At 48.0% G+C, this 115343-nt stretch carries 104 protein-coding genes and 2 tRNA genes (2 of these 106 cut by a window edge); 47 read left to right on the forward strand and 59 right to left on the reverse strand.

Features of this window, described 5'->3' with window-relative positions:
- The 5 genes from AC4BAP_RS02415 to AC4BAP_RS02435 form a co-directional block, all read left to right on the forward strand.
- Nucleotides 1-289: the 3' portion of a DUF1599 domain-containing protein gene (locus tag AC4BAP_RS02415; RefSeq protein ID WP_490581014.1), read on the forward strand. It extends 257 nt beyond the left edge of the window; 289 of the gene's 546 nt are visible here — the last part of the coding sequence; the start codon falls outside the window, past its left edge; the stop codon is at nt 287-289.
- A 218-nt stretch (nt 290-507) separates the two neighbouring features.
- Nucleotides 508-1599, forward strand: coding sequence for a BT_3928 family protein (locus AC4BAP_RS02420; protein ID WP_490581015.1), 1092 nt, complete (start codon nt 508-510; stop codon nt 1597-1599).
- A gap of 111 nt (nt 1600-1710) precedes the next feature.
- Nucleotides 1711-2772, forward strand: coding sequence for an ABC transporter permease (locus AC4BAP_RS02425; RefSeq protein ID WP_490581016.1), 1062 nt, complete (start codon nt 1711-1713; stop codon nt 2770-2772).
- A 102-nt stretch (nt 2773-2874) separates the two neighbouring features.
- Nucleotides 2875-3384, forward strand: coding sequence for a shikimate kinase (locus tag AC4BAP_RS02430; RefSeq protein ID WP_490581017.1), 510 nt, complete (start codon nt 2875-2877; stop codon nt 3382-3384).
- A 100-nt stretch (nt 3385-3484) separates the two neighbouring features.
- Entirely contained in the window at nt 3485-4093 is a 609-nt protein-coding gene (locus tag AC4BAP_RS02435) for a sterol desaturase family protein (RefSeq protein ID WP_490581018.1), read from the forward strand.
- Between the two features lie 43 nt (nt 4094-4136).
- On the opposite strand, the gene AC4BAP_RS02440 is transcribed toward AC4BAP_RS02435, so the two are convergent.
- Nucleotides 4137-4307, reverse strand: a complete 171-nt coding sequence (locus AC4BAP_RS02440; RefSeq protein WP_490581019.1) for a hypothetical protein — start codon at nt 4305-4307, stop codon at nt 4137-4139.
- A gap of 303 nt (nt 4308-4610) precedes the next feature.
- On the opposite strand from AC4BAP_RS02440, the gene AC4BAP_RS02445 reads away from it, so the two are divergent.
- The gene (locus tag AC4BAP_RS02445; RefSeq protein ID WP_490581020.1) at nt 4611-5045 is read left to right on the forward strand and encodes a hypothetical protein; all 435 of its coding nucleotides are present in this window, start codon (nt 4611-4613) and stop codon (nt 5043-5045) included.
- A 206-nt stretch (nt 5046-5251) separates the two neighbouring features.
- On the opposite strand, the gene AC4BAP_RS02450 is transcribed toward AC4BAP_RS02445, so the two are convergent.
- From AC4BAP_RS02450 to pheS, 4 genes are all read right to left on the reverse strand, one after another.
- Nucleotides 5252-5325 (reverse strand) — tRNA-Asn (locus tag AC4BAP_RS02450).
- 133 nt (nt 5326-5458) lie between these two features.
- Nucleotides 5459-5872 carry a hypothetical protein gene (locus AC4BAP_RS02455; RefSeq protein ID WP_490581021.1) on the reverse strand — a complete coding sequence of 138 codons (414 nt, stop codon included), beginning with the start codon at nt 5870-5872 and terminating at the stop codon, nt 5459-5461.
- Nucleotides 5865-6722, reverse strand: a complete 858-nt coding sequence (locus AC4BAP_RS02460; protein ID WP_490581022.1) for a 3-hydroxyacyl-CoA dehydrogenase NAD-binding domain-containing protein — start codon at nt 6720-6722, stop codon at nt 5865-5867. The genes AC4BAP_RS02455 and AC4BAP_RS02460 overlap by 8 nt, the downstream gene beginning before the upstream one ends.
- Nucleotides 6723-6902: 180 nt before the next feature.
- Nucleotides 6903-7928 (reverse strand): phenylalanine--tRNA ligase subunit alpha, encoded by a 1026-nt coding sequence (gene pheS, locus AC4BAP_RS02465; RefSeq protein WP_490581023.1) that lies wholly within the window; start codon nt 7926-7928, stop codon nt 6903-6905.
- 828 nt (nt 7929-8756) lie between these two features.
- Between pheS and AC4BAP_RS02470 the strand changes: the two genes are divergently transcribed.
- From AC4BAP_RS02470 to AC4BAP_RS02505, 8 genes are all read left to right on the forward strand, one after another.
- Complete coding sequence (locus AC4BAP_RS02470; RefSeq protein WP_490581024.1) at nt 8757-9581, forward strand: LiaF transmembrane domain-containing protein; 825 nt, start codon at nt 8757-8759, stop codon at nt 9579-9581.
- 13 nt (nt 9582-9594) lie between these two features.
- Nucleotides 9595-10620, forward strand: a complete 1026-nt coding sequence (locus AC4BAP_RS02475) for a sensor histidine kinase (protein ID WP_490581025.1) — start codon at nt 9595-9597, stop codon at nt 10618-10620.
- Nucleotides 10617-11363: a LytR/AlgR family response regulator transcription factor gene (locus tag AC4BAP_RS02480; protein WP_490581026.1), complete on the forward strand. Its 747-nt coding sequence runs from the start codon at nt 10617-10619 to the stop codon at nt 11361-11363. The genes AC4BAP_RS02475 and AC4BAP_RS02480 overlap by 4 nt, the downstream gene beginning before the upstream one ends.
- A 239-nt stretch (nt 11364-11602) precedes the next feature.
- Nucleotides 11603-12235: a TetR/AcrR family transcriptional regulator gene (locus AC4BAP_RS02485; RefSeq protein WP_490581027.1), complete on the forward strand. Its 633-nt coding sequence runs from the start codon at nt 11603-11605 to the stop codon at nt 12233-12235.
- Between the two features lie 17 nt (nt 12236-12252).
- Nucleotides 12253-13599 (forward strand): TolC family protein, encoded by a 1347-nt coding sequence (locus AC4BAP_RS02490; RefSeq protein WP_490581028.1) that lies wholly within the window; start codon nt 12253-12255, stop codon nt 13597-13599.
- Between the two features lie 35 nt (nt 13600-13634).
- Nucleotides 13635-14786: an efflux RND transporter periplasmic adaptor subunit gene (locus AC4BAP_RS02495; protein ID WP_490581029.1), complete on the forward strand. Its 1152-nt coding sequence runs from the start codon at nt 13635-13637 to the stop codon at nt 14784-14786.
- Between the two features lie 25 nt (nt 14787-14811).
- Nucleotides 14812-18225, forward strand: a complete 3414-nt coding sequence (locus AC4BAP_RS02500) for an efflux RND transporter permease subunit (RefSeq protein ID WP_490581030.1) — start codon at nt 14812-14814, stop codon at nt 18223-18225.
- Between the two features lie 6 nt (nt 18226-18231).
- A complete protein-coding gene (locus AC4BAP_RS02505) occupies nt 18232-18483 on the forward strand; it encodes an acyl carrier protein (protein ID WP_490581031.1) in 252 nt (83 codons plus the stop codon).
- Between the two features lie 394 nt (nt 18484-18877).
- Here the strand turns inward: AC4BAP_RS02505 and AC4BAP_RS02510 are convergent, their stop codons facing one another.
- The 4 genes from AC4BAP_RS02510 to AC4BAP_RS02525 form a co-directional block, all read right to left on the reverse strand.
- A complete protein-coding gene (locus AC4BAP_RS02510) occupies nt 18878-19618 on the reverse strand; it encodes a M48 family metallopeptidase (protein ID WP_490581032.1) in 741 nt (246 codons plus the stop codon).
- A 239-nt stretch (nt 19619-19857) separates the two neighbouring features.
- Nucleotides 19858-20076: a hypothetical protein gene (locus AC4BAP_RS02515; RefSeq protein WP_490581033.1), complete on the reverse strand. Its 219-nt coding sequence runs from the start codon at nt 20074-20076 to the stop codon at nt 19858-19860.
- A gap of 22 nt (nt 20077-20098) precedes the next feature.
- Entirely contained in the window at nt 20099-20641 is a 543-nt protein-coding gene (locus AC4BAP_RS02520; RefSeq protein ID WP_490581034.1) for a YkvA family protein, read from the reverse strand.
- 649 nt (nt 20642-21290) lie between these two features.
- Nucleotides 21291-21902 (reverse strand): C40 family peptidase, encoded by a 612-nt coding sequence (locus tag AC4BAP_RS02525; RefSeq protein ID WP_490581035.1) that lies wholly within the window; start codon nt 21900-21902, stop codon nt 21291-21293.
- A gap of 285 nt (nt 21903-22187) precedes the next feature.
- Here AC4BAP_RS02525 and AC4BAP_RS02530 point away from each other — a divergent pair, with 285 nt between their 5' ends.
- Entirely contained in the window at nt 22188-22565 is a 378-nt protein-coding gene (locus AC4BAP_RS02530; RefSeq protein WP_490581036.1) for a hypothetical protein, read from the forward strand.
- Nucleotides 22566-22590: 25 nt separating this feature from the next.
- Here AC4BAP_RS02530 and AC4BAP_RS02535 read toward each other — a convergent pair whose 3' ends face one another.
- From AC4BAP_RS02535 to AC4BAP_RS02550, 4 genes are all read right to left on the reverse strand, one after another.
- Nucleotides 22591-23115, reverse strand: a complete 525-nt coding sequence (locus AC4BAP_RS02535) for a GNAT family N-acetyltransferase (protein ID WP_490581037.1) — start codon at nt 23113-23115, stop codon at nt 22591-22593.
- 169 nt (nt 23116-23284) lie between these two features.
- On the reverse strand, nt 23285-23713 hold the full coding sequence (locus AC4BAP_RS02540; protein WP_490581038.1) for a hypothetical protein: 429 nt from the start codon (nt 23711-23713) through the stop codon (nt 23285-23287).
- A gap of 392 nt (nt 23714-24105) precedes the next feature.
- Complete coding sequence (locus AC4BAP_RS02545; protein ID WP_490581039.1) at nt 24106-24735, reverse strand: thioredoxin family protein; 630 nt, start codon at nt 24733-24735, stop codon at nt 24106-24108.
- An 11-nt stretch (nt 24736-24746) separates the two neighbouring features.
- A complete protein-coding gene (locus tag AC4BAP_RS02550) occupies nt 24747-25247 on the reverse strand; it encodes a TlpA disulfide reductase family protein (protein WP_490581040.1) in 501 nt (166 codons plus the stop codon).
- 113 nt (nt 25248-25360) lie between these two features.
- Between AC4BAP_RS02550 and AC4BAP_RS02555 the strand changes: the two genes are divergently transcribed.
- Nucleotides 25361-25918, forward strand: a complete 558-nt coding sequence (locus AC4BAP_RS02555) for a type 1 glutamine amidotransferase domain-containing protein (protein WP_490581041.1) — start codon at nt 25361-25363, stop codon at nt 25916-25918.
- Nucleotides 25919-26260: 342 nt separating this feature from the next.
- On the opposite strand, the gene AC4BAP_RS02560 is transcribed toward AC4BAP_RS02555, so the two are convergent.
- The 3 genes from AC4BAP_RS02560 to AC4BAP_RS02570 form a co-directional block, all read right to left on the reverse strand.
- Nucleotides 26261-26806, reverse strand: coding sequence for a DUF6992 family protein (locus AC4BAP_RS02560; RefSeq protein ID WP_490581042.1), 546 nt, complete (start codon nt 26804-26806; stop codon nt 26261-26263).
- Between the two features lie 90 nt (nt 26807-26896).
- On the reverse strand, nt 26897-27631 hold the full coding sequence (locus tag AC4BAP_RS02565) for a YceI family protein (protein WP_490581043.1): 735 nt from the start codon (nt 27629-27631) through the stop codon (nt 26897-26899).
- Between the two features lie 102 nt (nt 27632-27733).
- Nucleotides 27734-28363 carry a porin family protein gene (locus AC4BAP_RS02570; protein ID WP_490581044.1) on the reverse strand — a complete coding sequence of 210 codons (630 nt, stop codon included), beginning with the start codon at nt 28361-28363 and terminating at the stop codon, nt 27734-27736.
- A 485-nt stretch (nt 28364-28848) separates the two neighbouring features.
- Between AC4BAP_RS02570 and AC4BAP_RS02575 the strand changes: the two genes are divergently transcribed.
- Nucleotides 28849-29751, forward strand: a complete 903-nt coding sequence (locus AC4BAP_RS02575) for a histone deacetylase family protein (RefSeq protein ID WP_490581045.1) — start codon at nt 28849-28851, stop codon at nt 29749-29751.
- Nucleotides 29752-29890: 139 nt separating this feature from the next.
- Here the strand turns inward: AC4BAP_RS02575 and AC4BAP_RS02580 are convergent, their stop codons facing one another.
- The 5 genes from AC4BAP_RS02580 to AC4BAP_RS02600 form a co-directional block, all read right to left on the reverse strand.
- Nucleotides 29891-30097 carry a hypothetical protein gene (locus AC4BAP_RS02580; RefSeq protein WP_490581046.1) on the reverse strand — a complete coding sequence of 69 codons (207 nt, stop codon included), beginning with the start codon at nt 30095-30097 and terminating at the stop codon, nt 29891-29893.
- Between the two features lie 103 nt (nt 30098-30200).
- Nucleotides 30201-30443: a hypothetical protein gene (locus AC4BAP_RS02585; protein ID WP_490581047.1), complete on the reverse strand. Its 243-nt coding sequence runs from the start codon at nt 30441-30443 to the stop codon at nt 30201-30203.
- 237 nt (nt 30444-30680) lie between these two features.
- A complete protein-coding gene (locus AC4BAP_RS02590; protein ID WP_490581048.1) occupies nt 30681-31376 on the reverse strand; it encodes a methyltransferase domain-containing protein in 696 nt (231 codons plus the stop codon).
- Nucleotides 31363-32475 carry a type III polyketide synthase gene (locus tag AC4BAP_RS02595; protein ID WP_490581049.1) on the reverse strand — a complete coding sequence of 371 codons (1113 nt, stop codon included), beginning with the start codon at nt 32473-32475 and terminating at the stop codon, nt 31363-31365. Before AC4BAP_RS02595 ends, AC4BAP_RS02590 begins: the two co-directional genes overlap by 14 nt.
- Before the next feature lie 171 nt (nt 32476-32646).
- Nucleotides 32647-33759 carry an NAD(P)/FAD-dependent oxidoreductase gene (locus AC4BAP_RS02600; protein ID WP_490581050.1) on the reverse strand — a complete coding sequence of 371 codons (1113 nt, stop codon included), beginning with the start codon at nt 33757-33759 and terminating at the stop codon, nt 32647-32649.
- Nucleotides 33760-33923: 164 nt separating this feature from the next.
- Here AC4BAP_RS02600 and AC4BAP_RS02605 point away from each other — a divergent pair, with 164 nt between their 5' ends.
- The 3 genes from AC4BAP_RS02605 (at nt 33924) to AC4BAP_RS02615 (ending at nt 35983) form a co-directional block, all read left to right on the forward strand.
- Nucleotides 33924-34295, forward strand: coding sequence for a T9SS type A sorting domain-containing protein (locus AC4BAP_RS02605; protein ID WP_490581051.1), 372 nt, complete (start codon nt 33924-33926; stop codon nt 34293-34295).
- Between the two features lie 136 nt (nt 34296-34431).
- Complete coding sequence (locus AC4BAP_RS02610; protein WP_490581052.1) at nt 34432-35457, forward strand: alkaline phosphatase D family protein; 1026 nt, start codon at nt 34432-34434, stop codon at nt 35455-35457.
- Between the two features lie 112 nt (nt 35458-35569).
- Nucleotides 35570-35983 (forward strand): DUF4890 domain-containing protein, encoded by a 414-nt coding sequence (locus AC4BAP_RS02615; protein ID WP_490581053.1) that lies wholly within the window; start codon nt 35570-35572, stop codon nt 35981-35983.
- A gap of 68 nt (nt 35984-36051) precedes the next feature.
- Here AC4BAP_RS02615 and AC4BAP_RS02620 read toward each other — a convergent pair whose 3' ends face one another.
- Nucleotides 36052-36405, reverse strand: coding sequence for a hypothetical protein (locus AC4BAP_RS02620; RefSeq protein WP_490581054.1), 354 nt, complete (start codon nt 36403-36405; stop codon nt 36052-36054).
- Nucleotides 36406-36802: 397 nt separating this feature from the next.
- On the opposite strand from AC4BAP_RS02620, the gene AC4BAP_RS02625 reads away from it, so the two are divergent.
- Nucleotides 36803-38254 (forward strand): phage integrase SAM-like domain-containing protein, encoded by a 1452-nt coding sequence (locus AC4BAP_RS02625; protein WP_490581055.1) that lies wholly within the window; start codon nt 36803-36805, stop codon nt 38252-38254.
- Between the two features lie 485 nt (nt 38255-38739).
- Here the strand turns inward: AC4BAP_RS02625 and AC4BAP_RS02630 are convergent, their stop codons facing one another.
- Both AC4BAP_RS02630 and AC4BAP_RS02635 read right to left on the reverse strand, forming a co-directional pair.
- Nucleotides 38740-38958, reverse strand: a complete 219-nt coding sequence (locus tag AC4BAP_RS02630) for a hypothetical protein (RefSeq protein ID WP_490581056.1) — start codon at nt 38956-38958, stop codon at nt 38740-38742.
- An 11-nt stretch (nt 38959-38969) separates the two neighbouring features.
- Entirely contained in the window at nt 38970-39551 is a 582-nt protein-coding gene (locus AC4BAP_RS02635; protein ID WP_490581057.1) for a hypothetical protein, read from the reverse strand.
- Nucleotides 39552-39726: 175 nt separating this feature from the next.
- Here AC4BAP_RS02635 and AC4BAP_RS02640 point away from each other — a divergent pair, with 175 nt between their 5' ends.
- Entirely contained in the window at nt 39727-40023 is a 297-nt protein-coding gene (locus AC4BAP_RS02640) for a hypothetical protein (protein ID WP_490581058.1), read from the forward strand.
- A 9-nt stretch (nt 40024-40032) separates the two neighbouring features.
- Nucleotides 40033-42807, forward strand: a complete 2775-nt coding sequence (locus tag AC4BAP_RS02645) for a BT4734/BF3469 family protein (RefSeq protein WP_490581059.1) — start codon at nt 40033-40035, stop codon at nt 42805-42807.
- Between the two features lie 972 nt (nt 42808-43779).
- Here AC4BAP_RS02645 and AC4BAP_RS02650 read toward each other — a convergent pair.
- A tRNA-Arg gene (locus tag AC4BAP_RS02650) sits at nt 43780-43851 on the reverse strand.
- A 60-nt stretch (nt 43852-43911) separates the two neighbouring features.
- On the reverse strand, nt 43912-45144 hold the full coding sequence (locus tag AC4BAP_RS02655) for a Pycsar system effector family protein (protein ID WP_490581060.1): 1233 nt from the start codon (nt 45142-45144) through the stop codon (nt 43912-43914).
- Between the two features lie 369 nt (nt 45145-45513).
- Between AC4BAP_RS02655 and AC4BAP_RS02660 the strand changes: the two genes are divergently transcribed.
- Together AC4BAP_RS02660 and AC4BAP_RS02665 are read left to right on the forward strand one after the other, a co-directional pair.
- Nucleotides 45514-49317: a metallophosphoesterase family protein gene (locus AC4BAP_RS02660; protein WP_490581061.1), complete on the forward strand. Its 3804-nt coding sequence runs from the start codon at nt 45514-45516 to the stop codon at nt 49315-49317.
- A gap of 67 nt (nt 49318-49384) precedes the next feature.
- The gene (locus AC4BAP_RS02665) at nt 49385-50413 is read left to right on the forward strand and encodes a DUF6268 family outer membrane beta-barrel protein (protein WP_490581062.1); all 1029 of its coding nucleotides are present in this window, start codon (nt 49385-49387) and stop codon (nt 50411-50413) included.
- Between the two features lie 72 nt (nt 50414-50485).
- On the opposite strand, the gene ppk1 is transcribed toward AC4BAP_RS02665, so the two are convergent.
- The 4 genes from ppk1 to AC4BAP_RS02685 form a co-directional block, all read right to left on the reverse strand.
- Nucleotides 50486-52588, reverse strand: a complete 2103-nt coding sequence (gene ppk1, locus AC4BAP_RS02670) for a polyphosphate kinase 1 (protein WP_490581063.1) — start codon at nt 52586-52588, stop codon at nt 50486-50488.
- Nucleotides 52589-52621: 33 nt separating this feature from the next.
- Nucleotides 52622-53116 carry a SixA phosphatase family protein gene (locus AC4BAP_RS02675; RefSeq protein ID WP_490581064.1) on the reverse strand — a complete coding sequence of 165 codons (495 nt, stop codon included), beginning with the start codon at nt 53114-53116 and terminating at the stop codon, nt 52622-52624.
- Nucleotides 53117-53762: 646 nt separating this feature from the next.
- Nucleotides 53763-54950: a GTPase HflX gene (hflX, locus tag AC4BAP_RS02680; protein WP_490581065.1), complete on the reverse strand. Its 1188-nt coding sequence runs from the start codon at nt 54948-54950 to the stop codon at nt 53763-53765.
- Entirely contained in the window at nt 54950-55651 is a 702-nt protein-coding gene (locus AC4BAP_RS02685; RefSeq protein WP_490581066.1) for a SirB2 family protein, read from the reverse strand. The genes hflX and AC4BAP_RS02685 overlap by 1 nt, the downstream gene beginning before the upstream one ends.
- A 121-nt stretch (nt 55652-55772) precedes the next feature.
- Here AC4BAP_RS02685 and AC4BAP_RS02690 point away from each other — a divergent pair, with 121 nt between their 5' ends.
- Nucleotides 55773-56891 carry a glycosyltransferase family 4 protein gene (locus AC4BAP_RS02690; RefSeq protein ID WP_490581067.1) on the forward strand — a complete coding sequence of 373 codons (1119 nt, stop codon included), beginning with the start codon at nt 55773-55775 and terminating at the stop codon, nt 56889-56891.
- 238 nt (nt 56892-57129) lie between these two features.
- Nucleotides 57130-57672: a dTDP-4-dehydrorhamnose 3,5-epimerase gene (rfbC, locus tag AC4BAP_RS02695; RefSeq protein WP_490581068.1), complete on the forward strand. Its 543-nt coding sequence runs from the start codon at nt 57130-57132 to the stop codon at nt 57670-57672.
- 268 nt (nt 57673-57940) lie between these two features.
- On the opposite strand, the gene AC4BAP_RS02700 is transcribed toward rfbC, so the two are convergent.
- Nucleotides 57941-59227, reverse strand: coding sequence for a UDP-N-acetylmuramoyl-tripeptide--D-alanyl-D-alanine ligase (locus AC4BAP_RS02700; protein ID WP_490581069.1), 1287 nt, complete (start codon nt 59225-59227; stop codon nt 57941-57943).
- Nucleotides 59228-59399: 172 nt separating this feature from the next.
- Here AC4BAP_RS02700 and AC4BAP_RS02705 point away from each other — a divergent pair, with 172 nt between their 5' ends.
- Entirely contained in the window at nt 59400-61610 is a 2211-nt protein-coding gene (locus tag AC4BAP_RS02705; protein ID WP_490581070.1) for a T9SS type A sorting domain-containing protein, read from the forward strand.
- Nucleotides 61610-61999, forward strand: coding sequence for a hypothetical protein (locus tag AC4BAP_RS02710; RefSeq protein ID WP_490581071.1), 390 nt, complete (start codon nt 61610-61612; stop codon nt 61997-61999). Before AC4BAP_RS02705 ends, AC4BAP_RS02710 begins: the two co-directional genes overlap by 1 nt.
- A 150-nt stretch (nt 62000-62149) precedes the next feature.
- On the opposite strand, the gene AC4BAP_RS02715 is transcribed toward AC4BAP_RS02710, so the two are convergent.
- The 3 genes from AC4BAP_RS02715 to AC4BAP_RS02725 all read right to left on the reverse strand — a co-directional run bounded on the left by AC4BAP_RS02715 (nt 62150) and on the right by AC4BAP_RS02725 (nt 65086).
- Entirely contained in the window at nt 62150-62923 is a 774-nt protein-coding gene (locus tag AC4BAP_RS02715) for an amidohydrolase (RefSeq protein WP_490581072.1), read from the reverse strand.
- Between the two features lie 140 nt (nt 62924-63063).
- The gene (locus AC4BAP_RS02720; RefSeq protein WP_490581073.1) at nt 63064-64218 is read right to left on the reverse strand and encodes a pyridoxal phosphate-dependent aminotransferase; all 1155 of its coding nucleotides are present in this window, start codon (nt 64216-64218) and stop codon (nt 63064-63066) included.
- Nucleotides 64219-64498: 280 nt separating this feature from the next.
- Nucleotides 64499-65086: a uracil-DNA glycosylase family protein gene (locus tag AC4BAP_RS02725; RefSeq protein WP_490581074.1), complete on the reverse strand. Its 588-nt coding sequence runs from the start codon at nt 65084-65086 to the stop codon at nt 64499-64501.
- 107 nt (nt 65087-65193) lie between these two features.
- Between AC4BAP_RS02725 and AC4BAP_RS02730 the strand changes: the two genes are divergently transcribed.
- Entirely contained in the window at nt 65194-65769 is a 576-nt protein-coding gene (locus AC4BAP_RS02730) for a hypothetical protein (RefSeq protein ID WP_490581075.1), read from the forward strand.
- A gap of 53 nt (nt 65770-65822) precedes the next feature.
- On the opposite strand, the gene AC4BAP_RS02735 is transcribed toward AC4BAP_RS02730, so the two are convergent.
- From AC4BAP_RS02735 to mfd, 6 genes are all read right to left on the reverse strand, one after another.
- Nucleotides 65823-66248, reverse strand: a complete 426-nt coding sequence (locus AC4BAP_RS02735) for a hypothetical protein (RefSeq protein ID WP_490581076.1) — start codon at nt 66246-66248, stop codon at nt 65823-65825.
- Nucleotides 66249-66434: 186 nt separating this feature from the next.
- On the reverse strand, nt 66435-67241 hold the full coding sequence (locus AC4BAP_RS02740) for a hypothetical protein (protein ID WP_490581077.1): 807 nt from the start codon (nt 67239-67241) through the stop codon (nt 66435-66437).
- Nucleotides 67242-67475: 234 nt separating this feature from the next.
- Complete coding sequence (locus tag AC4BAP_RS02745; RefSeq protein WP_490581078.1) at nt 67476-67883, reverse strand: response regulator; 408 nt, start codon at nt 67881-67883, stop codon at nt 67476-67478.
- Between the two features lie 26 nt (nt 67884-67909).
- Nucleotides 67910-70972: a PAS domain-containing protein gene (locus AC4BAP_RS02750; RefSeq protein WP_490581079.1), complete on the reverse strand. Its 3063-nt coding sequence runs from the start codon at nt 70970-70972 to the stop codon at nt 67910-67912.
- Between the two features lie 91 nt (nt 70973-71063).
- Complete coding sequence (locus tag AC4BAP_RS02755; RefSeq protein ID WP_490581080.1) at nt 71064-72710, reverse strand: PAS domain-containing protein; 1647 nt, start codon at nt 72708-72710, stop codon at nt 71064-71066.
- Between the two features lie 182 nt (nt 72711-72892).
- Nucleotides 72893-76267, reverse strand: coding sequence for a transcription-repair coupling factor (mfd, locus tag AC4BAP_RS02760; protein ID WP_490581081.1), 3375 nt, complete (start codon nt 76265-76267; stop codon nt 72893-72895).
- Between the two features lie 368 nt (nt 76268-76635).
- Between mfd and AC4BAP_RS02765 the strand changes: the two genes are divergently transcribed.
- Complete coding sequence (locus AC4BAP_RS02765; RefSeq protein ID WP_490581082.1) at nt 76636-77103, forward strand: hypothetical protein; 468 nt, start codon at nt 76636-76638, stop codon at nt 77101-77103.
- A gap of 188 nt (nt 77104-77291) precedes the next feature.
- Here the strand turns inward: AC4BAP_RS02765 and AC4BAP_RS02770 are convergent, their stop codons facing one another.
- Nucleotides 77292-77837: an REP-associated tyrosine transposase gene (locus AC4BAP_RS02770; protein WP_490581083.1), complete on the reverse strand. Its 546-nt coding sequence runs from the start codon at nt 77835-77837 to the stop codon at nt 77292-77294.
- A gap of 263 nt (nt 77838-78100) precedes the next feature.
- Between AC4BAP_RS02770 and AC4BAP_RS02775 the strand changes: the two genes are divergently transcribed.
- The 3 genes from AC4BAP_RS02775 to AC4BAP_RS02785 all read left to right on the forward strand — a co-directional run bounded on the left by AC4BAP_RS02775 (nt 78101) and on the right by AC4BAP_RS02785 (nt 79171).
- Nucleotides 78101-78292, forward strand: coding sequence for a cold-shock protein (locus AC4BAP_RS02775; protein ID WP_490581084.1), 192 nt, complete (start codon nt 78101-78103; stop codon nt 78290-78292).
- Nucleotides 78293-78426: 134 nt separating this feature from the next.
- Nucleotides 78427-78654, forward strand: a complete 228-nt coding sequence (locus tag AC4BAP_RS02780; protein WP_490581085.1) for a hypothetical protein — start codon at nt 78427-78429, stop codon at nt 78652-78654.
- Nucleotides 78655-78715: 61 nt separating this feature from the next.
- Entirely contained in the window at nt 78716-79171 is a 456-nt protein-coding gene (locus AC4BAP_RS02785; protein ID WP_490581086.1) for a cold-shock protein, read from the forward strand.
- A 359-nt stretch (nt 79172-79530) separates the two neighbouring features.
- Here AC4BAP_RS02785 and AC4BAP_RS02790 read toward each other — a convergent pair whose 3' ends face one another.
- From AC4BAP_RS02790 to AC4BAP_RS02800, 3 genes are all read right to left on the reverse strand, one after another.
- The gene (locus AC4BAP_RS02790; protein ID WP_490581087.1) at nt 79531-80604 is read right to left on the reverse strand and encodes a J domain-containing protein; all 1074 of its coding nucleotides are present in this window, start codon (nt 80602-80604) and stop codon (nt 79531-79533) included.
- A 94-nt stretch (nt 80605-80698) separates the two neighbouring features.
- Nucleotides 80699-81631 carry a glutamate--tRNA ligase family protein gene (locus tag AC4BAP_RS02795; protein ID WP_490581088.1) on the reverse strand — a complete coding sequence of 311 codons (933 nt, stop codon included), beginning with the start codon at nt 81629-81631 and terminating at the stop codon, nt 80699-80701.
- A gap of 153 nt (nt 81632-81784) precedes the next feature.
- A complete protein-coding gene (locus tag AC4BAP_RS02800; RefSeq protein ID WP_490581089.1) occupies nt 81785-82444 on the reverse strand; it encodes an SHOCT domain-containing protein in 660 nt (219 codons plus the stop codon).
- Nucleotides 82445-82725: 281 nt separating this feature from the next.
- Between AC4BAP_RS02800 and AC4BAP_RS02805 the strand changes: the two genes are divergently transcribed.
- Nucleotides 82726-83178 carry a YybH family protein gene (locus AC4BAP_RS02805; RefSeq protein WP_490581090.1) on the forward strand — a complete coding sequence of 151 codons (453 nt, stop codon included), beginning with the start codon at nt 82726-82728 and terminating at the stop codon, nt 83176-83178.
- 22 nt (nt 83179-83200) lie between these two features.
- On the opposite strand, the gene AC4BAP_RS02810 is transcribed toward AC4BAP_RS02805, so the two are convergent.
- The gene (locus tag AC4BAP_RS02810; RefSeq protein WP_490581091.1) at nt 83201-84538 is read right to left on the reverse strand and encodes a mechanosensitive ion channel family protein; all 1338 of its coding nucleotides are present in this window, start codon (nt 84536-84538) and stop codon (nt 83201-83203) included.
- Between the two features lie 124 nt (nt 84539-84662).
- Between AC4BAP_RS02810 and AC4BAP_RS02815 the strand changes: the two genes are divergently transcribed.
- From AC4BAP_RS02815 to AC4BAP_RS02840, 6 genes are all read left to right on the forward strand, one after another.
- Nucleotides 84663-85289 (forward strand): hypothetical protein, encoded by a 627-nt coding sequence (locus AC4BAP_RS02815; protein WP_490581092.1) that lies wholly within the window; start codon nt 84663-84665, stop codon nt 85287-85289.
- 69 nt (nt 85290-85358) lie between these two features.
- Nucleotides 85359-86327 (forward strand): DUF2157 domain-containing protein, encoded by a 969-nt coding sequence (locus AC4BAP_RS02820; protein ID WP_490581093.1) that lies wholly within the window; start codon nt 85359-85361, stop codon nt 86325-86327.
- Nucleotides 86314-87396 (forward strand): DUF4401 domain-containing protein, encoded by a 1083-nt coding sequence (locus tag AC4BAP_RS02825; RefSeq protein WP_490581094.1) that lies wholly within the window; start codon nt 86314-86316, stop codon nt 87394-87396. The genes AC4BAP_RS02820 and AC4BAP_RS02825 overlap by 14 nt, the downstream gene beginning before the upstream one ends.
- Nucleotides 87386-87898, forward strand: coding sequence for a GDYXXLXY domain-containing protein (locus tag AC4BAP_RS02830; protein WP_490581095.1), 513 nt, complete (start codon nt 87386-87388; stop codon nt 87896-87898). The genes AC4BAP_RS02825 and AC4BAP_RS02830 overlap by 11 nt, the downstream gene beginning before the upstream one ends.
- Before the next feature lie 31 nt (nt 87899-87929).
- Nucleotides 87930-88415, forward strand: coding sequence for a hypothetical protein (locus tag AC4BAP_RS02835; protein WP_490581096.1), 486 nt, complete (start codon nt 87930-87932; stop codon nt 88413-88415).
- Between the two features lie 23 nt (nt 88416-88438).
- The gene (locus AC4BAP_RS02840) at nt 88439-89353 is read left to right on the forward strand and encodes an NAD-dependent epimerase/dehydratase family protein (RefSeq protein WP_490581097.1); all 915 of its coding nucleotides are present in this window, start codon (nt 88439-88441) and stop codon (nt 89351-89353) included.
- A gap of 6 nt (nt 89354-89359) precedes the next feature.
- Here AC4BAP_RS02840 and AC4BAP_RS02845 read toward each other — a convergent pair whose 3' ends face one another.
- From AC4BAP_RS02845 to AC4BAP_RS02855, 3 genes are all read right to left on the reverse strand, one after another.
- Nucleotides 89360-89935, reverse strand: a complete 576-nt coding sequence (locus AC4BAP_RS02845) for a YfiT family bacillithiol transferase (protein WP_490581098.1) — start codon at nt 89933-89935, stop codon at nt 89360-89362.
- Between the two features lie 533 nt (nt 89936-90468).
- Complete coding sequence (locus AC4BAP_RS02850; RefSeq protein ID WP_490581099.1) at nt 90469-91098, reverse strand: hypothetical protein; 630 nt, start codon at nt 91096-91098, stop codon at nt 90469-90471.
- A 94-nt stretch (nt 91099-91192) separates the two neighbouring features.
- Complete coding sequence (locus AC4BAP_RS02855) at nt 91193-93559, reverse strand: TonB-dependent receptor (protein WP_490581100.1); 2367 nt, start codon at nt 93557-93559, stop codon at nt 91193-91195.
- A 181-nt stretch (nt 93560-93740) separates the two neighbouring features.
- Here AC4BAP_RS02855 and AC4BAP_RS02860 point away from each other — a divergent pair, with 181 nt between their 5' ends.
- On the forward strand, nt 93741-94187 hold the full coding sequence (locus AC4BAP_RS02860; RefSeq protein WP_490581101.1) for a DUF4174 domain-containing protein: 447 nt from the start codon (nt 93741-93743) through the stop codon (nt 94185-94187).
- A 218-nt stretch (nt 94188-94405) separates the two neighbouring features.
- On the opposite strand, the gene AC4BAP_RS02865 is transcribed toward AC4BAP_RS02860, so the two are convergent.
- The 7 genes from AC4BAP_RS02865 to AC4BAP_RS02895 all read right to left on the reverse strand — a co-directional run bounded on the left by AC4BAP_RS02865 (nt 94406) and on the right by AC4BAP_RS02895 (nt 101796).
- Nucleotides 94406-94780 carry a hypothetical protein gene (locus tag AC4BAP_RS02865; protein WP_490581102.1) on the reverse strand — a complete coding sequence of 125 codons (375 nt, stop codon included), beginning with the start codon at nt 94778-94780 and terminating at the stop codon, nt 94406-94408.
- A gap of 163 nt (nt 94781-94943) precedes the next feature.
- Nucleotides 94944-96176 carry a serine hydrolase domain-containing protein gene (locus AC4BAP_RS02870; protein WP_490581103.1) on the reverse strand — a complete coding sequence of 411 codons (1233 nt, stop codon included), beginning with the start codon at nt 96174-96176 and terminating at the stop codon, nt 94944-94946.
- Between the two features lie 174 nt (nt 96177-96350).
- Entirely contained in the window at nt 96351-96920 is a 570-nt protein-coding gene (locus tag AC4BAP_RS02875) for a magnetosome magnetite crystal formation protein family (protein WP_490581104.1), read from the reverse strand.
- A gap of 86 nt (nt 96921-97006) precedes the next feature.
- Entirely contained in the window at nt 97007-99385 is a 2379-nt protein-coding gene (locus AC4BAP_RS02880) for a TonB-dependent receptor (protein ID WP_490581105.1), read from the reverse strand.
- A gap of 154 nt (nt 99386-99539) precedes the next feature.
- Entirely contained in the window at nt 99540-99971 is a 432-nt protein-coding gene (locus AC4BAP_RS02885) for a hypothetical protein (RefSeq protein WP_490581106.1), read from the reverse strand.
- 827 nt (nt 99972-100798) lie between these two features.
- Nucleotides 100799-101347: a lipocalin family protein gene (locus tag AC4BAP_RS02890; protein WP_490581107.1), complete on the reverse strand. Its 549-nt coding sequence runs from the start codon at nt 101345-101347 to the stop codon at nt 100799-100801.
- Nucleotides 101348-101364: 17 nt separating this feature from the next.
- Nucleotides 101365-101796 carry a GNAT family N-acetyltransferase gene (locus AC4BAP_RS02895; protein ID WP_490581108.1) on the reverse strand — a complete coding sequence of 144 codons (432 nt, stop codon included), beginning with the start codon at nt 101794-101796 and terminating at the stop codon, nt 101365-101367.
- A 158-nt stretch (nt 101797-101954) separates the two neighbouring features.
- Between AC4BAP_RS02895 and AC4BAP_RS02900 the strand changes: the two genes are divergently transcribed.
- The 4 genes from AC4BAP_RS02900 (at nt 101955) to AC4BAP_RS02915 (ending at nt 107012) form a co-directional block, all read left to right on the forward strand.
- On the forward strand, nt 101955-102452 hold the full coding sequence (locus tag AC4BAP_RS02900) for a YajQ family cyclic di-GMP-binding protein (protein WP_490581109.1): 498 nt from the start codon (nt 101955-101957) through the stop codon (nt 102450-102452).
- Between the two features lie 142 nt (nt 102453-102594).
- Complete coding sequence (locus AC4BAP_RS02905; protein WP_490581110.1) at nt 102595-103377, forward strand: TerC family protein; 783 nt, start codon at nt 102595-102597, stop codon at nt 103375-103377.
- Nucleotides 103378-104028: 651 nt separating this feature from the next.
- Nucleotides 104029-106335 (forward strand): M20/M25/M40 family metallo-hydrolase, encoded by a 2307-nt coding sequence (locus tag AC4BAP_RS02910; protein ID WP_490581111.1) that lies wholly within the window; start codon nt 104029-104031, stop codon nt 106333-106335.
- Between the two features lie 116 nt (nt 106336-106451).
- Nucleotides 106452-107012 carry a DUF4142 domain-containing protein gene (locus tag AC4BAP_RS02915; RefSeq protein ID WP_490581112.1) on the forward strand — a complete coding sequence of 187 codons (561 nt, stop codon included), beginning with the start codon at nt 106452-106454 and terminating at the stop codon, nt 107010-107012.
- Nucleotides 107013-107025: 13 nt separating this feature from the next.
- Here AC4BAP_RS02915 and AC4BAP_RS02920 read toward each other — a convergent pair whose 3' ends face one another.
- From AC4BAP_RS02920 to AC4BAP_RS02935, 4 genes are all read right to left on the reverse strand, one after another.
- The gene (locus AC4BAP_RS02920; RefSeq protein WP_490581113.1) at nt 107026-107688 is read right to left on the reverse strand and encodes a hypothetical protein; all 663 of its coding nucleotides are present in this window, start codon (nt 107686-107688) and stop codon (nt 107026-107028) included.
- A 284-nt stretch (nt 107689-107972) separates the two neighbouring features.
- Entirely contained in the window at nt 107973-108992 is a 1020-nt protein-coding gene (locus AC4BAP_RS02925; RefSeq protein ID WP_490581114.1) for a dipeptidase, read from the reverse strand.
- A 569-nt stretch (nt 108993-109561) separates the two neighbouring features.
- Complete coding sequence (locus AC4BAP_RS02930; protein ID WP_490581115.1) at nt 109562-112027, reverse strand: TonB-dependent receptor; 2466 nt, start codon at nt 112025-112027, stop codon at nt 109562-109564.
- Between the two features lie 275 nt (nt 112028-112302).
- Nucleotides 112303-112842 (reverse strand): RNA methyltransferase, encoded by a 540-nt coding sequence (locus AC4BAP_RS02935; protein WP_490581116.1) that lies wholly within the window; start codon nt 112840-112842, stop codon nt 112303-112305.
- Between the two features lie 522 nt (nt 112843-113364).
- On the opposite strand from AC4BAP_RS02935, the gene mutS reads away from it, so the two are divergent.
- Nucleotides 113365-115343, forward strand: partial view of a DNA mismatch repair protein MutS gene (gene mutS, locus AC4BAP_RS02940; RefSeq protein ID WP_490581117.1) — the 5' portion only. The gene runs 649 nt beyond the window's last position; 1979 of the gene's 2628 nt are visible here — the first part of the coding sequence; the start codon lies at nt 113365-113367; its stop codon lies beyond the right edge, outside the window.

Below are 115343 nucleotides of genomic sequence, written 5' to 3' on the forward strand. Positions count from 1 at the left end.
AGTCGATGCGCCTTTGAGTCTGTCGGCAGAGGAGGTGGAGCGGGAGTATACGCATCATATTGAGGAAAACATTAAGCTGCTGAACGCCAAAAACCACGACTACGGCGAGGCCTGGCGCGATATGCGTGTAAGCTCCATCACAGATATTATACTTATGAAGCTATACCGCACTAAGCAGATAGAGGACAACGAGGGGCAGACGCTGATCTCGGAAGGGGTAGAGGCCAACTACCGCGACATGATCAATTACGCAGTTTTCGCGCTAATCAAGTCTGGGTTTGCGGAGTAACCTCCCCCTGCCCCCTCCTAAAAACAGGAGGGGGTAGTATATTCATTCCCCTCTTGAGAGGGGTTAGGGGTGTGTTAATTGTTCCCAAATTCCCCTCCTTGGACAATCGAGAACGAGAGTTCGAAGATTGCGAGCAAAGCTCTGAGGGGTGAGGGGTGGTTGGACCCGGCAAAGTATAAACTCTTTAACTTTCTAACGCTCTAACTTTCTAACTCAACATGAAATACATTAGCAAGTTTTGCTGGCTCTTTGTGGGCGTACTGTTCATCTTCTCAGGCCTGATCAAGATAAACGACCCGGTTGGCACGGCCATTAAACTGGAAGAGTACTTCGAGGTATTCTCTACCGACATCGCGCCATTCTTCAAAGCATTTGAGCCATACTCGCTGTTCCTGTCTATCTTTTTAAGTGCGGCAGAAATTGTATTAGGCGTGGCTTTGCTGGTGCGCTGGAAGCTAAAGAGCGTTTTGATTGCGCTGCTGGCCATGATCGTGTTCTTCACCTTCCTGACGTTTTACTCGGCATACTTTAATAAAGTGACCGACTGTGGCTGTTTTGGCGATGCCATTAAACTAACACCTTGGGAGTCGTTTACCAAAGATGTGATTTTGCTGGTGATGATCGTGATCCTGCTGATGACACAGCGCTATCTGCCTCCTTTTATCAACCAAAAAGTGGGAGCGGTGGTAACTGCGCTTATAGCCATACTTTCGGTGGGCATTGGCTGGTATGCCTACGAGCACCTGCCTTACATCGACTTCCGTGCTTACAAAGTGGGCAACAACATACCAACCATGATGAAGCCCACAGCCCCGCTGCGTTACAAGTACATTATGGTGAAAAATGGGGAGGAGCAGGAGTTTGAGGAGTACCCAACCGACCAAAGCTATACTTTTAAAGAGATGGTGGCCATTAACCCGGAGGATGGCCCAAAGATAACAGACTTTAACGTTTGGAACGACCAGGGCGACTTTACACAGGAGGTTTTAACCGGAAACAAGCTGATCATACTTGTGCAGAACACGGCCAAAGCCGATCGTGAGTCATTTAAGGAGATAAACAAACTGGTACAGGCCGCAGAGCAGCAGGGCATAACGCCGATGGTAGTAACCAGCAGCAGCGGCCAACTATTTGAAGAGTTCAGGCATGAAGTGAACCTGGCTGTGCCATACTACTTTGGCGACGGCACCCTGATCAAGACCATTATGCGCTCTAACCCGGGTATACTGCTGCTGCAAGATGGCACTGTTAAAGGCAAATGGCATTACAACGACACGCCAAGTATAGAGGAGGTGAAGGGTTTGCTTTAAAGGCGTTAATCGTTGTTCGTTGATCGTTGTTCGGAAGAATAAGGTTAATGGAATGGCGAATACGGTTTAGCAAATCTTCAAATAACGAGCAACGAATAACGAACAACCAAAATGAAGCTACTAGGATTTATACTTCGCCGCCTGGGGCACGGGCTTTTGATCATGCTGGGAGTATTGGTGGCGATATTCTTCCTGTTTAATGTGTTACCCGGCGATCCGGTGGCTTTGCTGGCTGGCCAGCGCTCCGACCTGAGCACACGTGAGGCCATTACCAAAGAACTGGGTCTAGATAAACCGCTGCCTATACAGCTGGCCTACTACTTGAACGATGTGTCGCCGGTGTCGGTGCATGAGGATACGGAGGCTAACCAGGCAAAGTATGAGTACACCAAACTGATTGATTTGGGTGATGATGCGCTGGTTTGGAAAACGCCTTACTTGCGCCGTTCTTTTCAGAGCAATAAAAACGTGACCGATATCCTGATGGATCACTTTACCGGTACCTTATGGCTGGCCGCTGCTGCCATGCTTATTGCCACGGTGTTCGGTATACTTTTCGGGGTGTTTGCCTCTCTAAAACCACACAGCGTGCTCGACCATACGTTAATTACCACATCGGTGCTGGGTATCTCGGTACCATCCTTTGTAGCTGCCATCCTTATAGCTATTACCTTCGGCTTTTACTGGTCCGACTGGACAGGCCTTAGCCTGACCGGGCAGCTATACGAGATAGACCCCTTCGAGGGAAAGCAACTAATGCTTCGTAACCTGCTATTGCCTGCCATTGCCCTGGGTATTCGTCCGTTGGCTATTGTAGTGCAGCTTACGCGCAGCTCCATGCTCGATGTCATGTCGCAGGACTACATTAGAACGGCCCGTGCAAAAGGCCTGAGCAAGTATAAAGTGATTTCGGGGCACGCCCTGAAGAATGCGCTTAACCCAGTGGTAACGGCTGTGTCGGGCTGGCTGGCTTCGCTTATGGCAGGTGCTTTCTTCATTGAGTATATCTTTAATTGGAAAGGCCTTGGCTCGGTAACGCTACAGGCTGTGCAAAACCTCGACTTCCCGCTGGTAATGGGCTCCACGCTTTTTGTGGCCTTCCTATTCATACTTATAAACATCCTCGTAGACCTGCTCTACGCCGCCCTGGACCCACGTGTGAAACTGGACTAATGTCTTTAAATTATGAATGATGAATTAAGAAGTATGAATGAACTTTGTACTTTCTTTAACTATCAGTAGCAATTCATAATTTCTAATTAATAATTGAAGGAAATGCTGATCTTCTTTATTGGTATGATGGGAAGCGGAAAGACCACGCTGGGCAGGCAACTGGCACAGCAGTTGGGCTATACTTTTGTAGACCTGGATGCCTACATAGAGCAGCGGGAAAAGAGATCGATAGCTTCTGTTTTTGCTGAGCACGGCGAAAATGCTTTCCGGGAAATGGAGCGTGCTGCACTGGATGCCGTCGTGCAGGAGTATAAAAGTGCTGTGATAGCCACTGGCGGAGGCGCTCCCTGTTTTTTAGATAATATCAGCTACATGAACCGACACGGTGAAACCCTGTTTTTATCTGTGCCTCCCGAAGAACTCAGCCGCAGGCTCCTGTCAGCGGATTTGAGCACACGCCCTTTGCTGGCTGGCAAAACAGCAGACGAAATAAATTCCTTTATTACTAAAACCTTGGCTCACAGGGTATGGTTTTATCAGCAGGCAAAGTATAAAGTTGAGGGCAGCGATATTACAGTGGCACAATTAAGGCAAAGGCTCAACCCTTATTAATTCACCGCCGTTATACAACAATATATGAGGGCAAACTATAGCTGTTTTTTTATCAAAAAGTTTAGTTTTGCGGCTCTGAAATATACAGCAAAATTCTACTATGAAACCCAACCATAAAGGACGTGCGCAACTCTTCGAGAACCCTATTCTCGAAAAGATGACAAGGACACACATCGCCCTCCCTATCTCTATTTTTATACTTATTGCCACAGGCATGCTATACTACGGTTTGGCGCACAGCCTTATTAACCTGGTGCAGGCAATTGGCTTTTTCTTACTGGGATGGCTTGTTTTTACATTGTTGGAGTACCTGGCGCACCGCTATGTTTTCCATATGGATACTGATACGCCTCTGAAATCGCGGATGCAATACCTGTTTCATGGCAACCACCATGAGTTTCCGAAGGATAAGAAACGTTTGGCTATGCCCCCGGTGGTTAGCTTGCTTTATGCCACACTGTTCTTTTTTGTTTTTGAGCTGATCTTCGGGCAGTACGTGTTTGGTGTGGTGGCAGGCATCTTGTTTGGTTACGCCATGTATCTGTTCGTGCATTATGCGGTGCATGCGTATGCGCCTCCTAAAAACTTCCTGAAGCAGCTTTGGATACACCACAGCATTCACCATTACAAAGACCCTGAAGTAGCGTTTGGAGTATCATCGCCGCTTTGGGATTACCTGCTGGGTACGATGCCTAAACGTAATAGGTAAAAGTCATATAAAAAGGAGCCGAAAGGCTCCTTTTTATTTTTAGTTAGCGTCTTATTTTTCGCAGAAGCCAGGCAATCAGCATAATGATCAGGACAACCAGAATAATGCCTACCCACATGCCTGCTTCAAATATATCTCCCACCAGCTCGCAACTGCTAAGTGTAAAGGTAAGCAGCACAAGCAGGGTCATTAAGTATACTCTTATGTTTTTCATAGTTTTAGACTTTTAGTTAAAGGTATTACCCCCATATCATACCATGTCCCGGTGTGTTTATTATGAAGATATTATCATGTATTATGATACTGTTTCACAGCTTAAAAGGTTGGTTAGCCGCTTACGTATAATATAAATGGGCAAGGAGTATGCATTATAAGTTGGTAACCAAATCATTATGCCTAGTACATCTTAAATACGTATCTTATTAAGTATAAATACCTATATTTGAAACACTGTACCTTTTAGGTTTAAACGACTGCCGCAGCATTCATACTTTACCCTTAGCACAACAACCCATACATGGAAAACTATGATATAACTTTAGTGGCTGATGACCACATCTTCTCAGTGGAGATGCATCAAAGCACATCGATGATGCGTGTTCATTGGAAACAACACGTGGAGGGTGATCTGCTTAAAGAGAAGTTTCAGGCTTTACTAAACATTATAAAAAGGTTTAAGCCCAAAAGGTGGCTCGGAAATGCAAAAGCAATGCATTACACCACGATCCAGGATGCCCGCTGGTTCTTTAAAACGTTCCTGCCGCAGTTGGTTGAGTCGTCGGTGATGCGTTATGCGCGCATCGAAACCCGTAACAGCCTGATGGCCCTTGACTCCATGAACCTTCAGGACTGGCTGAATAGTTTGCCGGAAGGAGATAAGGCGCCTTTTGAATTCAGATTTTTTTACGAAGAGGAGCCAGCATTGGAATGGCTATATGCCCCGGCTTACTAGGATAAGGCAATTGTATGGCTCTAGCGTCTGAAGTTTGTTAGGGCCATACTTTTGCGCGTTCTGTTTTAAACTGGTAAAGGGTTTGGCTGATGTTATGTGCAGGCAGCTCTTTTATTTTATCAGCGCAGAGCAGCGGGGCAGTTCACGGGTATTGCTAAACGGTAGCAGATAAAACAAAAAAGCCACTCATTTCTGAGTGGCTTTTGCTCCCCCTCCTGGGCTCGAACCAGGGACCCCCTGATTAACAGTCAGGTGCTCTAACCGACTGAGCTAAGGAGGAATTTCGACATATCTTCGGCAGCTTACCCGCTGAATGATGATGCAATATTACGGCAGTTTAAGTAAATGTGCAAGTATGATCCCAAAAAAATCTTTCCTAAAAATGTAATTTCCTGTAAATCAAACCAAAATTTTTAGTTCGTGATGTATAGAATAGAGCCGGATAGAGAGGTTCTATACTGCTTTAAGCCATACACTGCAGGGCCGGAGGTTACATTGCCCTGGAAATTGAACTGTGAACCGCAACATTTATCTACTATAAATAGGTTGGATTGGTCTACTTCCACTTGCCCGCAGGCGGCTGTGGGGTCGTAGGGGCAGGCACGTTCGAAAGCAGTATACAAATTGGCTGTCTGGCGAACAACTAAAATGCCTTTATAACCGGCATTTAAGTATACATAGCCGCCGTCGCGGCGCAACTCGGGGTACTGCAGGCTACTTACGTTTATTTGCTCGCTAACAGGCACCTCCGGGATGGAGGGCCCTTGAAAGCTGTCGTTGCAGCTTATAAGTACAAACAGTATAAGCAATGGCCAGAGCCTACTCATACTTGTAAAAGCCCCTGCCAGACTTGCGGCCGTGGTGGCCTGCGTCCACTTTCTGTTGCTGTATGCGGCTTGGTCTGAATTTTGGGTCATAGTGAAAAGCCTCGAACATGGATGTTGTTACCGAGTAGTTGGTATCAACACCGATCAGGTCCATTAGTTCAAAGGGGCCCATCTTAAAGCCGCTGGCCTGCATCAGTTTGTCTATGGTTTCGATGTCGGCTACGCCTTCTTCCAGCAGCTTAAGCCCCTCCACGTAAAAATGGCGCGCTACACGGTTAACGATAAAACCAGGAGAATCTTTTGCCATAACGGCAACTTTCCCAAGTTTTTCGGCCAGTTGCTTTATAGTTTCGGCAATCTCTGGTGCTGTGGCCGCACCCGAGATAACTTCCACCAGTTTCATGATGTGAGCCGGGTTAAAGAAGTGCATGCCCACCACACGCTCCGGGTTAGGTATAGCTGCCGCTATCTGCGTGATCGGAATAGAAGAGGTGTTAGAGGCAAGTATGGTATCCGGAGTGTTAATATCTGCCAATTCCTTAAAAATACTTTGCTTCACCTCCAGTTTCTCTACAATAGCTTCAATGATCACGTCGCAGCTTAATTGTAGGGTATCACCGGTAAAATTTAGGTTTTCCAGTGTAGTCTGTTTCTCCTGCTCTGTAAGCTTGCCGCGTTCTATGCCTTTGTCCAGGTTTTTTACAGTGGTAGCCTCAGCTTTCTGCAGCACCTGCGCATTGATATCAAAAAGTATGGTTTTAAAACCTGCCTGCGCGCATATCTGCGCAATGCCTTGCCCCATAGTACCGGCGCCAACAACGCCTATCGTTTTGATATCTTCTAGCTTCATGTTCTAATTGTTGATTGTTAATTGTTGGTTGTTGATTGTTTTGCCGAGAAACTGTAAGCTTTTATGCTATATGCAGTGTTTAACCTTACTTCAATCAATAGCCTATATAGGCTGATACATGAAAAGTAGGCTATAAGGTGCTATTAGCGAAGCCAACAATCAGCAATAAACAATCAACAATTAAATAACCCCCTCAAACTGGCGCAGGAAGCGCACGTCGTTTTCGGTGAACAGGCGCAGGTCTTTGATCTGGTACTTTAGCATCGTGATACGCTCGATACCCATGCCAAAGGCAAAGCCAGAGTATACTTTCGGGTCTATCTTGCAGCTTTCCAGCACGGCAGGGTCTACCATACCGGCACCACCAATCTCTACCCAGCCGCTGCCCTTACAAATGTTGCAGCCTTCGCCTTTACAGATGAAGCAGGAGATGTCGATCTCAGCGCTTGGCTCCGTGAACGGGAAGAACGACGGACGGAAACGGATTCTGGTGTCCTGGCCGAACATCTCTTTGGCGAAGTAGTAAAGGGTTTCCTTTAAATCTTTGAAGCTAACGCCTTTGTTTACATACAAGCCCTCTACCTGGTGGAATACCATGTGCGCACGCGCCGAAATGGCCTCGTTGCGGTACACACGGCCCGGCATAATGCTGCGTAGCGGTGGCTGGTTGTTCTCCATCAGGCGCACCTGCACATTCGAAGTATGGGTACGTAGCAGCTTGTCCTTATCATCGCTCAGGAAGAAGGTGTCCTGCATTTCACGGGCAGGGTGGTTCTCCGGAAAGTTCAGGGCAGAGAAGTTGTGCCAGTCGTCTTCGATCTCAGGGCCTTCGGCCACGTTAAAGCCGATGCGTTCGAAAATGCGCACGATCTCACGGCGCACCAGCGAAAGCGGATGGCGGGTACCCAGGGTATTAGGTACAGTTGGAAGTGTAAAGTCGAAGCCTGTGTCACCTGCGGTGTCGGTTGCGCTGGCCAGTTGCTCCTGCGCCTGGTCAAAACGCTCCTGTGCACGGTTCTTCAGTGCATTCAGCTGCTGCCCAACCTCGCGGCGCTGCTCAGGGGCCACCTGCTTCAGGTTATCAAAAAGCTCCGCCACACGGCCTTTGCGGCCAATGTAGGTAATTCTGAACTGCTCCAACTCGGCAGCATTGGTAAGCTGTGCCGATTCTATCTCTTGTGCTATTCGCTGTATGTTCTCCACCATAATATGCAAAGATAAAATTACTGTGGGATAATACGTAAATTCTGCGGGCAAAATGGTTTTACCTCCCCTAGCCCCTCCTAAAAACAGGAGGGGGATTTCTGCTATACCGGGTCAAACCACCCCTGCCCCTCCTGGGGGTGAAGGGGCCCCCTTTAGAGTCCAAGGCGGGGAGTTTTCCTGTGAACGATTGACACACCCCTGCCCCCTCTCAAGAGGGGAATTTACCTCCCCTAGCCCCTCCTAAAAACAGGAGGGGGATTTCGGCAATGCCGGGTCAAACCACCCCTGCCCCTCCTTGTCCAAGGCGGGGAGTTACTGTCTTTACTAATTTACACTTGCTTGCCAGTTGCAACAGCCACTTACGAAGAAGTGTCGATCCCAGCCTTTGGGTTGAGCGCCTTGTAGCTGTTGCGGTGCCGAACGCAGTGAGGCAGTCGGAGCAGAGCGGAGGCAGCTTCAGGTACACCGCGCGATGCCCGAAGGCGAGGCCACGCGGCCTTGAGCGTACCAAAGCCAGAGATGAAACAGTAGGCAAGTAAGACTGAGGAAGAACAGCAACTAGAAAGAAAGGCGGGGAATAGGTAGCATAGTTCATGGCAGTTGCAGTAGCAGACAAAAAACAGACTTGCATTGGTTTTATGGCTGGGCGCCATGGCCCAGTCATAAAACTACTCTAACCCTCAACAACATAGCATAAAAACTATATAATTTCTACCTTTACCGACGCAATCCCCTCGTTTACCGACTTCTTGCCGGGGGTAACCTATTAGATATAGCCCTCAGATGGCTTTTGAAGTACATTTGAGTAATAAATCAAACAAAAGAACTATGGATAACAGAGATTTTAACCCGAACAGCAACTACGGCGACAACTGGGATAACCCGAGCCACAGGGGCGGCAATGGTAAAGTAATGGCCGGACTATTATTGGTTGTAATAGGCCTGGTAATACTTGCCACAAAACTCAACTACTTCTTTTTACCAGGCTGGGTGTTCTCCTGGCAGATGTTCCTGATCGTGTTGGGCCTTTTTATTGGGTTCAAGCATAACTTCAGAAAACCGGGCTGGCTGGTGCTGGTAATTATTGGTACCGTGTTCCTGCTAAGCGACCTGATTCCGGGTATTAACCTGAAATTTTACTTCTGGCCTATACTTCTGATCGGTATCGGGTTATGGGTGATGCTGAAACCTAAAAACCAATATCCCAGGCACATGCCGCAGCCACGCCAACCACTGAACGATTACCCTGAAAGCGACTATGCCACAGATCAGGCTGACGAAGGCTTCAGTATACTAGGCAGCGATGCCTCTACGGAAGATTACGTGGATGCTACGGCCATATTCGGTGGAGTGAAGAAAAACATCATCTCTAAAAATTTCAGAGGCGGCGAGGTAGTGAGTGTTTTTGGTGGTACAGAGCTTAACATGAGCCAGGCCGATCTGCAACAGCCTGCCGTGCTGGAAGCTACCCAGATATTTGGAGGGACCACGCTGATTGTGCCGGCCCACTGGGAGGTAAAATCGGAGGCGGTGGCCATACTTGGTGGCATAGATGATAAGCGCCCCATCATGCCCGGTGGCTACGACCCGAACAAGGTGCTCATCATAAAAGGTACTTCCATGTTTGGTGGTCTTCAGATCAAAAGCTTCTAAAGTATAAACTGCCATGGGTCCGATGCGCATTGTGCTGGTATACCTGGGTTGGGCTTTGCTTTGGGCAATAGTGCAAACCACGCTGCTGTGGCTGGTGGGCCTGCCTCTCGAAAAAGCCATACCTGACGCAGTGGTTACGAACCTGCTCTTGGTTGCGGGGGGCTATGCCATGAGCACGGGGCTACGCTACTACCAGCCGGGAGTAAGGCAGGTGGCCTACTTATTTAGCTGGAGTTTTGGTTTGGCTGCCATCTGCATACTTGCTTTCAGGTATTTTGCCAACTGGGCGTTTAAGTCCGACGAAGTATACTTAAACTTTGTGGAGGCCACGCTGGCAGTACGATTTGTGTTTGCCTGGCTGATGGTGCTGCTAATGCTACTGCTTAGCTGGATGTGGTTTTATACGCAGGGCCGCCGGCTGGACGAAGAACGAAAGGCTACCACTGAGAAACTGGCCCGTGAGGCTGAGCTTTACAGTCTGCGGCAACAACTGCAGCCGCATTTCCTGTTCAACAGCCTCAACTCTATCAGTGCTTTGGTAGGGGCAAGGCCGGAGCAGGCACGCACCATGGTGCACCAGCTGTCGGAGTTTTTGAGGGGCACGCTGCGCAAGGACAACCAGCAAATGGTTACGCTGGAAGATGAGCTAAAACACCTGGGTTTATACTTAGAGATAGAGAAAGTACGCTTCGGGCATCGCTTGCAAACCGCCATACAAGTACAAGACGAAACTATGAACATGCGGCTTCCTGCCCTTTTGCTGCAGCCTGTTGTGGAGAATGCCATTAAGTATGGCCTATACGACACCACCGGCGAAACCCTGATAAGTATTAAGGCCACCGCAACCGACCACCACCTGCAACTGGAGGTGCACAACCCTTACGACCCCGAAACTGTGCGGCCAAACAAAGGCACAGGTTTTGGGCTAAGCTCGGTGCAGCGCAGGTTATACTTGCTGTATGCCCGCCAGGACCTGCTCCAAACAAAGCAGCACGATCATACTTTTACCACCATCATTAAAATACCGCAAACAAAATGAGTAGTAAGTGCCTGATTATTGATGATGAGCCATTGGCCAGAAGTATAGTGGCAGAGTATCTGCAAAGCCACCCCGAAATAGAAGTAGCCCAGGAGTGCGGCGATGGTTTTGAGGGAGTGAAAGCCATTATGCAGCACCGGCCAGATCTGATCTTCCTGGATATACAGATGCCCAAGATAAATGGTTTCGAAATGCTGGAACTGGTGGAGCATGCCCCGGCGGTTATCTTCACGACGGCTTTTGATGAGTATGCCATTAAAGCTTTTGAGACCAACGCAGTGGATTACCTGCTGAAGCCTTTTAGCAGAGAGCGCTTTGATGCAGCCATTAAAAAGTGGCAGGAACAACGGAAACAAGCCAACGCAGAGGCAACTTTAAAGCAACTCGAGGAAACGCCTGCAAAACAACCCGAAGAGCAGGTGCGCATTGTGGTAAAGGTGGGCAACAACATCCGCATCATACCTGTGGCCGATGTGCACTACCTGGAGGCCTACGACGACTACGTGAAGATACACACCCAGGACGGCACTTTTCTGAAGAAGAAGACCATGGGCTATTACGAAAACACCCTCGACCCAAGCCAGTTTGTGCGTGTGCACCGTTCGTTTATACTTGCCCTCTCCCAACTCACCCGAATAGAACCCCTTGAGAAAGACAGCCATATGGCATTACTCAAAAGCGGCAAGCGTATCCCGCTGAGCAAGAGTGGCTATACAAAATTACGCGCAGTGCTGGGTTTATAAAATTTTCAGGATTTGCCTTTGCCTGATTGGTTTGGCAAAGAGCACTTGGGCACCCTAAAGCTGTTGTTAAATAAGGCAATGGCGGGTTTTATACTTACGTACTTTTCTTATCTGCTAGCGGCCTCTTTGCACAATGTTTATATACAGTTAGATAGCCCTGTTTTCACCCGAAACATTTTAGGGATATTATTGGTTGGAAACTTTGGAGATTAAAAACGTTTCCATAGTTTTGCGGCGAAATGGAGATCGAAGAAAACATAGAAATCAAGAACAGGATATCACAGGCCGCTTTTGAGCTCTTTTGTCAGAAAGGGATTAAAAGTGTATCGATGGATGATATTGCGCAGCACTTGTCGATGTCTAAGAAAACCATTTATAAGTGGTTTGATAACAAAGACCAGATCGTGTACCACTCTTGCAGCTGCTTTTTAGATGCTATAGAGAGTGACTGTGAAAGCTACATGAAGGATGCTGGCAACGCTATTGAAGAACTGTGGGGCCTTATGGAGATGACCAAAAGCATTTCCAGTAGAATACACCCGTCTATTTTCCATGATGTACAGAAGTACCACCGCGACAGCTGGCAGCTGTGGGTTACTCATAAGTATAGCTTCATGCTGGAGAAGATCAAGCTGAACATACTTCGTGGCGTGGCCGAAGGGTTGTTCCGGGGCGACCTGGATGTGGAGATCATGTCGCGTATGCGCCTGGGTATGATAGAGCTAGCTTACGACAACAGGCTGTTCCCGCCACATGAGTTTGATTTACAGAAAGTGCAGGTGGATATGCTGGAGCATTACATGCTGGGTATGGCAACGCTACGCGGACATAAAATGATCAATGAGTTTAAGCACAGAATCGAAGAAGAATAACACTACCTACTAAAATTATGAAAAACTATCTAAGCCTTTTTCTGGCTGTCTTTACCCTGCTTGGCGGTGCCTACGCACAGAGTCAGAACCCGCAAGCATTTAGCCTGCAGGAAAGTATAAACTATGCCCTGCAGAACCGCGCCAGCCTTGCCGCTACCCGCAACGAAGAAAAGATCGCCAAAGCCAAAGTGGGTGAGATCAGGTCTATGGGTTTGCCGCAGGTAAATGGTTCGCTGGATGTGGGTAATAACTTTGTGCAGCAGCAGAATTTCCTTCCAGCGGAGTTCTTTGGCGGTGAGCCAGGTACGTTTACACCAGTAACATTTACACCAACCTACACTGGTAACGCTATCGTAACCGGCAATCAGCTTTTGTTTGATGGTACATACCTAATTGGCCTGAAAGCTGCTAAAACTTACACTGAGCTTTCTAGAAAAAGTACGGTACAGAGCGAAATAGAAGTAGCTGAGCAGGTATCAAAAGCATATTATGGTGTGCTGGTAAACCGTGAGCGCATGGAGCTATTGAATCAGAACATCAGCAGGCTGGAAACCTTGCTTATGCAGACCAGGGTGATGTTTGATAACGGCGTTGCCGAGAAATTGGACGTGGATCGTTTGCGTGTTTCGTTGAACAATTTACAGGTTGAAAAGCAGAAAGCGGAACGCCTGATGGATTTAAGCGAAAGCCTGCTGAAGTTCCAGATGGGGATAGATCAGAAGCAGCCTCTGACATTGACGGACAAACTTGCGGAGGTAGAAGTGAATCTGGCACAAGTTACGCCTGCGGCATTTGATTACAGTCGCCGCATCGAGTTTTCTATACTTGAAACACAGCGCGATCTTGCTGAGCTTGACCTGCGCAACAAACGTTCAGGATACCTGCCAAAGCTATACTTAAACGCACGCTACGGCTATAATGCCGCTAACAACGACTTCGACCAGATAACCAAAACCCGAAACTGGCTGGAATATGGTTATGTAGGTGGCCAGTTACAGGTACCCATCTTCGACGGTTTGCGCAAGCACTACCAGATACAGCAGGCAAAACTAACCCTCGACAACACCAAGTATGGTTTTGAAACCCTGCGCCAAAGTATAGACCTGCAGATAGATCAATCCTCAACAGAACTTACCAACGCCCTGGATGTGCTGGAGGCTCGTCGTGAGAACCTGGAGCTGGCTGAAGAGATTGCGCGAGTGGCTAAGATTAAGTTCCAGGAGGGTGTAGGCTCTAACCTGGAGGTGATCACTGCCGAAACCGAACTCCGTGAGGCGCAGACAAACTACTATGCTGCCATCTACGACGCATTAATTGCCAAAGTGAACCTGGAAAAAGCCACTGGCTCGCTGTTAACTAAATAAAACTATCGAAAAACTACCAAATCGCTAAAACTGAAATGAAACGAATACTAGGAATATCTACTGTAGCTATAATGCTGGGATTAGCTTCTTGCGGTGGCAACAACGACAAAGAGGCACAATTAAAGCAACTGAAGGCACAGCAGGAGCAGCTGCAAGAGCAGATCGCACAGCTGGAGGCCGAACTGAAGGCAGAAGGCAAAACAGTAGTGTCTCAGAAGAAAACAGTGCCTGTGAGCGTAGAGCCGGTTACGCAGGATACATTCCGCCATTACCTGGAAACGCAGGGTAAAGTTGATTTTGACCAGAACGTGCTGGTTAGTGCCAAAGTGCCGGGTGTGCTTACAAGCGTGCGCGTAGAGCGTGGCGACAGGGTATCTAAAGGCCAGACCATGGCAACCATTGATGCGCAGGTGTTGGAGCAGAGCATTGCTGAGCTTAAAACGCGCCTCGACCTGGCTAAGATCGCTTTTGAGAAGCAGAAAAACCTTTGGGACCAGAAGATCGGCACAGAAATGCAGTACCTGACGGCCAAAAATAACAAAGAGGCCCTGGAGCGTAGCCTGGCTACTTTATACCAGCAGCGCGATCAGTACAACATCAAAGCCCCTATCAGTGGTGTGGTGGATGAGGTAGTGCCAAACGCAGGTGAGTCTGTTGCGCCGGGTATGGGTATCATCCGTGTGGTAAATACGCAGGGCGGCAAAGTGGTTGCCGAAATTTCGGAGGCATATCAGGCCAAGATCAATAAAGGCGACGAGGCTGTGGTATACTTCCCTGACCTGAACAAAGAGGTGGTATCGAGAGTGAGCGTGGTGGGTGCCAATATTAACCCGACCAGCCGCACCTTTACCGTGGAGCTGGATCTGAAAAACGGACAGGATATAACACTTAAGCCAAACATGGTAGCTGTGGTGCGCATCCAGGATTATAAGAATGAGGGCGCCATTGTGCTGCCTGTGAACCTGGTGCAGAAAGACGAGAAGTCGGAGTATGTGTATGTTGCCAAGAAAGAGGGCGACAAGTATGTGGCTGCGCGCAGGGAAGTGAAGACCGGCATGAGCTATAACGGCAAAGTAGAGATACTGAGCGGCTTAACGGCCAACGACCAGGTGATCACGGCTGGCTACCAGAACGTGAATGAAGGACAACCGGTGGTGTTTACACAGAACAGCCTGACGCAGAAATAAGAATTTCCTTTTAAAGAAATAAACTATGAAGCAGTTTAAGCCAACCAGTTGGTCTATCGATAATAGAACAAGTATCTATATCATAACCATCATCATTACACTGGCGGGTATATTTTCATATATCAACCTACAGAAAGAAAACTTCCCCGACATCGTAATTCCGACCATGTTCGTGGGCACCGTTTACCAGGGTACTTCTCCCTCAGATATGGAGAACCTGGTCACGCGTCCCATCGAAAAGGAAATCAAAGCGATCTCCGGGGTTAAAAAAGTAACCTCCAACTCTATGCAGGACTTCTCCATGATCGTGGTGGAGTTTAATACTGATGTGGAGGTGGCAGAGGCCAAGCAGAAAGTAAAGGATGCCGTGGACAAGGCCCGTACAGAGCTGCCCACCGACCTGACCTCTGAGCCTAACGTGCAGGAGGTGGCTTTCTCTGAGTTCCCGATCATGTACGTGAACGTGTCGGGCAACTATAGCCTGGACAAGCTGAAGCAGTATGCCGAAGACCTGCAGGACCGCATCGAGTCGTTCTCTGAGATTACCCGCGTGGACATGGTGGGTGCCCTGGACAAGGAGGTACAGATCAACATGGACCTGTACAAGATGCAGGCTGCCAAAGTAACTTTCAACGATATCATCAATGCCGTTGGCCGCGAAAACGTTACGGTGTCTGGTGGTAACATTACTGTTGGCGAGGCCAAGCGTTCGGTGCGCGTGGTAGGCCAGTACGTAGACCCGAATAAAATCGGCGACATAGTAATACAGTCGGTATCTGGTGCTAACATACAGCTGAAAGAGATCGCTGAAGTTAAGGAGGGCTTTGAGGAGCAGGAAAGCTTTGCCCGCCTGGACAACTCCCCGGTAATTACCCTGAACGTGATCAAGCGCAGCGGTGAAAACCTGATCGAGGCTTCTGATAAGGTAAACGAGGCAATTGAGGAAATGAAAGGCACTACCCTGCCCGATGACCTGAAAGTAACCATTACCGGCGACCAGTCTAAACAAACACGCCATACCCTGAACGACCTGATCAACACCATCATCATCGGCTTTGTGCTGGTAACGCTGGTACTGATGTTCTTTATGGGTACAACTAATGCCATTTTCGTGGGCTTGTCGGTGCCGATCTCTATGTTCCTGGCATTTATACTTATGCCAACATTGGGCTTCTCACTTAACATGATCGTGCTTTTCTCGTTCCTGCTTGCCCTTGGTATAGTAGTGGACGATGCCATTGTGGTGATCGAGAACACGCACCGTATTTTCCATACAACCAACCTAAGTATAGTTAAATCGGCGAAGGCTGCTGCCGGCGAGGTGTTTGTGCCTGTGTTGGCTGGTACGCTTACAACGGTTGCCCCATTCCTGCCGCTGGCGTTCTGGCCGGGTGTGGTAGGCAAGTTTATGTTCTTCCTGCCTATTACCCTGATCATTACACTAATGTCGTCGTTGCTGGTGGCATTCATCATTAACCCGGTGTTTGCGGCCTCTTTCATGAAAAAGCATGAAAAGGCAGCCACGCCGCGTTCCCGCAAAATATTCTGGATTTTTGTAGCGATCGGCTTTGCCATTGCAACCATTGGCTACATAACTGGCTCTTATGGTATAGCGAACCTGGCCATACTGGTAGTGTTACTGATACTGCTTAACAAGTATGTGTTCACCAGCCTGATCGAGAAGTTCCAGAGCAACGTGCTGCCGCGCTTTATGGCCGGCTACGAAAACATACTTCGCTGGATGCTTGTTGGCAAAAGGCCGATTGGCGTGTTCCTGGGTGTAATTGGTCTGCTGATTTTTTCAATTGTGATCACTGCCCTGAATCCGCCTAAAATGGTGTTCTTCCCATCCGGCGACCCGAACTTTGTTTACGCTTACATCAACATGCCAATCGGTACGGATCAGGCTGTAACAGACTCGGTTACGAAGATAGTGGAGAAGCGCGTGTACAACGTGATAGGAGAGAATAACCCGAATGTGGAGTCGGTAATCTCGAACGTGGCGATTGGTGCCGGCGACCAGAACGAACGCAGTACAACGGCACAATCTCACAAAGGAAAGGTTACCGTTGCCTTTGTTGAGTATAAAGACCGTGAAGGTGATGTTTCTACTGCCGATTACCTGAGCCAGATCAGAGAAGCTGTGAAAGGTATACCGGGTGCCGACATAACCGTGGACAAAGAGCAGGGTGGCCCTCCGGTGGGCAAACCGATCTCTATCGAAATTGCCGGTGAAGACTTTGAAGGTTTGATCGCACTGTCGAAGCAGGTAGAGCAGTACATTGATGAGCAAGGCATTGGCGGTATAGAGGAACTGCGCTCCGACCTGGAAGACAGCAAACCGGAGATCGTTGTGAATGTGGACCGTGAGCGCGCCAACCGCGAAGGCATTACAACCGGTCAGATTGGCCGCGAGGTGCGTACGGCGATTTTTGGATGGGAGGCTTCCAAGTTTAAACTCGACGAGGAGGAGTACCCGATCATGGTACGCTACGCAGCGCCTTACCGCGACAACATTGATGCCCTGATGAACATGAGCATCACGTACCGCGACATGAACTCAGGGCGTGTGCGCCAGATACCGCTTTCTTCGGTGGCAGACATTGAGTATGCTACTACGTATGGCGGCATCAAACGCAAAAACCTGAAGCGCATGGTTACGCTGGAATCGAATGTGCTGGCGGACCACAACCCGAACGAGGTGGTGCAGCAGATTGAGGAATCGTTGCAGAACTTCCAGACGCCGGAAGGATATGAGGTGAGAATGGGCGGACAGCAGGAAGAGCAACAGGAAACGATGCAGTTCCTATTGTTAGCCCTGGTTGCGGCCTTCCTGATCATCTTCCTGATCCTGGTAACGCAGTTTAACTCGGTGTCGAAGCCGTTCATTATACTTTCGGAGGTGTTGTTCTCGATCATCGGGGTGCTGTTAGGCTTCTCTATCTTCGGGATGGATACTTCGGTGGTAATGACAGGCGTTGGTATTGTAGCGCTGGCCGGTATCGTGGTGAAGAACGGTATCCTGATCGTGGAGTTTACAGACATACTGCTGGCAGAAGGCCGCGAACTGAAAGATGCGATCGTAGAGGCAGGCAAAACACGTTTGAACCCGGTATTGCTTACGGCAACGGCTACTATACTTGGCCTGATACCACTGGCAATAGGCTTAAACCTGAACTTCTATACGTTGTTCACAGAGTTTGAAGCTGGTTTCTTCCTGGGTGGCGACAGTGTGGCGTTCTGGGGGCCGCTGGCCTGGACGATCATTTTTGGTCTGAGCTTTGCTACCATCATCACCCTGCTGATTGTGCCGGTTATGTACCTGCTGAATGAGAAATTGAAAGACAGATTAATAAAAAAGAGAAAGCGTGAGTCGTTAAAAATGGTAGAGCAGCCAGAGGTTCATGTTAATGGGAAAGTTAGAGAATACACAGTTTAATTTACTATGATTGCTACAGATAGAGCTATTGAGAAAGAGGTTATCCGTATCATTAGCAAAACCAAAGAAATAAACGCAGACCGCCTTTGGGCTGACAGAATGCTGCAGGATTTCGGCTTTGATACGGTGGATGTGGTAGACATTATCCTGGAGTTGGAAAAGAATTTCAAGATAACCATACCTGACGAGGTGCCACTGGACAAAGTAGGCGATTTTATAAACTACGTATCCACGCAGACGCTGAAAGTAGCCAGCTAAGGTTTATTAAAACACACAAATGAGAAAGCCCCGGCGATTTGTTCGTCGGGGCTTTCTTATGTCTTTAAAGTCGTTGTTTGTTATTCGTTGTTTGGTTGCTAGAACTGTAGAGACGCAATATTTTGCGTCTTTTTGTTTTCATAGCGCAAGTGTTAAACGAAGTGTCACTTGTGCTGGCACATGGCTGCAAGTCTTCAGACTTGCGGAAGTATAAAGTATGAGTTTATACTTTGCAATTTCCTAAAGTATGGCTCACGGAAGTCTGAAGACTTCCCATTATTTTCTGGCACAAGTCACGCTAGCGCTTAAGACTTGCGCCAGAAGAGGGCTAAAGACTCACGCCACTCTATAAAATTATACTTTGGTTTAGTAGATAGTACGCTATAGTTGTAGCTTAAAAGATTGCGATACGGTAAGCTTTCAGTTTCTTGTCGAGGCCTTTGGCGTTGCCGCAGATGCTGTCGAGCAGTTTCCAGAATTTCGGGCCATGGTTCTTCTCTACGGTGTGGGCCAGCTCATGCAGGATCACGTAGTCGCAGAGGGCATCTGGCAGGCGCATCAGGTGCAGGTTCAGGTTGATGTTGTTGGTGTGCGAGCAGCTGCCCCAACGGCTTTTCGCATTCTTGATGAACACGTTCTCGTACGTAAACCCGAATTTTTCTGCGAAGTAAGCCACACGCTTAGGCAGGTATTGCTTTGCCTCTTTGCGGTACCCTTCCTCTATCGATTGCCGGACAAACTTCTGCACATCCGCATCACGCACATCTTTGTGGGCAGGGTAGAACACGTTGATGTAGCCATCCTGTATTACGCAGCGCATGCTGTACTGGGCATGTGTAAGCAGGCGCAAAGTATGGTACTTGGTCCTGAATTCCGTAGAGCCATCGTACACAGTTAGCTGCTCCTCATGCTGCTGCATGCGGGCCTGGTGCTCTTTTATCCAGTCTGACTTGGTATAAATGAGCTGTTCTGCTTTTTCGAAACTGATATGCGGCGGCACAGCCACGCGAATGCCCTTTAATGGACGGACGCTAATGCTGAGGCGTTTTGCTTTATCGCTTCGCTCAATCAGAACTTTCCCGATTCCGTCGATGTGTACATTAACGGAGGTAAGTCGTAAAAATGAAGAAGACACTTTGGCTAAAAAGTTAAAATACAAAATCCTGTCTCCAAATATAAAGAATAATTTCCTTACAAAACTATACTTTTAGCGCCTTTTGTTCGTTTTTATTTAAATCTTGTTATTAGTATTGTTCTATATTTTAATGTTTTAAAGAATGCCTTTTGTGCCCTTGGAATTCTTTAAATCAACTTTTAGTGCAAAAATAATGGCCGGTTACGCGGGTAGCCGGCCATTATTTTGTGAAATAAAATTTAGCGTATATTTCCGCCTGTAGGCAGATCATCATGCGGATTTTTATGCGTTCGGCTGCTATCGGTGGTAGAGCCGCGCAGGGTAGGCTCCTTGCTGCTGGTAGCCGATCCTTTCGCATCTGTGGCATGCCCCTGCGATGTATGCTTCTTATCGGGCTGTTGCTTTTCTTCAGGCTGGCCGGCCTGCATTTTGTTCTTATTGGCCTTATCTGTTTTCATAGTTGCACGGTTAATAGTCAGTTTATTCTTTTGGGTTCGTTTCAATCTCTACAGTTCCCGCATCCCTGTCGGCGTACTTGGGTGTTCCAAATGAGGGGTCTGCGTTGTGGGTAGTGTTGTTGTGTTCATGCTTTGTCTCAGTAGCAGGCTTGTGGCTTTCCCATTCTTTAAATCTGTCCAGTTCAGATTTTATACTTGTCATGAACCAGGCCAACAGGCTGGCATCATCCAGCAAACCCAGCACAGGTATAAAGTCCGGAATCACGTCTATCGGCATCAGGAAGTAAAGTATAACCGCGATGCCGCCAACCAGGGTAGTGGTTGGTATTCCTTTGTACTCACCGGATGTGGCCGCCTTTATCATTCGGGACAGCAGTTGCAGGTTTTCCCATACTTCGCCGGCGATAGCGCCAACGCCTTTGCTCTGGCTTGCCTTCTTAAAAGCATCGTTTAACAGGCTAGCGATTTTGGAAGGGTGTTTCAGGTACTGCTCTGCTTTCTTCAGTATGTTTTTAAAGATCTTGCTCTCGGCTACGTTCTTGCCATCTGGTCTCTGGTTCTCCATAGTTTCTACGTACTCTAATCTTGATGCGTTTGTGTATATGCGATGTTAATGTCTATGCTACTAGCAAATGCAAAGTTGCTTAACTAACAGCATCCTTCCTATACTTGATGCAGGTAAAATTGTTGTTGGAGCATTATGTAGAGGTTGGGGGTCTGTGAACGATTAACACACCCCTGCCCCTCTCAAGAGGGGAATTACCTCCCCTAACCCCTCCTTTTGTCGAGGGCCCCTTCCCCCAAAACAGGAGGGGAATTTCGCATTACCGGGTCGAACCACCCCTGCCCCTCCTTGACCAAGGAGGGGAGTTTCTGCTATTGCTTAATTCAGATGCATCCTTATAGCCACAGCCAATAGCGGACAGGTCGCGACCTATCCCTACGAATCGAATTTATACTTTGCTAGCTAGTTGCGACAGCCGCTTACGAAGAAGTGTCGATCCCAGCCTTTGCGTTGAGCGCCTTAGCGGGTTCCGGTGACGAACGGAGTGAGGCATTGCGACGAAGGAGCAAAGGAAGCGAAAGCCGCGCGATGGCCAAGGACGAGGCCACGCGGCCTTGAGCGTACCAAAGCTAGAGGTAGAACGATGGGCAAGTAAGACTGAGGATGAACAGCAGCTAGATAAAAAGCAGAAACTATACACCCCTAACCCTTAATTTACCCTACCAGCCGCATAATAATACTTGCGGTAAAAATTCTCTTGCAGTGAGCTTACTTTTACACCACCCTTAGAGGCTGAGTGGATGAACTTGCCATTTTTTAAGTAAATCCCCACATGAAAGACAGGCTGCTTGGGGCTGCGGCGGAAGAAAACCAGGTCGCCGGTGTGGATGCTGTCTTTTTGTACACGCTCTACTTCCTGAAACATGGCATGTGAACTGTGCCTTAACTTGATGCCGTATACTTCGCGGTAAATGCTGGAAACAAACCCAGAGCAATCTGCGCCTTTTTTAGAGCTGCGGCCGTAGCGGTAGGGGGTGCCTATCCAACCTGCCACCGTTTCTGCCAGTTGCTTCTCGTCGGCTTTGGCGAAGCGCAGGTTCAGTTTTTTGTACAGCTGCCCGGTTTCTTCTGCTTCCTCTACAGGCACATTCAGTTCTAAGGCTCTAACCAGGTCTTCACCGGAGTTAATGGCATATGGCGTAATGTGGAATGCCGGTGCCGTAGCTTCAGGTAATGCCGACTTTGCCGGTACTACCTCGTAGAAGAAAGAAAGCACAACCGAAATAACGGCCAGCGCTGTAAGGATAATGGTTTTGGTCATGGGTTTGGCTTGTAGCAGGCCAGGTATTTTGGCCAGACAGTTACACCTTTGGTTTAAAAAATAAGGCAGAAAATTGTAAATAATCTGTCTTACTCGCTGCTTATCAGGCCGATATGGCTTTGCGGCGGGCAAAAATAAGTACAAAATCTTAAACCGCAAACAAATTTGATGTGCTATTTGCCTGATAATGTGGTGTATCTGCCATGCTTTTTAAACTGTTTACCCTTAAAACCCAAAATCAAGTATAAATAGTATAAGTAAAAGTGCAATTCAGTAAACGACCACATGCATTTTAAAATTGTAGAACGATCTTTATTTGCCCGTATAGCACGCATGGTGTTAAAGAGCAGCAATGTGGCTATGGTGCTGGGAAAAACCATTCATTTAAGTGGTGTTAGCCGCGAAGATTTCATGAACGACCCCGGGTGGCTGGCGCATGAGTTGTGCCACATCAGGCAATTTAAACAGTATGGATTTTTCCGGTTTCTGTGGCTGTACTTGGTAGAGTCGTGGAGGGTGGGGTACTATAACAACAAGTATGAAGTGGAGGCACGCATAGAAGGCATGAAGCACCGAAAGTACATGAGCCCGGCCTTAAAAGCCAACTACACTATAAACCCCACCGAATTACCGCTACCCGCCGACGAAAAAGAGACGGAGTAGCGGATAACCTTCGGGTGAGTAAATTTTAGGAAACGACCTTGCTTGGCAACAACGCGTGAGTAGGTGCCCCAAACACCAGCAGCGTAGTGTTCTCGTTCTGGATCTGCTTTTCGAATTGCAAGCCTAGCTTCTGCAGCAGTTTTATCGAGTTCACGTTGTCTTCTACGGTGGTGGCCAGTATGTGTGTATGCTCTGTATTTTGGGCTACATCGGTTAGCACAGCTGCCGTGGCCTCGTAGGCAAAGCCCTGCTTGCCATAGCGTGCCAGAAAAGCAAACCCAATATCATGATGCTCCAGGTAATCGCGCTTGATGAATGTGATAATGCCGATCGGCTCCTGCTGCTCTTTCAATCGCACTACCCAGTACATAATATCTGGGCTCTGCATAATGCGCTGGATGTAGGCTGTTGCATCTTCCTCGGTTTTAACATTGCGCTCACCAATAAATCTTACCCATTCGGGTGTGTTTACCAGCTCAAGTATAAAAGCTGCATCGGCAGGGTTCAGGCTGCTCAGGGATAATCGGGTGGTTTGGTAATTATTTTTCATAGTTGTTGGGGGAAGGTTTTGAGTAACGGTTTGCATATGGCTTGTGTGGGTTTCAGAGCACTTTCTTGTCCAACGAAACCTAAGCTGGCTACGAAGCTCAAACCTTGCTGTCAGCCGTTCACCCGCCATAAGCTATATGCGTTGTTGCCCACCGTTTTTTTAATATTCGTCATAGCCAATTCAGAACCGAAATAAGTCCAATAATTGTCAATCCAATTAAAAAGATTCCAATTCCGATACATCCTATTTTAAAAGCTTTGTCTTTCCAAGTTTCTTTATGTTCAGGGAAAGTTTTGTCTTTCGAATCTCTGTCTTTGTCTGTTAACTCCACATAGTCAAAGAAGAATTCTCCATTTTCATCAATCCAATCTATATTTAGTCCAACAGATTCAACCTTGTTTTTGTCATATTCACGAGTTTCAGACTCAAGACCAACTTTAAGTAACTCAACAGCAAAAAGTTCAAGTCCTTTTCGGTTTGCTTTTATGCAACTTTCATCTGGTCCACCACCATATTGATAAAATCCGAAATAAGCTTTCTGCTTATCATTCCGATTTTCTAATTCCGTTATTATCTTTTTTAATTCTTCGTCTGTCATTTCTCAAATGGTGGGCAACTACTGTGCATACGTCACCGTGACGTTTATCTGCATTATATGCGAATGTGTTTCCACGCGGTTAAAAATTGCTTTTTCAAGTAACCATGTAGTACTTACGCAATACAAGATAATACTAAAGTTACTATCTGCCAAGTCTTATAAATTTCTATAGTAATTGATATGTAAAGTTGTGGTATTGAGAATGTTATAGGTGCTTGTAAAGCTGTTGTGCTGGTAAGATACTTACAAAGATGCTATTCGTTTGACAGCCAGCGTACTTATAGCCGTGTTATGAAACGTATAGTTGCGTTTATAAACGTATTAATTCAGATGCAAAAAGTCCCTGCCAGATTAACCTAACAGGGACTTTATACTTTTAGCTGTAGTATAGACTACGCTTCTCTCCACTTAATAGTGCAGCCAATGGCTTTGGTGTTTGGCTGGCTAACGGCTTTGTTGGCTACCAGTTCGTCTAAGGCAGCTTCGGCATACTTCTTCTCTACTTTAGAAGCATCGCGGCTGTTGTCGTCTATGGTGCCGATGTAGGCTACTTTATACTTGCCGTCTTTCTGCTTCTGCACAATGTACAGGTGCGGTGTGCGGGTGGCTCCGTAAGCTTTGGTAATTTCCTGGGTTTCGTCGTGGAGGTAAGCAAACGGGAAATTTTTCTCCTTGGCACGCTGCTGCATGTCGGTGTAAGAATCTTTCGGCGATACGTTTACATCGTTGGGGTTGATGGCGATAACCGGGTAGCCTTTGGGCGCATACTTGTTGTGCAGGTCAATGATGCGGTCTTCGTAGGCAACAGAATAAGGGCAGGTGTTGCAGGTAAAGGTTACTATAAAGCCTTTGGCGTTTTTGTAGTCGGCCATGGATACCATTTTGCCATCCACGTTCTTCAGTTTAAAGTCGCGGGCAGTGTCGCCAACCTGGTAACCGTTGTCGGCAGGCGCGGCTGCCAATAGCACGCCCACAAACAGCAGGCAGATAAAGTACACGAAAGGTAGTTTTGGCTTTCTCATAAATGTTAAAATTATGGTTTATACTTTGTAATCAGGTTCTGCAATTGCTCCTGCGTCAGTTCTTTCTCCACAAATTCGTACTGCTTGCGCTTGTTGTTAAACACCAGGGTGGCCGGTATGGCCCCACTCCACTTCGGCTCCAGTTTGTCTATCCAGGAGTTGGCGTCCACCTCGTCCAGCAGCATCACATCAGACTTTAGACTACGCTTCTGTACAAAGGGTTTAACGCGGGTGTCCAGGTCTTCGGCGGCATCCATACTTACCAGCACTACGCGCACCGGCTGGTCTTTGTACTGCGCCGTAATGGCCTCGAAGTATGGCATCTCTTTTATGCAGGGCTTGCACCAGGTGGCCCAGAAGTTAACCACATACAGGGTATCGTGGGGTGCGTTGCGCAGCTGCTGCAGGTCGTTAAACTTGATAACCTTAACCTCCTGGGCAAAAGATGGCACAGCGGCAAGTATAAAAAGGGCCGCAGCGGCTGCAAGTGTTTTAATGGTTTTTAAATTCATACTTTGTAAACGATGGTTTGGCTGAAGCTATTGCTTATACGAAGCTTTAACAATTTAGCCTTTAGTTCGTTATTGTAAAAGCGAATTTAATTTTAACCATAACAAACTTAAGCATGGCCAATACATTAGACGGCAAGAAGATTGCCATTTTAGTAGAAGAAGGATTTGAGCAGGTAGAACTAACAAAGCCCCTGCAGGCCCTGAAAGATGCAGGTGCAGAGGCCCACATCATCTCCCCGAACAAGAACAGCGAAATTAAAGCCTGGAACCACACCGAATGGGGCGATAAATTTAAAGTAGACAAAAAACTTAATGAGGTAAAAGCTGAAGACTACAACGGACTTTTGCTGCCCGGCGGCGTTATGAACCCAGACAAACTGCGCGCCAATAAAGAGGCCGTAGACTTTACGAACAAATTTATGGAAAGCGGCAAACCAGTAGCCGCCATCTGCCACGGCCCCTGGACGCTGATAGAAACCGGAAAAGTAAAAGGCAAGAAGATGACCAGCTACCACACGCTAAAAACCGACCTTAAAAACGCCGGCGCCGAATGGGTAGACCAGGAGGTGGTAGTAGACCAGGGCCTTGTAACCAGCCGCAACCCCGACGATATTCCTGCTTTTAATAAAAAGATGATCGAAGAGTTTGCCGAGGGCAAGCACGACAGGTAATTTTATACTTTTTATACTTCAAAAGCCGCACTTTATACTTTAGGGTGCGGCTTTTGTGTTTGGTCTCTGGATATGATAAACCCACCCCTGCCCCTGCCCCTCCCGAGGAGTGGAATCTCAAATATTGTTCTTATACCGCCAGTTTGAGCGCAGCGGTAACTGGTGGTTAAGTATGATTGCCAGTTTGTAACTGGCGAAAGTATTAAGTATAAAATAGCGGTTTCGCCAGTTATAAACTGGCATCATGAGGAGCCACAAGTTGCGCTATCGCTAAACTTGCGGCATGTAAAATTTTCTCTGGGCTCAATACTTACCCAAGTGTTCGGCCAATTATACTTACCCTTACTCCATCAACCTGAAAAACTCCGAAGCCAGATTCTCCAGCATCACCACAAGCACCACATCCAGTAGCAGCAGGAAAAAACCTTGCAGGAAAATGGATTTGCCCCAGCCTTCCAACTGCTCGGCTTTCAGGTTTGCCGTTTTAGAGCGTTGTTTTAAGTAAGCTCCCAGAAACAGATAAGCCACATCAAGGCCAACATTCAGGTATAGTACTTTTTTGTACCACACGTGTTGTCTTATGCTATCCAGGGGAAGTAATGTGGCTATATCCAGCGAAACGATCTGGTGCAGTGCAATGCCGGCAATAACCAGGTTCACGATGTTCCAGTACAGGTTCATCTGGAAGAAATAACGCGGAGCACGGGTAGTGGTGGTTAGTTTAAAACTTGCCAGCAGGATGTTAAGGATGGCCCAGCCGCCCAGCACCAGCATGCCGGTTCTAAGTATAACTTTTTGCTCCAGGTTAATAGCTGCCGCTGCGCTGCCTTGTGCCTGTGCCATAAATGTTAGCAACAGCAAGGGCAGCAAGCAGAGGTACTTTCTCATACTTTATACTTTGTTGTTTAGGGCTAGGAACGAAGCAAATGCCATTTTAGCATACGGAGCATTAAAAAAGCTGATCGCGGGGCACGCTTGTCAGTTGGCCTGTGGCCTGGCCACAATATCAAAACCAATGTTTACCTCCGGCTTTATGGTCTGGTCGCCCAACGATTTATCGGAGCGGTATACGAGGCCCCAGTGCGTGCGGTCTATGTTAAAGTTGGCTTTGGCTTTTAGTAGATTGTCTTCCAGAGTTACCCTGGCCGGGAACGTGACGCTTTTGGTCTGGTCTTTAATGGTAAGGTTGCCGGTAACAAAGTGCGTGGGGTTTTTCACGCGCAGGGCTGCATCGGCGGTGGCTCTGGTGGCAGGCTTTTTAACCAGCGTGCTGTCGTAGGGGGCGGTGCCGGTCAGTTCAAATTTGGCTGTGTTGTACTTCTCCACATCAAAAAAGTCAGCAGACCGCAGGTGCTTGGTTAACTTGGCGTTGGCGTTCTGATCTATGGTTTTGTCATCGGATCGCAGCTGGGTCATGTCTATCACAATGGTGCCGCTTGTCAGCAGGCTGTCGTCGAGGTGCAGTTCGCCCTGGCTTATTTTAAAGATGCCGTTGTGCCTTCCGGTCATTTTGGCCCCGATCCAGGTAAGCTGGCTTTTGGCCGTATCCACAACAAAGGTACTGGAAGTATGGGAGGGGCCATTTTTTATTGCTTTAGGTTCGCCGATCAGCGCCTTGTCTGATTTCACAGAGGTATCACAGGCAGCCAGTGCCGTCAAGCTCAGGAGCACCGCAATGCGGCCATACTTCTGTTTTGTCAGGTAACGCGTCATGGTTTTAATGATTGCAGGGTTGCCTACCCCGGTTTATCTGCCTATTGTACGTCTGTAAGAGTTAAAACGATATTTGCCGGTTTGCTAAATGGAGGTTGGTAACTAGAATATGCCAATGCCAATGTATACCTGAATCGCACCGGGTTTTATGTCGAGGTTTACGCTGCGGCCTGCTTTGTCTTCCTTTATAAGGTCGGCCAGGCTGAGGTTGTAGCGGGCACCTACCCGTAAGCGGCTAATGCGGCCCTCAAATCCGCCAACCACACCATAATCAAAAGTCTTAAACCGGTCCAGGTCTACTTCCTTGTCTTCTTCCTGTGCCGAAACCATGGTGGCGATCTGCGGACCCAGGTGTATGCTGATATTGTCTGTCAGGTTAAACACGGCCAGCACAGGCAGCTCCAGGTAATCGAACCGGAAAGTAGAGTCGTTGCGTTCGTAGCCTTTGCGGGAGTATAATAACTCTGGCTGCACAGAAAAGAAATCGCTGGCTGCAAACTGCGCGAAAAGCCCGGCATGCCAGGCGGTGTATTTGTCTATGTTACCCAGTGTCCCTTTATCGCTGCCGTTGATCTCGGCAAAGTTTATCCCGCCTTTAATACCAAAGCCTGAGTTGGGGCCGCTCAGGCCGCTAAACAGGTTGTGGTCCTGTTGCTGCGTGGTGGGGCCCTCCTGCGAATAGGCTGCAAAAGTATAGAGCAGCAGACACAGAACAGTAACTAATTTTTTCATGGTTTTATGCTTGTTAAAGTATCGGATACCGCGATAGCCTCATCCCGGTAACCCATATACTTACTTAGCTGCCTGTAATGTTGCATGTTGTATAAAGGATATTTAAAGGGTTACAGAAATAACCACCCGGTTTGCTGAAGATGCACACCAGCCTGACAGAAATTAGCCTGAGCAATGGATAATATTTTTAGCAAGAAGGCTGTGTGAAAGTATACTTTAGGGGCTAGTAATATGAAATTATTAATATAATTGACCCAATTTTACATTAAGTTAACAGTAAACGGTGGATAACTAGTGTTAATAAACATAGTTATCCACATTTATCCACAGCAAAAGGTATTGATACTGATAGCAGGAAACCCATGTGTAAAAGGTTATCCACTTTGCACTATTTTGTTGCTAAGTAATTTAGTTTTTGCACAGTTTTGTGTAGCTGCTATGGCAGTACTAAACCCCGGCATCCGGATATTTGTTAGCTTTGTGATATGCTTAAAATTGCCTGGTCTGAAATATTTGCGCACAGCCTGCCGGAGGGGCACCGTTTCCCGATGGCAAAGTATGATCTGTTGCCGGAGCAGCTGCTTTACGAGGGTACCATCACCAGCAAAAACCTGTTTGAACCACAGCCATTGGCCGAGCAGTTTATACTTGATACCCACGATGCGGATTACTGGTACCGGCTTAAAAACCTGCAGCTAACCTCATCCGAGATCCGCAGGACAGGCTTTCCGCTTTCGGAGGAACTGGTAAACCGCGAAGTGGTGATCATGAACGGTACCTTGCAGGCGGCACTGTTTGCGTTGGAGTATGGCGTGGGCATGAACATAGCCGGCGGCACCCACCACGCCTTTACCGATAGGGGAGAGGGCTTTTGCCTCTTAAACGACATTGCCATCGCAGCCAACTACCTGCTAAAGTATAAAGGCTTTCAGCGCATACTGGTAGTAGACCTGGACGTGCACCAAGGCAACGGCACAGCCCAGATCTTTGAGCAAGAACCCCGCGTATTTACCTTCAGCATGCACGGTGGACACAATTATCCTTTTCATAAAGAAAGATCGGACCTGGACGTGCCGCTTGAGGAGGGCACTGACGACAAAACATACTTAAGCTTGCTGCAGCATCACCTGCCGCGCCTGCTGGATAAACATGAGCCGGAGTTTGTGTTTTTTCAGTCGGGGGTGGATGTGCTGGCAACCGATAAGTTGGGAAAGCTGGGCATGAGCATAGCCGGCTGCAAAGAGCGCGACAGAACAGTACTGGAACTATGTCACCGCAACAACCTACCCGTGGCCATAAGTATGGGCGGAGGCTACTCCAAGCAGATTGCCCACATCGTAGAGGCCCACGCAAATACCTTCAGGCTGGCGCAGCAGATCTATTTTTAGGAATTTTGATTGAGTGAATAAATGGTTGGATGGTTGAATTGTTAAATGGTTGTTTTCTTAAAGAGTTACACTTTGATAGTCGTTCTGAGTCCTAAACAACAATCTAACCATTAAACCATTAAACAATTTAACAATCAACTCACTCCCTCGTCTTTAGCTTGTCGTCTTGTTTTTTGCGGCCGGGTATGATGCTGCGTAGTGTAATGTATACTACCGGTGTAAGTGCCAGTACAAGTATGATATAAAGTACGACTTTGAGGGCTTTTATGAAAAAGGCAATAGCTGCAGCCGATATGGCAATAGAAAGTATAAACAGCAGCCAAAACCGGATATTATCTTTGGTCATAGGGTATAAGCAAGTTGGGTGTCAAATTAACATGTAGGCTATTACCATATACCCGGTAACGTAGTTGGCTTGCCTAAGGATTTACCCACCACGCCTGCAGTTCCTACTTTTCGGTAAACACCTTGTATCTATACTTTAGGCCATAAACAGGGATAATAGTCATAAGCATCTGCTTGTAGCTTAAGCCAATGTAACGCATTCTGGCGAATATGAGCACCGGCAGATAAATTGCGATAAGGTACTGCAAAACGGTAATGCCGCTTTCAAAATCAATGGCGAAGCGCATGGCTAGGGCCAACACTGAAAAAGGAAGTATAAGTCCGGTGTAGAATAGGGTTCTGTTCATGAGTTTATGTTTCCAGTTGTTTATTTTTTAGAGTGCGATCAGCCCCGGCCCCTCCTAAAAACAGGAGGGGAGAACTCGTACTTGAGTGTCCCCCTTTGAAGGGGGTAGGGGGATGACAATCGTTCCCCAATTCTCATCATGAGAAGGTTAAGTTTACGCCTAAGCAGTAATCTCAACCTCAATTAAATATAATCAGGAATTAAATCGGTTGTACATCCGAAAGAAAATTAACCCCGATCACTTCTCCAGCACCAACTGCCACCTGAAAGCCCACATCCATTTCAAAGTATACTTTTGGATGCCTGCCTCTGCTAGCAGCTGCTCCAACTCATTGCGCTTAAAGGCACGCCATACCGAAAGCGGTGCATCGTTTTTAACCAACCTTGAGCCCGAGAAAGCAGCCGTGATATACTTGATGGAATAGTAAGCGAGCCAGTGCCGGTGCAGGTCGTTGATGATAACGGCCATACTTGCCTGCTTGTAAAGTTGCCGGAACAGCCTTACCAACTGCGCATCTGTAAAGTGGTGGCAAAACAGACTGCACACGATCACATCATACTTATGCGCTGCAAAAACCTCTGAAAACACATCGTGCTGACTTATACTTATTTCGGGATAACCGGCGCAGTGCTTCCGGGCATATTGTACCATAAAATCGTTGGCATCTATCCCTTCCAGCTCCACATTTATACTTTTGCGCCTGGCCCAGTTGGCTATACTTTTAAGCGTATCGCCGCCACCACAGCCGATATCTGCAATGCGCAAAGTATAATTTACAGGGGTTTTGATCTGCTCCAGCGCACTCAGTACCACCTTGTGCCCACCCAGCCAATTGTTGATCACTTCCAGCTCTTTCAGGTTCTGCCGCAGCTCCTCACCCGATAGCGTCAAGTCATCCATCAACTCGGGTTCGTTAGATCTATACTTTAGCATAGTGTACTTTCAGCAGCATCGATTCGAGGGTTAGGCCGGGGCCGAAGGCAAAACTCAGCACAGGTTGGTCCTGCTCTTTTGGCGTGAGGCTTTCCATAAGGGCCTTCAATACAAACAGCACCGTTGCCGACGACATATTGCCGAAATCACGCAGTACCTGGTAAGCAAAGCGGTTGTCGTCGCGGGTCATGCCGAGTTCCTGCTCTATTACCTCCAGTATGCGCCTGCCGCCGGGGTGTATGGCAAATAGCTTTATCTCTTCTATAGTGGTCTTAAGGCCCTGCAGCAACCTGTCAGTAAGTTCTTTTATGCCTTTTTTGATAAGGTCGGGCACGTACGAGGAAAGCGTCATCTCAAAACCGGTATCACCAATGTGCCAGGCCATGTCGCGTTTGCCGGCCGGTGCAAGGTCGCAGTGGAATGACTGCAGCTCCAGGCATACTTGCTCGCAGGGTCTGCCCTGCATTAAAACAGCCGCGGCGCCGTCGCCAAATAAGGCATTGGATAAAAGGTGGTCCGGTTCATCGTGCTTCTGGAAATGGATGGTGCAGATCTCAGTGCACACCAGCATTACATTCGCATCCGGGTTGGCCCTGCAAATGGCATCGGCAAGTTTTATGGCGTTAAAGGCGGCATAGCAACCCATAAAGTTTACGGCAGTCCGCTGCACGCAAGGCGAAAGCTCTAACCTTTCCACCAGTTCAATATCCAGGCCGGGGGCATACATGCCGGTGCAACTCACGGTAATAAGGTGGGTTAGATCCTGCATGGCAACAGCCGACTGCTCCAGGCACTGCCGCACCGCTTTCTCCGACAGGTCTACGGCATGCTTGCGGTAAAGCTCCATGCGTTTCTGCACAGTCGGGAAGGGCTCTAACGTGGGGGTGTTGGGGTAAAAGGTGAAATCTCCGTTGCGGCGGGTGTAATCCTCGAGTACACTGTAACGCTGCCCGATGCCAGAAACCCTGTAAAGCGCCTTTAGCTTTCGTGTTTCCTGCTCATTAAACTGCAGCGCATCGGCCATAAAATCTGCTACCTGCATCTGAGGTATTTTGTGGGCGGGGTTGGCAGTACCTATGGCGCAAATGTAGCTTTTCATGTAACGTGTTGTTTTGGGGTATGTATTTTCTCGGCCGGCAAAGTATAAAAGCCAAACAGTGTGCTTTGGATATATGTTTAAAGTAATTGTAAGCCTGAGTGCCTGCTGCTACCAGCGAGAAAAGAAACACGCCATTAAGTACGCAAGCCGGCAGCGAATAGATGTATCCGGTTAAAATGGCTGTCCGTGGGTTTGGCGCATAATGTACCGCACAGCCCCCGGAAACCTCTTAAGCGTATGCACCGCAACCTCCGAAAGTATGGGGGCCCCGAACAACTGCTGCACCGTGCGTCCCACCTGTAGCCTGTTTTCAAACTGTTTGCGCCAGGCCTGTGTGTAGCGCTGCTCCAATTGCTGCCGGTCTTGCCCATCCTTAAAATAACGAACCACCTCTTCTGCGGCCAGTTTTCCTGCATGTATGGCCATCGCCATGCCGTTGCCGCACAATGGGGTAATCATACCGGCCGCGTCGCCGCACATCAGCATGTGCTCCTCTACGCAGGTTTTGGTGGCAAAAGAAATCTCATTTATCACCTCGGGTTTATCATACAGAAATTCAGCCTCCGAGAAAATGCGGCGCAGATGTGGGTTTTGGTAAAGTATGGCTTGCTCCATAGCAGGTATGCTACCGTGTTGTTGCAGATTGCGCCGGGTGGTAAGGTAACAGAAGCAGTAGCGGTCGTTTTCTACGGCAGAGATGCCGGCATAGCCATCTTTAAAATTATGCAACGCGATCAGGTTTCTGGGTTGGTGGTAGTGCAGATGGTATTTTACGCCAATGTAAGGAGACCGTGAGGTAAAGAAGCGCCGTGCCAGTTGCCTGTCCAGGTTTGTTCGTTTGCCGTATGCTCCCAGCACCACCGCTGCATCTATACTTTCGCCAGAGGAAAGCTTTATGGTAAACCGATCGTTGGCAAAGCTTACCTCCTGCACAGTGGTGTTTAACCGGAATGTAACGTCCCTATGCAGTGCCAGTTGGTAAAGGTGGTTGTCTAAAGTATAACGGCTAAGGCCGAAGCCGCCCAGGTCCAGCCTGGCCTCCAGGGTTTCGCCGGAAGGCGACGAAAGTATAAATTCTGAAACATGTGCCGGTTTCATTTGTTCAATTTCTACACCCAGACGCTTAAGGTATGGCAGCACCTCGTTAGACACATATTCCCCGCAGACCCTATGGAAGGGATAGGCTTTTTTTTCGATGACTGTTGCCTTGATGCCATGTTGGGACAGGTGCAGTGCACTTGTTAATCCGGCTAGTCCGCCCCCGATGATTACGGTGTGCTCCAATTGATTTAGTATGTGGCGATATAAATTAAATACAATTTAGGTTCTCTGAATTTAGTGAACACACCTATTTTAGGGTGTATAATGCAAGAACAAATTATTGTGTAAGCCGTTAATTAAAAGTGGAACGACTTTTGTATTTTTGAAAAAGAATTTAATTGACATAGATGAAAAAACTTATACTTACGCTCTTTACGATTTCTACAGTGCTTTTGGCGCAGGCACAGGCCAGAACAAATACGGCTGGGCCAGTGCAGGAAAACGAAAAAGCGCTGCAGGTAAGTCCCGATGAAGAGCTGGCCATTTATCCTAACCCGAGTAATGGCGTTTTTACGATTTCTGTTGCCAACCTGCCTGCTAAAAAGGCTGAGTTGCGCATCATAAACGTTATCGGTAACGAGATTTACCGTGAAACGTTAACCCGCGGCGAAGGTCAGTTTACAAAAACAATAGACCTTTCTGGTAAAGCAAAAGGACTTTATTACGTGAAGCTCGAAACAGACGGTTATAGTTCTGTGAGAAGAGTAGTGATAAAGTAATGGATATAGACTCGTGACAAGAGGCGGCAGTTCCTGAAAAGGGGCTGCCGCTTTTCGATTTAACAAAATCCTTATACACCAGGCAGCAGCCGACAACCTGTGTTCACTATATTTGCAAAAACATCAACCCCTACCCATGAATTTTAAACATACTCCGGCCTGGCTGCCGGCAATGGTGCTACTTATACTTGGCGCCTGCCAAAAACCAGTAGCCACATCTGAGACCGAAACGCCGCTTACCACAATTGCCTTCGGGTCCTGTAACCGCGAAGATCTGCCACAGCCGCTTTGGGAGCCTATTGTGCAAACCAACCCACAAGTATGGGTATGGCTCGGCGACAATATTTACGGCGACTCCGATACCATGGCCGTGCTGCAGCGCAAGTATAACATGGTGCAGGCAGAGCCGGGGTACCAGAAACTAAAGGCCACCGCCGACATCATTGGCGTATGGGACGACCATGATTATGGTAAGAACGATGCTGGTAAAGAGTATGAAATGAAAGAGGAAAGTGCCAGGCTGTTCTGGGATTTTATAGGTGAGCCGGCCAACAGCCCTCGCCGGAAACAGGAGGGTGTATACAGTGCCCACACCTATGGGCCAAAAGGCAAGCGGGTAAAGGTAATTCTACTGGACAGCCGCTACCACCGCGACTCACTTGCCCGGATAAACAGAGTATACCAGACGAATTACACCGGCGATATACTTGGCGAAACACAATGGCGCTGGCTGGAACAGGAACTGCGTAACAGCGATGCCGACATTAACCTGATAGGCAACGGCATACAGATGCTGCCGGAAGAGCAGGTTTTCGAAAAGTGGGCCAATTTCCCGAAAGCACGTAAGCGCCTCCTGGATGTTATTGCAGCTTCCAAAGCCAAAGGGGTTATACTTCTAAGCGGTGACCGCCATATTGCTGAGATATCCAAAACCACGGTACCCGGCCTGGGTTACCCGCTTTACGAGATTACCAGCAGCGGCCTTACCCACGTGTATAGCGGCGATGCCATAGAACCAAACAAATACCGTGTTGGCAACCTTATCAAGCAACTGAACTTCGGGGTGCTCAATTTTGATTGGATGGGCGATAAGGTAAAGGTAGACATGCGCATAAAAGGCAAAAATAACGAAACACTGCTAGAGCACACCGCTACATATTAGAACAGATTATAGGCATAGAAGCGACTTTGGAAACAGAGTCGCTTTTTTTATGGCTGCATTTAACTTTTGGGGGTGTGTGGCGTCAAAGTGAAAACTAAAACGGATCAGATCTATGAAACAGAGCATCATTATTAAAGCGTTTTTTGTAGCGGCTTTCGGCTTGCTATCGGTAGGGGCTATGGCGCAGGGGCAGCAGCAGGGGCCAGCCAACCAGCAGGAAATGGAGGCGCAGCAAATAGAGCGCTTAACCAAACATTTGAGTCTTACTGCCGAGCAGGTGGCCAGGATACAAGAGGTAAACCATAACTCCAGAGAGGCTGTGATGGCACTGCGCAACGACCAGACCATGGACCGCCAGGTTAAAATGGAAAAGATGAGAAGCATGCGTGCAGAACGCGAAGCCGCCATAAAAGCCATACTAACCCAGGAGCAGGCACAAAAGTATGAGGCCATGCTGCAAAACCAGCAGAACCAGCAGGGGCAACAAGGCCAGCGGCCACAAGGCAGAAGGAGAGGCGCTAATTAAGCAAGCCCTGTAACATCAGAATGCCCCGCCGGATTGTGTCTGGCGGGGCTTTATAGTTTGTATGCTTGTTATTTTATTTTCTCTGGGAGTATGGTTTTAGGCACATAGCCTGTTAGTAGCGCAGTGTCTTTTTTTATCCTGGCGTACACAAAAATAGCGTTGGTAGAGTCCAGGATATGTATACTTTGGGTAGTGTCGAAAGAGGCAAGCGCAGGGCTTTCGAAATCGGGGCGGGAATACATTTCGCCGTTGATAAGGGGCTTGGTGGCATACAGCACATCTTCCGGTAGCGGAACACTGGTGCCTGTCTCGCTTGCCATGGTAGCCTCCGACGAATCCTGCTCCATGGTTTCGCGGCCGTTTTGGCTACAGGAAGTTGCAAGTAAAGAGATTATGATCCCTGACAGTAGAAGTATCCTCATGTTAAGGTAAGTGTACCTATATATATAGGTATAAGTTACATAAACCTAACGGCTTATCAAAATATATAACAGGCTATTGCAGTAAAGGTATTGTGAGAGGATGTTGGTGGCCCTGCCAGGAATCGAACCTGGATCTAAAGTTTAGGAAACTTCTAGTCACAAATTCACTATTTTATACTATTATAAAATTTATAACTATGCTGTAAATCAGTTATATGTAGTATATAGTATTTTTACGTATTTCTATCGTTATATTAAAATGTTAGCCACTTTGTTAGCCACTCTTAAAATATTTGCTATCTTTGATGTGTGGTAGGGGTCATTATTTGTACGGAAACGAGACCCGACCCTATATCCCCTTTCATACACCGGACCCGATTTTTGAAAAGTAGCTAACATGACAGACAAGACCTATAAACCTGTGCTAAGGACAAAGAACAAGACAGACAAGGAAGGGATAATAAACATCCGCGTAACAGCTAACCGTGTACCCTCGCATGTCTCTTTGAAAATCAAAATCCCGGTACGGTTGTGGAATGAGAAAGCATGTGAGGTACGAAAGACAAAGGAGTTAGACTACGAAGACATCAACAACAAGATAAGGGACAAGATAAAAGAGTTGGAGACCTACACCGGGCAGGAAGGGTATACCCCGAACCCGACCAACAAGCTATCCTTTATCTCTTATTTTGAGAACGAATACCTACCGCGTAAGGAAAGCGAACCCGGTACACACATCAAGTATCAGATGATACTGAACAAGCTAAAGGCGTTCCGGGATGACAGGAAGAAAAAGGACATCCTGTTTAGTGAGATAGATTCTAACCTAGTACACCAGCTAAAGAACTTTACTTTAAAAAAATGTAGTGACAACACCACCAACCACTACTTAAAGTTGATACGGCAAGTACTGGACAAGGCTATAGCCGAAAACTTTTACACCTACCTGCGTCACCCGTTCCTAGGCTTGGAGTTTAAAAACACGAAGCTGAAAAAAGATGTTTTGACCGGGGAAGAGATAAAAAAAATTTTAAAGTGTAGGATAGAAGAGACCGACCCATTATACGACACGCGGAACAAGTTCTTAACCCAAATCTTTCTACAGGGGATGCGTGTATCTGACTTGCAGCTACTACGCTGGAACATGTTAAAAGGCGGTGAGATACACTACAAGATGTTAAAGACCGGAACCGATATGACCGTGTATGTTAATGATTTGGTGTGGCACATCCTTACTTACCAGTTCAAGAAATTAGCAGCAAAGGAGGGTATAATACTTAAAGATATTGTAAAGCTGGAAGCCGAACTACAAGACCTGCAAAGACAGGCAACCCTTTATCTAAGGAATGAGGAAGGCATAGGACACGGTGTTGAAATGGTTACGTCTGAAATGATAGACGCACCGATACTACAGGATGTTGAGTTGACCAAGAAACAACTTTTTTCAACCTATAAGGGGTCTATCAGTTTTATAGCCCAACACAAAGACTTTAAGGACAGGTTTATTTTTGACTTCCTGCAAGACGTTGATTTTAGCAACATCAAAAAGAACGACTTTTCCAAGATAACCCCGGAACAGTACAAGACCTTAAAGAATAAGAGTGTAGTGTATAACCGACACCTGAAAGACCTACAGGCAAAGGTTAAGATAGACACTGTTTTAAAATCCCACCTATCCCGGCACAGCTACGCCTACCTGATGAAGCTAAAGGGTATTGACGTGTACGACATCGGTATAAGCCTAGGGCACACGGGAGGCTTACAGGTAACACAGAAGTATTTAGAGGGTATTCAGGTTAACAGGTCAACAGACATCAACAAAGAGATAGCAGCCGGGTTTACGTTCTAACCTCGGATGTATTAGAGTGCCTAAAAGAGGTGCATAAAATCTATTATATAAGAAACTTATCACCTCTTTTAGGCACTCAAAAATATTCTATTTACAACCTGCTTTTGTCCTAAAATATACCCTCTAATATTCGTGCTAAGGGAAACAACAAAGGGTAACCACTTGGCTACCCCTTACTGTAAAAATAAACAATCATTAATACTGGAATCTCTCTAGTGATAAAGGGTAACCATGTGGCTACCCCGTATCTATTATACACATTCTAAATCACATAATCTATATATTACTTATACCTCGTTCCCTCGGTAAGTTTTACCGGGTTAGGGTAAATATTTTATAAAAAGGCGGTGTTGTCCGGCTTGGCGTTCCTGACAGCACCGTTTACCCTTTTTACAGCAGAATAATACACCGTTTGGTTTCGGGTGTAGGTACTGGACAACATGGAAGTGAAGAACCAGCACCGTACACCCTAACCTATGGAAACACTACTCTTTTAATGCATCTGCAAGGTGGTGTAGGGCATACCGCACCAACTCGGACAGATTCATGTTATAGTCTTGTGTTAGCTGTTCTATCTTGTCCCTTTCAGCACCGGAACAGCTAAAGGTGTAACGACACCGGATACCAGTATCTACACCGTTGGCTTTCAATACTTGCCTGTTATACTTGCTGATAATGTCGTGTAATACCTCGTTTGTTTTCATAGTCTTTCCTTTTATTGTTGTGTATGCTTTCGTATCAACTCCATGTACTCCGACATCGGGATGTAGTCATGCTGCGCGTAGCTGTTCACTAGGTTGTCTCTGAACAGGGAGTACAACATCCACTTGTTGTCCATGTCCTTAACAATGAAGTCCCGGACAGCCTGTATTCTACACCATAACTCGTACTCCTTTTTATTCATCTTAATTTTCAGGCTATCCATGTAGGTTAGACCCATAGCGTTTACGATAGCCTTACCCTTTACCACCTGCACACATTGTCTGTACCTGCTATCGGTTGACTGTACCAGCGTGTAAAGCTGTTCAATATCGGCTTGTTCCTTGTCGGTTAACTGTACCTGTTGTCTCAAATCCACGCCAACGGCTAACAGTTCTGTAAACGTTGGGATGTGCTGCACTTTCCCGGTCTTCAACACCATTGGTATATCCTCTATCCCTATTTCGTGTAGGGTCTTACCCTCAATCGCTTTCAACACAGCCTTGTCTAGCTGTTGAATAACGCTGTTGGTATGCTGCGCCAGTACTGTTATGTCTTTCTGTGCTGCTGTGTAAGCATCGGTTATAAACTCTTTCATGTCTAGTATTCCTGTTTGTTTTCTTGACAGTGTAAAGAGAATACCGGGGATTTGTTTATGAAAAAGGGATGAAAAAAGTCACATTTTTTTTAAAACTTTTTCAAAATCCTGTCTATAAATCATAAACAAACTGCGCCTAATTACTTTACACTGATAAGAAAAACAAAGACCTATTATGACAACAAAAAACTGGACAGAAGAAACCAAAAAGGCTATGGTAGCCAAACAGTTAGCCACCAAAAAAGAGAGGGGGTACCACACGGTGAAATTTACCTTTGAACAAGCGGAACAGATGCGACACCTTATCCTTAACCGATTGATGAAATGGGAAGAGGTAATGGGAAAGTACAACGTTAGCCGTTACACCTTGTCCAAAATCCTGACCGGGGAGATTTACAGCGAGACCAACCCGACCCACCTCAAAGCCTTACCGAATTGGGGTGAAGAACTACCCACTGAAAATAAAAACTAATCTATACACATGACACAACACATTCTAAACAACAAACCTTATGAAGAAAGAAGCATAAGCATTTACCGCAACGTTAACCGGGGGCTATGCGACCTTAACCCGGATGCGGTCTACAAAAGAAGCCACTCCCTAACCATCAAACAGATTTACGAAGCCATCAAAGCCGGGGGCGGTGTACACGGTGTTGAAGACATCAAACAAAAGATAGACTACATACGCACCCACACCAAAGAGGAAAGCCAGTACATCAAGAAGTCGTTACCTAGCTTTTCCGTGTCGGCAGATTTTGAGGGTAGCAGGTCGGTAAAAGGAGACAAGGTGTATACCCAGATAATAGGCTTTGACTTTGACAAGCTAACCACAGATGAGGTTAACGCAGCCTACCAAGCGTTGAAGGCTTGGGAACCTACGGTGTTACTCTTCAAGTCACCGTCCGGTAACGGGTTAAAGCTATTTGTATACACAGACTGCAAAGAGAGTGAACATACCCTGTTATACAGATGCTTTGAACACTACTTTAAAGAAATGTTTAACCTACCCTTAGACATGCAATGTGTAGATGTTACCCGGTTATGTTATTTAGGACATGACCCACACGTTTACTACAACAACACCGGGCACATACCTAGTAAGGATGTGATAGAAAGATACCAACACCTTGTAAATGATAAAACTAGTGGTGTAGAGGTGGATATAGTAGACTATGAGGCGGTAAACACAGACAGCGTTAAAGCCATCTTTAAAAGCTTTGTAGAACAGCTAGAGGCTAAAGGCAAAGGATGGAAGCCGACAAAGCGAGACGGTTTTTTAATGGATGTATGCAGCCTTAAACGCTTTCATGTTGGCTATAACGAATGCCTGACAGAAGTATTAGAGTATGTAAACGGAGACTATACCAGCGATTACACCCCAAAGACCATCCCAAGTATACTTGCCTATAACTGGAAACGATACCACAACGCATACGAAGAGGTGAAAGCCAACACCGTAGCCACAACAAACCCTTACCAGATAACGGACTACCTGACAGAACAAAAAGAGTTTATCATAAAGGAGTTACAGGATAAACGGATTATTTATATTAACGCACCAACCGGGGCAGGCAAGACCACTTTGATAAAGGAGATAGCGAAAGACCTGAACCTGAAAACGGATGTGCTGATGCCCACTACGGCACTAGTTGAACAGCAAAGAGATATAGCCACCGTGACCGGAAAGAAGAGTATAGACGCTGAACTGTTGGAGGCTAACGTGTTGGCATGTTGCTATAACCGCGTAAACAAACTGGAACCCCGTAAAGCCCGGTTGCTAGTGATAGACGAGGCACATTCTTTAGTATCTGATTATGGCTTTAAAGCTAAAACGATTCAGGACATACAACGCAACCTTAGCAGGTACGACTATGTGATTTACCTATCCGGGTCTATCCTGACCTTACAGGGGCGTTACTGCAAAGAGAACCTGTTGACATTTGACAAGGCTAATAGATTCAATTACGAGTATCAGATAGTGACCTTAGAAGAGGGTGTGACAGACAAGGACTATTTTGTTAACTCCATACAGCGGGGTAAGCTGAATGTATTCTACCTGAACAACAAAAAGACACTGGATACCCTATACACCTACCTGACAGATAAGGGCTATAACGTAGCCTACGTTAGCCGGGACAACAAGGACAAGCCAGCGTACAAGAACATAAGCGAGGATAGCAGTTTAATAGGCTATGATGTGTTGTTGACTACGTGTGTTATACAGGCAGGTGTAAACATTAACACAGTAGATAGAGAGGTGGTTATAACGTATGGCAGACGCACAGATTTAATCGACTACGTACAGTTTACCGCGCGTTTCCGAAAGAATAACCCCGAAATACGGATAGTACATTCAGGTAAGCTAGGACAGTTATATTTAACGGATAACACCGCCCTGTTAGACCGGATACAACTTGAAAAGATGCGACTAGAGAAGGCGAGAGAGAAGCAACAGGATAAAGATATTAGCTTTAACTTCTTAGAGGCTGACCGGATAGTAAAGGGTATGGACTTGGTGTTTCAGGATAATGAAGGAGAGTACGTTGTAGACACTTTCAGTCTGTTGTATAACCAGTACCTGACCCTGAATGCCAACATAGCCAGCAACGTTAGAATCCTGAAACACTACCTTAACCTGTTCAACTTTACCGATGTTACACCGGACGCTGTGACCATAAACGAAGAAGAGGTGAAGAAGCTAAAGAAGGTAGCAAGGAACGGCAGCAAGGAACGAAGGGCAGCAACCGAAAAGAAGATTGAGGACATGTTGAACGGCACATACATCTTTAACCAGTCAACGAACAAAGAGACAACGGAATTAGAGAAACGCTATAGATTCCTTAACCAATACATGCCGGAACAGGATATACGGGACAACATGAAGTTGTTGACATCCCAGACAGCGTTCGAACTATACGAAAGCAGGGTAACGTACCTGCTAGCATCTAAAGAGGTGAAAGCCGGGTACGCTGTTAAAGATACCGTGTACCTCAACTACCAATGCTTAGTAAATCTTGAACGTCATGTGCAGGTTAACACCACGTATTCCGGTAAGGAGTTACGGGAGATTATAACGAAGTGTGGATTCACAATGGGAGACAAGAACTACATAGAATCTAGTCTAGGTGTTATCTATACCTTTGATAGAAGCAAGAACAAGATGCACTACATGATAACCGGGAAGATAAGACACGTTGACCTGATAAAGAGGAAAGACCCGGTAAACACTAACGTGTCAGACAGTTTGTTTTAGACTTTGAAGAGTGCCTAAAAAGGGTGATAAAAATCTATTATATAAGAAACTTATCGCCTCTTTTAGGCACTTTTATAAGGAGGATTAACAACAATAACATCAACCACTACACCACCGCTACCACCGAAAGTATCTACAACATGTCTAAAAAGTAGCCTAACTTGCTTTTTATCCTGTTTATACTTTGGTTATACTTTGGTTATACTTTGGTTTGCATTTGGGTTAACATTTGCTACATTTGTAGCAACTTTTAGTGTTACTATTAGTATTACTATCGTAGTGAAAATCATAGCTATAATCGTTGTTACTTTCGTAGCTGTAATCACTATAACTAAAAAAGCACACACCTAAAAGGCATGTGCTTAGTTGTTAAGGGTCTATACCGTTAGTGCGTCAACACTTGGTATAGGCTGTAATAGGAAAGAATTAGTGGGGGTATATGCGTCAACATAACCACCACGCCAGTAAGTGTCCTTAATGAGAAGTATCGACACTTACACCGGGATAAAGGCTGTGACCTCTTCACAGCCTTTGTCTTTTTAGTAGACATACCCAAAGATACGAACAGGAAATCAAAATAAATTTATAAAGTTGTTCGAGTTATGCACAACTTACCCACCTTATCTACATTACAATCAAACTCTACCATACCTTTACCCGGTATTGTAGGGTGTTTCGGTTGCGTACCAGTCATCCCCTCATTTATCTAGGTAAACACACCCACGCGTCCAAAATCTGACACAGCATACCCGTGTCACTCATCTACACTACCTTATGGTACTTTTTACACAAAGGTAGCCACTATACAAACCTCAAATAACCCCGAAAAAACCACATGAAAACCTACTAAAAAAGAGAGGGAAAACCAACCGATTTAGAAAATGTTAGCCACTTTTGTTAGCCACTTTTCATTTATCCACACCACAACAGGCAATAAAAAAGACTGTAACGTGTTGTGTCACAGTCTCTTAGTAGCCCTGCCAGGAATCGAACCTGAATCAAAAGTTTAGGAAACTTCTATTCTATCCATTGAACTACAGGGCCGTGCCTATCGGCAACAAAGCAAATTTAACTAGTTTATACTTCTGTGCAAAGCATTCCGGATTATTGTAAAAAGGCGGCCTCTCCATTCTGAATAGTATCAGGTCCGTAGTACAGCACCGCTATGGCAAAGGCAATAACCGTAAGCACCAGTCCCACCATAAAAATAGTGTATGAGATGCGCAGTATCTTATACTTCCTGTTCAGTACCTCACCCAGGTAATAGATGTCGGTTATCATGTTGTTGTAAAGCGATTTCTTGTCGCGCATAATGTCGTGCATGCCGCTCTGAAAGTCCTCCAGCGGCAGGTTTGTAAAGTTGCCGAAGAAGAGCAGGTTTATTTTACGGCTATTCATCTTGTCTTTTTTAAAAGAGAAGCTGGTGATCTCGGGCTGTGCCGAGATAATGGCAAAAATAACTGAGCCAAGTGTAGTAAGCACCAGTGTGCCTACTGGTATCAGCAGGGTGCGATGCTGTGCAAACTCGCTGCCTGTGGCAGAGGTTTTGGCACTTAAATAGGTAATGATAACCGACAGGATAATGGCATTCAGGCTGATCATCATGTTAGCCTTGTTATCGGCTATGGCGCTTAGGTTAAGGTGCGTACGATAGGTGTTGCGAAACATGGTTTCGATACCACGCTTGGGCTGAGCCAGTGTTTCGCGGTGCTTTTTCTCCTGTTTCTTTTTCTTCTTAACCTCCTTTTGCAGCCTTTTGCGCTGTTCCTGTATGTTTAGCCCCAGCTGCCCCGCAAATTTGCGCTGTGCCTGCACCGTATGGAACGTGGTAGACAGCAGGAAGTCTATTTGAAACTGTGCCCACTCTCTGTCTGTAAAGAACTTGTCTTTAAAGATTTCCCATTCCACGCGCAGCAACTCGGCAGTAGCAAAAAAGGTTTCTTTGCCAATGTTAGACATGTCGGCATCTACGAGCAGCTCCTGCAGCAGTCCCTCTGGCTTCCGGTCGTGCTTCGTAGACATGATAATATCGCAGATGCCAGCAATGCGGTCTTCCGGGTAACCATGCTCTTTTAACCAGGCCTGGGCAATCTCTACACTGGCGTCCTCGTGGTCGGCGTAAGTGTCTACGTAGCCAGCATCATGAAACCATGCGGCCAAGATCAGGTCCTGTAATTCCTCTTCTCCGAGCTCGGTGCGCTTGCCCAGATCTTCGGCCTCTGCAACTGTTTCGTAAGTATGCTTATAGTTATGGTAAACAAGCTTTTTGGAAAGCCTATCCTTGAACAGTTTAAAAACAAATTCACCTGCTTGTTTAACAATGTTTTGTTCTCTCATAGTGCATTGTATGTTGCCATGCTGCTCACAGTAAGCTTTACCGAAAGGGTAGCGCATGCATGGCACATGTTAATTTGCCGTTACGGTAAAAACGGTTTTTTGTTAGTATAGGGCCACATCCGGGGTGGGTACCGCAGGCTGCTCCCGGCCAACAACTAAATATTATTCCTATCCGTTAATGAAATCCAGTTTCGATGTCCGTAAAACTGTGCGCAGAAGGAGCAATTGAAACCCGGTAAGAGGCTGTGCATCATACGTGGGGCAGGTTGTGAGGAAGGTATGCCCAGCCTAAAGCAACTACCGGAACCGGCATGGCCGGCCCAGGGTATGAAAAGCGCACACCCGCGGATGCTATACTACTGTAAACCTATGATCAAAAAACTACTTCGTAAAGTACGTCTGTCGCAGGCGCTTCTGGTTTTTATACTTTCAGCTTGCGTATCCACAGAGCCATACTATAGCCGCAACGCCCTCGACTGGGAGCAGTCTAAGCCAGACCCAGCCAATGAACTGCTCTATACCGTATTCCTGATCGGAGATGTAGGGTCTCCGGATTTGGATGGAGAGCCTTCTATGCAACTGATGCGCCGGCAAATGGAAGAGGCCGGCATCAACAGCACTACCATATTCTTAGGCGATAACGTGTACCACAACGGCTTGCCCCCGGTGGGCGCCTATGACCGCGAAGTATCGGAGAAACGCCTGAATGCGCAGCTGGACATCCTAAAAGGCTATGCCGGCGAAAAGTATATGATACCGGGTAACCACGACTGGAACCACAGCGGACGCGGCGGCCTGGAGTATGTGATCCGGGAGCAGAACTATGTAAACCAATACCTGACAGAGGAGAACATTGTGGTAGGTGGCGATTTCTTTGTGCCTGGCAATGGCTGCCCTGGTCCTTATGAGGTAAGGCTAAGCGACGACCTGGTGATGATCGCGATTGACTCGGAATGGTGGCTGCATCCCTTCGACAGGCCCTACGGCGATAACAGCAGCTGCGGTGCCGCCACGGAAGTAGACTTTCTGGTTCAGCTGGAAGACCTGGTAGAGAAGAACAGTGGTAGCGATATTCTCATTATAGCACACCACCCGCTTTTTACAAGAGGCAACCACGGCGGTTTCTTCACCCTGCGCGATCACCTGTTCCCGTTTACCATGCTCCGCGACTGGATGTATTTGCCTTTGCCAATTATCGGCTCCATTTACCCGTTTGCCAGAAAGTATGGCGGCATTCTGCAGGACATCCCACACCCACGCTACAAAGCATACATCGAGGGCCTGCTGAACATCTTTGATAAGTATGACAACATTGTGTATGCTGCCGGGCACGAACATTCGCTGCAGTATTTTAAGCACAACAAGCTGGCACACATTGTAAGCGGCTCCGGTTGTAAGATACAACACGTAAAGGGCGGTGGAAATGCAACCTACACCCAGGCCATTAAAGGATTTGCCAAAGTGATGTATTACGAAAACGGCGAAGCATGGGCAGAGTTCTGGGAGCCTGAGGGCAAAGGAGAAACCGGGAGGGTTACTTTCAGGACACCGCTTTATGCCAAGAAACCGCGAAGGGATGTGCCGCTGGTGCGCGACGAAACCAACTATGCCGACAGTACGATAACGGTGGCAGCCAACACAGCTTATAAGGTGGGCAGCATGCGCGAGGAGTTACTTGGTAAACATTACCGAAAAGAGTGGAGCACTCCTGTAAACGTGCCTTTACTAGATATGAGGAACGTTTACGGCGGACTAACTCCCTATCAGAAAGGTGGGGGTAAACAAACGGCCTCTCTGAAAGTGCGGAACCCCGATGCAAAAGAGTATATCCTGCGCACAGTGGACAAGGATCCGGCTAAGGTGCTGCCTGAGTATCTCCAGGAGTCTGCCGCACGGGACTTACTGCAGGACCAGATATCAGCACAGCATCCTTATGGCGCACTGATAGTACCGAAGCTTGCAGATGCAGCCGGTGTATTCCATACCAACCCCCGGTTGGTTTACATACCCAACACGCCATACTTAAGGCAGTACATGGATGAGTTTGGTAATACCCTGGCATTTTTGGAGGAAGACGCCGATGAGAACCATGAAGAAACCGCCAGCCTGGGCTTTGCGAAAAACCTGGTGGGCACAGAAAAGCTGCTGGAGGAGCTGCGCCAGGACAACGATAACGAAGTAGACCAACCCGAGTTTGTGCGTGCCAGGCTAGTGGACATGCTGATCGGGGACTGGGACCGCCACGGGGGGCAGTGGCGCTGGGTAGAACGCAAAAAAGAAAACGACAAGGGCAAACTATACATACCCGTACCCGAAGACCGTGACCAGGCCTTTTTTAAGATCGACGGGGTATTGCCCTGGCTGGCAACCCGCAAGTGGGGCGTAAGAAATGTGCAGAATTTTGGGTATGACTTTGATGATGTGGTAGGCCTTAACCTGAGCGGACTGCCCATGGACCGCACCTTTACCTCGCGTGTAACGCGTGAGCAATGGCGAAAGCTGGCGCAGGATGTAAAAACTGAGCTTACCGATGATGTGATTGAGGCCGCCGTTGCAGACCTGCCCGCTGAGGTGCAAAAGCTTTCCGGGCCCGAGATCGTGGCCAAGTTAAAATCGCGCCGCGACAAGCTGCCGGCCGCCGCCGATGCGTATTATACTTTCCTGGCAAAGTATGTAGACATAGCCGGCAGCGACAAGCACGAACGCTACGAGATAAAGCGATTGAACAACGAGCAGGTGCAGGTTATCGGCTATAAAACAAGCAAAGAAGGCGAGATACTGGAAGAGCTTTACAACCGTACTTTCCTGACCTCCGAAACCAAGGAGATACGCGTTTATGGCATGGCTGGGCAGGATCAGTTTATAGTTACCGGCGATGTGGACGAAAGTATAGTAGTGCGCATAATTGCCGGTGCCGATGCTGATGGAATCAGGGATGAGTCGAAAGTGAGCGGCCCCAAGAAGCACACGATTGTGTACGACACCAAAGAAGGGAACACCTTCGCTTTCGGGCCGGAAACAAAAGACAAGACAGAAGAATACCCGGAGGTAAACAACTACGACCGCGACAACTACAAGCTTCCATACTTCGGGCCGCGTCTTTCCACGGAGTATAACGTAGATGATGGCTTGTTTCTGGGGGCAGGCCTGCTGCTGCGCACGCACAAGTTCAGGAAGTCGCCTTACGCCTCGGAGCATCTGCTGGAAGCCAACTATGCCTTTCTGACCAACTCGTTTAATGTGCGCTACACCGGCGATATAAAGCATGTGCTGGGTAATTGGAATATGGCGCTCAGTGGTTTGCTACAGGGGCCTAAGTATCAGCGCAACTACTATGGCCTGGGCAACTTTACCACACAGGCCACCGACCTGGACGACAGCTACTACCGGGTACGGTTTGAGCGTTTCTCGGCGCATGCCTCTTTGTACCGCGATTTTACATCTTTCTTTAAAATAGGCATTGGCCCAATTTACGATCGGTTTAAGGTGGTATACCCTACCCGTGAAAGCTTTTTGCTGGACGAGGCCCGCGCCGGCAACCTGCTGCCGGGCACCTACAATCCGCTGCAGGACGAGTTTGAGGCGCAGCACTATGCCGGCTTGGCGGCCTATGCCAACATGGAGGTGCTGGGCGGCGGAAGTACAGCCAACAACCCGGATATAGGCATGCGCTGGTACAACAGGCTGAGCTTTAACAAACAGATAGGCGATGAGGGATTGCACTACACCAATTTCAACTCTGAGTTCAGGTTTTATGTAAGCCCTAACTTCCCGTTTCAGCTTACCTGGGCCGGCCGTGTAGGAGGCTCCTACAATTTCGGGGATTTCCGGTTTTACCAGGCGGCTACGCTGGGCGGCACAGAAAACCTGCGTGGCTACAGGCGCACGCGCTTTGCGGGTAAGAGCAGCATCTATGCAAACGGAGAGGCCCGCCTGGAGCTGTTCAAGTATAATTTATACCTCGCACCGGGCAAACTGGGCGTGCTTGGCTTGGTAGATACAGGCAGAGTTTACTACGATGGTGACCCTAAACAGTCTTTTTTCCGTAGTCTGCATACAGGCTATGGTGGCGGTGTTTGGGTTGATGCCTTAAACCGTTCCGTGCTTTCGCTTACCTATACCATAGGAGAAGATGAAAAGCTCTGGATGCTGAATTTCGGTTTCTTCTTCTAAAAATGTAGAGCGTAAGCGCAACAGCAGGAAGTATATCGACTTAGACAGACAGCATCAATATAAAACTATGAAAAAGCTAAACCAGATTTTACTTGGGGTATTTTGCTTTTGCGCGGTGCAGCAGGTACAGGCGCAACCCCAGGAAGTGGAAGTTGTTGAAGACCTTGCAACCCCGAATGTGCGTGGCATGAACCGGGGTAGGGGCATTGTGATCAGTTATGAGCGCCTACCTAATTTCGACATCGACTCCGAGTCTGATGACCCACGGGTAGGTGATGGAAGCGGAAGGGTGCGGCGGCATAACAAGTTTAATGTGCGTGTAATGGCCCCTGTCCTCAGCAAACCCAATTCTACTTTGCTGGTGGGTGTCGATTACCAGATTGAAGAATTTAACTTCAGAGACTTAACCCCAAACTCATACGCACTTTACCGCTACCTGGAAGATAAAAACCTGCAAAGCCTTGGGTTGCAATTCGCTTATCTGCACTCTATTGATACGCGCAGGTTTTACCTGGCACGGGTTAAAGGCGAACTCAACGGCGATTATACCCGTGACAATATCAATATTTCGGATTACCTGAAAGTAACCCTGGACATGGCCTATGGCTGGAAGCGCAGCCCTGACTATGCACTTGGGGTAGGCTTGCAGCTTGGTTATACTTACGGCAGGCAAAGCATTTACCCCGGCATACTTTACAACCGCACCTTCAACAACAAGTGGGGCGTAGAGTCTATTTTTCCGGCCAATGCCCGCCTCCGCTATAACCTGAACGATAAAACTTACTTGTTTGGCGGTTACAGGCTGGAAGGCTCAAGCTATGACATTTTTGTAGACAGTACCCCACTCTCAGAATTTGGGGAGATTGAATTAAGACGAACTGACATTAAAGGACTGCTTCGCCTGGAACGAGAGATCTACGATTTTCTGTGGTTTGGACTGGAAGGCGGATTCAGGCAATACTACAGGCACCGGGTTTTTGACGAAGTGGGCTCGCGGGATGAACTGATTACAAATGACCTGGCCGGAGCCGGCTACGTAAACGTGGAACTGTTTTTTGTGGCCCCGAGAAAATGGCTGGAAAAACGCGGACGGTAGTAAGTGCCACATGCATAAAGTATACAACAAAAAAGGGCAGTTAAATACTGCCCTTTTAGTTTTATGATTGGCCTATTTGCACACAGGCTTCATATCGTTTGGCACTAACCCACGGAGGTACTCATAAGAGGCATACTGCGCTCGCACATCTGTTTTCTCGTCAGTGGTTATGTAGGTGTTGTCTACGTTGCGGGCCTTGGTGTCATCCTGTAGCTGCAGGTCAATCAGTGATCTTATTTCTTCGATCAGGTTTTGCTGGTACAACGGGAAAGCCACTTCCACGCGGCGGCTCAGGTTGCGCGTCATCCAGTCGGCAGAGGCTATGTAGTATTTCTCCTCGCCATTGTTGTGGAAAATGTATACCCGGGCATGCTCCAGGTAACGGTCCACGATGCTGCGCACTTCAATGTTCTCGCTTATGCCTTCTACACCTGGTACCAGGCAGCAGATGCCTCGTACCAGCAGCTTTATTTTTACCCCGGCCTGACTGGCAGTATACAGTTTCTTTATCATGCGTTCGTCCTGCAGGGCATTCATCTTCAGGATCATACTTGCAGGCAAACCTTTCTTTGCGTTTTTGATCTCTTTGTCTATGAGCTTTGCAAAGCTCTGGCGCATGTTTATTGGGGCCACCAACAGGTGCTTAAACTTTTTGTCGGGCTGCCGGTCTATAAAAAACTCGAAGACCTGCTCCATGTCCTTGGTAAGGCGTGGGTCGGAGGTAAACAGGGCGTGGTCGGCGTAAATTTTGGAGGTGTCTTCGTTGTAGTTGCCAGTGCTTAAATAGGCGTAATTTACCAGCTTGCCGTTTTCGTTGCGTGTGATTAGGCCTAGCTTTGAGTGCACTTTCAGGTCGGGTACTCCAAAGATCACGTTGGCTCCTGCTTTCTGCAGCTTACCCGCCCAGAAAATATTCGACTCCTCATCAAAGCGTGCCTTTAGCTCTACCACCACCGTTACCAGTTTGCCATTTTTAGCCGCCTTCACAAGAGCCTTCGCGATCGCCGATTTATCTGCAACCCGGTACAGCGTGGCACTCATAGCGGTTACTTTCGGGTCTTCGGCGGCCTCGTTAAATAGGCGCAGCACATAGTTAAACGACTGGTAAGGATAATGCACCATGTAATCCTTTTTCTGCATGGCGGCTATGATGCTTTTCTCTTTCTCGAGTTCCGGGTGTACCAGCGTAGGCTGCGGTTTATACTTTAGCTCAGGCAGGTTAAAATCCGGGAACTGGAAGAAGTCGCGGAAGTTGTGGTATTTGCTGCCCTCCACCAGTTCCTCTTCTGTTATGGCTGTGTGTATCATCATGCGCTCCAGCAGGTCCTGGGGCGTTTCCGGGTCGTAGAGCAGGCGGGCAGGGTAGCCTGCTTCGCGTTTCTTTAGGCTCTTCCTGATCTTGGCCATCAGGTTGCCCGATACTTCCTCCTCAATGTCCAGCTCGGCATCCCGCGATACTTTTACAGCATGGGCATGAAACAAAGTATACTTCGGAAACATCAAGGGCAGGCAAAAGCGGATCACGTCATCAATAAACATAACGTAGCGCTTGGCGCCCACCGTTGGCAGTTTTACAAAGCGACTGCCCAGCTTTTTGGTAGGTATCTCCAACATGGCAAACCTATCGGGCTTTTCGGCTTTATCTGTCGGCTCCAGCATGTGTATGCCCAGATATACGGTCTGGTCTTTCAGGAAAAGGTGTGTGTCGGTGGCGTCAAGTATAATGGGCAGCAACTGCTCTTCCAGCGTCTCATGGAAGTATGATTTCACCCATTCCTGTTGCTCGGGGTTAAGTTCTGTTTCGGTAAGCAGGTGAATGTCGTGCTCGCGCAGGTCTGCCAGTATGTTTTCCCGGAACACTTTCCCGAACTCCTCCTGCTGGCGTTTTACCTCCTGTATTACCTGGTCAAATGTTTCAGAAGGGTCCTCGTCCAGTTTCTGGCGTGTTTTCTTTTTGAGTTTGATCAGGCGTTTAAGGGTGGCTACCCGCACTTTAAAATACTCATCCAGGTTAGACGAGAAAATGGCCATGAACTTGATGCGCTCCAGAAGCGGTACGCATTTGTCCTGGGCCTCCTGCAGTACTCTGTAGTTAAAGGCCAGCCAGCTCAACTCTCTGTTGGTAAGGGGGTATTCTGGAGCAGTCTTTTGCTCTATTGTCTTATCTGTTTCCATGGATCAAGGGTGCCTGTAAAGTTGGGGCCCCATTTACTTATAGTTTTTCGGGAAGTCGTAGAAAAGCATTTTTGCATTCTCTTTGCTGATGTCGTACCAGCTGTCGCAGTCAAATTCAAGTGCTACGATACCTGTGGTTGGCAAGCTTACGACATGCTCGGGGCTAAGCATGTTGGCGAACTCCGAAATGGGCTCGTTGTGCCCCACTATCACTAAGGAGTCAACCTCGGCTGGTGTTTCGTGCACCACATCCAGTATTTCGTGTTTATCGGCTCCGTAGATCCGGTCGCTTACCACAATATCCTCGGCTTCGTAGTCCAGTTCTTTGCCAACCAGCGTTGCCGTGGAAATGGCGCGCACTGCAGAACTCGACACAATCAAGGCAGGTTTTATACCTCTCGTTGACAGTTCGTGCCCCATCAGTTGTGCATCGTTGCGGCCTCGCTTGTTTAAAGGGCGGTCGTGGTCGCTGAGCTCCTCAAAGTCCCAGCTCGATTTAGCGTGCCTCAGGATATATAGCGTCTTCATATTGGTGTTTTTTTGCGCCACTGTTGCTGTGGTTTGGTAACACTAGTGGCTTTGCTACTTACTGAAACTAGGGGTAATTGGTTGTGTAGAGTACGGTAAGGCTGATGTTTAGAGGTGCTCTCTGCCTTTTTATCGAACTGGCTTTCTTGCTCAGTTTTATACAATGTATTGTTTCACTTCTGGCTTTGGTGCCCTCAAGGTGGGGGAAGGGGCCCTCTTTAAGCGAGGCCTCGCCTTCGGGCATCGCGCTGTCTATTGAAGCTGCCTAACGGCTGCCCTAGCGGGCACCGCAACAATAGAAGGCGCTCTTTATCGAGGGCCCCTTCCCCCACCCAAAGGCTGGGATTGACACTTCTTGGCTGGCGGCTGTTACAACTGGAGAGGAAATATAATTGGTAATGGCAAAAAATTCCCCGCCTTGGACAAGGAGGGGGTTGGGGGTGGTTTGACCCGGTTTTACAGAAATTTCCCTCTTGCAGACTAGCCAAAACGAGGGTTTTGAGCTAGCGAGCGTAGCTCTCAGGGGTGTGTTAATTGTTTGCCGAAACTCCCCTCCTGTTACTAGGAGAGGGCTAGGGCAGGAATCAAAAAAAAGAGGAAGCCGCAGCAGCAGCTTCCTCTTTCCAGCAAAGTATAAATTTATACTTTAAGCGTTATTCGGGTAACGCTCAAAGTGTATCTCAGAAACGCGGCGAAGTAACTCCTCACGAAGTTCCTCTATATTAATCTTGTTAGTAGCTGAAATGAACAGGGCAGGGGCATGCTCTTTGGCCATATAAGTGGCTTTCAGGTCGTCGATAGACGGACGCACATCTGCCTCTTCCTCTTTCAGTTCCTGCTCGCGTTGCTTTAGGTACTGGTCTATTTTATTGAAAACCAGTAGCACTGGCTTGTCAGCGGAGTTAATGTCTTTCAGGGTTTCGTTTACTACCGCAATATGATCCTCAAAAGAAGGGTGTGAGATATCTACCACGTGCACCAACAAATCAGCCTCCCGGATCTCATCCAGCGTAGACTTAAACGACTCGATCAGTTTGGTAGGAAGCTTGCGGATAAATCCTACCGTGTCGGAAAGCAGGAAAGGTACGTTTTCCAAAACTACTTTGCGAACGGTGGCATCCACGGTTGCAAACAGCTTGTTCTCGGCAAACACTTCCGATTTTGAGAGCAGGTTCATCAGCGTAGACTTACCCACGTTGGTATAACCCACTAAAGCTACGCGTACAATGCCGGCTCTGGCTTTGCGCTGCTCAAAGTTCTGCTTTTCAAATTTCTTCAGGCGCTCACGCAACAAGGATATTTTGTCGCGCACAATACGGCGGTCTGTCTCGATCTCCGTTTCACCGGGGCCTTTCATACCAATACCACCTTTCTGCTTGGATAAGTGCGTCCAGAGGTTGGTAAGTCGCGGTAGCAGGTACTGGTATTGGGCCATTTCTACCTGGGCGTGTGCCTGGGCAGTTTTGGCGCGAAGTGCAAAAATATCAAGTATAAGTAAGCTGCGGTCCACGATCTTCACCTGCAGCTCGCGCTCAATGTTACGCACCTGCGAGGGGCTCAGGTCATCGTCAAAGATCACCATATCAATGTTGTGCTCCTTCACAAAAGCATTTATCTCTTCCAGTTTACCGCTGCCAACAAAGGTGGCACGGTCCGGCTTGTCTAGTTTCTGAACAAAGCGTTTTACCGTCTGGGCACCGGCGGTCTCAGTTAAAAATGCAAGCTCATCAAGATACTCCTGGGTTTGCTCGTCGGTTTGGCGGTAGCTTGGCACTGCTACCAGTACGGCAGTTTCCTGCGGCTTGGAGGTTTCGTAAAATTTCTTCTTCCCCATTAGTTCTTCTTTAAGGTCAAGGTATAGGCGGCAAGGGCCTTAGCTTCCTGTTCACTCAGCTGGCTGTCAAAGCCCGGCATCAGGCCCCGGCCATTCTCGACTACGTTAATACGGTCCTGAAGGCTTAGATTGCTCACCTGTAAATTTGCTGCGCCACCAAATCCTTTTGCACCATCGGCACCGTGGCAGGTGGCACAAATCTGGGTGTAGATGGCCTGTGCATTGGCTAACTGAGCTTCTTCCAGCGAGGCAACCACTTCTCCGGCAGGTGCTTCAGCGGCATCAGTTTCAGGTGTGTTTACCTGGTCTATAGTGGCGTTCTCGATCGGCCCTGGGCTGCTAAGCGTTAAGCTTTTGGTTTCGGCTATGGCATATACATAAATAAAGATCAGCAGCGATATGGCCGTAAGTTTTTTATTGTGCCGTTTGATGCCCACAATGCCCATCGGTATGGCCAGCAACACCAACACTATCTTAACGATCAGCCAGCCGGGCATGCCCTGGTACAGGTATAGCAGGTAGCCCCCGGTAACAAGTATAAGCGTGCCAAACACCATGTCCAGGGCTTTGGTGTAGCGCTTGGCCTTGTCAAGCTGTTTATGCTCATTCAGGAAAAGCATGAAGGCCTTGGTGGTAAACAGCAGCAAAAAAAGTATAACTACCAATACGTGCGTGTGCAGCACGGTTACGGTCTCTTGCATGTCTAAGCAATTAGGATTAAGGCCGCAATTTACTTTAAAATTTCTGATGCTACTGCTAAAATGGCTAACTTACGGTTTCGGACCTAAAAGAATAGTATCTTTGCGAGCCTAGAGAGCACGTATGCGGATTGCCATTGTCATAAACACTTCCTGGAACATCTTTAACTTTCGGATGAGCCTGATAAAGGCTTTGCTGGCTGAGGGGCATGAAGTGGTGGCAATAGCACCGAAGGATGCATACTCAGAGCGCCTGGTTGCGGCCGGCTGCAAGTTTGTACCGGTTGCCATGGAGCAGGGCACCAACCCCTTTACCGATATGTGGCTGATCTGGCGCCTCTACCAAACTTATAAACAGGTGAGGCCAGATGTAGTGCTGCACTATACCATCAAACCGAACATCTACGGGGCAATAGCCGCACACTGGGCTGGTATACCGGCCATCAATAATGTATCGGGCCTGGGCACGGTATTCATTACCAAAGATTATATCTCCAGCATTGCCCTGAAACTCTACAAGTTTGCTTTTAAATATCCAGCTAAGGTCTTTTTTCAGAACCAGGACGATAGGCGGTTGTTTTTGCGCAATAAGCTGGTGCGCGCTGGTATAACCGAGGTGTTGCCAGGCTCAGGGATAAATTTGCAGGAGTTTGTGCCAGCCGAAAAGTATAAACGCAACCAGCCCTTTGTTTTTCTGATGGTGGCACGGGTGCTGTATGATAAGGGTGTGGTGGAGTTTGTGCAGGCAAGCAAGCTGATACAAGAGAAATACCCGGAAGTAAAATGCCAACTGTTGGGGCAAGTGGACGAGAAAAGCCGCTCGGGCATCAAAAATGCAAAGCTGCAGGAGTGGCTGGCAACAGGCGTTATCGAGTACTTAGGCGCAACCGACGATGTAGCCAGTGTGATAGACCAGGCCGATTGTGTGGTGCTGCCATCCTACCGTGAAGGCACTCCCAGAACATTACTGGAAGCCGCTGCTATGGCCAAGCCACTTATTGCCACCAACGTGCCTGGATGCCGCGAGGTAGTGCAGCAAAGTATAAACGGTTACCTGTGCAAGCATCGCAGCGCAGAAGACCTGGCAGAAAAAATGCTGCAAATGCTGGCACTAAGCGACGAAGAATTGGAGCAAATGGGCAGAGCCAGCCGCCAGATAGCCGTTTCCCGCTTCGACGACCGCATCGTGATAGAAAGATACCTGCATGCTATCGAGGAAGTATCGCATCAGGTGAGAGTCTAAACCGCAGATTAATGGGGATTTTAGGGATTTAAAGGATTACGTTTGGTGATTTTCAAAACATATTACTTGAGGACAATTTTTAGCGATTTACTTGATTCCCCTCTTGAGAGGGGTGCAGGGGTGTGTTAATCGTATTCGGAGATTAATCACTACACTCGAAATTAAATACATTAATACATTACCCAATTACCACATTAAATACATTACCACATTAAAAATTAGCACATTAACCACATCCATGGACCACAAACTATTTCACATAGAAGGATTGATTGAGTTTATACCGCGCGTTTTCAGAGATGACCGTGGATACTTTTTGGAGACGTTCAGCCAGAAATGGTTTGAGCCTTTTGGCATCGATCCGGTGTTTGTACAGGACAACCAGTCTGTTTCTAAGAAAGGCGTTTTGCGTGGGCTACATTTCCAGAAGCCACCTCATGCGCAGGGCAAACTGGTGAGGGTAACATCGGGAAGGGCTTTGGATGTGGCTGTGGATTTGCGCACAGGCTCACCTACCTACGGGCAGCACGTTACCTGTTTACTGGATGCGGAAAAGAACAACCTGTTCTGGGTTCCGGAAGGGTTTGCGCACGGCTTCGTGGCTCTGGAAGACAATACCACTTTCCTGTACAAGTGCACCGATTTTTATGCACCAACCACTGAAGGCGGCCTGCTATGGAACGACCCAGCCCTGAACATTGACTGGGGCATTGAGAACCCACTCGTTTCGCCTAAGGATGAGATACTACCAGTGCTGGAAAACTTCGAGTCGCCTTTCTAGACCACAGATTAGACCACAGATTAATGGGGATTTTAGGGATTAAAAGGATTTAGCTCTTGCTTTGTAGAAACAACTTAAGTCTATTCACAGAAATAGGGATTTCGAAAAGCTTTAGTTAATACGCTTTAATCATAAAAACGAGAAAGCCAGCAAGTATAAATTTGCTGGCTTTCTCATTTACATTACAAGGGGAAATCATACCGAATCTATCTAATCCCCATTAATCTGCGGTTAACATTCACTCATTCACTCACCCGCTCATTCAAAATTACAACACCTCCAACAGCGATTCCAGGCCCATGCCTCTGGAGCCTTTTACCAGTACGTAACTGTCCTGTACCGGGTGGTCTTGCAGCCATTGCTGTAGTTCCTGTTTGGTTTCGAAGTATAAAAAGTCGCTGTTGACTTCGGCGGCGTGCTTCATGTCTTTTCCGCAGAGCAGCACACGGTCTATGGGCTGTGAGGCTACTACTTCGCCAAGGGCTTTGTGCTCGGCGGCGCTTTCGGTTCCCATCTCAAACATATCGCCAAGTATAACCATTTTATAAGGGGCCGTCATACTGCCAAAGTTGCGAACGGCTGCCGCCATAGAGGTTGGGTTGGCGTTGTAGGCATCCAGCAGAATAGTATTCGTGCCTTTGTGCACTACCTGCGAGCGGTTATTTACCGGACTGTAATTGGCGATGGCTTCGTTAGCTTTAGCAAGTGGCACGCCAAAGTATTTGCCAATGCAGGCTGCCGCAGCCATGTTCTCATAGTTATAGCTACCCACCAATTGAGTTTTCACCACGTTGCCTTCTTCATCTTTATACACCACATAAGGCGAGGCCTCCAGCAGCTCAGAGTGGTAAAAATCTTCGGGGCCAGGGTAGGTTACTTTGTTCTGGATGCGGCGGCTCATGCGCATGAGGTGCTCGTTGCCGGTGTTCACGAATACGGTGCCGCCATGCTCGTCCAGGTTCAGATATAGTTCGCTTTTGCCGCGTGCCACGCCCTCCAGGCTGCCAAAGCCCTCCAGGTGTGCCTTACCGATGTTCGTAATCATACCGTGGGTTGGCAGGGCAATGCTGCTGAGCAAAGCGATCTCCCCGATGTGGTTTGCTCCCATCTCGATAATGGCCATCTCATGCTCCGGGGTAATGCGCAACAACGTAAGCGGCACTCCGATGTGGTTGTTCAGGTTGCCTTGCGTGTACAGCGTGTTGAATTTCTGGCTAAGCACCGCATGAATAAGCTCTTTGGTAGTGGTTTTGCCGTTGCTGCCCGTAATACCAATAACCGGTATGCTTAATTGCTTGCGGTGGTGGCGGGCCAGGTCCTGTAGCGTTTGCAGGGTGTCCTCTACCACAAACACATTGTCCGCAGCCATACTTGCATCGTCTACCACGGCATACGTTGCGCCTTTTTCAAGAGCCATAGTGGCAAACTTAGCCCCTTTAAAATTAGGGCCGTTCAGGGCAAAGAACATACTTTCGTGCTGGTCGGCGCGGGAGTCGGTGCTTACGTGGCGGCACTCCAGGTACTTTTGATATAGAAATTCGATGCTGTTCTGCATGAAATAGTGTATTTTTATCGTAACAAGATGTTATTGAGCATAACGTATACGTTAAAAGTATAGCCTGCTTCCACGCCGGCAATATACACCCAATTCGGGAAAGACTAAAAACGCAGACAAAACACTCGCACATAGTCTAAGGTTATACTTGCCAGCACTATATTGCCATACCATGAAAAACCTTTACACCCTTCTGTTTATACTTTCAGCCGCTATCCAAAGTATGGCCCAGGAAAGGGAGCCCTTGCAGTTTAAGTTAAGGCAGGATGTTCCCGTTACAGTTGCTGGAGTTCAGCTGCCTGACCCCTGGAGCGGAGGCCTGAACACACCGCAGTTCTCTATCATAGACCTGAACAAGGACGGGCAGGAAGACCTGTTTATCTTCGACCGCCAGCTAAAAAAAGTATACACCTGGCTGGCAGTGCAGCAAAGCGGCAAATGGAAGTATAAATATGCGCCGGAGTATGAGGCTTTTTTCCCAGCAGACCTGGAGAACTGGGTGTTGCTGCGCGATTATAACTGCGATGGACTGAAGGATATTTTTACAAGTACGCCACTAGGTATCCGGGTATTTAAACAGGAGCCGGCGGCAAACGGAAGGCTAAAGTTCACCCTCTCAGAAAGTGCTCTATACTATAACAGCAACCGCGTTAACATGCAGATGACCGGTGCCGATGTGCCAGCCATTACCGACATAGACGGCGATGGCGACCTGGACATACTGATCGCCGAGTTCTCGATGGGCAAAACGCTGGAGCTTTACCTTAATGTGCAGAAAGAACTGGGTCTGGCGTGTGGCACGATGCAATATGTGCAGCAAACCGATTGGTGGGGGCGTATTTCGGAATGTGATGGCTGTAACAATTATGTGTTTAGTGCCTATTGCCGTGTAGCCGGCCCCATGCACTCGGGGCATAACGGGTCTTCGCTGCTGCTGCTGGATATGGACGCCGATGGCGACAAAGAGCTGATAATGGGAGCCGTGCAGTGCGACAACCTGGTATTTATGGAAAATAAAGGGAACAAGGGCAATGCCATAATGACGGGTTTTACGCCTATTTTCCCGGCAGCCAAGCCTGTTGCCCTTGCCAAGTTTCCGGCGGCTTTTTACGAGGATGTTACTTTTGACGGTGTGCCGGATATGCTGGTAACCCCTCAGGTAACAGACGATATCTGGAACATGGATTTTCAGACCTCCACATTGCTTTACAAAAACACAGGCGCTGCCAATAAACCGGTTTTCAACTTTATCCAGAATGACTTTCTGCAGGGGCAGATGATAGATGTGGGGGAGGGCGCTTTCCCGGCCTTTGCCGACCTGGACGGTGACGGTGACCTGGACATGCTGGTGGGCAACTATGCCTCTTACCGAAATAATGTATACAGCGCCTCCATCAGTTTTTACCGAAATACTGGCAGCACAACTGCACCTGCTTTTGAACTGGTAACGGATGATTACCTGAACCTTAAAAACAGACAGCTGTTTGCCCTGAAGCCTGCCTTTGCTGATGTGAACGGGGATAACCTGCTGGATCTTATCCTGACCTATAAAGAGCAAAAAGCCGGTACCAACCGTATCGGTTACATCTTAGGCAAAGCCGGAAGCGGCTACAATTTTACCGATGTAAAACTGCTGCAAAGTATACCTGATGGTGCCAACCCCACCCTGGCCGACCTGGATGCTGATGGCGACCTGGATTTACTGGTAGGCATGAAAGATGGAAGTATGGCCTTTTACCGAAACACAGGTTCGGCTACAAATCCGGTTTATACTTTGGAGAACAACAGCTTCGGAGGCATCGGTTTTAACCTTTCTCGCAGGTCACCTTACCCGGTAGTAGCAGACATAGATGGAGATGATAAGCCGGATCTACTGACAACAGACGACAGCGGAACCCTCAGGATTTACCGCGACATCACCAAAAACCTGGCAGCGACTTTTACAGAAGAAACGCAGGTACTGGAGAACGAACTGACGCAGCAACTGCAGGCTACCCACTTCGGAAAAGGCTTAAGTATAACGCTGGCACCCTTGGGCGGCGATAACAAATTTTACCTGGCAATAGGCACACAAGGCGGAGGTTTATACTTGCTGGAGCAAACCTCAGGCAACATGGCCGTTAAAGAACCCCACACTAGCTTAACCCTTGAAGTATACCCTAACCCAACAGACAAGACCCAACGCGATGCGGTAAGGGTAAAAGCCTCTGAGCCGGTTATACTACAGGTGTATGATGCCGTTGGCCGCAAAGTATACCAGGGCAACAAGGTATACAGCAAAAATCACCTGCTGCCTTTGCGCAACCTGAAAGCAGGCGTTTACATGATCCGGGCAACAACAAAAACCGGAAGCCATACTTCCGCTAAACTTCTGGTGCAGTGATGCAGGCTTTTATCTATGTTGCGTTAACCCCAGCTGCTACCTATAGTTTGCCATTGCTGGATCAGGTAAAAGCTGTTTTGCCAAACCTGGCCATACTTGACCTGGATGCAAAGTCGGGGGAGTTGGTGCAGCACTATGCCCTAAAACTGCTGATAGAGGCAGAGCAGGCTATAGTATGTGTCAAAGCAGATGAAAGTATAAATGACTTAACAGGGATAATGCCGCTGCTGGAAGAGCTATTCTTGGAAAAACCAAACCGACTGGTGTTGCTGCAAGGAGCCCACGCCAGGCTGCAGCGCATGTTTGGGGCAAGGGAAAGTATAACGTATAAAGTTGTAGAAGAGGATGAGGTAGTGCCGGAGGCGAAGTTGTTTTTTTCAGTGCCTTGAAAGTGAGTCTGGAGACTCACACCCACAATGCGGCACGGGTTGGATACCCGCGGCAGATAGTTAGAAGACCTCACAGCGTCTTTAAGACCTGTGAGTGTCTATGCTAAAGTCTATTCTTGTCCGCAGCAGGAGACGCAAAATGTTGCGTCTCTACAGCAACTCAAACGCATCCGCATCCAGGTGCGCCGGAAAAGCCTCCCGGAAATCCTCCAGTTCCTGTTTATTTAGGGTAATGGTATGAATGCCTTCCACCTCGCTTGTCTCCAGTAAGTGGTAACCTTTGGGATGTATAATAGCCGAGTCGCCGGAGTGGGGGTGGTTGTTGCCGTCGGTGCCCACCCTGTTCACGCCTACCACATAGGCCAGGTTCTCGATGGCGCGGGCCTGCAGCAATGTGCGCCAGGGCTGGCTGCGTACTTTGGGCCAGTTAGCCACATATAGCAGCAGGTCGTAGGCATTGTTGGTGTTGCGGCTCCATACCGGAAAACGCAAGTCGTAGCAAACCAAAGGGCATACTTTCCAGCCGTTCAGTTCTACAATTAAACGCTCTTGGCCTGAAGTATAAGTGTGGTGTTCCTTTGCCATCCGGAACAGGTGCTTTTTATCATACTTCGCGTAAGTGCCATCTGGCCGTACCCAGTACAGACGGTTAAAGTATACCTCACCTTCTTTCACCATCACACTGCCCGTAACCACTGCTTTATACTTTAGGGCTTCCTGCTGCATCCAGGTTAGGGAAGGTCCTTCTGCTTCCTCGGCCAAACCGTCTGCGTTCATGCTAAACCCCGTGGTAAACATCTCCGGCAGCACGATCAGGTCTGTGGCGGGGGCAGCAGCGCCAAGCTTTTCCGAGAACATTCTTCGGTTAGCCTCAGCATCCTGCCAGTGCAATTCGGTTTGTACAATGGTTATGCGCAGATTCATGGTCGTTATTGGTTATTCGTTGTTCGTTATTGGAATGGTGTTTTTGATGTTAGTTATTTGCTATTGGAGTTAATGATTTTTACTGATGATAATCAATTAGATCCCTTAAATCCCCTTAATCTGTGATCAGCAATCAGCAATTAAATGCTCGCTAGCTTCTCGCCGGCTGCTCTCAGGGTTTCCTCACCTTTGGCAAAGCAGAAGCGCAGGTATTTGTTATCGGTTTTGTCGTGGTAGAACGCTGATACCGGGATGGCGGCTACACCGATCTCACGAGTCAGGCGTTTGGCGAAATCGAGGTCGTGCTCATCAGAGATGCTGCTATACTTTGCCAACTGAAAGTAAGTGCCAGCGGCAGGTATAAACTCGAAGCGGCTGTTGCGTAACTGCTCACAGAAAAAGTCGCGCTTGGCCTGGTAAAAGTCTGGCAGTTGCAGGTAGTGCGCTTCGTTGTCCATGAAATCGGCGATGGCCAGCTGCAGGGGTGTAACAGAGCTGAATGTGATGAACTGGTGCATTTTGCGCAGCTCTGCCGTTAGTGGGGCAGGGGCTACGGCATAGCCTATCTTCCAGCCGGTAGTGTGGTAGGTTTTGCCAAACGAGGAGATCACAAAGCTGCGCTCACGCAAGGCTGGGTGCTGCAGGGCACTGTAATGTTGCTGCCCGTCAAAAACCATGTGCTCGTATACTTCATCGCTTATCACCAGTATGTCGGTACCATCGGTTATACTTGCCAGTGTGTCCAGGTCTTGCTTCGTCATTACGGCACCGGTTGGGTTATGCGGTGTGTTGATGATGATCAGGCGGGTGCGTGACGAGATGCGTTTCTTTACCAGGTCCCAGTCCACGCTGAAATCCGGCAGCGCCAACGAAACGAACACAGGCACGCCACCGCACAGTCTTATTGCCGGCACATACGAGTCGTAGCAAGGCTCCAGCACAATTACCTCATCACCGGGTTTTACCACAGCGGTAATAGCGGCAAACAGGGCTTCGGTGGCACCCGATGTAACCGTTATCTCTATGTCGGGGTTAGGGCGGTGGCCGTATACTTTCTCTGTTTTGATGCTGATCTTGTTGCGCAGTTGGGGCATGCCCGGCATAGGGGCATACTGGTTAAAACCTTCGTGCATATACTTGGTAACCAGCTGCATTAAAGGCTCAGGGCAGTTAAAGTCCGGGAAGCCCTGCGACAGGTTAATGGCCTTGTGCTCATTAGCCAGTCCCGACATCACCGAGAAAATACTGGTGCCTACATCGGGTAGTTTGCTGCTTGGGTAGTTTGTTATAGACATAAGGTGTTATACAAAAGATGGTAGACAAAAGACACAGGCCACAGGACAAAAGACTTCGGACTGAAGCTGTTAAAGTAATTAACTCAAGTTGCGATATATGATAAACCAGGCAGGTGTAAACACACCCCTTCACCCCTCTCAAGAGGGGAATTACATGCACGAGCAAAATTCCCCTCCTCGGAGGGGTTAGGGGTGGGTTAATCGCAACTTTAGATAATTAATTGCTTATACTCCATTTCACTCCACTTACTTACTCTTTTCTATCTCTAAAATAGTAGAATTACCTGTTGGGGAACAAATCTTTTATCAATGTTTGCAGGGCCGGCACCGCATCGGATTCGAACCAGGGGTTGCGGCGCAGCCAGAAGTGGTTTAAAGGTGATGGGTGGGGCATAGGCATGTAGTATGGCAGGTACTCGTGCCAGTTGGCTACGGTTTCAGTTAAGTTGGCTTTTGCGGCTTTACCCAGAAAATAATCCTGTGCATACTTTCCCACCAGTAAGGTTAGCTGAATGTTAGGTAACAGAGAGAGTAGTTGCTGGTGCCAGTGCTGTGCGCACTCGGGGCGTGGGGGCAGGTCGCCGCTTTTGCCCTTGCCCGGGTAGCAAAAGCCCATTGGTATAATTGCTACCTGTGAGCTGTCATAGAACAGATCCGCGTCCATATCCAGCCACTGGCGCAGGCGTTTGCCACTCTGATCGTTCCAGGGGATGCCGCTCTCGTGCACTTTGGTGCCGGGGGCCTGGCCAACTATCAATAGTTTTGCCGTAGTGCTGGCCGCCAGCACGGGCTTTGGCCCCAAAGGCAAATGCGCCTCGCATATGCGGCAGGAACGGACTTGCCGCAGTAAACTTTCCAGCTCGTTCATAGTATATCACTAACACACTAAGTTACAAAATTATACTTGCCAGGCTACGTATAACCGTAAGCCCAGGCAAGGGTAACCACAAAGGCGATCAAGAAAGTATAGAAACTATGCAGGTTAAGGGGAGGCTTTGGCTGTTTATACTTTTGCTGCTTCCACAGCAGTTGCTGGGACAGGGCTTCACCAGGAATGCTTTCTCGCTTAAGTTCTTCGGGCTATCGCTTCACCTCAAGGAGAGCCCCTACCCGGAAATATTCCCGAACCGCCTGGATGAAAAAGGCTACCTTACCTTTAACTATGGTGCCATTGCCGGCTACGACCGTTTTATAGTCCAAGATAAGCTCAGTGTAAAGGTGCAGCAGGGGTTGTATGCCGACTGCGCAGGCAAACTGGCCGGTTTCTCGCACCTGGGTTTTCGTGCCCTCATCTTCCGGAAAAACAACCACTCTCTGAATGGCGGCGTTGGGCCAACGCTGGTATACCGTCAGGATTGGAACAGCATAGACGGCTACCAGGATGATGGGTACTTTAATCGCAACGGTACGTGGCAGTATAAATTTTACTGGTATGCCGGTGAGCTGGAGTACAATTACAGCATTAAACCAAATACCGATCTGTCTGTCAGCCTGGTGCCCGGACTGCCGGAACTGATCTCGGTGGGAGCAGGTTTTAGGAGGCGCTTCTAACATAACGCAACAAAGGCCGAAGCTTTCAACCCCGGCCCTTGCATTCAGTTCATTTATCCGTGGCGGCGTTCGCCCCAGTCCTCATCCCACGAGTCAGGCCTTGTGCGGCGGCGCTGGTGCGGGTGTGGCATCAGTGGGTCCTCGTGCCATCTGTCCTCCACGCGCTGGTTGCTCTTATGGAAGTATACGTCGCGCTGCCTCCATATCGGTTCTTCCTGGTGCCTTTCATATTGGTTATGCCTTGGGTCATGCCAGTCCTCCTGTTGCTGTTGCTGATAGTAATGCTGGTCCCATTGGCGTTCTCTCTCGTACTGGTGGCGGTCCTGGTGGTTCAGGTGAATGAGTGGCTCCGGCTCTCCCCAGCGGTTCCCGAAGTCCTGAAAATACTCAGGGCGGTGTTGACGGCGCATGTCACGGTAATGTCTGTAATGCTCTTCTCTGTGGCGTGGGTGTCTGTGTTCGTTCTCTTCGTGATACATGGTTTATGGCTTAGGTGATGAAAATCATACTTGTGTTTAGTTAAACTTACGCATTGATAGTCAGTGGGTTCGGGTGTGTGGTGCAGCAGGCTCAAAAATAATGAAGCCGGCGTTTGGGCCGGCTTCATTATTCACTAACTAAAACTAATCTACTACCAAATCTACCTAATCTGGTCTTTATACGGCTTATCTTCGATAACGTTCTCTGCGATCTATGTCATCGTAATAATTATCCGATCCGGAGTCGGTTTCATCTGCCCAGCGTGGGCCGCCTTCGTAGCCTCTGTTAAAATGGCGGTCGCGGTAAGGCTCTGAGCCATAGCGCTTATGCGAGTCTACACGGTCGGCTGCGTCTTCAAAACTTACCCGTGGCCTGTAACCCGGCTCATCGGAGTGCCAGATGTCGTGCCAGGTGTCTTTTACACGGTTCAGGAAACTGCGGTCTTTTCTGGGCTCTTGGTCCGGTGTGTAACGGCCTTCGCGGTACCAGTTGTGCGAGCCGCTGCCATACCTGAAATCGGTTTCTTTGTAGCGGCTGCGGCTGTCTGGGCTGTCGCGCCACCTGTCATTTGGGTACCCTTTTACATCAGATGTGTTACCCTGCAAAGAGCCACCGGATGAGTGCGGCCTGCGGATGTTGTGCATGTCGCTGTGCTGGTAGCCCTGGCCATGGTCTACGTAGTCGCGCTCGTTCCGGTAAGCGCTGTTGGCTCTACTACCATAGTGGTCGGCCAGGTGGGCATTGCGTTCTTGGGCGTATGTTCTGTTGCGGTCGTGGTGGTAGTTTTCGCCATAGCGTTTCTCCGTCGAGTCCTGGGCCCCGCGTGGGCTGGGCCCGGTATGGAAGTAATTCCCCTCGTTCCACTTTCTGGTGTTGTCTTCGCCGCTACCACGGTAGCTGTAGCGTTGCTGTGGCTTGTCTTGATCGTATGGTTTACGACCCATGCGCCAGTTTTCAGCGCCATGGTCGCCATAGTTTGTTTCGTTTGCCATTGTTTTATTTTGATTACTAAGATGTTACTTGTGTTAAACCCACAGTATGCGGGGTCTATACATGTACGGTGTTGCCATGGCTATTGTTAGTATCAGCTGCAATGCAAAACATGGATGCACAGCTAACGGATAGCTTAATATGGAGTGAAGTTTAAGCAAATGCCACAGCGGCAGGCACAAAAAAAAGCAGCACCAGGAGGTGCTGCTTCTAAAGTATGATTGTAGGCTTATCCGCTAAAAGTATTCATTCATGATCTCCCGCACATCGCCTTCTGTAAGCGGTTTGGAGTAATGCTGGCGCACATCCGGAAACTTCTTTAGCTTTTCCAGGTCGTAAAAACTGGCCGACGAGGTTAGCATCAGCAGTACGGTGCGGTTTTTATCGTTTTCGCTCAGCTTCTGGTACTCTTCCAGAAACTCAAAGCCATCCATCACAGACATTTTGATGTCCACCAAAATCAGGTCTGGCCTTGGGTAGTCCGGCTCATCAGCGAATGCCTTCCGAAGATATTCCAGGGCTTCTTCTCCGTTTGTTACCACCCGTATGTCTTCTGCTGCTTTTACACGCGTCAGTAGCCTGTGATTCAGGTAATTTGTAGTGTCATCGTCGTCTACGAGCAGAATGGTATCTACTGATTTCATATAATTGCTTACTTAATAATACAGTTTTAGCTTTGCTTAAAGTATAAATAGAACGTTGTGCCCTTGTCTACTTCACTCTCTATGTTTATGTAACCGCCGTGGTTTGCAAGCAGCCTGTTTACAATGTATAAACCCAGGCCCGAGCCTCCCACATGGCTATGGAACCGCCTGAACATCTGAAACAGCTTTTTCTCGTGCCGCCCCAGATCCAGGCCCATGCCGTTATCGGCGATGCGTAACTCTACAAAGTTATCCTTTATTTTGGTGCGAAGGGTAATTTCAGGAACCCGATTCTGCGCTTTATACTTGATCGCGTTGCTTATGAGGTTGAAAAGTATACTTTTCAGGCCTGATCGGGTGAAGTGCAAGGCCGGGGCTGCACTAAAATCGGTTTTGATAATGGCCCCGGAGGTTTGTACCGGATGCTGAAGGCTGACCAGGACGTCCTGCATTACCTCGTCGAGGTTGGTAAGTTCCAGGTCGCGCTTTTTGATCTTCTGCACATTTACCACATCCGACAGGTCTTGTATAGTGTTCTGGAGCTGCTTCAGCGACTTGTTGAACATCTCTATCAGCAGCGGAGCCTCGGGGTCTTTAAAAGTGGCTTCGCGCATCAGCTCATCGAAAACGCCGCCAAGGTTTATGATGGGCAGTTTCAGATCGTGAGAGGCAGTATACACAAAGCTGTCCAGGTCCTGGTTTATCCGTTCAAGTTCCAGGTTCTTCTCTATCAGTTCTTCCTCTGCTCTTTTATGGTCTTCTATGTCGGTGCAGGTGCCAAACCACTTCACTACGTTGCCGTGCTCATCGCGCATAGGCATAGCCTGGCCCAGGAACCAGCGGTAGGATCCGTCATGCCCGTTTTTAAGCCGATACTCCACTTCGTAGTAATCGCCGGTACGGAGCGAGTATTGCCACCTGTCGATGGAGCGCTGGCGGTCGTCGGGGTGCAGCATGTCTATCCAAACCATACCCATACTTTCCTCCAGGGTAAGGCCTGTGTAGTTCATCCAGCGCTGGTTAAAATAATCGTGGTAGCCGTCAGGGCGTGTGGTCCAGATCATCTGCGGAATAGACTCTGCCAGAAATCGGAACTGCTTTTCTGACTCCTGTAGCTGTTCGCGCAGCAATACCTGGTCGTGTATGTCGGTTGCAGTGCCAAACCACTTCACGATCTGACCTGCCTCGTTGTGCATGGGTTCGGCGCGCAGCAAAAACCAGCGGTATGTTTTGGCAACCGTATCCTGAAAACGCACCTGGAACTCAAGTTTTTCGCCGGTGGCAACGCAGTTCATCCAGGTGGCCATAAGGCTGTCCAACTCATCGGGGTGTATTGCTGGCGCCCAGCCAAAGCCCAGCGAGCTTTCGTCCATTTTGGTGTACTCGTACCAGCGGTGGTTGGTATAGTCTATGTAGCCGTCTGGGTTTGCACTCCATACCATTTGTGGTATAGACTCGGTAAGGAAACGGAATTTTTTCTCTGATGCCTCCACCTGCTCACGCAGCATTTTCTGGTCGTGGATATCGGTGGCGGTGCCATACCAGGTAACAATATTGCCCCCGGCATCGCGTATAGGCAGGGCCCTGGCCAGAAACCAGCGGTAATCTTCGGTATTTACGTCGCGCAGGCGCAGTTCGCGTTCATACATTTTGCCGGTGCGAATGGAGCTGAGCCAGTCGTTTGTGGTAGGCTCCCGGTCGTCGGGGTGCAGGGCAGGGGCCCAGCCTAAGCCCAACGTTTCTGCCTCAGATAATTTAGTGTAGTTATACCATTGCTGGTTAAAGTAGTCTACATAACCATCGGGCTTTCCGCTCCAAACTATATGCGGTATAGACTCAGCCAGCATTTTAAAACGCTCATTGCTGTTTTCTAAGGCCGTCAGCATTTGTTTCTGAGCCTCTATGTCAGTGTTGGAGCCTACCCATAGCGTTATCTCATTTTCAGAATTCCGGATAGGCAGAGCGCGTGACAAAAACCAGCGATACGCCCCGTCCCTGGATCTGAACCGGTTTTCCAGCATCAGCGGTTTGCCGCTGTTTACTGCTTCCAACCATTTCTCCTTTGAGTTTTCAAAATCATCAGGATGTATAAACTTATCCCATCCCCATGCTTTCATCTCCTCAAAGTTAGAGCCCGTGAAATCGTACCATTGCTGGCTGTAAAAGCTGGCGGCACCATCCGGGCTTGCAGTCCAGATCATCAGGGGCAGCGAGTTTAGTACGTTATAGATGTGCTCCGACTGCTTTTTAAGCTGTTGTTCTATCTCCACCTTTTCGGTAACATCCTGCATGGCGCCAAGCATCCTTACTGCCTGCCCTTGTTCGTTTGCAATAATGTAGCCCTGGTCGTAAATTACTTTGTAAGTGCCATCAGCGCATCTGAACCTGTACGTGTCGTTCCATTTACTGCTGCACGTGTCAATGGCATCATGTATAGAGTGGGTAACTCTGTCCAGGTCTTCCGGGTGTATCCTGTTGGTCCAGGAGCTTGCGTCAGGCTCTAATTCTTCAAGCGGGTAGCTGAACAGGGTTTTAAATCCTTCATTCCACCAGACCAGGTTTGTAAGTAAGTCCCAGTCCCAGATCACGTCGCTGGTAGCTTTGGCGATGAGTGCAAAACGCTCATTCATCTCCTTATAAGCTGCCTGAGCCGCACTTACCTTTTGCTCGGCTTTTGTTTGCTCCGTTACATCAAGCGCCTCCTGCACAATATGCGTTACTTCCCCGCTTGCGGTACATATCATCGGCTTGTTGTGCACATCCCAGTAGCGTTCCTCAGTTAAGCCATCCGGGTGCCTTAGCCTTACTTTGAGTGCTGGCAACGTATGCTCTTTTTTGCTTTCAAGCACGTGCTCCAGAGAAGCGTGCATCTGAGCCACTTCGCCATTGCCGTTTTTCTGAAAAAGATCAGGCAGCGCGTCGGACAGGGGTTTGTTTATCGCGGTGCTGTCAAGGTGTGTGGCCTTGAGGTAGGCGTTGTTGGCCGCCAATATGCGCAAGTCTGGCGACAAGACAAGGTATAAGCCTGGTAACGAATTAAAAAGGGTCTCAAAGTCCAGCGCGGATATTAAATCAGCATTCTCCTTCATAGTATGTCTTAAACGGACTTGCAATAGTTGATATGGCGTGTAACTGATTAAACAGCCAAAGGTTATCTGTAAGGGGTAAATTTATTTGTATTTATTGCTGTTTACCCTGGTTTAGTTTCTGCTCGAGTTCTTTCGTCGTTAACTCGGCTTTGCATTTGGCTTGTACAAGTTCTGTTACCTCTACTGCTGAGAGCAACACGCCCTCTACCTGTCCATGGTCGCTGAAAACAGGCTGGTACTTAAAGTTAAAGTATGTTTCCTGGGGCTGACCATTCTGAAAACGATCGTACATCAGGCTTATTTCGCTGCGCAGTATTGTCTCGCCCTGGTTGTAGACGTGGTTAAGTATGGAGAGCAGGCCCAGATGCCCGAACTCTGGCCAGATCTTTTCTGCTGGCAAGCCGGTGTAGGTGCGGTTGCCATACATCCGGTATATTCCCGGCGATACATAGCGGCAAACATGGTCAGGGCCTTCCAGCAGGCACAGGTGTGCCGGTGAAAGCTGCAGCAGATTCATCAGTTGCCGGTCTTTCAGGCGGATGCTTTCCAGGCTATGTTTCTGGTCGTCGATGTCGGTGAAAGTGCCAACCCAAAGCTTTATCTGGCCCGTCTGGTCCAACATGGGTACACCGCGCTCCATAAAGTAACGGTAGTTACCGGTAATATGGTCCCGAATGCGGTATTCTATCTCATACAGATTTCCTGATGAAACAGCATCGTGCCAGGCGGTAAGTACATTGGCAGCATCATCGGGATGGACGCAGCTGGCCCAGCCATCGGTTTGCCCCTTAGGCATGCCAGTGTATTGGTACCAGTTATCGTTAAAGTATAGCACCTTGCCCTTGTTATCTGCCGTCCAGGCCATGTGTGGTAAGTTTTCCAGCAACTGCCTGAAGCGGGCATCACTTTCCTTCAGCTCCTCTTCGGTGCGCTTATTCTGCGACAGGTCGATGATAGTGCCGAACGTGCGGAGCGGCCTGTTGTTTTTGTCATACAAGAAGTACCCCTGATCAAGCACGTGCGCGTAAGTGCCGTCGGCTTTACGCATGCGGTATTCACCGGTCCAGAGTTTTTTCCCTGTTGCGGTGGCCCTGGCTATACTTTGCTGCACCTCCTGAAAGTCGTCGGGGTGTACCAGTTTGTCCCAGGAAGCCCCGCTTACCTCCATCTCCTCCGGCATGTATCCAAACACCTGCTGAAGGCGGCTGTCCCAAGTAAGGATATCGTTGATGATGTCATACTCCCACGATACAGTGTGCAGCGCGTTGGTAAGCATGGCCAGTTTTTCCTCGTTCTGATGATGGCGTTCTTCCTGCCGGAGCGTTTCGGTGATGTCTTCGGTGTGGTGAAGTATATGCAATAACTCTCCGTTATCGCCAAGTATGGGAGTGTTGGTTATTTTCCAGTAACACTCTTTTGTGGTGCTGTCTGTAACAGCCGCCAGAGGCAGGCTGACAGGTAAAAAAGGGATGGTGTGGGTACTGTGCAAACTAACAACTTGCCCTAGCGAAGCACTCAGTTCTGTTTTTACAAGTTCAAAATGCTGCGTACCGTTCTCAGGAAACAGCTCGAAGATACTTTTCCCGACAACCTCCTTTGCCTGGACCCCTATGGTGGCGGCGTATTGCGCTGTAATGCTTTCTATTGCAAGATCTGGGGTAAGCAGTACATAAAGCCCGGGCAATGCTCGAAAAACCAATAAATGATCTGATACAATCGTGTTTTCTGGTAGGTGCATGCCTGGGAAAGCCTAAAGAGCTGCTTAGTTTATGTTAAAGTAATAAAAAAAATCAACATGATTCTGGAATAGGTGAAAATAAAGTTTTAACAACATTGCAAGTTGTACAGGCCAGGTATACTTTTTAAACAAGAAGAGGGCACATGGTTTATGTGCCCTCTGTGGTTTTTATGAAATTGCCTCTAGCTTACTGAAGCGATCTCACGTACTCCGAATCCTTCAAACACGTTTTTCGCGTCGGCTATACTTTGAATGTCTTCCACGATCACGATAAGTTTTTGTTTGGCCTCTTTAAGCCGTGAGCGGCGCGGGTGCTGCTGCACGTACTTTAGTATGTTGCCGAACGTATCGGACTGGAAATACTTGTCGTTGTTCTCGCTTGGCAGGTAGCCTTTCATGGTTTCCTTCTTGATGGTGAGCTTCTCGAAGCCAAGCTGCTGCGCCTGCCACCTTAGCTTCACAATCTCCACAAGCTGTTGTACCTGCTCCGGCATCGGACCAAAACGGTCTATTATACTTGCTGTAAGCTTATCAAGCTCTTGCAGGTCTTTGGTGCTGTCGAGTTTGCTGTACAGGTTCAGGCGCTCCGAAATATTGCTCACGTAACTTTCCGGAATCAGCACTTCCATGTCCGTTTCTATGTTACAGTCGCGCACCGGCTCTATAAACTCTGCCAGGTTATCGCCAAGGAACAATTCCCTGAACTCAGTTTCTTTCAGTTCTTTGATGGCATCGTCGAGTACCTGGTGGTACATCTCGAAACCAAGGTCTGTGATAAAGCCGCTCTGCTCACCGCCCAGCAAGTTACCGGCCCCACGTATATCCAGGTCGCGCATGGCGATCTTGAAGCCCTCGCCCAGGTCGGAGAATTCTTCCAGAGTGCTGAGGCGCTTACGTGCATCGCTTGGTAGGCCAGCCACAGGTGGTGTAAGCAGGTAACAATAGGCTTTTTTGTTTGATCTACCCACGCGGCCCCGCATCTGGTGCAGGTCTGATAAACCAAACATGTGCGCGCGGTTGATGATGATGGTGTTGGCGTTTTCAATATCCAGGCCCGACTCGATAATGTTAGTGGATACCAGCACATCATACTCGCCGTTCACGAACTTCATCATGCGTTTCTCCAGCGTTTCAGGGTCCATCTGGCCGTGGGCGTAGGTTACTTTGGCATCCGGTACCTGGCGCAGGATCATGTCGGCCATCTCCTCAATATCCTTGATGCGGTTATGCACGAAGAACACCTGCCCGCCGCGTTTCATCTCATTTACCACGGCATCACGAATCAGCCCCTCATCAAACACATGCAGCTCTGTTTTTACCGGTTGGCGGTTTGGCGGGGGAGTGGCAATTACGCTCAGGTCGCGGGCACCCATCAAAGAGAAATGTAGCGTACGCGGAATTGGCGTGGCCGTCAGCGTAAGGGTATCCACGTTCACACGCATCTCCTTCAGTTTGTCCTTGGTCTTTACCCCAAATTTCTGTTCTTCATCTATGATCAAAAGGCCCAGGTCTTTAAACTTCACGTCCTTACTCACGATGCGGTGCGTACCGATAAGTATGTCTACCTTGCCTTCGGCTACACGCTTTAGTGTTTCCTTTGTGTCCTTGGCAGTTTTAAAGCGGTTGATATAGTCTACGGTAACCGGAAACTGTTCCAGCCTGTCACGGAACGTGCGGAAGTGCTGCATGGCAAGTATGGTAGTAGGCACAAGTATGGCTACCTGCTTCCCATCGCAGGCCGCTTTAAAGGCAGCGCGTATGGCTACCTCGGTTTTACCGAATCCCACGTCGCCGCACACCAGGCGGTCCATCGGGTGCGGCTGCTCCATGTCGGCCTTCACATCTTCCGTAGATTTTGCCTGGTCCGGAGTATCTTCATATATAAACGACGATTCAAGCTCCGCCTGTAAAAACCCGTCTTTGGAGTATGCATAACCCGGGGCAGCCTTGCGTTTGGCATATAAGCTGATAAGCTCGTGGGCGATATCCTTAACCTTACTCTTAACCTTCTTCTTCTTGTTCTCCCACTCCGGTGAGCCTAGCTTACTCATACTTGGCGGACCACCTTCCTTGCCGCTATACTTGTTGATTTTGTGCAGCGAGTGAATGCTGACATACAGCAAATCGTCGTCGCGGTACACTAGTCGGATGGCCTCTTGCAAACGGCCGCCCACTTCTACTTTCTCCAGTCCGGCAAAACGGCCGATGCCATAATCTACGTGTGTGATGTAATCGCCGGGCTGCAGCGAACGCAGTTCTTTCAACGTCATGGCCTTGGTTTTGGAATGCCCTTCCTTGGCCTTGTGCTGGTAGAACCTGTCGAACAGCTGGTGGTCGGTGTAGCAGGTTATTTTAAGTGTCTGGTCGATGAAGCCCTCGCGCAGCGAAACCGGCAAATGCTGGAATCGCACGTCGTGGTCCAGCTCATCGAAAATAGTGGTGAGGCGGTTGATCTGGCGCGGCGAGTCTGTGGCAATTACATTCACGAAGTTGGCATTCTGCTGCTCGTGCAGGTTTTTTACCAGCCTGTTAAAATCCTTGTTGAATGATGGCTGCGGCTTGGCCTGCAGCTGGATAACCTCGGCTGTTTTAAAGTGGAAGCGCTTGCCGATCTCCACCACATTAAAGTTGTCGAGTAGCTTCTTGAACTGCTTCTGCGTCTGGAACAGCTGCTCCGGGTCTGATACGATCTGGGTACCTCCGCTGCCAGCCATCAGCTTCTCGAAACGATGCGAAGCCTTATCGAAATACTCCTCAATCACATCCAGCGTCAGGCGCACATCCTTAAACCAGATGTTGGTGTTTTTAGGCAGGAAGTCCAGGAACGCCTCGCGTGTTTCCTGCAGCAGCTTGGTCTGTACGTTCGGGATGATAGAGATAGCTTTTTTTGTCTCCACGCTTAGCTGCGTGTCGGGGTCGAAGGTTCTTATACTTTCAATCTCATTGCCAAACAACTCGATGCGGTAAGGCAGGTCGTTGGCATAAGAGAAAACATCCACGATACCGCCACGCACAGCATACTGACCGGCCTCATACACAAACTCAGTGCGCTCAAAGCCATACTCTGCCAGCATCTCGCTCAGGAAGTTCACGTCCAGCTTGGCACCTACTTTAGCCCCCAAGGTATTCTCCACCAGCGACTTTTTGTTGATCACCTTCTCCGTCAGCGCCTCCGGGTAGGTCACGATCAGTTCGCCTTTCTCAGCTTTGCTGTTAAGGCGGTTCAGCACCTCGGCCCTCATAAGTATGTTGGCGTTCTCGGTGTCGTCAAAACTATAAGGCCGCTTGTAGGATGTCGGGAACAGCAGGATCTCCTTCTCGTCTCCGAGTAGGTTCTTCAGGTCGGTATAAAAGTAGGCCGCCTCCTCTTTATCGTGCATCACAAAGAGTTGGTGCTGCGGATTCAATGTATAAACTGCCGAGGCCATCACGGCGTCCAGGCTACCTGCCATACCTTTCAGTTGCAGGCGGTGCGGTTCCTTGGCTTTCAGTCGTTCGGCAATGGTTTGCACCACGCCATCCAGGCGGTACAGTTCTAAAAAGTCAGTTACTTTCATTAGTTATAAGACACAAGTATCAAGACACAAGACGCAGGATTTTCTGCGGGTTAAATATGATACTCCTTCATTACAAAGATACTACAAGATAATGTCTTATCAGAACAGGATGAAAGGGGAGAAGGTTGCGCTTTTTATCTGAATCAGGATTTGCAGGATTATAGGATTGGAGGGATTAGGGAATACTTTGCCGCTCTTTCGGATTTGCAATCCGAAAGAGCGAAAGTAGGTTACATAGATACAGGCTTTAGAAAACAGAATGGAGGAGCAGAAGGATGCGGGAGAAGAGATAACTATGGGTTAAAAAAATGGAATTATAATCTTGTAAAAGATTAACTTCAAGTTACAGATCTGAAAGTTTTCTTACCATGACTAATAATAAGCTTCGCTATGTAACAGAAAGGCCATCACTGGCTATAAAAATATGTGCCTGTCTAATGTTGTTAGGCGGAGTGCACGTAGGGTTAACTTATCCTGTTGTAAGTGTAATGTTTACAGTTCTGGGTCTGCTGCCATTTATCGTGCGCAAGTGTGTTGAATTCAAACTATATGAAGGTGTGTATAGTGAAGGATATTGCATTGCTGGTAAGATACTGGGTAAAGAAGAACCATACCCAGGAGTAGAGTTTTTATACCTTAATAAAAATAGACATACACATATCACTCACGGCGAGGTAGCTGAAATAACTTCTAGATATATATGTTTTGCTGGATATTTAAACCTATGTGATGGTACTAAAATTTTGGTAGTTCAAGAGAGAAAAAAGGAACAAGCATTGAAGCAATTAAGCATGATAGCTCAGGATTTCAAGTCTGAGATTAAAGATATGACTTAGCTTACAATCTGCGATATTCTGGCTCTTTCGGATTTGCAATCCGAAAGCACCTTCTGCGAGGGTTTGCAACCCGACCACTACATTACCTATAGCAAAGCAACTAAAAGTATAAAAGCGGATTACAAATCCTGATAGTATTTGTTTTCGGATTGCAAATCCGAAAAAGCCAACGTCTATTCCATCCGACTCTACTCCAGTAAAATTACATCTAGCAGTCCAGGCTGACCAGCGTAGTCCAGTGCCGAACTGTATAGGTGATGTTCTGGTTCGGCTACAATCTCAGCTGCTACAGGGTTTTGGTGAATATAATGCAGCTTCTGCTCAATCAAACTGTTGGTATGTAGTTCTTTGGCTTCGTTGCCATCCTGCCAGAATTTGAAATTCTTGGTTTTGATATCATTGGCCGCTGCGAAAGCAAAACGGTTGATTAGCCAGTCTTTGCGGCTTTCGTTTTCTTCCTGTATGGCCTTTATGATCGCTTTGCTGGAGAACTTCTTAAAATCACGAAGTATATCTGACAAGTTATGCCCATCTTTTGCTCTGGCTATGAGATGCAAGTGGTTGCTCATCAGGCACCAGGCATACAACTCCAGTCCTTTGTGCTGTTGGCAGTATTTTAGCGATTCTATGAGAATGTGCCTGTACACCGGGCGAGTAAATACATCAACCCAATCAACCACCGTTAGCGTCAGGAAGTATAAATAGCCAGTATGAATCTTGTTCTTTAACCCCATGCAACTGAATACGTGATTGGTGACGGATTATAGATTACAAATCTTGGTAGTATTCGTTTTCGGATAGCTAATACGAAAGAGCGGAGTAGGTGTAACTTTTTTATTCAAAAGCCTCAAATGGAGGAATTGAGGCAGTTAGGCTACTTTATTTTAGATTTTAGATAAATAAAATCGCATAATTGTAAATTTTTTATCGTACTTTGTAAGAAATAATGAACAAATACACCGCTGTGAATGTAGTAGGTGTATAATAACAACAAAAAATGAATAGAGGAACAGTAAAATTCTTTAATGACTCGAAAGGTTTCGGGTTTATCAAAGAGGAAAATTCAAATCAGGAGTATTTTGTACATGTGTCTGGTTTAATTGATGAAGTCAGAGAAAATGACGAAGTAACTTTTGACCTGCAGGAAGGAAGAAAAGGACTAAACGCTGTAAATGTTAAGCGTGCTTAGTTTTAGGATACTACGTTAATAAAAAAGCCTTACGACCAGTAAGGCTTTTTTATTTGCAGTCCTCGAAAGTTTAAGAAGTTTTACAAATACCAGACGGGTATAAAATCGGGTTAAGGAGCCCGGGTAAAGACAAGATGAACAGAAAATATTTAGTAGATACCACTACACGTGAGTACCTGTGTGTGGCAATACAAAAAGGACGCGATTGGGAGCCTAATAACCAGGATTCGCTGCAAAGCTTTATAGACTCGCGTGAAAATACGCAGCAGGCCGACTACGAGCTTTTAACAGGCGAGTATAACGACAATACGTTCTTTGAAAAGTGGATCCGCAACGGTACAAACTTCGTGTTCAAGTACTAAGCTTGCCAGGCAAGAGAAAATGCAAATTCATTAAAAATTATTAACCACGTTAACGCTTTATATGGGCAGATCACAAGAGACATTTAGTAAGAAAGAAAAAGAGAAGAAAAAAATGCAGAAGCGCAAGGATAAGCTGCATAAAAAAGAAGAGCGCAAAGCCAACTCTAACAAAGGCAAGGATATAGAAGAAATGCTGGCCTATGTTGATGATAACGGCAACATTACTTCTACGCCGCCAGATCCGAAAAAGAAGAAGGTGGTTAAAGTAGAGGAGATACAGATAGGCATACCAAAGCAGGAAGCATTAACGCAGGCAGATCTGATCAGAAACGGCACTGTTACTTTATTTAACGATTCGAAGGGCTACGGCTTTATTAAAGACCAGGAAACGCAAGAGTCTATTTTTGTACATATTAACGGTCTGGTAGATAAGATTAAAGAAGGCAATAAAGTAACCTTTGAAGTTGAGAAAGGCCTTAAAGGTTTAAATGCCGTAAATGTAAAACTGGCAAGTTAGTCCAGAAGTCTTTCTGGGTTACCATTATGAAGTATACTTTCGGGAAGGCATACTTCAGATGCTTTTGCTGTGGTGCTGTTACTTGTTTTCAGAATTATACCGATCTATACTTCTTCAACATAGTACTGCTGATACCCGCATCAGCAGGTTTTTTTAGTATCTTCTCATGCCTCAAGTTTAGCAACAGCGTAACTTGTGGCATGCTATGATGCTAGTCCGCAAAAAAGCATGCCATCAGGCTGAAGCAATTGATGGCGTCAAGTTGAAATCTTGTCAATCCAAAGATTCTTCAAATCCCGATTCAGGAAAATAAACCTGCTTTTGCAAATTCTTAGCAACTATAATCTTATACTTCCTTACTACAATTCTTTCAGCAGCTGCCTGATCTCTTGTGGGTCCTGCAGGTTGCGGAGGTCGCGGGTTAGCTGCTGGAGCTCTGCATTCAGGTCTTCTTTGGCATACTTAAATTTCTGGTCCATTTGTTTTGGGGTGCCTCCAAACTGGTGGAGCAGCTGCGCTTCGGGGGTGAACCGGAAATCATCGAGCTCATACTGTAACTCCCGTATCTGGTCAGAGAGTATTTTGATGTAATACTTTAGCTGCTCATCGGGTAGTTTGTTAAGTACCTGACTCTGCTCCTGCGTAAACTCCATTTGCAGGCGCAGCAACTCAAAAAAGTCGTCGTGGTGGTAGGCCTGGGTAACGCGCTTCATGGCCTCTTCTTTCCAGATGCGTACTTCGGGGTCCTGTTCCGCGTCGGGGTGCAGCAGCTTGGCCAGTTCGGTATACACACGGCGGCTGGCTTTGCTTATGTTCTGGAGCTCTGCCTTCGCTTTTTCCTCTTTGGCTAACTGGGCCTTGGTCTTCCGGTTTCTCTGGCGGCTCTGCTTTTCCTGCTCCCGCTGCTCCATCTCCCGGTCCAACTGGGCCTGTATGCTGTCAAAGTCATCCAGGTCACCTACTTGTACATCAACACCAAACACATCACTGATCAGCTGCTCTGCGATGAACCTGGCATCCTCTTCTTCTTCGGCAATTGTTTCTTCGAACGAAAGGTCGGAGTATTTGTCGTGTATCTCCAGCATGTCTTCGCGGCCATACTTGCCTACCAGGTCAAAGGCGATGTCTGCTATCAGGTAGGCCAGTTTTTCTTTTTCCCGCTTCCGGAAAAAAGCCAGAGGGTACGCTTCGTCGAGCAGTTTTACCAGCTCCACGCGCTTTTCAATTATATTGCTTATGATGGGCTTCAGCTCTTTTTCGATGCGTTTATGGGCCAGGTTTATACTTTCCTGCCTTGCGCTTATGTCCTGCTTCAGCTTTTCTATCTGCTTTACCTTTTTATTGAACTGCTGCTGTAGCTTGCTTAACTGATTTTTATCAGTAACAGCTATCTGCGGAGTGAGCGATGAGGCTGGTGCTTTGGACTGTGTCATAGTTTCTATTTACGAATTGATGTGCAGCTAAACAAACATAGTATAAGCAGACGGATAACCAGGTGAAAAGATATGTGCTTACTATACTTTAGTGCTATACCCGCATGCCGTGCCTGGGTATGTCTTCTATCCGGAACGCTTGCAGAAAACATTGGGCATCAGTTATTCCGTTGGCGTCATGGCCAAGCAAACGCGCTATTTTCTGCCAGAGTTCAGTAGCGCTAAGGCCAGCCTTCCGCATTTCCGTAACAGACAGCGCATCATCTGATTTTGATAGCTTGTTGCCCTCACCGGTAAGTATGATGGGATGATGTATAAACTTTGCCTGCAAAAAAGCATTGGCACCTGTTTGCTGTGCCAGAAAAAGCTGGGCCGCCGTCGAAAGCATCAGGTCTTCGCCGCGCACCACCAGGTTAATGCCCATTTCCACGTCATCGCAGAGCGAGGCAATCTGGTAGGCAGGCAGTCTGTCTTTGCGCCGCACTACAAAGTCTGGCATCTCCAGGTCCAGGGCTACCCTACAATTGCCCAGTAACTCATCTTGGAAGGTGACCAATGTATTCTCAGGGATGCAGATGCGCCAGGCGGTGTCCGGGGTGTCCAGGGCAAGCTGCTCGTTGCGGCAGGTAAGCGGGTACAGGCCTTCCGGGGATACAGCAGCAATCTCGGTGCGGGAGCAGGGGCAGGCATAGATCACCCCTTGTTTTACCAATTGCTCCAGAAAAGTATGGTACTGTGGCAGGCGTAGGTGCTGCGAATAGTGCTGCTCAAAATCGTCGGGGCTTTTGGGGCCTTCGTCGTAGTCAATGCCCATAAAGTCCAGCGTGTCGAAAATATCCTGCAGGTACTCCGGCCTGAACCGGGCATTGTCCAGGTCATCGATCCGAAGTATAACAGTGCCCTGCTGCTGCCTTGCCAGTGCCCAGGTTATCGCAAAAGACACCACATTGCCCAGGTGCAGGTAGCCGCTGGGAGTAGGGGCAATGCGGGTCTTTACTGTTGCCTTGTTCTGTGATAACTGTTGCACGCTGGTTCAGGGCTTATTGCGGACATGTTTATACTTCACCGAAAACAATATACTGATTTTAGCCGGTAGTAGCTGTACGTATGGTTGTAATTAAAAAAGAGGCCTATGTACTAGTACATAAGCCTCTTTACGGGGTTTTCTAATCTAAAAAAATTAAAGCGTTGCCAGGATCTTGTCTTTCTGAGCCTTGTAATCCTCCTCTGTGATGAGGCCGTTATCTTTCAGTTTTCCAATTTTATCTAACCGTGCCACATACGCGTCCATGGCAGAGGCGCCCTCCTGCTCAGGCATGAAACCCGACAGGCTTAACTGGTTGCTATTGGCTTTCCGGAGCTTAAACGCCAGAAAAGCGGTGCTGCCCAATAGCAGAAGTATAAAGATGAAGGACGAGTTCTTATAGCCGCTTTGGCTGGCGATATCGGACAGGCTATCGTTGTAAAGTTCTGTAGTGGCGGCCAGGTCAGACTCCAGTTCGCCGATCCGGGATTTGGCCGCGCTAAGTTGGTCCTGGGTTGCTTCGAGCTCCTGGCGCAAACCCTTCTGAGTGCTTGCGTGCTGGCTTCTGACTTCCTCGAGTATCTCGTTGTCTTTGCTGATGATCTGCTTTTGTACCCCGATGATGTTAGAAAGGTCTTCTTTCGATTTGCCGCCCCAAAAAGCATTGTTCTGGTCTTCAAAGTACTCCCATTCTTCATAAAGGCGATCACGCTCCTCCATAAGCCTTGATAGCCGTTGGGCTGAAGCAGAAAACGAGGTTAGCAGCAGAAAAAAGAATAGACAGGGCAGCGGTGTAGCGGTAAAGGTCGCTTTCATAGGTACTAGGTATTAAGTTGTTAGGTAAGATTTTGAGAAGCAAATATATAAAAAGGAGTTATATTTGAGGATAGGTGTATAGTTGAAATTTATACCTTTTGCGCATATTTATACTTTGAAGCTGTTTAGACTTTCGATTAAAAAGTACAAACCCGCCATTGCTGGGGTTTTTTACCAACAATTTAAAGGCGCTGGCTATTATACTTGCTGTTAAGAACAGGCAGCAAGGGCAGGCAGTGTAGATTTTAGCAAACTCTCAACAGGCTCTTTACCAGAAACTCATGAAAAAAACTGTCCTTTCTTTCTTAGGTGGTGTTATAGCCACTACTGCTTTAGTATCGGGCTGCACCAATGCAGCAGATCAGCAAGCCAAACCCGACTTTACTCAGGTAATCCCAACCCTGGAAAACATCACCGCCGACTGGAATAAAGGTGACCTGGATAAATTTGTGACTGTTTACGACAGTGCCGCAACCTTTATGCTGCCAACCGGACCGATAGGAGTAGAGCAGATGAAAACCTATTACCAGGAAGCCTTTACCGAAACGGGCACCCCAACATCCACGCTCCGCTTCGACAGCCTGGAGATGAAGCCGCTGGGCAACACCCATGCTTTGGTAACAGGCAAATACATTCTCACAAACCAGGATGCTACAGAGCAAAGCGGCCGTTATACCTTAGTGTTTGTGCACGAAGGTGGCCGCTGGAAAATCATGCATGATCACTCTAACTAACTGTTAGCGGACAGCTTGTAAGCTAAGAGGCGCTTCCGTTTTCTGTAAACTTTGCTTCCACCGGCACGCCATCCGGATCGATGAACTGCACCTGCTGCCTAGGGTAAACCGGAATGATCTTGTCGATGTATTCCGGCTTGTTTACTTCGAGGGTAACACGCAGGGTAAGCTCGCTTTTCCATTTGCGGCGTTCGCGGGCGCCTACCAGGTAGCGTATGGTCAGGTTGGTCCAGGAGTCGGAAAGGGAAACGAATACCTGTGGCTTTTCGGGGATGTTATAATCCAGGCCTGAGCGTTTTAGCAGCCGGGAGTAGTTGCGGACAGGTTCTGCCATGTAATTGCCCAGTAGCTCCTCGGATACCTTTTGCAGCACTTCCATAGAGAGCGGTATATCCGATTCGTTGGCAACGGCTATGGCCAGCTCATCCCAAACAAAAGGGAAATCGCCGGTAAGGTTGGTAATGGTACCTGTCAGCACTTCGTTATTCGGGAAGGTAACCAGGCGGCCAGTAGGTTGCTCTGCCTGCACAAAACCGGGCTGGTATGGGTCTCCTATTTCCCAGACGGTGGTGGTCAGGAAGTCGATGCGGTACACATCTCCGAACACGTCGCTTACCCTGATGCGGTCGCCTACACGGTAGTAGCCTTTAAAGGAATTCATGAGCCAGCCTGTAAAGCACTCGATCGGTGTTTGCAAGGACCACGACAGCGCCAGGCCTATCAGACCCAGAGAACCTACCAAAGCACGGATATCGCCGGCCACTACGCTTAAGGCCACGCCAATAGCCAGCAGCCATACCGCAATGGATGCCAGCGAAATAATGGCGCTGGACCGTTGCCACTTGCCCAGTGTGCGTTCAAGTATAAGCTTGATGCCCTTGATTACCAACCAGGCCAGCACCAGCGTAGCCAGCGCAATAAGTATCTTGGGCAGGTTATAGAAGAAACTGTCCCAGAGGCCCTGCAATGCACCAATGGCCTCGCCGGCAGCCTCTTTGCTGGAGGCAATGGCCGAGGTATCGGCAGCCACCTCAGTTATACTTTTATCGGTGGCGGTAGTGTCTCTAAGCCCAGTAGTTAGTGTCGTGTCGTTTTGTGCCAGGGTGGCTTCGCCGGGTGCGAACAGCAGCATGATAAAGCCCGTAACCGCCACCGCCAGAATGGAGGCCTGCCTGAAGTTTTTCAGCCTGTTCTCGGCGCCTTTTACGGCCCCGGCCCCGGATACCCTTCTTCGCTTAACCCTGCGCCGCATGGGTTGCCTGCGCTGGGTGGTGCGGCCTTGCTTAGAGTATCGGTTTGCGCTACGGTTCTGCTCGGTGGCTCTTGTTCTGGTTGTTCGGTTTCTCTTATATGATGGCATAAGGCCTGCGGTATTTAGAAGATATAAAGTTTTTACTACTTTAGGTGTAGCTATGTTGCTTCAGGATGTTTCTGCAGGGTCTTACCTGTGCATATATCAAAATACCTTAATGATTATTTCCAAAATGACCGTATTAGAAAACCTTGCCACCAGCCAGAACCGCCGCGACGAAGAGCCCAACAAGGAACTGGCCAGGCACATTGCCGGAACACACGATAGCGAAGCTGTGGCGGAACTGGTGCGGTTGCTACAGCACAAGGACAAGAACATCCAGAGCGATTGCATAAAGGTGCTGGATGAGGTCGGTTACATTACGCCTGAGCTTACCTCCCCATACTTGCCTGAGTTTATAAAACTGCTGCAAAGCAAAAACAACCGGATGGTATGGGGCGCTATGGCGGCTATAAACAGTATCACTAGTATAAACCTGCCTGGCATCTATGCCAACCTGCCTGCTATTTTAGATGCTGCTGCAAAAGGAAGCGTTATCACAAAAGACCATACGGTGCAGATACTGGTAAAGCTGGCTGCGCATGCAACTTACCAGAACGATGCCCTGATACTGTTGGTAGACCAGTTGAAAGACGCGCCTTTAAACCAGCTGCCCAGTTATGCCGAGCAAACTGCCACTGTTGTTACGCCAGCTTTCAAGTGTGAACTGATGCGTGTGTTGCAGCAAAGGCTTCCGGAAGTTGAGCAGGAAAGCAAGCGTAAACGACTGGAAAAGGTACTCCACAAGCTGCAGAAATAGGCACTGCGCATCAATCCATTGCTAATCTGGAGTGGCTTGTGTAACTTACTGTAGGCAAACCCTGAAACCATGAAGCAAAACCTAACGCGTGAGCTGATCTATACTATTGCGCGGCACAGCAACTGGCGCCCCGAAAGTATAGACGCCAGACTGCGCAGCGAAAAGCTCTACGCCACCCCGCGCGACTGGGCCAGTTTTACCCAGTTGTTTTTGCTGGGTACCGGGGCTAGCTTTACCCTTGCCGGCATCATCTTCTTTTTTGCCTACAACTGGGCCGACATGCACAAGTTTCTGAAGCTGGGCCTGATCGAGTTGTTGATCTTAGTTACGACCGGGGCAGCACTGTTCTGGAAAGGTAGCGAGACAATTAAATACACGCTGCTAACGGCAAGCGCCGTGCTGGTGGGAGTTTTGTTTGCTGTGTTCGGGCAGATCTACCAGACTGGGGCCAATGCCTTCGATTTTTTCTGGGGCTGGACCTACTGCGTCGTGCTGTGGGTGCTGGTGGCCAACTTTCAGCCACTGTGGTTTATTTTCCTTGCCCTGCTCAACACCACGTTTATACTTTACACCCAACAGGTAGCCACCCACTGGACCTTCAATTTTGTATGCGATGTGCTGTTTATACTTAACGCATCGGCAGTTATTATTTGGGAGTACCTGGCAGCCAAGGGCAAGGTAAAAATACAGCATAAGTGGTTTCCAAGGGTAGTGGGCCTGGCCGCGATAATCGCTATCACGGTAAGTATGATCACATTGCTGTTCTCCGACTTTAACGATGACTATGGCCTGTGCTACCTGCTCGGTTTGGGCATGTATGGCACGGGCGTTTGGTATGGCCTCAGAACCCGGGATCTGTTTTACCTGTCGGCTATTCCGTTTAGCGCCATTGCGGTGCTTACAGCCATGCTGGTGCGGCTGGGGGAGCATTTTATGGAGTTTATGCTGATGCTGGCCACGCTTTTTGTGATTGGCAGCATTACGATGCTGGCGCAATACCTGGTGAAACTTAACCGCGAGTGGCATGGAAAATACTGATAAAAACTACCTGGACACCCTGCTGCAAAGTATAGCGCAGGAGCAGGGCGAGGGCTTTACCTATGATCAGGAACTGATAGCGCAGGAGGAATTGCATGGTGAGTTCAAGGTGTCTGCGCTGGCCATTAAGATCCTGACTATCCTTGGTGGTTTGCTGGCATCTTCCACCTTTCTGGGCTTCTTTCTAGCTGCTGGCTTATACGATTCCCCGGCTGCGCTGAGCGTTCTGGGGGTAATGCTGCTGGCAGGCGCAGAGTGGCTGGTCCGGTACAAAGAGAATGCCTCGGCAGATGCGCTTGGGGTGTCGCTGAATATTGTAGGCTATATTTTGCTGCTGGCAGGCCTGAACCAACTGATCCAGAACGATTCGGTGGTGGCGGCTATACTTGCCTGTGTGGCTGTGCTGGTAATAGCTGTATCGGAGAGTGCTATTTGTGTATTCCTGTCGGTGCTGGTACTTAACGGGAGCCTCTTTGCTATTATCGTTGATAAAAGAGAACTGTATAACCTGGCGCATGGGCTTGTGATATTGCAGGCTATTATACTTACTTACATGAGCCTGCACGAGGCAAAGCTCATCGCAGCTTCCTCTAAACTTAACACCAGGTTCAATCCAGTTAGAATTGGCATTGCTTTGTCACTGGTATTTTCGCTGGGGATGTTCGTGCACCAGAAGATTCTTTCCACGCACATAGACTACCTTTGGATATCCGGCCTGTTCCAGATCGGGTGTGTGCTGTTGCTGTTGCACCGCGTACTGAAAGAGGTAGCCATTACCAATACCAAAACGCTGGTGGCATTTTATACTTGTTGCGCCCTGGTGCTGGCCCCAACCATACTTACGCCATCCATACCGGGTGCACTGCTGGTGCTGCTCACAAGCTTTTACATAGGCAATAAAACAGGCTTCTGGGTGGGCTTGCTGGCACTGGTATACTTTGTGATCATGTACTACTACGACCTGAACATGACGCTACTGGCAAAGTCGGGAGTACTGGTGGCAAGCGGGCTGCTATTTCTGGGCGGATTTATGTTGATAAGCAAATTTCTGAAGAGCTATGCTGACTAAAAGAGGATGGATTATACTTGCCAACCTGGTGCTGGTGCTGGCGCTGTTTAACTGGTCGGTGGTGCAGAAGGAGGAGATATTGAATGAAGGACAACTGGTATTGCTGGAACTGGCCCCCGTAGACCCGCGTTCCCTGATGCAGGGCGACTACATGCGCCTGAGCTACGCCATCAGCAGGCCCGAAGACGGTGAACTGTTACAGAAGCTGCCCCTTAAAGGCTATGCCGTTCTAAAACTGAACCAGGACAATGTTGCGGAACTGGTAAGGTTTCAGGAGGAGGAAAGCCCGCTTAACCCGCAGGAGCAGCTGCTAAAGTATAGCAAAGGCAGCTGGAGTATAAATCTGGGTGCAGAGTCATATTTTTTTGAGGAGGGGCAGGCAAAGGTGTTTGAGCAGGCAAAGTATGGCGGACTTAAAGTAGATGAAAAAGGCAATAGTATTTTAGTAGGTTTGTATGATGAAAGGCAGCAGCTGATAAAACCGGAACGCATAAAGGAGTAGCTTACCATATCAAAGCACAAAAGAAAACAAAATGACATCAAACCAATACAGCTACAACACCGGGAAATACTTCGGGACCGCTGCCCGGGTAATGGGCTGGATCACCTCCGTTTTCGGACTCTTAACCATACTGGATGGCTCCTATTCTGCCTGGCTGTTGCTGCCTGTTGGGGTGGTGGTACACTACGCGCACTATCGCACTGAATTTGACCTGAAGAACATGCTTTACCGCGAAGGGGTAGGGCTGGGTAAATTTGTTATCGGGAAGAAGCTGCCGCTCACAGGCTTTGACTTTCTTTTCCTGAAGCACAACCGGTACAGCCAAACCTTTGAGTCGAGGGCCTCGATGACCAGTATAAAACTGGAAAAGTATGATGGCTACCTAAAACTGGCAGACGGCGTAAAGCTGCACCTGCTGCAATATAAGGACAAGGAAAAAGCCATGGCAAAGATGCAGGCAATTGCCCGTGACCTGAACGTGGAGCTGCGCGACCTAACCAATATGAAGTACTACTAAAGCGTTCATCAAAACAAACATTCATGCAAACCATTTTAGGCGCGGGAGGCGCCATCGGAACCCCACTGGCCAAAGAACTTTCGGCTTACACAGACAAAATACGCTTGGTGAGCCGCAAACCGGAAAAAGTAAACCCCACCGACGAACTGTTTGCTGCTGACCTGCTTGATGCGGAGCAGGTAAAAAAGGCAGTAGCAGGCTCTGAGGTCGTATACCTGGTAGCGGGACTTGAATACAACACCAAAGTATGGCAAAAGCAGTGGCCGGCACTGATGCGAAACGTGCTGGATGCCTGCATCGCACACAAGGCAAAGCTGGTTTTCTTCGATAACATGTACATGTACGACCCGTCGCGCCTTCACCACATGACCGAAGAAACCCCGGTAAACCCCATCAGCAAAAAAGGAAAAGTACGGGCACACATCGCTGAAATGCTGCTGAATGAAGCTAAAGCCGGAAAGCTGGAAGCCTTGATTGCCCGTGCAGCCGATTTTATTGGGCCAACCAAAAACAGCCTGCTTTACTCGGCTGTGTACGAGAACATGAAAAACGGCAAAAAAGCCATGTGGTTTTGCAACGCCGATAAGCTACACACCTTTACCTACACGCCGGATGCCGCCAAAGCCACAGCCCTACTGGGAAACACACCGGATGCTTACAACCAGGTATGGCACCTGCCTACCAGCAATGCACAGCTAACAGCCAAAGACTGGGTAAGCCTGATTGCAAAAGCAATGAATAAAGAACCGAAGCTCACTGTGCTTCCTAAGTGGATGGTGCCTGTGTTGGGTCTGTTTATGCCGATCATGCGCGAGTTTAAGGAGATGCTGTACCAGTACGACCGTGACTATGTGTTCGACAGCAGCAAGTTTGAGGCACGCTTTGGCCTGACGCCTACTTCCCCGGAAGATGCGGTACGGGCAATCGTATCAGCTTGATAAACGCTACTCCAGGATATCCGAGCTTTGGGGTTCCTTAACCCAGCCTTTGCGGGTCATTAGCCCTGTGATGTGGGCAAGGTGGTGCTCTCCGTGCCAGGCGTAAAGCCCGATGTGTTGCCGGATGCTGCACTCGCCTGTTTCGGGGTGCATGAGTTTATACTCCAGTTGCTCCGGTGTAAGGCTTTTTAGCAGCACCACCCATCGCTGGTGCAATGCCTCCAACAGGTTCAGGGATATCTCGGGGTTGGTCAGTTTGCTGTCCGGAAGCTCGGCCCACTCGGCTTCATGGTATGTACGTATAGTTGGCACATCCTCGGTAAGGGCCAGTTTCTGCCGGATGTACCCGTTCATGTGGCTGTCCGGTATGTGGTGTATCACTTGCAGCACTGTCCAGCCTTCAGGCCGGTAAGGGGTATTTAGCTGCTCCGGGGTGAGGTCTTTTACAGCGTCCCGTAACTTGGCGGGCAACTGTGCTATGGCAAGTATGTGCTGCTCTACCAGGTGCTCATCGTTTGGGTAACTGGCCGGGTTATACTTGCCTATCGGGTATTTTAGCTTTTCTAATTCCTCTTCTGACATGGCGGGGGTGGATCAAATGAAACAGTGTACTGCAATTGTTTACGGGTTTCAGGCTGAAACGGGGCTGCGTGCCCAAATTAATTTGACCGGTAACTCAAGTTGCGATTTAATTCCTGCCGTGAGTTTTCAACCTTATCCTGTCCCATGACTTTTTAGATTTAACCCTATTTTCAAAATTGTCCCCTTGAGGGAAGGGGCGTTTCATTCTACTATTTTCTGGCGCGAATCTCCAGATTCGTGACTTACAAATAAGGTTGAGTCTCCGACTCAACTGGCCCAGAGGGCCAATAACACAGGTTAAGAGTATGGCTGCTTATGATCTAAGTATAGAAATTATTAGAATGAAACGACCCTGCCCTCAAGGAGACAATTCTTATACATGAAGGCCTAGTCCAGTAAATTTGTGAGATAAGACTAGGGTTTCAACTCATGGACAACCACGAGTTGAAAACTCGCGGGAGATTGATATTTTATACTTATGCTCTAATCGTAGCCTTAGCCAAGGAGGGAGTATTTATACCTGTATGTGATATTTACTCTACTTTTTCCACTGCCAGGTTCAGGGCATCGTTCAAAGTATAAACGATGGTGCGCTTACCGCCGGTAGGGCAGCAGTTCGGGTCGGTTTCAAGGTATACGGGGAAGGTGCGCACCAGCCTGTTGTTTGCGATCCGGTATTCGTCGTGGCCCATGTAGTCTTTTTGCAGTTCGGGAGTAAGCTCGGGCATGGTAAGTTCTCCCCAGTATTTACTCTCAAACTCGTAGCCGTATACTTTGCCATAGCTGCCACTGCCGCTGCCACTCACAAACACCAGCAGTTCCGGCCTTTTGTTGCTGTTCAGGTCTGTTACCACGCTGTTGGTCACCGTGCCCTCTATGGCCTCATCAATGCGCACAGGAGGTTGCTCGTCGCGCTCCACTACTATGGCCAGGCTGCGCTGCGAGCCGGTGCCTGTAGTAGTTACGGTAAAGAGCATGCCGCCTTCGTTCAGCTGCTTTTTGTAACTGATCTCGTTGGCACCCTCAGGCTGCGGCTGTTCTATTGTCTGGGCAGTGTCAGGGGTTTCCTGGGTAGCTCTTTCAGCGGACTCCTGCTCAGAACTACAGGATGTAAGGCAGGCAGCGCCGGTGAGCAAGGTCAAAAGTATAAATCGGTGTAGCATAGTAGGCACAAACAAGTATAAATTACTGTAACTAAGATGCACCTTTTCAGGCTAAAAGCAAAGCGGCAGGTTTATGGCCTGCCGCTGCTGTATGCTAAAACTCAATTCTGTAATTCAGTACGGGTACCATTCCCATCTGGTAATAGGTCTTAATGTCCTCTTTCATACGGTCGTAGTGCTGGGTAAACATGTTCTGGCGGTTGGTTACGTTTTGTATGTCCAGCGATAGAATGTAGGAAGCCTTTGGTTTATTTTTGCGGTAGCTGATGCGGATATCAGACCTGAAGTAATCATCAGCCTGTAGGCTAAAGCGTTTCTCCTCTACGAGTTTTTCCGTTGCAGCCTCTCTGGATCTTTCCAGGTCGATGGGGGTATAGCGGTTGCCGCCTGCTAACATCAGTTTCAGGTTAGTGCTGATCAGGTTTTGCTTGTTGCTGCCCACTTTAAATTCTTTGCCCGCCAGCAGGTTTACGATGTAGTTACCGTTAAAGCGTGTGTTTCGCTCTATGCCATCGAGTGCGGTATACTTAGACTCGTACAGCGAAGTGGTAAGCAGGTAATAGTAATTGTTGGTAAAGAATTTTTCAAGCGTCAGTTCCAGGCCATAGTTGCGGCCGGTGCCTTTATTTACCAGACTGTCGGTAGTAAAGCCATCTTCGTAGTTGAGGGCAGAAAAAGAGCCGTTACTGGCTGTACCCACAGGCACATTGTATAATTGCTGGTAATACGTTTCTACTTTCAGGCGCAGGTCTTCGCGCAGCATCTGGTCGTAGGCAAGCACATAGTGGGCGGCGCGGGTAAGGTCCAGGTTTTTGTTAGGCTGCACAAAGGTGTCTCCCTGGCGTTGCTGTGCAAAGTAGGTGGTCATGGCCTCGTGGCGGCTGTGCAGGCCAAAGCCGGCGCTAAATGAGCGTGCTGCGTTTACCTGCCATTTTAGCCCCAGACGTGGTTCCAGGCTGGCGCTGCCATTCAGGCCAAAGTATAAACTGTGCAGACCAGAGTTAAAAGTGAGTTGCTCTGTTAACCTGTGTTTCCACTGAGCAAATACCTGTGTCAGGGCGGTGCTGCCATTCTGCTCTACAAATCTGCCTCGCTCCCGGTTTGCATTCTGTCCTTCTGAAAAAGCATCATAGTTTAGGCGACTCAGGATCAAGCCGGTCCGGAAAGTATGGCGGTTGTTGATTTTGCGGTTATAAAGCGTGGAAAAGCGTGCCGAGTTGTAAGCAAAACTGTGGTTGTAATAGGGGATCACTGCAAAGTCATTGGTAAGCGAGTCTACTGTAGCCTGATTGCTGTTGGCGGATAATACCAGCGAAGACTCTAAGTAAGCATCTTTTGGCAGAAACAAGGTGTGTGATACACCGGCGGCCCCCATGTTGGCTTTAAAGCTCTCATCGAAGCGGTCCCAATAGCCTTCCCACTTGCTTGCGTCGCGTTCGGCAGGCATATCCTGCTTGCTCAGACCCCCAATCCCCCAGAAAGAGAAAATACCGGATTTAGTTGTTGGCAAGTATACTTTAAAAGAGAAGTCCTGGAAAACGGGGGTGGCATCGCCTGATATCTTAACGCCTATCTGGTTAAGCATGGCTAGGGTAGAGTAGCGGTAGTTGGCTAAGTATGATGCTTTGCTGCCTTGCTTAAACGGGCCTTCTGCGGCAAAATCTACGCCTAACAAGCCAGCCTGGAAAGCATACTCACGTTTCTCATTGTTGCCGTTTCGCAGCCTGATATCAAATACCCCGGACAGCGCATTGCCATACTCAGCCGGAAAAGCACCTGTGTTGAAGTCGGAGTTGTCAATCATGTTAACGCTCAGGATACTGATGGCACCTCCGGCTGCGCCCTCCTCTGCAAAATGGCTTGGATTGGGTATTTCGATTCCCTCCAGGCGCCATAATACACCGCGTGGGGAGTTGCCGCGTACAACAATTTCGTTGCTCATGTCTGCGCTTATACCTACACCGGCGTAGTTTTGGGAGGCACGGGCCGGGTCGTTCATACTGGCTGCGTAGCGCTTGGTTTCCTCAACGGCAATGGAGCGTGAACTGATCATAGCCATCTCGTTCAGCGGGTTGCCTTTGCTTTGCTCTCCCGCACTGATCACCACCTCCTGCAGCTTTTTAAAAGACTCGCTCAGGCCAATGTTCAGCACCAGTTCTTTACCAGAACCTAACAGCAGCTCTGGCAGAATTTGCTCTTCATAGCCAATGTAACTGATGCGCAACGTGTGGCGGCCAACGGGCACTTTGTCCAGCCTGAAATTTCCATTTACATCGGTGGCAGCACCCATGGCAGGGTTGGTGGTAAGTATAGCTACGGTTGCCCCGATAAGCGGTTCCTGCGACTCTTTGTCAATGATACGGCCACGGATGGTTTGGGAAAGGTCTTGTGCTGAGGCGCAAATACAGGAGAAAAGCAGCACTAGCCCAAGCAAGTGCTTGAAGTATACTTTAATCTTCATAGTTTTATATAAGTAGGTGTTTTTTCGTAACAGGGCGCAAAGGTAGGGATTAGATCACAAAGAGATAGTATAATTGTAGCAATATATTATACAAGGCTATTAATGTCTTGAGGTGCTGTTAAAGCGTGACGGACAACTTGAGGTCTTAACTGTAATTCAGCTCTTTGACGTAATGTATAGTATGATACAATTTCACGCCATCCTGTTAATAGCCTGTATGCTTGGCCAGGCGGCATGTTTACAAACTCAACCAAAAGCCATGGACCTGAATGAATACAAATGGAAAAACAGAGTTTTACTCTTGTTCACTCCTGATCCAGACAATGGAAAGTATGTGAAGCAGAGAAGCCTTATCAGTGCAAACGCCACAGGCATGCCCGAACGGGATATGGTGTTAATCGAGGTTGAGGGTGAAAATAAAGTATGGATTGACGGTAAGGAGCAGGAAGGAGTGCAAGGAAAACAACTGCGTGAGCAATTCGCTATTGCACCTGATGCATTTACCATATTGCTTATTGGCAAAGACGGAACCGAAAAGTATAGGAGCAACACCGCAGTTCCCCTGGAAAAGATCTATGCCCTGATCGACCAAATGCCGATGCGGCAACAGGAAATGCGTAAGCAGTAAACCGGTGCAATCTGCTATAAATTCAGAATTATACTTTGCAGCAGGTATGTAGCTTTATGTCTTACCAGGTTTAGGCACGAAGCAGGACAGCAATCAAGCAAATAGAAAATTGTCATTTCTAACGTTAGTGAGATAACTGGAATGTAGCCGGGTAAAGGAAATTTCCAGATTTCTCACTAGCGTTCGAAATGACAATTCTTTAAAAAGTTAGTTTATTCTTATAGCGGAGCCCCAACTGGCTTAGAGCAGTCGTGGCCTGGCTGGCCGTGCGGCGGGTTCGTGCCTGGTGCTACAGCGCCTTGTGGTACCTGAGATGGCGGCAAAGCCGGCGGTGTTACGGTAGAAGTAGGCACGTTTAGCTTTGGCTGTACCGGTGAGTTTAATGGCGCACCAACCGGAATATCGCAGCGGTGATTGGGCTCGCCGTGTGCCGGGTTTAGAGCAGCTGTTTCGCCCTGGGCAGTTGTACTTGCAGGTGTGGCAAAAGGTGCTGTGGCTGATGGGGTGTTGTTAACTTTTTGTTCTTTCTCAGAAGAGCAAGCAACAAATCCCAATACGGCAACAGGCAAAAGAATACGGGAGAGTATTTTCATGGATCAGAGGGTTTAATTACGGTAGCTACACTAACAAGAGTATGTATACTTTTGATTCCGGTAACAAGTTGATTTATTTTTAGAATAAATTTTATTTTGCTTTTGCAGCCGGATGTTATCTGATTTACTTACTCAAGTCAATTTCCTTAAAATTAATAAAAAATTACTGCCTTGCCTGCGACTTATGGTTATAAGGTATGTAATTTTCCCATTGCCACGGAGTATAAGTATCACCTATGGTTACTTCCAGTAGTTCTTTAAATATGCTCTCGGCGTTGTTGCTGTTGGTCATGATCAGCACACCTGTACCGATTTCAGGGAAAAGTATGGAGTAGTGTTTGTAGCCTTCTGAGCCTCCTTCTTTAAAGACCCCCTTGCCATAAGGCGTTTTCAATACACCCCAGCCCAGCCCATAGCCCAGGGCTATGTCTTCATTATCGTCCGTATCAACCAAAGCATCAGGGCCGAACTGCATTTTGCTTTTTATGGCAACCTGTTTCTTAAACAGCTCCTCATACGAGTCCTTCTTTAGCAATCTTTTATTAAGTACAGCTTCTAGAAACTTGGTATAATCTGCCAGTGTGGTGCCCATGCTGCCCGCTGCTCCGGCATCGTCGACCTCGTCTTTCGGGATCGGGTTCTGTTGGCGGTCATGGCCATAAACATACTGGCTTTCCTGTCCCGGCTGCCACACATAGATATAGCTGGTCCTGTCCATACCAAGCGGTTTAAAAATGCGTTCCTGCGCAAGCTCCTCCAGGCCTTTACCTGTTACCTGCTCTATCACAAACTGAAGTAGTGCAAATCCTTCTCCTGAATAGCTGTACCGCACACCCGGGTCAAACTGAAAGTATAGCTTGCCATCTTTTTTATACCCGGTACTGGTCAGAAATCGCCAGTTCGGAAAGCCGGAGGTATGGGTCAGGCACATGCGCGCCGTAATTTTTTCATAGCGTTTATCGCCTTTCAGGTCTATATATCCGTTCCAGCTTTTCGTATTCTTTTTGGTATACTCATATTCCGAAAGCGGCTTTTCGAGGTAGCTCTGAAGAGGAATATCCAGGTCAATCACGCCTTCCTCCACCAATTGCATTACCAGCACGCCGAAAACAGCTTTACTGAGTGAGGCTCCATAGAAAATGGTGTTTGGGTTTAAAGGTGTCTTGGTGGCAGTGTTGCTGTAACCGAAGGTTTTTTGGTAAACTCCGTTGTTGTTAAAGATGGTAATGCCCAACCCTGTAACCTTTGCCGTGTCCATCAGGCGATGGATAGTTTTATCTAAGTGGCTTGCGGATATTTTGCTGCCGTCTATTCTCCGGATGCTGCTGCCCTGACCAAAGGCCGTGCTTAAGAATAAAAGTATAGTTATGAGTGTAAGCGTGATGTGTGTTAGCATGTCGTTTCGGTTTTAAGCGTTTAACAAAGCGTTCATGTCAAAACTAGCTTAAATTGGGGCTCATCCACGCGACACCTGCCCGTCATGTACACGACACATTACCCTAGCGGCCGTTTTAGGCCCTTTTTGTGTGTTTGATGCAGCTGCACCTAACCACAAGCGACACTGGTGTTTTTATAGAAACTTAAGGGATAGTGGGTACTGGCAGGGCCGGTTTTGCAGCACACGCTGGGTATTCCGGAAAACGGAAAGAAGCGCAACTACTACCGTAAGAAGAAGAAGCACCAAGCCAACATGAAAGTATAAAACCAATAGCGTCAGCCCAAGTATAAGGGCAAGTGTTATAGTCAGGTGAAAGTTGATAACGGCCCTTCCCTGTGCATCGAGTTGCGGACTTTCATCGCGTTTATAAGCCCAGAGTATAAGCGGGAACACCACGTTTGCGAAAGGTATGATGATGCCCACAGCAGGTAACAGGTGTAGCAGCAGGAGCCACTTTTTGGAGGTAGTTATACTTTGCGAAACGTCAATAGCAGCAACAGGGGAGTAAGAGAGTTCCTGCACCTCAATTTCCAGTGATTGGGCGAGCAGTGTAAGGGTTTGTACATGGGGTTCCACTTTTGCATTCTCGATCCGCTGTATAGTTCTTACAGCCACGCCAGAACTCTCGGCGAGCTGCTCTTGCGTAAGGTGTTTCTGTTTTCTGTGTTGTAGTAGGTTTTGAGCTATAGCGGTTTTTTCCATGGCAACAGGGTAGCTTAGTCTTTATTATAACGAAAATGAAGAAGACATGCAACCTTTGCCTCTAATGGTTAAGGGCTGAGCAAGTGTTATCTTAGTTTCCCGAAACGATAATTCAGGGTTAATGTAAACTGGCGAAGTGGTGAAGCCGATTCCCTGATCTGGTGAAATGTTGGCGTATCCAACTCAACCCTGCTTAAACGCTCTTTCCGAAACGGACTACGTACCGACAGATTAATGCTGGCTTTGTTGGCTTTCAGAAACTCCTTGCTTATAGCCATACTACTCCAGGAGTAGCCATTGCTTTTGCCCTGTAAAAAAATGTTAGAGGAGCTGTAGCTTACATTTCCGCTGGCTCGCCAACCTTTGCCAATTCGGTAATTGCCAGCCCCCCGCAGGTTATAAGAAAGCCCTTCGTTGGTTTGCGTTACACCTTCAATCATACTTTCGAAAACTGAATAATTAGTGCTGGCATTTATGCTTATTGAAAGCTTTTTGAAAAAGGTAGTATTTGCGTTTAATGCCAGGTTATAGTTTTTGTTGCTGCCGATGTTTCCAAATGTAGTGTGCGCCACAGAATCTTTGGTCAGTGTGGTAAAGCTTTCGATCGCATTATTTGTTATGTTATGTGTGGCCAGAGTGCTAACAGATGTGTTTTTGATAAAAGTGCTGTACTCAAGCTGCAAAGAATGGCTTAATGCAGGCTTTAGGTTGGGATTTCCAAAACTTATGTTGAGCGGGTCGCTTAAGTCAGCGTACGGGTTTAATAAATAAAGTCCAGGCCTCTGAATCCGTTGGTTATAAGACAAACGCAACATGCTGCTTTCGCTTACTTTATAGGATAGGGAGATGTTCGGAAACAGGTTGTGGTATTCCTGTGTGACTTCAGTGCCAGAAGATTTAAAGTCTGCATCCAGCTTGGTTCTTTCCAGGCGAGCACCTGCTCTTATTCCCCATTTATTTTTCATCAGATTAAGAGAAAGGTAAGCGGCATGTATTTGCTGGCGGTAGCTGTAATCGCTGCTTTGCACTGGGTCAAGCAAAAAGGCTCCGGTTTTCTTATCCTGGTTTTTATAGAAATACTCACTACTGTTTTCCTCAAAAATTGATTTCAAGCCTAGCTCCAGCGTTTGCTTCCCGATTGGTTGCACATAATCTGCCTGCAGATTGTATTCCTTTGTCTTATCCGCTACATCCGTTATACTTCTCTGGCCTGTGTAATTTAGCAGCGGCTGAAGTATAAAAGATGACTCGTTGTTAAACTTATTTTGGAGCATGTTAAATGTCAGGTAAAGCAGCCGGGTATCGTTGTTCTGAAAGCTCTGCTGGTAATCAAGGGATATGTCATTGCTACTTCCGTTACTCTCACTGTCATTCAGGTTAAGATAAGCCTGCGTTAGCTGGCCAAGCTTGTTGCGTTGCTCTGCCCGCTGTGTGGCCTGATGGGTACTATTGCTCCAGTTCGTGCTGTAACTGGCAGATATCATACTTAGCGGGCTCAGCTCATAGCTCAGCTCTCCAAAAGCTGTTTGGGCAGTGCTTCTGCTGTTGCTTTCTCCTTTCTGCAAAAGCTTGTGCTGCTCATGTTTATTAGTTCTCAAGAAGTAATTGCTACTCTGAGGTATTGCGGTGCTTCTGGTGCTTGCCTGCCCGGACAGGCTGGTTTTGCCCAAAGTTAAATTTGTATAGGCATTGGCTGAGTATCCTCTAGGTGTAATGGCACCCAGGTTTACAGAACTATTGTAGCCGCTTATCCTGCTCTTGTGCGTTATGATATTTATAACACCTCCGGTTCCTGCCGCCTCATACTTTGCAGATGGATTGGTGATCACTTCAACTCTTTTAACCGAGTTCGCCGGCAAAAGCTTTAACACATCGCTTGGGGCTACAGCGAAAAGAGATGACCGTTTACCGTTAATCAGAATCTGGTAATTACTATTGCCATTCAATTGCAGGTTATCGTCACCATCTATCGTTAGCAGCGGCACCTTGCGCAGCATCTCCAAAGTGTTCAGGATGTTGCTTTCCGGGTCGGATTCTACATTATAGATCAGTTTGTCTGTATTCCGCTCAATTATGGGCCTTGTTGTTATAATCTGGACTTCGTTTAATTGGGTAACTGTGGGTATTAGCTGTATTATGCCCAAATCAATTACTGCTGAGGTTGCCTGTGGAAGGTTTATAACTTTGGTTTTGTAACCTACATAGGAAAGTATAAGCTGGTACTCTTGGTTTGGAAGGTCTGTTATTATGAAAGAGCCATCTTCTTGGGTAAGGGTGGTATTGATTATACTTTTCTCTTCGACTTCTTGAACAACTACTGTGACGTAGCCTAAGGTAAATTGTGTTATTGAATCCTTGGCCGTTCCCTGTATCATTGTTGCATTTACCCTTTTCAGTATAGAACGTTGTGATAAAGCAGGAATAGCCAAAATAATGTGGAGCAGAACCAAAATTAGTGCTTTCATAAGACTAGCTCAAATTTTGTGTCAACCATGTTGATCACTATGCACTAGTTCATAAATAAAATTATCAGCCTTTGAGTAATAAGGCTAATAGCCGGGACATTAGTCCCGGCATTTTGTTTATATACTATATACAATTAAAGTTTAGAAAGAGCTTTTAATTACAACCTATAGTAACATTGGAAGTTGATGACTTATTTCCTCGTTTAACAGTTGCAACTAAACGTCTAAAAACAGCTGTCCAGTTATTTTCATGGCATTCAATTTGAAGAGGACTCACGCTAGCGCTAAAAGAATAATGACCATTTGAATCTGGTTGATTTGAAATTGTACCTGCGATACTAAACTGAGACCACGGATTAGGCATTTTACCACCATTATTTCTACAACCATATTCTCCAGAAATTATAATTGAGATATCGGAAAGGTCACTACCAACTCCAGCTATCTTTCCTGTAATTTCACCGGTTGATTCATTGAAACACACTTGGCCTACAAAATGCGGCTTCCCACCACCTTGTGCATAAATGTTTTCAAAACTTAATAATGCAATTAGCGCAACAACGAGACTTAAAATTCTTGTTTTCATAGGTATTAAAATTTAAGTTAAAAAAGATTTTCGATTGTTATCCGATGTTACCGTAGGGCATAATAGTACCAGCCCAACAGCTTCTAACCGTTAGTGATTTTGACAACTTGCTTGTTAAGATCAATTGATCATCAAGCAGAAAAGACCGTGATTTTCAGGATGAGTCGCTTATTACCAGGAAGATTAGACTGTGATATTCCATGCTTACCCTTCTTATGATCAGACATACATTTTCTGGCAAAACTGTTGTAAACCAGTTTTATAAAGTGTGCTGTGTAAAGTTTTGTATTGTTTAAAGTTAGATTAACTAGATAATAGCACCTGCTTATACTCGTGTTTTGAGTTTAAAACATTTTAAAAGATCATTAAAAATAATTGGGTGCTAATCAATTAAGTTATTGCGCGTCTTTGCGCCGGTGGTGTAGTTATGGATACGTAAGGAAGAAGCTAATTGGACTTATTTTTACTTATAATTGGGTATTTTGAACTTTTGTTTAAGTAAACAGGCGGATGTAAGGGGTGTATAAATATTGTTTTTTGTTATATATAAGTACTGAATAAGTCAATTTTAAATCATTTTAATATAAATATATTATATGAAGCTGATTAGAGGTTTGGTTAAAAAGTATAAGCCTGCCATTATTGGTTTATTTCACTAAAAACTTAAAAACACTGACTTATATACTTGCTGGTGAGAACACGCAGCAAGGGCAGGCAGTATGGGTTTTAATAAACTCTAAATAGGCTCTTTATCTAAGTGTTTAAGTTCAATTGATAGGAATAGTGTACGATTAAACAGATTATGCATTGCCTTTAAGTGAAGCTAATCATTCATAACAACTCTGATCCATTTTCTCCAATTGCTCCACATCAAATCCCTTACTTTTTGCCTGCTGCACCATTAGGTTATAAACAGATTCATCCAAAACAGGTGTGCGGGAGAGGATCCAGAGGCTTTCGCGGTCCGGGGAGCCAACCAGCACATGTTGGTAATCGGGGTCCAGCTCTAAAATCCAGTAGTCACCTTTAAAGGGCCAGAAGAACTGCACCTTTAGTTTACTGTTGTTACTGCCTTCCACCGGAAAAGCCTTCCCGCTAATATCCGATACCTCGCCATTCGGCCCGCCTTTGCGACAGTAGTTGTATACTTCCACATATCCCTCGGGATTCAACGTATACTCGGCATGAACACAGTGGCAGCCTTTCTCGAAGCGCTGGGGCAGGGCTGCAATTTCATACCAGCGGCCGGTGTACTTGTTCAGGTCTACGCTGGGCACTGTTTCTAAGGGGGCATACTTTTTACTGCAGCTGCTGATTATAAACGCGCCAAGAGCCAGCGCGCCGGCCGTAAGTATAAACTTCGTTTTTTTACTCATAGCGTCTGTAAAGCACTCTACAGCTGTTTGGTCATTCTGTAATGCTGGATGCTGCCAAACAACAAGTGCGTTTTCTCCTCTACCTCATACCCGTTGCGGCGGTAAAAGTTTACGGCATTTTCACGGGCCTGCAGCATCATGCGGGTAGCCCCTAATTGCCTGGCGCGTTCTTCGAGGTACTGCAGCAGCTGGTCGCCTAGCTTTTTTCCTTGCATGTCCTGCCGAATGCCCATAAAGCGGATCTGCGCTTCTTCAGGAGTGGCCAGGTGCATGCGGCACACCCCTACAACCTCATCGGCTTCATCTACCAGCATGGCGTGTATGGCAGTGCTGTCATCGTCTGCGCGCTCACTCCCCTCTGGTTGCCCCCAGGGTTGGCGTAAGGTCTGGAAGCGTAATTTATAGTACTCTTCAAACTGCTCCGGGGTGCTGGGTTCTAGGATGCGCATTTTGGAATTGTTAAATAGTTGGATGGTTAAATTGTTATTTGCCTTATTATGGTGAGTATAACAATTAAACCATATAGCGATCAACAATTAACAATTATAAAATAACTTTGTCTGCTAAATATAGGTAAAATCAATTTTTAAACAGAAGGCTTAAAACTATGGCATCTTTTGATATTGTAAGCAAAGTAGACCCGCAAACCATGGACAACGCCATTAACGTTGCCCGCAAGGAAATCCTGAACCGTTACGACTTCCGCGACACGAAAGGCTCGCTGGAATACGACAAGAAAAACAACATGGTGCACATCAGCATGGAGAACGAGATGCGCTTGCAGCATACAGAAGATGTGCTGATCGGTAAGATGGTGAAGCAGGGATTGGATGCCACTGCGCTTGACTTTTCGAAAGAGGCTTACCAGAGCGGTGCCATGGTTAAAAAAGACATCAAAGTAAAGGCCGGCATCGATAAGGAAACCTCCAAAAAGATCATGAAGATCATCAAAGACAGCAAGCTGAAGGTATCGGCTGCCATGATGGACGAAACGATCCGTGTAACAGGTAAAAAGATCGACGACCTGCAGGGTGTTATCGCCCTGATGCGCAGCAACAGCGAAGAAATAGGCATGCCGCTGCAGTATGTGAATATGAAGAGTTAGTGATTGTTGAATTGTTAAATTGTTTAATGGTTAAATTGTTACATCGTTTTAAGGCGCTGTTTGTTAGGTAACTATCCACAGGTACTGATTGACAGTAACAACAATTTAGCAATCGAACTATTAAACAGTAAAATAGAAAACTATGGAAATTTTTGCGAATCCGGATACCTGGATAAGCCTGCTGACACTAACCTTTATGGAGGTAGTGTTAGGTATAGATAACATCGTGTTTATCTCGATTATTGTAGGCAGGCTGCCGAAGGAGCAGCAGGCAAAAGGCCGTAATATCGGTCTTGCGTTAGCCTTGGTTTTTCGTATTATCTTGTTGATGTTCATTTCGTGGATTGTGGGGGCAAGCAAACCGATCTTCTCAATTGATTTGCCATTTACGGAAGATGAGTTTGCCGTATCGTGGCGGGATATTATACTTTTTGCCGGTGGTCTGTTTCTGCTGGCCAAGTCTGTTACCGAGATCCATAACAAGCTGGAAGGAGAGGAAGAAGGGCACGGGAATGCCAAAGTATATGCCTCGTTAAGCAGAGTACTTATCCAGATCATCCTCATCGACATTGTCTTTTCTTTCGACTCCATACTTACAGCCGTGGGCCTGGCACAGGAAATCATTGTTATGGTTATTGCTGTGATTCTGGCCATGGGCATTATGCTGATCTTTGCCAAGTATGTAAGCGATTTCGTGAATAAACACCCAACCGTGAAAATGCTGGCACTGGCCTTCCTGATCCTGATCGGTTTTATGCTGGTAGTGGAGGCGCTGCACCAGCACATCCCGAAAGGCTACATTTACTTTGCCATGTTCTTCTCACTGCTGGTAGAGTTCCTGAACATGCAGCTTCGCAAGAAAACCACACCGGTACATCTGCGCCAGAACGAGGTAATAGAGCCGGAAAAGACAGAGATAGTATAGTACATAAAAGCAATAAGAAGGGCAGCATCTACATCAGGTGCTGCCTTTTTTGTGATTTTTGTACAAACAGCCATTCCTGGCGCCAGCATCTTGTTGGTGACTTGGGGTGGGTGTGAGTCTCCAGACTCGCTTTTGCAGTGCCGGGCCCAATTACTCATAACCCCCAATGTTCAATTTAAGCAAAAGCTCTTTCGGACTTCTTTGTCCGAAAGCAAAACTGCCAGGGGACATCCTTGTCCCCGTATTCTGGAATGCGGACAGGGATGTCCGGATCAGCTTTGTATTAATCTTAAGTTTACGACATTGCCCCTAACCCATCCTTGATTAAGGCCGGAAGTTATCCATAGGTGTACACATCCCCCTACACCCCCTTCAAAGGGGGACTTTTCGCTACTGCACTAGTACAGGCATAGTTTCATAACCGCTGCCATTCCCCGGACAGGTCGCGACCTGTCCCTACGAGTTTGTATTCTGTTGCAAAGGCTTCAGCCAAGCAGTGTCCATCCCAGCCTTGAGGGCACTAAAGCTTAAGGTGAAACAGTACAGCATGTAAGACTGAGGAAGAACAATAGTAAGTACAGCATCTAACCGCCCAATACACTTTTAATCCGGAAAAATCGCTACATTCGGAAAGAGATATATACCTACACCATGCAATACCGTCACCGTCCATACGCTGTATTCATACTTTTGGCATTGGTAGCCTTTGGGCTTTTAAGCATATACTTGCTACAGCCTCCTGCCCCGAAACCGACAAATGCCCCGGTAGACGAGTTTTCTGCTGAGCGAGCCATGCGCCATGTGCAGGAGATAGCCAAAGAGCCCCATGCCATGGGTACTCCGCCACACGCCGAGGTGCGCGAATACCTTCTCGACCAGATGCTGGCACTCGGATTAAACCCACAGGTACAGGAAACCACTGCAGCCAATGAGCATGCTGTTGGCTATGTTTACAACCTGATAGGCCGCCTGGAAGGTCGCAGCAACTCCGATACAGCCATACTTGTAATTGCGCACTACGACTCGCAACCTAATGCACGCGGCGCAGGCGACGACGGCGCAGGCGTGGCGGCTATACTTGAAGCAGTGCGTGCCCTGGAGCAAACCAAGAAACCAGAGCATGATGTGATCGTGCTGTTTACTGACGGTGAGGAGTATGGCTTATATGGCGCAAAGGCATTTTTAAAACACCCCTGGGCAAAGGACGTGGCACTGGTGCTAAATCTGGAGGGCCGTGGGGCAAAAGGCCCAAGCATGACCTTTGAGCTGAGTCCTGAAAACGGGTGGGTGGCAAAGCAGTACATAAAGCACGCGCCGTACCCTTTTGTAAGCTCACTGGCATACGAGATTTACAGCCGCATGCCAAACGACACCGACTTTACCGTGTTTAAAGATGCCGGCTACAGCGGCCTAAACTCCGCTTTTATTGATGGCTTGGTGCATTACCACAAGGCAACCGACTCCCCGGAAAACCTTAGCCTGAACACGGTGCAGCATCACGGCGACAACCTGCTGGCACTGCTGCAGCACTTTGGCAATATCTCCCTAAAACAGACCAAGGCCCCTGATTCAGTATTCTTTAATGCCATTAACGGTTGGGTGATAAACTACCCGCAAGGGCTAAACATACTTTGGGTAGCGCTTACAGCCATACTTTTTGTGGCTGTGTTTGTGGTGGGTGTCCGGAAGGGTGCTTTTACCCTGGCGAGGGCGCTTATAGGTTTTGTGGTGTTCACTGTGATGCTGATCGTGGTGGCAGGCCTGTTTGTGCCGATAAACAACCTGGTGCTGGATTTACTGCCATTTACGCACCAGATAAACGGCGTGTATAGCGCGGATTACTTTTTTGTAGCCTATCTGCTGCTGGCGCTGGGGCTGTTCCTATTGCTGGGCTGGCTAACTTTGCGCTGGCTGCAAGTACTGGATATGGCAATGGGCGTATTTATACTTCAGTTTATACTTACACTGATTTTATACTTTACTATCCCGAGCGCAACGTACCTGCTTGTGTTTCCGCTTATGTTTTGCCTGGTAGGGTTGCTCGTCATACTTTTAAAAGACCTGCAGGAGGCACCTGAGCTAAACTTAAAGGTTATCCTGACATTCTTGGTGGCTGCATTGCCTGCCATTTTTATCATGATGCCCATTGTGCATGTTGTTTTCGTTGCTTTTGGGCTGCAGTTGCCGATAGGCTCCATCGCACTGTTTATAGTACTGCTGGGCTTTTTGCTGCCGCTGCTGTTTCTGGCAGAGCAGGGCCTGAGGTGGGGGCGCGTGCCCGTTTTACCGCTGCTGCTGGTGTTGGCTGGAGGTATCACGATTATACTTGCCGTGCAAAACGAGAAGCCCACTGCTATGAAACCGCTGCACAGCCATGTAAGCTATTACGTGGACACCGACAGCAGCAAGGCGTATTGGGCCTCTTACTTCAAAACCATCGACGACTGGAACCAGCAGTTTTTTAAAAATGCCAGACAGGAACCACTCCGCGAGATCTATCCCCATGCCTCTTTAAACATACTTAAAAGCGAAGCTGAAATTTTTCCGGTGGCAGCCCCGGTGGCCGAGGTCTTAACCGATTCTGTTGCAGGTGATGAAAGGCTGCTTAGGTTGCAGCTGGTGTCGCAGCGTGGTGCGGCCCATATGGAGCTCGTGTTAATGCCTGAAAACCCGGATGCCATTAAAAGTATAAAACTGGCCGGAGAACCGCTACAGCTTAAGCCACAGGACACTGAAGCCGGAAAAGTATACTATGCCCAAGTGCATGGCCTGCCAAAAGAAAAGGAAACACAGCTGGAGGTGCGGTTAGAAGCCGACTCCCCGCTAACGCTCTATCTGTACGACCAAAGTATAGGCTTGCCGGAGCAACTGGTAAAAAAGCCTAAACCTGCTCATGTAATTGCAGAGCAAGGCCGCACCAGCAACCTGACGGTAATGCGCAAGCGCTATACTTTTTAGCGGTGTTGCAAACTGTAAAGGTATTGCTGCATTTTTAAAGGAATCTGCCAAAGGCAAGTATCAATCGGAGGCGGGTTGCAGTATAGGTAGCTATAACATCTACTTATACTTTAAGCATGCTGATTGATAAAATGTTATCGTTTATTATTGGTGTCCTGTTCCTGGTGGCGCTGTCCTGCGATGGGCCGGGTAACAGAACAGGAGAGCGGGGGGATACCACAGTGCGCGCACTGGCCGACGACCCAGCCTTTTGGGATTACGCCTTCAGTAGTAACCTGCTGCAAACGGAAATAGGGCAGTTGGTAAACGAAAAAGAGGTTAGCCTGGAGGTAAAAACGCTGGCCAGCCAGGCAGCAAGTTATCATGGCAAGGCGCTGCGGGAGTTAAAGTCATTGGCAAAGGGACATACTTCCGCACCGCTGCCCGATAGTCTGAGCAGAGCAGACCGCGACCTGGTAAATGAGTTTAAGCAATTGGATGGAGAAGAGCTTGAGGCGCGTTACAGGGCATTTATCAGAAGCACGCATCAGAATCAGCTTACGCGTTATCAGGAGGCCTTGCAAAGGGTAGAAGATCAAAAGATCAGGAGGTTTCTGAACGCCATGCTGGAACATCTGCGCCAGGAGTTGGCAGCGTTAAGCAGGCTTGATAGTTTGCAGGGAGAGCCTGTGCAGTAAACGGAGTAGGGTTTTAGGTGTTATCTCGCCAGATCTCAGAAGCCTTACGCGCCATCCTGAAGAAAAGATCGCGCTCCAAACCAGCTACCTGACGTGCTTCACACTCAGTATAGCCATTTTCAACAGCATTCAGATAATCATAGTATAGTTGTGCCATTTCCAGGGAGTCATCCTCAAAGCACTCCGCCAGGTCATCGCGGGAGGCTTTCTTTGGCTCAAATACTTTGGATGGGTATACTTTATCCAGTTGGTAGATCAGGTAGCGTTGCTGTGTTTTGTTCTGGCGGTTATTAAACAGCTGCTCGATATCCATTTCGTCCTCATCCTCTATCTCAAAATCATCTTCCACAGCCATGGGCTCATACACAATAATGTCGTGCCCGGTCAGCTCCAGGTATTCATCAAACTGCTCTTTTATTGGAATAATGGTGGGTGTTTCGCAGGATTTGTTGAGCATGTCTGCCATGTGCAGGGCTACCTCCTTGCCTTTGTCGCCGGCGGCAATAAGCATTTGGTTGAACTGCGTAAAGTCGCAGCCCATGTATATAAACTTGTATTCATCGTCCAGCACTGTAAAGCACCAAAGCGTGATAAATTCTGTGTCATCTATCACCACGGTGTCAATGTACAGTTCGTTAATCTGTACGTAAATCGGCGAATATTCCTCTGCATCCATAGGCTGGCCCTTTGTTAGTACAACGTCTGTTAAGCTGCCTGTACGTGTTTATACAGGTATGGTTAGTGCGTATACGGAGAATAGTGCCTTATGGCGATTTTTCTATATATAATTTGGGCTAAGGTCTTGGTGGAAGGGCTAAGTTGCAATTATGTTAAGTATAAATGCAGCAACATCAAGGCGATGGCATCCAAACTATGGCAAAACCATACAGCTATTAAGTAGTTGTACTGTTTGCCGGGTTCAGGGTTTCCTGTTAAGCCCTAAAATATGGGCAGCGCATCCTATTTTATTTGCCAGATGCGCTCTATAAACCGTTGGGCATTGCCGTAAGCTAAGCTCTGCAACTGCTCCTGTGGCAACTTCTGCCGCAACTGCTCAATTATAAAATTATAACTTGCCCCGGCCTGCTCATGCTCCGCGTGGTAAAACGGAAAACGTTCCGGGTCCGGGTGATCGGCGAAGTAAAAGTAGTCGGCCCCGAAACAAATGGCATCCTTCGCGCCTAGTTCCAGACCATACATAATGTGGTGAATCAGCGACTCCGGGTCTTCGGTGTGCAGGAAATGGCGCAGAAAGTTCATCCCAATCAGGCCGTTGCGCCGAATCACCTCCTGTGCCAGTTCGTCGGTCAGGTTGCGGTTGTGGTCCCATACTTTCCGGAAGTTGGAGTGGCTGGCGATTACCGGTATGTCCAGGCGTTCTTTGTCGATGTGCAGTAGAATGTCGTGAGCGAGGGCATCGCTGGTATGGGCCAGGTCAATGGCTATCTGGCGGCCATGGATGTAGTCGAGCAGCATCTGCCCGTCGCGCTTTATGCCCTTATCAGAAAAGTTGCCGCCGCCAAAGCGATTCTCGTCGTTGTGCGTCATGCTGATGTACAGGATCCGGCCACAGGCGTCAATGATCTTTTCCAGTTTTTTGAAACCGTCTTCCAGCGGCTCATCCTCTTCGCAAAAGCCAGAGGCGTTTTCTACGGCAGCCACCATGCCAATGCCTTCCTTGTTCTGAAGGGCCTGCTGCAGCTGCTCGGCAGTGGTTACCGCATGCAGGTTGTTGGTGGGGTCTTTGGCCAATAACTCAAACATGTCGCGCTGCAGACCGGCATAACCTGTGCTGCCTGGTTTAGTAGCCGAGTAAATGGCCATTACCTGTAGCTTTACATTGCCCTCCGTCAAGGCAGGCAGCGCACAGCCTATCTCCAGCACATTGTCTATTTTAGAGCCGGGCACATCGGTCAAGTATACCAGCAGGTCGCAGTGCAGGTCTATGATGGGCAGGCGGTGGGCAGGCTGTTGTGTCATGTTTCAGTCTATAGCTGTTAGTGAAGTATAAATCAAGTTAGGCAATAAACTTATACTTTCTATACTGCGAAGTGGTTTACGGGGCCGTTTTGCATTGGCAAGGATTTTCAAAAAACGATTATCATCCTCCTACCCCCTTCGAAGGTAGGGTCGTTTCATTCTAAGAATAATTGTCCCCTTGAGGGGACCGCAGGGGTGTAAAGCCAGTTGGAAGGGCCTTTCGTAAAAAGCAAACACCCCTCTGTGACCTATGGTCGCAAGTTTCAAACTAACGTTTTCACTTGTCCTCAAGGGGAGAATTGATACCTTGCTATATTAAAAGCCAAGGTGCAAATATTTAGAATGCAACAGCCCTGCTTCTAGGGGTGAAGGGGCCCCCTTTAGAGTCCAAGGAGGAGGACTTTTTCTGATACAAATGTTTTTCAACAAAGGCATTTGCTTTTCCGGACTTCTTACTCACTTTAAGTTACCTAGCTAGAAGCGCGGATGTAGGAATCCACAGCAGTTTGGAAGAACATTGATGCTTAAACCAAAGTAGTGCATGGTGAGAATGAATCCACACTTATCATCTAAAAGTCATCCTCATCCATCCCGCCTCCATCGTTGCTGCGCTCCCTGCGGCGGTTTCTGGTATTGTCATCGCTGTTGATGCGGTAAGTGAAGCCAAGGTAGATTATGCGGCTCTGGCGGCGGTTCTCCGATTCTGTCCGGAAGCCGGGGCCGAAGCTCAGGAAGTTGAACTGACATGTGTTAAACACATCGGATACCCGCAACGAAACAGTGGCTTTTTTCTTCAGCACATCTTTTTTCATGGCCAGGTCCGTGCTGAACATTTGCTCCATGCGGCCCTGTATGTCGGCCATCGGTGCCCGGTAAAATCCTGAAACCTGTATGTCAAGGTCCTTCCATACGGTCATGGTGGAGTTCATTTTGGCGTTCCAGCTGAGCCGGGCGGCACTTAACTCGGTATCGCCCTGAGTGGTGTTTAACTGCGTCCTGAAACCGGATACACTGCCGTTCAGTCGCCACCAGTCCCTGACCGGATGATTGAAGCCAAGCTCGGCACCATACGACCGATTATCGGAAACGTTCAGGAAGGTAACTTCATTTCCGGGCACCGGCTCCCCGTCTACTATTACAGTGGTGGGTTGCCTGAACCGTTCTATCTCATCTAAAGTATGGCGGTAAAAGAATGTGGCGTTAAGGGAGGACTTGCCCCAGTAGCGCAGGTAGCCCAGTTCCAGCGAGTTTACATATTCCGGCTTCAGGTTCGGGTTGCCAAAGCGGATGTTAAACCTGTCTGACCGGTCCACGAAAGGATTCAGGAAGCGGCTGCGGGGCCTGTTAATGCGGCGGCTGTAGCTGAACTGCAGTTTGTTGTCGGGGTTAAAATCCCTGGTCACAAACACCGTCGGGAAAAGGCTGAAGTAGCTGTTGTCGTCCTTGATGTTCTGGGTGCGCTGGTCGGCTCTGGTAACAGTTTGCTCGGCACGCAGCCCTACCTGGTAACTGATGGATTTATACTTGTTGCTATAGTTGCTGTAAAGTGAGTAAATGTGCTGGTCGAAAACAAAATGATTGCTCTGTAAGGCGTTGTACTCCAGCTGACCACTTTCATTGTTCAGGTCAAAAAAGCGGGAGTCTTCATCGAGCCGCTCAAAAGAACTCCGGAAACCTGCTTCGAAGCGGCTGTCATCGGAGATCGGGTATACATAGTCGGCCTTAGCTATGATCTCACGGTTGCCGTCGTCTACTAAGGTTTGCTGTACTTCCGGTGTAAAGTCGCCGGTCTCCCTGAAATTGCTTATCTCATCATCCACGTTAATGTTGTATACAAAATCAGCGGTCAGTTCCTGTCCTTTTTTGTCGAAGGTTTGCCTGTAGCCCAGGGTAATGTCCATGGCCTTCTCGTCTTCTGTCTCGTCGGTCAGGCGCCTGCTGGTATTGGTTAGTGTCCGGTTCTCGTCCAGAAACCGGTAAAGTATGTCATTGGTGTCTTCATCCTGTCCAAACCGGTACACGGCAGAGGCAGACAAAGTATGTTTAGGAGTAAGGTAGTAGTCGGCGCCTAACCGGAAGTTATGGGAAACATCGGTGCTGCTGCGGTCGCCGTCCTGCAGGCGGTAACTGGTGCTGTCGAGTTGGCCGGCATCATTAAAGTAGAAGTTCGTGGTGGTGCTGTTCCGGACTCCGGGCCTGTTACGCTGCCTGAAATCATAACCGGTGTTTAATGACCACTTGTTGTAGCGGTAGTTCAGAAAAAGCGAGGCGTTATAGTTGTCGTAAGTGGCTGCCGTAACCGAGGCAGAGCCATTCAGGCCGGGCTTTTTCTCTTTCTTCAGCACCAGGTTTATAATGCCAGATGTGCCCTCGGGGTTATACTTGGAAGAGGGGTTCGTGATCAGTTCTATACTTTCGATCAGGTTGGCCGGTATCTGGTCGAGGGTAAGGTTGGAGAGAGCAGAACGCTTTCCGTCGATAAGTATGGTTACATTGGAGCTGCCCCGCATGCTTACATTTCCGTCGATGTCTACTGTTACAGAAGGCAGGTTCTGCATCACTTCGGCCACTGTTCCACTTTGGGCATTGATGTCTTTGCTTACATTTACCACACGCTTGTCCAGTTCAAACTCTACCAGCTGCTTTTCTGCCACAATCTCCACTTCTGATAATTTGGTGGAGGCGGCGCTTAGGGTGATGTTTCCGAGCTTAACCTCCGGCTGCTGCGCCGTTACGTTGGCCGGGATGTACTTTGTTGGATACCCCACCATAGAGGCACGAAGTATAAATTTTCCCATTGGCACGCGCTCAAGTATAAAAACTCCCTCGATATCGGTGGTGGCTCCGGTTACCAGGCTGGAGTCTTTGGCTGTTAGCAACACTACATTGGCAAAACCTATGGGCTTTTTGGTCTCAGCTTCAACCAGTTTGCCGCTTACTTTCCCACTGCCGGCCACTGGCTGCTGCGCAGATGAGGGGAAAGCAAGGATAAAGGAAATCGCAGAAAGTAATATGTGTAGAAAAGTGATCTTCATAGCATGTATATAACGCAGGTGTTATATTGTTTAAACATTGATTTAGAGCATTTTAAGGCGCTGTTTCCCGAAGACTACATGCGCCACAAATGCAAAAGCCTTGTATACAGGACTATAAAAAGACAGCAGGGTTTAATGGCTGTGGAAAACTCATGGGTTTCCCCGGGTTTTGGTAAGACAGCAACAGGGAAATGCTGTACTTGTTTAAGAAGAGCAAGTATGGCCAGAGAAACCCTGCCGGCCATACTTGGTTATACTTGTGGCAGGTAGTTTAGTTAGACCTGTTGCGCCAGCGTTTTGCTCAGGAAATCCCATACCACCACACCGGTGGCCACCGAGATGTTGAGTGAGTGCTTGGTGCCGAACTGCGGAATCTCCAGCACCACATCCGAAGCGCTTACCACTTCCTGCTCCACGCCAAAAACTTCGTTGCCCAGTACAAAAGCGTAATGCTGTCCCGGCTCCGGGTTAAATTCATTTAGCATCGTGCTGTTCTCCGCTTGCTCCACCGAGCATACTTTGTAGCCATCGGCCTGCAGTTGCTTCACCAGTTCCAATGTATCTGTTACGTGTTCCCATTCCACAGATTCTGTAGCGCCTAGCGCGGTTTTCTCAATGTCGCGGTGGGGTGGGGTACCGGTAATGCCGCAGAGGTATACTTTCTCGGCCATAAAGGCATCGGCTGTACGGAAAACAGAGCCCACGTTATTCAGGCTGCGAACATTGTCGAGTACCAAGACTAACGGTATTTTTTTCTTATTTTTGAATTCCTCAACCGAGTCGCGGTTAAGGTCATCCATGGAGAGTTTGCGCATTGTTTTTAGACGCCAGACTTAAGATGCAAGACACAAGACCTCGCATTGCCAACGCTGCCGCAAAGTTCCGGTGTAGATGGCAGAATTCAAACTCGAGTTGGACTGTTAAGTTGTTGGATGGCTGAATTGTTAGAAGTATAACTTAAATGCATGCTCTCTCTGCTCTTTCGGATTTGCAATCCGGAAGTATAGTAGCCGCGGATTTGTAATCCGCAATAGCAAATGCAGTAGCTACAGGCCAGCAGGCGGATGGCAGATCCGCTTTTATTTCGTTCCGGTTAAAGAAAACCGAAACAGCAAACCAGTAGGTTAGCAGGAACACGGGGACTAGGAAGTCCCCGGCAGAGTGCTTTCGGACTAGGAAGTCCGAAAGAGCATTAAAGTATAAATTCCCCTCCTCGGAGGGGTAGGGTGGGTTAGGTCCATTCCCTAAGAAGTATAAAGTATAAGGCTGTAATGTATAAATTCATTGATACACGAAATCAACAATTTAGCCATGCAGCCATTTAACCATAAAAAGGTATGAAAGGAGAAGGCACAGTAACCCCTTTGATGAAACAGTACAACGCCATCAAGGCAAAGCATCCGGGGGCACTACTGCTATTTAGGGTAGGCGATTTTTACGAAACCTTCGGCGAAGACGCTATCAAGGCAAGTAAGATACTGGATATCGTACTGACAAAACGCGGAGCTGGCTCTTCATCCGAAACGGCGCTGGCCGGTTTCCCGCATCATTCTTTAGACACTTACCTGCCCAAGCTGGTGCGTGCCGGCGAGCGCGTAGCCATCTGCGACCAGCTGGAAGACCCGAAAACAGTTAAAGGCATTGTAAAACGAGGCGTAACCGAGTTGGTAACACCAGGCGTGTCGTTTAACGACCAGGTGCTGGAGCGCCGTAGCAACAACTACCTGGCTGCCGTTCACTTTGGCAAAACCGAAACGGGTGTGTCTTTCCTGGATGTATCTACCGGTGAGTTTATTACGGCGCAGGGCGATAAAAATTATGTAGGTAAGCTGCTGCAAAGCCTGGCCCCATCAGAAGTGCTGTTCTGCAAACGCGAAAAGGAAACCTTTACCGAAAGCTACGGCCCCGACTTCAGATACTATGCCTTGGATGAATGGGTGTTTAAGTATGATTACGCCTACGATAACCTTACCCGCCAGTTTGGAACCGCTTCGCTAAAAGGATTCGGTATTGAAGGTATGACCGAGGCCATCATTTCAGCAGGAGCCATACTTCATTACCTCGCCGAAACGCAGCACAATGAGATCAGCCATATCTCCACCATTTCCCGCCTGGAGGAAGACAAGTATGTTTGGCTGGATAGGTTTACCGTGCGTAACCTGGAGCTTGTTTTTCCGCAGCACCAGGAAGGCGTGCCGCTGATTAATGTGCTGGACCAGACGGTAACGCCAATGGGTGCGCGCTTGCTGAAGAAGTGGGTGGTGTTGCCATTAAAAGATGTAGCACAGATTCGCCGCCGCTTAGATACCGTAGAAGCGCTTACGAAACACCAGGACCTGTTACAGGAGCTGACACAGCATCTGAAACAAATAAACGACCTGGAGCGCCTTATCTCTAAAGTGGCGGTGCGTAGGGTAAATCCACGGGAGTTGGTGCAGTTGTCTAAAGCATTAGATGCCATTGTGCCGATACAAAAAGCTTTGGCCTTGAGTGATATTCCGGCCCTGCAGAAACTGGCTGCCCAGCTGGCACCATGCGAAGGCCTGCGCGAAGAGATAAAGAATGTGCTAAAGCCGGAGCCGCCAATGCTCACCAACCAGGGCAACATGATAAACGATGGTGTACATGCAGAACTGGACGAGCTGCGTGCTATTGCCTTCTCGGGTAAAGATTACCTGGCGCAGGTACAGCAGCGTGAGATCAAGAACACTGGTATCAGCTCGCTTAAGATAGCCTATAACAAAGTATTTGGCTACTACCTGGAGGTTAGCAACGCGCATAAGGATAAAGTGCCGGCATCCTGGATACGAAAGCAGACGCTGGTTAATGCTGAGCGCTACATCACCGAAGAGCTGAAGACCTACGAGGAGAAGATCCTGAATGCCGAGGACCGCATCTTTAGTATAGAATTTGGGTTATATAATGAGCTGGTGCTGCACGCCCTGGATTACGTGGCGCAGGTACAGCAAAACGCAAAAGTTATTGGCGTGATAGACTGTTTGAGCTCTTTTGCAAGTATAGCCCTGGCCAATAACTACGTGAAGCCGGAGGTAAGCGACAGCCATGTGCTGGATATTAAAAAAGGCCGCCACCCGGTAATCGAGAAGCAGTTGCCGCTAGGCGAGGCCTACGTGCCAAACGATATTTTCTTAGACAATGAAGAGCAGCAGGTCATCATCATTACGGGCCCTAACATGGCCGGTAAAAGTGCCCTGCTACGCCAGACGGCCCTGATCGTGCTGATGGCCCAGATCGGTTGCTTTGTACCAGCCGAAGCAGCAAGTATAGGCATCATTGATAAGATATTTACCCGCGT

This window comes from Pontibacter sp. GD7, from assembly GCF_058216375.1.

Coding starts and splice junctions, on each gene's coding strand:
- AC4BAP_RS02930 (WP_490581115.1), bottom strand. CDS start 112,027: ATGAAGATCACTTTTCTACACATATTACTTTCTGCGATTTCCTTTATC.
- AC4BAP_RS02420 (WP_490581015.1), top strand. CDS start 508: ATGAAATACATTAGCAAGTTTTGCTGGCTCTTTGTGGGCGTACTGTTC.
- AC4BAP_RS02840 (WP_490581097.1), top strand. CDS start 88,439: ATGCAAACCATTTTAGGCGCGGGAGGCGCCATCGGAACCCCACTGGCC.
- AC4BAP_RS02740 (WP_490581077.1), bottom strand. CDS start 67,241: ATGGCAAACGAAACAAACTATGGCGACCATGGCGCTGAAAACTGGCGC.
- AC4BAP_RS02640 (WP_490581058.1), top strand. CDS start 39,727: ATGACAACAAAAAACTGGACAGAAGAAACCAAAAAGGCTATGGTAGCC.
- AC4BAP_RS02775 (WP_490581084.1), top strand. CDS start 78,101: ATGAATAGAGGAACAGTAAAATTCTTTAATGACTCGAAAGGTTTCGGG.
- AC4BAP_RS02615 (WP_490581053.1), top strand. CDS start 35,570: ATGAAACAGAGCATCATTATTAAAGCGTTTTTTGTAGCGGCTTTCGGC.
- AC4BAP_RS02730 (WP_490581075.1), top strand. CDS start 65,194: ATGCAGGTTAAGGGGAGGCTTTGGCTGTTTATACTTTTGCTGCTTCCA.
- AC4BAP_RS02645 (WP_490581059.1), top strand. CDS start 40,033: ATGACACAACACATTCTAAACAACAAACCTTATGAAGAAAGAAGCATA.
- AC4BAP_RS02430 (WP_490581017.1), top strand. CDS start 2,875: ATGCTGATCTTCTTTATTGGTATGATGGGAAGCGGAAAGACCACGCTG.
- AC4BAP_RS02560 (WP_490581042.1), bottom strand. CDS start 26,806: ATGAGAAAGTACCTCTGCTTGCTGCCCTTGCTGTTGCTAACATTTATG.
- AC4BAP_RS02665 (WP_490581062.1), top strand. CDS start 49,385: ATGAAAAAGCTAAACCAGATTTTACTTGGGGTATTTTGCTTTTGCGCG.
- AC4BAP_RS02810 (WP_490581091.1), bottom strand. CDS start 84,538: ATGCCATCATATAAGAGAAACCGAACAACCAGAACAAGAGCCACCGAG.
- AC4BAP_RS02545 (WP_490581039.1), bottom strand. CDS start 24,735: ATGAGAAAGCCAAAACTACCTTTCGTGTACTTTATCTGCCTGCTGTTT.
- AC4BAP_RS02715 (WP_490581072.1), bottom strand. CDS start 62,923: ATGAATCTGCGCATAACCATTGTACAAACCGAATTGCACTGGCAGGAT.
- AC4BAP_RS02925 (WP_490581114.1), bottom strand. CDS start 108,992: ATGACACAACAGCCTGCCCACCGCCTGCCCATCATAGACCTGCACTGC.
- AC4BAP_RS02705 (WP_490581070.1), top strand. CDS start 59,400: ATGAAAAACCTTTACACCCTTCTGTTTATACTTTCAGCCGCTATCCAA.
- AC4BAP_RS02515 (WP_490581033.1), bottom strand. CDS start 20,076: ATGAAAACAGATAAGGCCAATAAGAACAAAATGCAGGCCGGCCAGCCT.
- AC4BAP_RS02905 (WP_490581110.1), top strand. CDS start 102,595: ATGGAAATTTTTGCGAATCCGGATACCTGGATAAGCCTGCTGACACTA.
- AC4BAP_RS02625 (WP_490581055.1), top strand. CDS start 36,803: ATGACAGACAAGACCTATAAACCTGTGCTAAGGACAAAGAACAAGACA.
- AC4BAP_RS02805 (WP_490581090.1), top strand. CDS start 82,726: ATGAAAAAAACTGTCCTTTCTTTCTTAGGTGGTGTTATAGCCACTACT.
- AC4BAP_RS02555 (WP_490581041.1), top strand. CDS start 25,361: ATGGCCAATACATTAGACGGCAAGAAGATTGCCATTTTAGTAGAAGAA.
- AC4BAP_RS02585 (WP_490581047.1), bottom strand. CDS start 30,443: ATGAACAGAACCCTATTCTACACCGGACTTATACTTCCTTTTTCAGTG.
- AC4BAP_RS02780 (WP_490581085.1), top strand. CDS start 78,427: ATGAACAGAAAATATTTAGTAGATACCACTACACGTGAGTACCTGTGT.
- AC4BAP_RS02710 (WP_490581071.1), top strand. CDS start 61,610: ATGCAGGCTTTTATCTATGTTGCGTTAACCCCAGCTGCTACCTATAGT.
- AC4BAP_RS02850 (WP_490581099.1), bottom strand. CDS start 91,098: ATGCTACACCGATTTATACTTTTGACCTTGCTCACCGGCGCTGCCTGC.
- AC4BAP_RS02445 (WP_490581020.1), top strand. CDS start 4,611: ATGGAAAACTATGATATAACTTTAGTGGCTGATGACCACATCTTCTCA.
- AC4BAP_RS02825 (WP_490581094.1), top strand. CDS start 86,314: ATGGAAAATACTGATAAAAACTACCTGGACACCCTGCTGCAAAGTATA.
- AC4BAP_RS02770 (WP_490581083.1), bottom strand. CDS start 77,837: ATGGGGTTAAAGAACAAGATTCATACTGGCTATTTATACTTCCTGACG.
- AC4BAP_RS02460 (WP_490581022.1), bottom strand. CDS start 6,722: ATGAAGCTAGAAGATATCAAAACGATAGGCGTTGTTGGCGCCGGTACT.
- AC4BAP_RS02935 (WP_490581116.1), bottom strand. CDS start 112,842: ATGCGCAAACTCTCCATGGATGACCTTAACCGCGACTCGGTTGAGGAA.
- AC4BAP_RS02595 (WP_490581049.1), bottom strand. CDS start 32,475: ATGAAAAGCTACATTTGCGCCATAGGTACTGCCAACCCCGCCCACAAA.
- AC4BAP_RS02655 (WP_490581060.1), bottom strand. CDS start 45,144: ATGAGAGAACAAAACATTGTTAAACAAGCAGGTGAATTTGTTTTTAAA.
- AC4BAP_RS02865 (WP_490581102.1), bottom strand. CDS start 94,780: ATGAAAATACTCTCCCGTATTCTTTTGCCTGTTGCCGTATTGGGATTT.
- AC4BAP_RS02890 (WP_490581107.1), bottom strand. CDS start 101,347: ATGAGTAAAAAAACGAAGTTTATACTTACGGCCGGCGCGCTGGCTCTT.
- AC4BAP_RS02870 (WP_490581103.1), bottom strand. CDS start 96,176: ATGCTAACACACATCACGCTTACACTCATAACTATACTTTTATTCTTA.
- AC4BAP_RS02520 (WP_490581034.1), bottom strand. CDS start 20,641: ATGGAGAACCAGAGACCAGATGGCAAGAACGTAGCCGAGAGCAAGATC.
- AC4BAP_RS02635 (WP_490581057.1), bottom strand. CDS start 39,551: ATGAAAGAGTTTATAACCGATGCTTACACAGCAGCACAGAAAGACATA.
- AC4BAP_RS02745 (WP_490581078.1), bottom strand. CDS start 67,883: ATGAAATCAGTAGATACCATTCTGCTCGTAGACGACGATGACACTACA.
- AC4BAP_RS02440 (WP_490581019.1), bottom strand. CDS start 4,307: ATGAAAAACATAAGAGTATACTTAATGACCCTGCTTGTGCTGCTTACC.
- AC4BAP_RS02845 (WP_490581098.1), bottom strand. CDS start 89,935: ATGTCAGAAGAGGAATTAGAAAAGCTAAAATACCCGATAGGCAAGTAT.
- AC4BAP_RS02435 (WP_490581018.1), top strand. CDS start 3,485: ATGAAACCCAACCATAAAGGACGTGCGCAACTCTTCGAGAACCCTATT.
- ppk1 (WP_490581063.1), bottom strand. CDS start 52,588: ATGGAAACAGATAAGACAATAGAGCAAAAGACTGCTCCAGAATACCCC.
- AC4BAP_RS02765 (WP_490581082.1), top strand. CDS start 76,636: ATGACTAATAATAAGCTTCGCTATGTAACAGAAAGGCCATCACTGGCT.
- hflX (WP_490581065.1), bottom strand. CDS start 54,950: ATGGGGAAGAAGAAATTTTACGAAACCTCCAAGCCGCAGGAAACTGCC.
- AC4BAP_RS02785 (WP_490581086.1), top strand. CDS start 78,716: ATGGGCAGATCACAAGAGACATTTAGTAAGAAAGAAAAAGAGAAGAAA.
- AC4BAP_RS02880 (WP_490581105.1), bottom strand. CDS start 99,385: ATGAAAGCACTAATTTTGGTTCTGCTCCACATTATTTTGGCTATTCCT.
- AC4BAP_RS02895 (WP_490581108.1), bottom strand. CDS start 101,796: ATGCGCATCCTAGAACCCAGCACCCCGGAGCAGTTTGAAGAGTACTAT.
- AC4BAP_RS02725 (WP_490581074.1), bottom strand. CDS start 65,086: ATGAACGAGCTGGAAAGTTTACTGCGGCAAGTCCGTTCCTGCCGCATA.
- AC4BAP_RS02800 (WP_490581089.1), bottom strand. CDS start 82,444: ATGAAAGCGACCTTTACCGCTACACCGCTGCCCTGTCTATTCTTTTTT.
- AC4BAP_RS02620 (WP_490581054.1), bottom strand. CDS start 36,405: ATGAGGATACTTCTACTGTCAGGGATCATAATCTCTTTACTTGCAACT.
- rfbC (WP_490581068.1), top strand. CDS start 57,130: ATGGACCACAAACTATTTCACATAGAAGGATTGATTGAGTTTATACCG.
- AC4BAP_RS02570 (WP_490581044.1), bottom strand. CDS start 28,363: ATGAAAAAATTAGTTACTGTTCTGTGTCTGCTGCTCTATACTTTTGCA.
- AC4BAP_RS02900 (WP_490581109.1), top strand. CDS start 101,955: ATGGCATCTTTTGATATTGTAAGCAAAGTAGACCCGCAAACCATGGAC.
- AC4BAP_RS02755 (WP_490581080.1), bottom strand. CDS start 72,710: ATGCACCTACCAGAAAACACGATTGTATCAGATCATTTATTGGTTTTT.
- AC4BAP_RS02860 (WP_490581101.1), top strand. CDS start 93,741: ATGATACAATTTCACGCCATCCTGTTAATAGCCTGTATGCTTGGCCAG.
- AC4BAP_RS02630 (WP_490581056.1), bottom strand. CDS start 38,958: ATGAAAACAAACGAGGTATTACACGACATTATCAGCAAGTATAACAGG.
- AC4BAP_RS02565 (WP_490581043.1), bottom strand. CDS start 27,631: ATGACGCGTTACCTGACAAAACAGAAGTATGGCCGCATTGCGGTGCTC.
- AC4BAP_RS02505 (WP_490581031.1), top strand. CDS start 18,232: ATGATTGCTACAGATAGAGCTATTGAGAAAGAGGTTATCCGTATCATT.
- AC4BAP_RS02455 (WP_490581021.1), bottom strand. CDS start 5,872: ATGAGTAGGCTCTGGCCATTGCTTATACTGTTTGTACTTATAAGCTGC.
- AC4BAP_RS02575 (WP_490581045.1), top strand. CDS start 28,849: ATGCTTAAAATTGCCTGGTCTGAAATATTTGCGCACAGCCTGCCGGAG.
- AC4BAP_RS02690 (WP_490581067.1), top strand. CDS start 55,773: ATGCGGATTGCCATTGTCATAAACACTTCCTGGAACATCTTTAACTTT.
- AC4BAP_RS02830 (WP_490581095.1), top strand. CDS start 87,386: ATGCTGACTAAAAGAGGATGGATTATACTTGCCAACCTGGTGCTGGTG.
- AC4BAP_RS02540 (WP_490581038.1), bottom strand. CDS start 23,713: ATGACAGACGAAGAATTAAAAAAGATAATAACGGAATTAGAAAATCGG.
- AC4BAP_RS02610 (WP_490581052.1), top strand. CDS start 34,432: ATGAATTTTAAACATACTCCGGCCTGGCTGCCGGCAATGGTGCTACTT.
- pheS (WP_490581023.1), bottom strand. CDS start 7,928: ATGGTGGAGAACATACAGCGAATAGCACAAGAGATAGAATCGGCACAG.
- AC4BAP_RS02500 (WP_490581030.1), top strand. CDS start 14,812: ATGAAGCAGTTTAAGCCAACCAGTTGGTCTATCGATAATAGAACAAGT.
- AC4BAP_RS02485 (WP_490581027.1), top strand. CDS start 11,603: ATGGAGATCGAAGAAAACATAGAAATCAAGAACAGGATATCACAGGCC.
- AC4BAP_RS02425 (WP_490581016.1), top strand. CDS start 1,711: ATGAAGCTACTAGGATTTATACTTCGCCGCCTGGGGCACGGGCTTTTG.
- AC4BAP_RS02750 (WP_490581079.1), bottom strand. CDS start 70,972: ATGAAGGAGAATGCTGATTTAATATCCGCGCTGGACTTTGAGACCCTT.
- AC4BAP_RS02660 (WP_490581061.1), top strand. CDS start 45,514: ATGATCAAAAAACTACTTCGTAAAGTACGTCTGTCGCAGGCGCTTCTG.
- AC4BAP_RS02835 (WP_490581096.1), top strand. CDS start 87,930: ATGACATCAAACCAATACAGCTACAACACCGGGAAATACTTCGGGACC.
- AC4BAP_RS02605 (WP_490581051.1), top strand. CDS start 33,924: ATGAAAAAACTTATACTTACGCTCTTTACGATTTCTACAGTGCTTTTG.
- AC4BAP_RS02910 (WP_490581111.1), top strand. CDS start 104,029: ATGCAATACCGTCACCGTCCATACGCTGTATTCATACTTTTGGCATTG.
- AC4BAP_RS02875 (WP_490581104.1), bottom strand. CDS start 96,920: ATGGAAAAAACCGCTATAGCTCAAAACCTACTACAACACAGAAAACAG.
- AC4BAP_RS02480 (WP_490581026.1), top strand. CDS start 10,617: ATGAGTAGTAAGTGCCTGATTATTGATGATGAGCCATTGGCCAGAAGT.
- AC4BAP_RS02700 (WP_490581069.1), bottom strand. CDS start 59,227: ATGCAGAACAGCATCGAATTTCTATATCAAAAGTACCTGGAGTGCCGC.
- AC4BAP_RS02590 (WP_490581048.1), bottom strand. CDS start 31,376: ATGCTAAAGTATAGATCTAACGAACCCGAGTTGATGGATGACTTGACG.
- AC4BAP_RS02920 (WP_490581113.1), bottom strand. CDS start 107,688: ATGGATGCAGAGGAATATTCGCCGATTTACGTACAGATTAACGAACTG.
- AC4BAP_RS02490 (WP_490581028.1), top strand. CDS start 12,253: ATGAAAAACTATCTAAGCCTTTTTCTGGCTGTCTTTACCCTGCTTGGC.
- AC4BAP_RS02525 (WP_490581035.1), bottom strand. CDS start 21,902: ATGACCAAAACCATTATCCTTACAGCGCTGGCCGTTATTTCGGTTGTG.
- AC4BAP_RS02915 (WP_490581112.1), top strand. CDS start 106,452: ATGCTGATTGATAAAATGTTATCGTTTATTATTGGTGTCCTGTTCCTG.
- AC4BAP_RS02820 (WP_490581093.1), top strand. CDS start 85,359: ATGAAGCAAAACCTAACGCGTGAGCTGATCTATACTATTGCGCGGCAC.
- AC4BAP_RS02550 (WP_490581040.1), bottom strand. CDS start 25,247: ATGAATTTAAAAACCATTAAAACACTTGCAGCCGCTGCGGCCCTTTTT.
- AC4BAP_RS02535 (WP_490581037.1), bottom strand. CDS start 23,115: ATGAAAAATAATTACCAAACCACCCGATTATCCCTGAGCAGCCTGAAC.
- AC4BAP_RS02855 (WP_490581100.1), bottom strand. CDS start 93,559: ATGAAGATTAAAGTATACTTCAAGCACTTGCTTGGGCTAGTGCTGCTT.
- AC4BAP_RS02735 (WP_490581076.1), bottom strand. CDS start 66,248: ATGTATCACGAAGAGAACGAACACAGACACCCACGCCACAGAGAAGAG.
- AC4BAP_RS02495 (WP_490581029.1), top strand. CDS start 13,635: ATGAAACGAATACTAGGAATATCTACTGTAGCTATAATGCTGGGATTA.
- AC4BAP_RS02790 (WP_490581087.1), bottom strand. CDS start 80,604: ATGACACAGTCCAAAGCACCAGCCTCATCGCTCACTCCGCAGATAGCT.
- AC4BAP_RS02530 (WP_490581036.1), top strand. CDS start 22,188: ATGCATTTTAAAATTGTAGAACGATCTTTATTTGCCCGTATAGCACGC.
- AC4BAP_RS02675 (WP_490581064.1), bottom strand. CDS start 53,116: ATGAAGACGCTATATATCCTGAGGCACGCTAAATCGAGCTGGGACTTT.
- AC4BAP_RS02815 (WP_490581092.1), top strand. CDS start 84,663: ATGACCGTATTAGAAAACCTTGCCACCAGCCAGAACCGCCGCGACGAA.
- AC4BAP_RS02580 (WP_490581046.1), bottom strand. CDS start 30,097: ATGACCAAAGATAATATCCGGTTTTGGCTGCTGTTTATACTTTCTATT.
- AC4BAP_RS02685 (WP_490581066.1), bottom strand. CDS start 55,651: ATGCAAGAGACCGTAACCGTGCTGCACACGCACGTATTGGTAGTTATA.
- AC4BAP_RS02475 (WP_490581025.1), top strand. CDS start 9,595: ATGGGTCCGATGCGCATTGTGCTGGTATACCTGGGTTGGGCTTTGCTT.
- mfd (WP_490581081.1), bottom strand. CDS start 76,267: ATGAAAGTAACTGACTTTTTAGAACTGTACCGCCTGGATGGCGTGGTG.
- AC4BAP_RS02885 (WP_490581106.1), bottom strand. CDS start 99,971: ATGAAAACAAGAATTTTAAGTCTCGTTGTTGCGCTAATTGCATTATTA.
- AC4BAP_RS02470 (WP_490581024.1), top strand. CDS start 8,757: ATGGATAACAGAGATTTTAACCCGAACAGCAACTACGGCGACAACTGG.
- AC4BAP_RS02720 (WP_490581073.1), bottom strand. CDS start 64,218: ATGTCTATAACAAACTACCCAAGCAGCAAACTACCCGATGTAGGCACC.